Origin of the sequence: Campylobacter curvus, from assembly GCF_013372125.1 — a bacterium.
Lineage (GTDB): Bacteria > Campylobacterota > Campylobacteria > Campylobacterales > Campylobacteraceae > Campylobacter_A > Campylobacter_A curvus.
Genome location: NZ_CP053826.1, coordinates 1436085 through 1551427, shown reverse-complemented (window position 1 = coordinate 1551427; position 115343 = coordinate 1436085). Strand labels below are relative to the sequence as shown.

The following is a 115343-nucleotide window of genomic DNA, read 5'->3' as shown; positions in this document are numbered from 1 at the left end:
AAGATCCTGAATTTAAAAATTACGTCTATGGCGACTCTGCAACGCTACTTGGCAAGAAGCTCCCGGGCTCGCAGTGGGCGGCGATGTGGATATTTTTAGGTGCAATTTTGGTAGTCGCTTTGCTTGGCTACTTTAAAGATTTGCGCCCGCATTGGGATAAAAACGCGCCCGCTCAGATCGTAGAAGTCGTCGTAGACGGTAAAGCGGTCAAAAGCTTTAATATAAAAGACGGCAAGATCGTAGCCATTGTAAAAGACGGCACAGTTGCGCTAAACGTCAAAGAAAGCAAGGCGAAAAATGCGACCGCGTATGAGAGCGCTCAAATTTACAACGCCGAGGGCAAGCTCACTCAAAGTATCAAGGCTGAAAATGGCGGCGTGATGATAACCGCAGGCGAAAAGAACGAAACCATCGCAAACGCGAGCATCGCGGTAAAAGACATGATGAAAAAGAAAACATATCTTGGCATGGTCGATGTCATTCAGATGTTTATGCTGCTTGCTGGCTCGCTCATCATCATTTTCACCAAAACAGACGCGAGCAAGATCAGCAAAAATGAAATTTTCCGCTCGGGCATGATCGCGCTCGTCGCCGTCTTTGGTATCTCGTGGATGGCGGAGACGATGTTTGCCGTGCATACGCCGATGATGAAAGCAGCCCTTGGTAGCGTCGTTACGGAGTATCCTTGGACTTACGCCGTTATGCTTTTGCTCATCTCAAAATTTGTAAATTCGCAAGCCGCTGCGCTCGTGGCGTTCGTCCCGTTAGCCCTAAATATCGGTGTTAATCCGGCGATCATCCTAGCCTTTGCACCTGCTTGCTATGGCTACTACATCCTGCCGACATATCCAAGCGATCTTGCTGCCATTCAGTTTGACCGCTCAGGCACGACACACATCGGTAAATTTGTCATCAACCACAGCTTCATTCTGCCAGGACTCATCGGCGTGTTCGTCTCTTGTGTGTTTGGTTATATATTTGCCGGACTTTTTGGCTATTTAGGATAGAATTTTGGGGATTTTACTACAAATCCCCTTTATTTTTGACTTATTAAAGCAAAGCCTTTTATACGTAAAATTTTAAAGCCGGATTTACTTCAGCTTGTCGCCAAATTTCTTGATATTGCTCGTATAGACAAAGCTTAGCACCTCTGCTACGGCTCGAAATAGCTCTGCTGGTATAGTGTCTTCGACCTCGCAGACTCGGTAAAGCTCGCGTGCCAGCGGCGGATTTTCGTAAATTTGCACTCCGTGTTCGAGAGCTATTTTTCTTATCTGTAAAGCCATCATATCCACGCCTTTCGCCAGAATGACCGGTGCACTGTCTTTTGATTTGTCGTATATTACGGCGACGGCGTAGTGAGTCGGATTTGTTATCACGACATCAGCTTGCGGGACGTTTTGCATCATGCGTCTTTTAGCCGCTTGCATCTGCATACGACGTATCCGCCCCTTGACTTGCGGGTCGCCCTCCATCTGTTTGTATTCGTCCTTGACCTCTTGCTTGCTCATACGAAGGTCTTTAAAATACTGAAACCGCACGATTAGTAGGTCCAAAAGGCCGATTACAAGTAGGATCAAGAGCATGACTCCGACTAGGATTATCAGCTTTTCTTTTAGCCACGCCAGCTGATCGAACATCGATAAAAACAGAGTATGAGGCAGCTCTTTTATAAACTGTAAAAAAAAGTAGAACGCGACTCCAAATACGGCGCTAACTTTCGCCACTATCTTTACGCTATCTATCGTTTTTTTCATTGAAAATAGATTTTTTAGCCCCTTTAGCGGATTTATCTTATTTATATCGGGAGTGATGGGCTTTGTCGTAAAAATGAAACCAAATTGCATGACATTTGCGACTATTCCGGCTATCGCCACGCAGATACATATCGGCAGTATCATCAAAAGCGACCTTGCGAGGGTATTAATGACGATCAAATTTAGCGTGCTAGGAGTGATCTCTACGCCTATAAATTTACTGTAATAAATATAAAGCGCCACGACTTGTTCTCGCATGAAATTTAGCATAGCAAGCAGCACCAAGATAGCTATGACAAGTGTCGCAAAGCCCGCGATATCTTGACTTTTGGGGACGTTGCCGTCTTTTTTGGCGTCTTCTATCTTTTTGGAGGTCGCTTCTTCGGTTTTTTCCTGATCGTCGTCTGCCATTTTTACTTTGCGCTAAATTTTAAATTTTGAGCGCGTTTTCCTTTGCTGAATTTAGGCGATTATACCTAAAACAAATTTAAAATTTCGGATAGATTTCAAATTTACTTTCAACCAAAATTTATAAATTTTTGGGTATCATCCACTCCTTATAACCAACAAAGCTCCATAAATCTTTTTCACAAAAGTGCTTTTTGGTAACTTACCAAAAGAAAGGTAGAGTATGTCAAAATACGCTATTATCAAACATGGCGGCAAACAATATCGTGTCAGCGAGGGCGAGTATATCAAGCTTGACAGGTTTGAAGCCGAGGCAAAATCAACCGTCGAAATCACAGAAGTTTTGGCTGTAAATGACGGTGGTATCAAGGTAGGTGCGCCGTTCGTAAAGGGTGCAAAAGTTGTCTTAGAAGTCGTAAATTTAGGTAAAGACAAAAAAGTCGTGATCTATAAAAAACGCAGACGCAAAGACTCGAAACTTAAACGCGGTTTTAGAAGACAATTTACACGCGTTAAAGTCGTTAGTATCGCAGCTTAAAGGAGAATGAATGGCACACAAAAAAGGTCAGGGCTCGACCCAAAATAACCGAGATAGTATCGGACGCCGTTTAGGTGTCAAGAAATTTGGCGGCGAATTCGTCCGTGCAGGAAACATCATCATTCGCCAGCGCGGCACAGCCACTCACGCAGGTAGCAACGTAGGTCTTGGCAAAGATCACACTATTTTTGCATTGATCGACGGCTTTGTAAAATTCGAAAGAAAAGACAAAAACAGAAAAAAAGTTTCTGTTTATCCTGCCGCTTAAATTTTAGGAAGCTTTGGCTTCCTAAATTCCTCAAAATTCATAAAAATCAAATCTTAAACCGTAAATCGCTATAATCAGCAAAAATTTTAAGGCAAAAAATGTTTATAGATAGTGTAAATTTAACCCTAAGTTCGGGGCATGGCGGAGCCGGGGCGGTGAGTTTCAGACGCGAAAAGCACGTCATCTTAGGAGGACCTGACGGCGGCGATGGCGGTGATGGCGGCGATGTATACTTAATCGCTGACAACAACTCCCACACGCTAGCCGCATACAAGGGCAAAAGGGCGCTCAAAGCTCAAAACGGAGAGGCTGGTTCGGGGAGGCGGATGACCGGCAAAAAGGGCGAAAATCTCGAGCTCATCGTGCCGCCCGGCACTGCCGTGTATGACGCGCAGACGAATGAACTTTTGGCAGATCTTACCAAAGAGGGCGAGCGCGTGCTGTTTTTAAAAGGCGGCAAGGGCGGGCTTGGCAACGTGCATTTTAAAAGCTCGATCAACCAAGCCCCCGAATATGCGCAAAAGGGTCTGCCTGAAGAGACGTGCGACGTGCGCTTAGAGCTAAAACTCATCGCCGATGTCGGTTTAGTTGGCTTTCCAAATGTCGGCAAATCCACGCTCATTTCGACCGTTTCAAACGCGAAGCCGCAGATCGCAAACTACGAATTTACGACGCTCACGCCAAAGCTAGGCCTTGTCGAGGTCGATGAATACAGCGGCTTTGTGATGGCGGACATCCCTGGCATCATCGAGGGCGCGAGCGATGGGCGCGGGCTTGGGCTTAAATTTTTAAAGCACATCGAGCGCACTAAAATTTTACTTTATATGCTCGATCTTGCCAACTACCGAAGCCTAAAAGAGCAGTTTTTCACGCTTCACGGCGAGGTTGAGAAATTTTCGCCCGAACTTGCCAAAAGAGACTTTGCCATCGCTTTGACGCGCATGGACGCGGCGGAAAATTTGCAGCGAAAAGTCGGCGAATTTTTGCAGATTTTGGGACTTCGCGGCGAGCAGTCAAAAATAAAGGGCGAGGCTACGGGTAAATTTAACGAAGGCGAATATCCAAAAAACGGCGGCGCGGGCAAGACGGGTAAAAATTTGATTTACAAGCAAGATATTTACGAATTTGACGGCTCAAAGCCATATTTTGTCATGCCGATCAGCTCCGCGACAAATCAAAATATCGCCGAGCTTAAATTTAGCCTGCTCGAACTGCTGAAAAAGGAAAATTTCAAATGATTTTTGCTAGAAATTTGACCGAAATGAGAGGATAAAATGGCTTGGATTTACTTGATATGCGCCGGGCTTATGGAGATGGGCTGGCCCGTGGGGCTAAAAATGGCGCAGCAAGAAGGCTCGCGAGTGCTTGGGGTCTGCGTGGCGATAGCATTTATGGCGGCGAGTGGGTTTTTGCTCTGGCTGGCGCAACGCGAGATACCTATCGGCACGTCTTACGCGGTCTGGACGAGCATCGGTGCGGCGGGAACGTTTATGATTGGCGTGTGGTTTTACGGCGACGCGGCGAGCCTGTGGAAATATTTTGGCGTGCTCTTGATACTTATCGGCGTGGTCGTGCTGAAAGTCGCACCGTAAGCCTTTTGCCACATGGTTTTAACTGTAACGATGTGCTGCAAAAGTTTAAATTCGGTTTGCTCGGATTAAATTTGATTATATTTTTTAAGCAACTTTTGTGCTTTTTGTTTGACATATTCTTCAATGCGAGTTGAATTGACTATATTCTTTAACGCCTCGAATTCCTGCTTGTTTGTAAAGATCGACTTGGCGGTACTAGCACGGTTACGCATACTTTTTTCAGTATAATTCTCTTTTTCCATAAAGGTTTCGTAATCGTTATACATAAAATCTTCAAAATATTTTACAAAGAAACTTCTGCCTATACTTTTTAATTTTATTTGAAGGTTTTCTTGTTTAAACATCGCCCAAAGTCCTTTCTTTAATAAACATGAAATCAATTATACTCATACACGGTTTAAATATTAATCAAGTATTTTGTGGGGTTGAAAATTGCGTATAAATTTAAATCGATAAGGTTTTTTAATCCTCTTTTGGCTAAAATCATCTAAATTTAAAGGAAAAAGATGAATATAATTTTTATGGGCACGCCTGCGTACGCGAGGGTGATCCTGGACGCGCTTGTGCGCGCTGGTATCGGTGTCACGGCCGTTTTTACGCAGCCTGATAAACCGGTCGGCAGGAAGCAAATTTTAACGCCAAGCGAAGTTAAAATTTACACGCAGCAAAATTTGCCGCATGCTAAAATTTTTCAGCCAAAGACACTAAAAGAGGGGTCGGTCGCGGCTGAAATTTTAGCCTTAAAGCCCGATTTTATCGTGGTCGCGGCGTATGGGAAAATTTTACCAAAGAGCATACTAGACATCGCCCCGTGTATAAATTTACACGCCTCCATACTGCCTAAATACCGCGGCGCAAGCCCGATACAAGCGGCTTTGCTAAACGGCGAAAAGAATACTGGCGTGACGGCGATGCTCATGGATGAGGGACTTGATACGGGCGATATGCTGGGCTTTGCTCACGTTTCGTGCGAGGGTAAAAGATCGGCTGAGATGTTTGGGATTTTGGGCGAGCTAGCGGGCGAGCTGGCGGTAAAAACGCTTTTTAATTTTAAAAATTTGACACCGCAAAAGCAAGATGACGCGCTTGCAACGCATTGCAAAAAGATACAAAAATCAGACGGACTTGTGAATTTGAGCGAGGACGCGGAGCAAATTTACAATAAATTTCGCGCTTTTCACGAGTGGCCGGGCGTCTTTCTTGAAAGCGGGCTTAAATTTTTGGAGTTAAATTTAGCTGACGGTAGCGGCGCGGCGGGGGAGATTTTACGCATCGAAAAGGACGGATTTGTCGTGGCTTGCGGCAACGGTGCGCTTAAAATCCTCGCCCTGCAAGAAGCGGGCAAAAAGGTACTGGACGCAAAAGCCTATATAAATGGAAAGCGGCTAGTGGCTGGCAGTAAAATTTCTTAACGTAAATTTAAACGGCGATACGACTAATTTTGATAATGCTCTTTGTGGGGTAAATTTAGGAGAAAATTTGATAGTAGAATTTGTTGATAGCGTGGGTTCAACGCAGGAGATTTTGTGCGAGGGCGTGCGAAACATGACTATAGATCCGCCCTTCATGCTCGTAGCCAAAGAGCAAACTAACGGCATCGGAAGCCGTGGAAATTCGTGGCAGGGGCTTAAGGGCAACCTATTTTTGTCATTTTGCATGGACGAAGACTCTTTGCCGAAGGATCTGCCGAGCGCGTCGGCATCGATATATTTTTCGATGATAATGAAGGAAATTTTAAGCTTAAAAGGCTCTAAAATTTGGGTCAAATGGCCAAATGATTTTTATATGGATGATAAAAAAATAGGCGGCACCATCACGACAAAGATAAATTCCGTTTATGTTTGTGGCATGGGTATGAACCTGCAAAATGCTCCTGAAAATGCGGGGGTTTTGGACATAAATATAGCCGTAAACGACGTAGTTTGGGACTTTGTGCAAATGCTAGAAAAAAAGATTTTATGGAAGCAGACTTTTAGCAAATTTAGGATAGACTTTCAGAAATCAAAAAAATTCATCACACATATAGGTGAGCAGGCGGTATCGCTCGAGGGTGCGCAGCTTTGTGATGACGGCGCGATTTTATTAAACGAAAAAAAGGTGTATTCTTTAAGATGAGTGAAGTTATAACGATAGCAAATCAAAAAGGTGGGGTCGGAAAGACGACTACGGCTGTAAATTTAGCTGCATCTTTGGCGGTTGCCGAGAAAAAGGTTTTGCTCGTGGATATCGATCCTCAGGCGAATGCGACGACCGGGCTAGGATTTAACAGAAGCGATTATGAGTTTAATATCTATCACGTTTTGACCGATCGCAAAAAACTCTCTCAGATCGTTCTTAAAACCGAGATACCTACGCTATTTTTAGCCCCCTCAAACATCGGACTAGTCGGCATAGAGCAAGAATTTAACGATCAAAACAAAGACTATAAGCTGATTTTAAAAAATAAAATCGCAGAGGTCATAGATGACTATGACTTCATCATTATCGATAGCCCTCCCGCGCTTGGTAGCATAACGATAAATGCGCTTAGTGCGAGCGATAGTGTGATAATCCCGATACAATGCGAATTTTACGCGCTTGAAGGTCTGGCACTCATCCTAAACACCGTTAAAATCATCAAAAAGACGATAAACCCAAAGCTTAGCATCAAGGGATTTTTGCCGACGATGTTCAGCTCGCAAAACAACCTCTCAAAAGAGACGATCGCAAATTTAAAACAGCATTTTAAACATAAACTTTTTACGAGCAAGGACGACAAGGACGATCTGGTCGTTATCCCTCGTAATGTCAAATTAGCCGAGAGCCCTAGCTTTGGCAAGCCGGTCATCCTTTACGATATAAAATCGCCGGGCTCGATAGCGTATCAAAATTTGGCATATTCGATTTTAAATTGAAATTTTAAGGATCTAGATAGTGAAGAAAAAGAGTTTGGGGCGCGGACTTAGTGCGATATTTGAGGATGTGGAGCAGGCATATAAAAAAGAATTTGCAGATCTTAGCTCGGACTCGGATATCGTCGAAGAGATAGAGATAGCTAAAATTTTGCCAAACCCTTACCAGCCGCGTCAACATTTTGACGAGGAGGCGCTAAAAGAGCTTAGTGAGAGCATAAAAAGACACGGGCTCATCCAGCCTATAATCGTCATAAAAAAAGACGACGGCTATATGCTGATCGCCGGCGAGCGCAGATACCGCGCTACAAAGATGCTGGGCGAACGCAAGATCAAAGCCATCATAGCCGATCTGAAATCTCAAAATTTACGCGAGCTTGCACTTATAGAAAATATCCAACGTGAAAATTTAAACCCGATAGAGCTTGCAAATTCCTACAAAGAGCTCATCAACGAATACAAAATCACCCAAGACGGGCTCGCAAACATCATACACAAAAGCAGGACTCAGATAACAAACACTATGAGGCTTCTTTTGCTCAGTAAATCCACGCAAAAACTACTGCAAGAAGACAAGCTAACTCAAGGTCACGCAAAGGTCATCGTAGGTCTTAGTGTGGGCGATGAAAAGATGATCGTAGATACCGTGATCGGTCAGAAGCTAAGCGTGAGAGAGACTGAAAATTTAGTCAAAAAGCTCAAAAACAAAGACTTGCAAAAAAAAGAAAAACCGAGCATTTCAAAAGAGTATGCCGATAAACTCTTGAAACTTCAGGGCGTATTCGAGGTTTTTGATATAAAATCCAAAATCAAATCTAAAAATTTAATACTAGAATTTAGCGATACGACGCAGATCGAAAAATTTATAGATAAGCTGAAATAAAATTTTAAATTTAATTTTATTTTTTACAATTTTATTGTAAAATCAGCTCCGATTTTAGTTTTTAAATGAAACTTAATAATTAAGTAAGGAGAGTGAATGTTAGAGATAGATGTGCCTCTAGTCATCTTGACGGCTGTCGTTTTCTTGGCTCTAATCGCTATTTTAAATCCTCTGCTTTATAAACCTATGCTCAAATTTATGGACGATAGAAATGCGTCTATAAAGGAGGACGAGGAGAATACGAGCAAAAATGCAAGCGATCTTAGCGTGCATGAAAAGGAGATCGAAAATATCATATTAAACGCCAGAGCCGAAGCCAACAAAATAAGACAAGATGCGCTTAGTGCGGCAAAAGAGGCTGCGCTTAAAGAGATCGAGGCTAAAAAGTCTGCACTTGAGGCGGATTATGAAGCGTTTTTGAATGCTTTAAGTACTCAAAAAGACGAGCTTAAAGCCGATCTGTCTTCGAGATTGCCCGAGCTTAAAGCGGCGTTAAACGCCAAGCTGGCTAAAATTTAAAGGAGTCTTATGAGGATCAAAATTTTACTTCTTGTTTTGCCATTTTTTGCTTTTGCTAGCGAGCATGGCGGAGCGAACTACGATATCATCGAAAGAGCTCTGAATTTTCTATTATTTTTTGGAATTTTGCTGTATTTCATCGCTAAGCCTCTAAAAGATCTCTATCAAAGCAGGATAGACAAGATAGCGGCCAAATTGGAAAGTATCCAAGAAAAGCTTCGCGCTTCAAAGCTCAAAAAAGACGATGCCTTAAAACGTGTCGAAGAGGCGAAACTAAATGCGAGCAGTCTAGTCGAAACGGCCAGGAAAGAGGCGGTAAATTTAGCCCAAAAGGTGAAAAAAGACGCTGAGCTTGAGATGGCAAATATCCAAAAAAGCTTTAAAGATCAAAAAGACTTCGAGGAGCGCAAGACTACAAAAAATGTCGTGAGCGAAATTTTAAATGATATTTTTGCCAGCGACAGCCTAAAAGTCGATCAAAAAGAGCTCATAAATATCATACTTAAAAAGGTCGGCTGATGAATGAAGTAGTAGCAAAAAAATATGTCAAAGCCATTTTGAGCGATGTAAATTCCGCCCAACTGGCTAAATTTATATCAAACCTCAGTGAAATTTCAGCTGCTTTTGAAATAGAAAAATTTAGAAATATAATAAGCCTTCCTACCTTGAAAAATTCCGCAAAAGCGGAATTTATACTATCTTTAGTGCAAGATCCAAGTGAAAATTTCAAAAATTTCATCAAGCTGCTTGGAGCGAACAAAAGGCTTAGCCTCATACCAGCCATACTAAACGAGATAAAGAGCGAACAAGCGTTGCTGGATAATATCTATCACGGTAGCGTTTATGGAAATTTTGAGCTAAATGGCGAGCAATTAAGCGCCCTTGAAGATAAATTTTCGAAGCGCTTTGATGCTAAGGTCAAGCTTGAGGGCTCAAAGAGCGACTACAACGGTATCAAGGTAGAGCTGGACGATTTGGGAGTCGAGGCGAGCTTTTCTATGGATAGGCTCAAAACCCAAATGAGTGAATATATATTAAAAGCAATTTAAAAAGGAGTAAAAGCGTGAGTGCAAAAATTAAAGCTGACGAAATTAGCGCTATAATCAAAGAGCGAATCGAAAATTTTGATCTAAGCGTCGACGTCGAAGAAACAGGCAAAGTCATCTCTGTCGCTGACGGTGTCGCAAATGTTTATGGTCTTAAAAATATCATGGCCGGCGAGATGGTAGAATTTGAGGGCGGCGAAAAAGGCATGGCTCTCAACCTTGAAGAAAGTAGCGTAGGTATCGTTATTTTAGGCAAAACTAGCGGTATAACCGAAGGAAGCTCTGTTAAAAGGCTTAAAAAGCTTTTACGCGTCCCTGTCGGCGATGCTTTGATCGGACGCGTCGTAAATTCACTTGGTGAACCGATCGATGCAAAAGGACCGATCGAAGCTACCGAAACTCGCTTCGTCGAGGAAAAAGCCAAAGGTATCATGGCTAGAAAATCAGTCCATGAGCCGCTACAAACCGGTATCAAGGCCATCGACGCACTTGTGCCGATCGGCCGCGGGCAACGTGAGCTGATTATCGGTGACCGTCAAACCGGCAAAACGACCGTCGCGATAGATACTATCATCAATCAAAAAGGACAAGACGTCATTTGTATTTACGTTGCCATCGGACAAAAACAATCAACCGTCGCACAAGTCGTTAAAAAACTCGAAGAATATGGCGCTATGGACTACACGATAGTCGTAAATGCCGGTGCGTCTGATGCCGCTGCGCTTCAATATCTCGCACCGTATGCTGGCGTAACGATGGGCGAATACTTCCGTGACAACTCACGCCACGCGCTAATCATCTATGATGATCTATCAAAGCATGCCGTCGCATATCGCGAGATGTCTTTGATCTTGCGCCGCCCACCTGGCCGCGAAGCTTATCCTGGTGACGTATTTTATCTACACTCACGCCTTTTGGAACGCGCCAGTAAGCTAAATGACGCTTTGGGCGCCGGTTCGCTTACGGCTTTGCCTATCATCGAGACGCAAGCGGGCGACGTTTCGGCATATATCCCGACAAACGTCATTTCTATCACCGACGGGCAAATTTTCCTTGAGAGCGATCTTTTTAACTCCGGTATCCGTCCTGCGATCAACGTCGGACTTTCAGTCTCACGTGTCGGTGGTGCGGCTCAGATAAAAGCGACGAAGCAAGTTTCTGGTAATTTAAGGCTTGACTTGGCGCAATATCGCGAACTTCAAGCGTTCGCTCAATTTGCAAGCGACCTTGACGAGAGCTCAAGAAAGCAGCTAGAGCGCGGACAAAAGATGGTCGAAGTGCTTAAACAGCCTCCGTATTCTCCTTTGTCGGTCGAAAATCAAGTCGTCATCATATTTGCCGGATCTAAAGGCTATCTTGATGATATCGCGACAGCCAGTGTTACAAAATTTGAAGCGGAGCTTTATCCATATATAGAGGCAAAATATCCTGAAATTTTCGAACAAATCAGGACGAAAAAAGTTCTTGATAAAGAGATAGAAGAGCTTTTACATAAGGCACTGAAAGACTTTAAAGCGACTTTCTCGGTCGCATAAGGCTAAAACATGTCAAATTTAAAAGATATAAAACGAAAGATCAAGAGCGTCCAAAACACTCAAAAGACGACGCGTGCGATGAAGCTCGTCTCTACCGCCAAGCTTAGAAAAGCGGAAGAGGCGGCACGCTACTCCAGGGTCTATGCGCTTAAGATCAATGAAGTTTTATCAGAGATAGCTTATAAGATAAATCAATACGCTTCGGTCGTTTCCGAGAGTAAATTTTTCGATATCAAAGAAAATATCGAAAAGGTTGATATCATATTCGTTACCGCTGATAAGGGGCTTTGCGGTGGATTTAACGTCCAGACCATTAAAACCGTAAGGCATATGATAGATGAATTTAAAGCCAAGAAGATTAAAGTTCGCTTACGTGCCGTCGGCAAAAAAGGCATAGAATTTTTTAATTTTCAAGGTGTAGATCTGCTTGAGACGTATATAGGCGCTAGTTCTTCTCCGACTTACGAGAAAGCACAAAATATCATCAAAGATGCCATAGATGATTTCGTGAACGGGGTCACAGACAAGGTTATTTTAGTCCACAACGGCTATAAAAATATGATCTCTCAAGAAATCAGAGTAAATGACATCGTGCCTATTGAGCCGTCCAAGATCATCGGCGTAGAGACGAATTCTTTGATGGAATTCGAGCCTGAGGATAATTATTCTAAAATTTTGGATGAATTATTAACAAAATATTTTGAATACAGTATGTATTATTCTTTGATTGATTCACTTGCTGCCGAGCATAGTGCGAGGATGCAAGCGATGGACAATGCGACGAATAATGCTAAAGAGCGTGTAAAACAACTAAATCTTGCCTATAACAAAGCAAGGCAAGAGTCCATCACTACTGAGCTTATAGAGATCATCAGTGGTGTTGAATCAATGAAATAAAAGGAGTATGAATGAAGGGTGTTATTAGTCAAGTTATGGGCCCTGTGGTCGATGTTGACTTTAATGACTACTTGCCAAAGATCAACGAAGCTATCGAGGTTTATTTTGAGGTTGAGGGCAAGAAAAATAGATTGATCCTGGAGGTCGCGGCTCACTTGGGTGATAACCGCGTCAGAACGATCGCTATGGATATGAGTGAGGGGCTTACTCGCGGGCTTGAAGCTACCGCTCTTGGTGCGCCTATTAGTGTGCCGGTTGGCGAGAAGGTTTTGGGAAGAATTTTTAACGTCGTCGGCGATCTCATCGACGAGGGCGAGGGCGTAAATTTTGATAAACATTGGTCTATCCACCGCGATCCGCCACCATTTGAAGAACAAAGCACGAAAAGTGAAATTTTTGAAACCGGTATAAAGGTTGTGGATCTTCTTGCGCCTTACGCAAAGGGCGGTAAGGTCGGACTATTTGGCGGTGCAGGTGTCGGTAAAACGGTCATCATCATGGAGCTCATCCACAATGTCGCCTTCAAACACAGCGGATACTCTGTATTTGCAGGTGTTGGCGAGAGGACGCGCGAAGGAAACGACCTTTATCACGAGATGAAAGAAAGTAACGTTTTGGATAAAGTCGCCTTGTGCTACGGACAGATGAACGAGCCGCCAGGGGCGAGAAATCGTATCGCACTGACTGGTCTAACGATGGCTGAGTATTTCCGCGATGAGATGGGACTTGATGTGCTTATGTTTATCGACAACATCTTCCGCTTCTCTCAATCTGGTGCAGAGATGTCGGCACTCCTCGGACGTATCCCATCAGCCGTTGGTTACCAGCCGACGCTGGCAAGCGAGATGGGTAAATTTCAAGAAAGGATCACATCGACTAAAAAAGGCTCGATCACATCCGTTCAAGCCGTTTATGTTCCGGCTGACGACCTTACAGACCCGGCTCCTGCGACTGTTTTTGCGCACCTTGATGCGACGACGGTTCTTAACCGTGCGATAGCTGAAAAGGGAATTTATCCTGCGGTCGATCCGCTTGATTCTACTTCAAGAATGCTTGATCCGCAAATTTTAGGCGAGGATCATTATAAAGTGGCTCGCGGCGTTCAGGCTGTGCTTCAAAAATATAAAGACCTTCAAGACATCATCGCTATCCTTGGTATGGACGAGCTTAGCGAAGAAGACAAACTGACTGTCGATAGGGCTAGAAAGATCGAGAGATTTTTATCTCAGCCGTTCTTTGTCGCCGAGGTTTTCACAGGAAGCCCCGGTAAATATGTAAGCCTAGAGGAAAATATAGCCGGATTTAAAGGAATTTTGGACGGCAAATATGATAGTCTGCCTGAAGCGGCGTTTTATATGGTAGGCAATATCGATGAGGCGCTGGCTAAAGCTGAAAAGCTTAAGGCTTAAAATTTTAAATTTAAGGAAGCGTAATGGATAAATTACACTTAGAAATAGTAACTCCTCAAGGTCAGGTTTTTTCTGATGACGTGAGTAGTGTAGTGCTTCCGGGCAGTGAAGGCGAGTTTGGCGTTTTGCCAAACCATGCCTCTTTGATATCGCTTTTAAAGGCCGGTATCATCGATATAGAAGATAAAAACAAAAACCATGACATCGTAGCGATAAACTGGGGCTACGCAAAGATCGATGAAGGTAAAGTCGTCATCCTTGCAGACGGAGCGGTTTATGTAGCTGGAAATAGTGAGAGCGAACTTGCAAATTCTCTCGATCAGGCAAAACGTCTTATAGAGAGCATGAGCAGCGATACTAACGCCTTTGCGGCTACGATCGCAAAGATGGAAAACGTAGTGAGAGCAAGATAAGTGGGCGGGATAGATATTTTTTTAAACTACATTCAAAGAAGTAGTTTCATCACTATTATCGTATTATGTTGGCTGTCTGCCTATTTTATCGTTAGCTTTACCATACTCTTTTCTCGCATGGCCGGCATAGGATTGTGGCAAAAAAGAGAACAAAACGCCCTAGAATCGTTGTTAATGGGAGCTAAGAATATCCCAAACGATTCATCTTTAAGAAAGTGCGCAAGTGGTAAAATTTCAAGAGAAAAACTAAACGTTTGTATAAGCATAGCCGAGAAAAACGCCACTAGTGGCCTGACTTGGCTCAGCGTCATAGCCTCTACTTCACCTTTTATCGGCCTTTTTGGAACAGTCGTTTCTATACTTGAAACGTTTTCACAGCTTGGCAATAGTGCAAATTCATCTCTTGGCGTGATAGCTCCAGCTATATCAGAGGCTCTAGTCGCCACTGGTGCTGGAATTTTCGTAGCTATCCCTGCATATACTTTCAACCTACTTATAAAACGCAAAGCTTATGAGCTTATGAGCGTGATCGAGCGTCAAGCTGACGTATTGGTGGCTCTTAAAAAAGACGACGAGATATAGATGGCTCTTAAATTTGATGATGAAAAGCCGGAACTAAACATAACTCCTCTTGTTGACATCATGCTGGTTTTGCTGGCTATCTTGATGGTCACGACTCCTACGCTTGTTTATCAAGAGGATATCGCTTTGCCGGATGGTTCAAAGACTAAGACTTCTACCGCGAAACAAAAAGATCTGATCGTATCCATAAATGCCCAAAGGCAAGTCAGGATAGATCAGAGTCTGATGAGTCTTGCTGAATTTCCTGATAATATCGCTTTGATGGGTGGTAAATACGACAAAAGCTTACCTATATATATCAAGGCGGATAAAAATTTAAGATACGATGATGTTATGTTTGTGCTAAAGACCCTCAAAAATGCGGGATTTAACAAAGTCGCCTTAGAAACAAACGGATAAGATGCCAAGTAAAGTAAAATTTCCTACCGTTAGTTCGTTTTTTGTAGCCCTGTCACTTTATCTAACGATAGTACTTATGCTTTTTATCAAGCTTACATTTTTTTCTGAGCCTGCTAAAAAATATACTGACGATAAAGATGCATTTATGGATGTCGTCATGGTGGATAGAGAGGTAGCCGAAACTATAAAGGCTCCTAAACAAGCTAATGAAATAGTCAAACAAACGCAGCCAGAACCCAAAAAAGAGTCGCAAGAGGCCAAGGTGGAAACTACGAACAAACCGGTAGTTCCAGAAGAGCCGCTACCTACTCCGAGCATACCGACTCCCCCGAAAGAGCAGCCAAAGCCAGAGCTAAAACCGAAGCCAAAGCCCGAGATACCTGAGCCTAGCGAAAAACCGGACACAAAACCTGAGCCGCCAAAGCCGGTGGAGACTCCAAATATCAAGGATCTTTTTAGCAGTATCGATACGACGAAGCTAAAAAAAGATAATGGTATCGCAAAGCCGGAGCAAAAAGTGCAAAGCCGTAAAAAAAGCGAGGTGGCCAATTCTCAAGCCGCCAAGCAAGCAAGTGATATCATAAAAAGCCTGCAGATAGATACGGTCTCAAAAGCGCCAAAGTCGCAAGCTACTGGTGTTTATGACCCTTTAAGGGGTGCGATAGCAAAGCAGATACAAAGAAGATGGCAGAGCTATAAGGCTGATTCAAACGATGTCGCAACGGTTAAATTTATGATAGATGGAAGCGGGAATTTCAGCTATGAAATTTTGGAGCTATCTTATAATGAAGAATTTAACAATAAAGTAAGAGAATGCTTGGAAAAACTGACTACGGAGAAATTCCCGTTTTCTCCGGATGGTAAAAGTATTACTTTTAATTTAAAATTAGAAGATAAACTAGAATAAAATTTAAGAAATGGAGCAATAATGAGAAAAATTTTTCTTTTTTTATGCGTCGCTTTGGGACTTTATGCTGCTGATGCGACGATATCGGTCATAAATCAAGGCATCGCACTTCCAAAGATCGCTTTGCAAGATGCGACTACGGCGGTAGGGGATGCAAATTTTAAAGATAAATTCTTTAAGATCATGCTTGGCGATCTGAAGGTAAGCTCTGACTTTGAGGTCATCGAAGATCATGTACCTTCTACTTATGAGGGCACCGCGCAGACAAATACCATGAGTGATAAGGGTGTCGAGCTTATATTTAGATACGCACTCGAAGGCTCGGCAAATTCGCCTCTTACACTCAAAGTAAAGCTCATAAACGCAAAAACCGCGACAACGAAATATGAAAAAGTCTATACTATGCCAGACGGTGCAAAATATCCGTTTTTGGCGCACAAAAGCATAGTTGAGCTGACAAACGAGCTAAATTTACCTCCGGTTGGCTGGATGGAGAAATTTATCATTTTCTCAAAATATACTTCAGCTCGCCAAAGCTCTATCGTAGTTGCCGACTATACTCTGACATATCAGAAGACGATAGTCAGTGGAGGACTGAATATATTTCCTAAATGGGGCGGCGCCGATCAAACGAAATTTTACTACACTTCTTATGTCAATAATAAGCCGACCCTATTTAGATACGACCTTACTAGCGGAACGAAGACAAAGATCATAGATAGTGTAGGCATGCTGATAGCTTCGGACGTCAGCAAAGACGGAAGTAAAATTTTGCTTACTATGGCGCCAAAAGATCAGCCTGATATTTATATTTATAATATAGCGACCAAAGGTTTGACGCAGATCACAAACTATCCGGGCATAGATGTCAATGGAAATTTCGTCGATGGCGATAGCAGGATAGTTTTCGTATCCGATAGACTCGGCTATCCAAATGTCTTTGCTACCAGCGCAAATGCCGGCGGGACCGTCGAGCAGATGGTATTTCACGGTAAAAACAACAACTCTGTAAGCACGTTTGAAAACTATATTGTGTATTCAAGTCGTGAGAGTAGTGGAGATGCCGGAACGTTTAATATATATTTGATATCTACGCAAACGGATTTTATACGCCAGCTCACCGCCAGTGGAAAGAATAATTATCCGAGATTTTCAAGCGATGGCCAAAGCGTCGTGTTTATAAAAGAACTCGGAGGTCAAAGTTCGCTTGGCGTGGTAAGACTAAATGAAAACAGAAGCTTTCAGTTTCCGTTAAAAGTCGGTAGAATTCAGTCTATAGATTGGTAAATATTTAAAATTTTTATGGTATAATGCGACCAAATTTTTTAAAAAGGATGTGGAATGAAAAAAGTAGTTCTAGCAAGTGTTGCTGTTGCAGCTTTATTGTTGAGCGGTTGTAGCTCTAAAAACCCTGAAGTCGATATGAATGCAAATTCAAATCAAACATCAGACTCAAATATGGGTATGAGTGATGCAGATAGATTGGCGGCGCTTATAGCTAATATCGAAAGCCAAGTTAAAAACGTATACTTTGACTTCGATAAATTTAACATCAAAGCAGATCAACAAGGTACTGTAAGTGCAAATGCTGCTATATTCAATCAAGCAGACGCTCAAGCTCTTTCTATCAAAGTCGAAGGTAACTGCGATGAGTGGGGTACAGACGAATACAACTATGCACTTGGTCTAAAACGTGCTAAGAGCACAAAAGACGCTCTAGTAAGAAATGGCGTAAGTGCTGATAGAATAGCCGTAGTTAGCTTTGGCGAAAGCAATCCTGTTTGCACAGATAAAACTAAAGCTTGCGATGCTCAAAACAGACGTGCAGAATTTAAAGTCCTTCCATAATTTATAATGGATAAAAAAATAGTTTTTGCGGCTCTCTCTTTGGGAGCCGCCCTCTCTACTTGGTCTCAAGAAGTTTCTGCATTTGATGCAGGAGATATCAATAACGCAAATCCATATGGTCTTACCGATAGTGAAAAAGCCGCTTTGAATAATAAGCGAAGCGTTCAAAGCATAGAAGAAAATATGAATAGTGTTTCCGAGCAGATACAAGGGCTTCAAAGTCTGATAGAGAGCATGAGCCTTAGGATGAATAAGCTTGAGCAAAAGATCAATGACCTCGAGTTAAGAGTCAACGGTGATGTCAATAGCTCCGGTGAAAATTTCGCATCTTTAAAAGCTTATGTAGATGAAACTAGGCAGATTCAAGAGAAAAACTATAAAAATATCACTACCACGCTTAATCGTTTAGGTGCTTTGCTGGATAAAAACTCAAATACCACCTCTACTAAGCAAAATAATGCTAACACCAAATCAAGCTCGGACAACTCGGCCACTAAGTCAAATTTTAGTGATAAAAGCGATAAAGACGTTATGTCAGAAGGCATAAAGCTACTAAATTCTGGTAAAACATCAGAAGCCGCCGAATATTTTGAGTATCTTAATAAAAAAGGCTACAAACCGGCCGCTTCGAATTTTTACTTAGGCGAGATAGCCTATAAGCAAAAATCATACAGTACAGCTATACAATACTATCAAAAAAGCATACAAGGCAGCGATAAAGCCGACTATACTTCCAAACTCCTTTATCACACAGCTATCAGCTTTGATAAAATAGGCGACACCCAAAGTGCGAACCGTTTTTATAAAGCTCTCAAGGTAGGTTATCCTGACAGCAAAGAGGCGCAGGCCGCCCCTAGCAGAAACTAAATTTAAACTTTTTTAGATATAATCTCACATTATCTTAAATCGAAATTTAAAGGAGATATTGTGAGTAAAGATCAAGTCATAACAATGTTTTATGAGCTAAAAGACGCTGCAACAGGCGAAATTTTAGAGTCAAATATGCAAAATGGCGGTCAAATTTCATTTATAACCGGTCGCGGGCATATAATCGAAAAGCTCGAAGAAGAGGTCAGCAAGCTAAAAGCCGGAGAAAAGGCTGCGATAAACATAAAAGCTGCCGAGGGATGTGGAGAATACAATAGCGAGGCCGTGCAGTCGCTCCCAAAAGAGCAGTTTGCGGGCATAGATCTGCATGAAGGCATGGAGCTTTTCGGACAAAACGAGGATGGCTCGAGCGTTCGCGTGATAGTAAAGTCTATCGGCGAGGACGATGTCGTAGTGGATTTTAATCACCCTTACGCAGGCAAAGATCTGCTATTTAATGTTGAAATTTTAGAGGTCAGAGATGCGAGCGAAGATGAAAAAGCCACAGGAATGGTAGCCGGCGCTCACACCTGCGGTTGCGGCGGACACGGACATGATCACGGCGAGGGACATCAATGCTGCGGAGGCCACGGACATCATCATGACGATGACGACGAGCATGGTCACGGTGGCTGCGGTTGCGGCGGACATCATCATTAAGAGATGGCTATGAGATATGCGTTGATTTTTGCGGGTCAAGGCTCTCAAAGCGTAGGCATGGGTCGAGAATTTTATGAAAATTTCGCCTGCACTCGCGAGCTTTTGGAGAGTGCGAGCGACCGCTTGAAGATAGATTTTAAAAATTTACTTTTTACGCAAAACGAAGAGCTTGCTATCAGTGAATTTACGCAGCCCGCCATCATTTTAAACTCTTTGATGAGCTATGAGGCTTTGGCGCAAAGGCTAAGCATAGAGCCTAAATTTAGTCTAGGTCACTCCTTGGGCGAATTCGGTGCGCTTGCCGCGAGTAAAGCTTTTAGCTTTTTAGACACTATAAAGCTTGTAAATTTACGCGGTAAATTCATGCAAGAAGCCTGCGAAGGCAAGGACGCGGGCATGATGGTCGTGCTTGGCCTTGCTGACGATGTGGTAGAGAGCATCTGTGCCGAGGCGATGGAGCAAGGGCTTCAAATTTACGCTGCAAACTACAACTGCGACGGGCAGATCGTAGTGGCCGGAGTGCGTGCGGATCTGGCTAAATTCGAGACAAAATTTAAAGAAGCAGGCGCGAAGCGAACCATGCTCTTAAATATGTCAGTCGCTAGCCACTGCCCTATATTGCAGCCAGCTAGTGTCCGCTTGGCCGATGAGCTTGAAAAAATTTTAGCTCAAAATTTTGCTCCGGTCGTGTCAAACGTTAGCGCAAAAACATATACTACAAAGCATGAAGCGCTGAATTTACTAAAAGAGCAGCTCGTTAAGCCTGTCTTATACAAGCAAAGCATAAAAAACTACGAAAGCGAAGTCGATTGTTTCATCGAGCTTGGCGCAGCTACGCTTAAGGGCATAAACAAAAAGATCACCGATAAACCGACTCTTAGCATAACCGATATGGCTAGTCTTGACGAGGCGGTTAGAATTTTGGAGGAGAGATGATAGCTATATTAGGGGCGATGGATGAGGAAGTAACGCCGATCTTATCGGCTGTAGGCGAATACGATACGATCTCATACGCTAACAATAAATTTTATCTTGCTTCGTATAAGGGCAAACAGCTTGTGATAGCTTATTCAAAGATCGGTAAGGTAAATGCGGCGCTAACTACCAGCATAATGATAGAGAAATTTAAAGCTAGCAAGCTACTTTTCACCGGTGTAGCAGGTGCACTCAGTGAGGGGCTTAAGATCGGCGACTTGATGTATGCTACGAGCCTAGCGCAACACGATCTTGATATCACCGCTTTTGGACATCCTTATGGCTATGTGCCGGGGATCGAAGTTTTTAGTAAAACCGATGATGGACTAAACAAGCTTGCCATCGAAGTCGCAGCCCAAAAAGGACTCGATCTAAAAAGCGGCGTCATCGCGACAGGCGATCAGTTCGTATGCAGTAAGGATAAAAAGGACTGGATAAAGGTCGTTTTCAAGGCCGACGTAGTCGAGATGGAAGGCGCTAGCGTGGCTCAAGTTTGTACGCAGCTTGGCGTGCCGTTTTTCATACTTCGCGCTATAAGCGATGAGGCCGGCGGCGGTGCGGAGTTCGACTTTGACGAATTTTTACATAGCTCTGCAAAGGTGAGTGCTGACTTTATGCTTACGATGGTCGAGGCTTTATGATAGACATAAGCAAAAAGATACTAAGCACGGTCGGCAAGACCAACGCTCAGTATAAGATGGTGCAAGGCGGAGATAAAATTTTACTCGGCTTGAGTGGCGGCAAAGATAGTTTGGCGCTTGCTCACGTGCTAAAGCATATGCAGCGCGTCACGCCTGAAAAATTTGAGTTTAAAGCCGTCACTCTAAGCTACGGCATGGGAGAGGACTACGCCTATCTCACGCGCCACTGCAACGAGCATGGTATCGAGCACGAGGTCATCGACAGCTCTATCTTTGAAATTTCAAAGGACAAGATCCGTAAAAATTCCAGCTTTTGCAGCTTTTTCTCGCGTATGAGGCGCGGATATCTTTATACTCATGCGCTAAATGGCGGCTTTAACAAGCTTGCCATCGCGCACCATTTAGACGATGCGGCGGAGAGCTTTTTTATGAATTTCACTTATAACGGCGCTCTTAGGACACTTGCACCAAAATATAAAGCCAAAAACGGCATCGAGGTCATCCGCCCGTTTATATTCGTGCGTGAGAGGCAGCTTAGAGAAAATGCCCTCAGAAACGAGCTTCGCGTGATCGGAGACGAGGCGTGCCCGGCGATGAGATTTGACGTGAAGATGCCACACGCCAGATATGAGACCAAGCAGCTTTTAGCCCAGCTGGAGAAAAACAATCCAAAGCTATTCACCTCGTTAAAGGCTGCGTTTCATAATATCCATACGGATACGTTTTTTGGCTCTGGCGAGGCTAAATTTAGTGAAGATGACGAGTAAATTTCAAATTTAAAGGAGAGTGTATGAAAAAGATCATAATTACGCTGGCATTGTGCTTGCTTTGGGCTTTTGCAAAAGAGATAGCGCCCGATACCTCGGCTCCTAATCGCCTTGAAATGGTGCTGATCCTCGATAAATCTGGCTCTATGAGTGGGCTTGAGGACGATACGATAGGTGGCTTTAACTCGATGATAGACAAACAAAAGGATCTAAATATCACGACTAAAGTCACCACGGTCTTGTTCGATACGAAATTTAACGTTATCCACGACAGAGAAGACATAAAAAACGTGCAAAAGCTAACGCCTAACGAATACCGCGCAGGTGGCAACACCGCGCTTCTTGACGCGATAGGAAGCACTATAAACAAGATAGAAAACGTTAGCGGCATCTACGATAAAAACAGCAGAGTTCTTTTCGTGATCATAACCGACGGCCAGGAAAATTCTAGCAAGGAATACACAAAGGCGCAGATAAAAAAGATGATAAGCGCCAAACAAAGCAAGCATGACTGGGAATTTGTATTTTTAGGTGCTAACATGGACGCCGTTACCGAGGCGGAAAGCCTTGGTATAAAGGGCTCAAACGCCGTCAAGTATAAAAATTCCAGTGAAGGTGTCAGGAAAAATTTTGAAGCCGCCGCAGAGCTGTCAAAGGATATCGCAAATGATAAAAAAGATAGCTCGAAGTGGAAAGACAAGGTGCTTAAGGATAAATAAATTGGCCCTGTTAAAATATTTCATTGATTTTCAGCTTTCAAAGCATGAGAATGCGAACAGCATTCGAGCAAAAACCTTGTGAAGCGACGCTATCGCCGCCGATTTACAGGGAAGCGGTAGCTGACCGCGCAAATCGTGCTATATGTTCGGCTACTCGCTCTCGCACAAACGCTGTTCGCGTCTGTGCTAGGTCGCTCCTGGAGCGAACAGGGTTTGCGAAGCAAGCATCAATGATTTATTATAACAGAGCCAATAAATTTGATTTTAGGCCGAGTTGGCGGCTCGGCCTAAATTTAACTCACAGCCCCTCCAAAACGATCTTGTAAAGAGAATTCACCTCTTCGTCGTTTAGCTCTATCGTGCTTTTGGTGTCAAACAGCTTCTCTATCTTTTCCATATCAAATTCGCTTCTTGCAAAACAGTGCGGATGTGATGGTAAAAATCCCCTCGTGAGGCACATCTTGCCGACTATCGGCTCGTCGCATACGAAGCACTCGAATTCTTGATGTAAGCGCCCCTCATACTCCAAGATCCTCACGTAGCTTTCTATCAAAAGACGTTTGGCATTTGACAGCTCGAAGCGTTTGGCGCATAGATCAAGCTCGTTAAAGTAAATTTCATCCAGGCTGTCTACATCTTTTAAATGATCGTAAATGAGGCGCATAAACTGCTGCCAGATGATGAGTTTGTCGCGGTCTTGTAGCCAGCGATAGCCAAGATGCAGCACGCTTCGAAGCTGTGGTAAGAAATTTATATTTTCTATGAGTTCAAAATCGATCTTATAGCCGTTCATCACGCTTGGATGTCGCGCACCATAAAAGCGGTATGATTTTACGACGTTTGAGGGTGTTAATATATAGACTAAAAGGTCTTCGTCTTTGACCTTTTGCGTGCGCAATATATAGCCTTGCATCTAGGCGAAAAATTCCTCTATTCGCTTACGCATCAAGCTCGTGTCTTTGATGTGATTTATCTCGTTGCGAAATGCGGTAGCGCCGTCAAGGCCTTTGCTGTATTGGTGTAGGTGCTTGCGAAAGATATTTGCTCCATGCTCGCCGTAATGCCCTAACATCGCATCAAAATGAGCCAAGATGATCTCTTTTTTTAGCTCTTTACTCACGCTTTGCTTGTTTTTTATCTCGCTAAAGACCCAAGGATTGCCGATACTAGCACGCCCTATCATCAGAGCATCGCAGTTTGTGAGGGCTAAAATTTCAGCTGCATTTTGCGAATTTATATCCCCGTTTGCGACGACTGGTATCTTCACGCTAGCTTTTGCCTGCGCTATCGCCTCATAATCGACCTTCGCGCTATATCCCCCAGCCCTTGTGCGTCCATGGATAGCGATATAATCAGCCCCGGCTTCTTCGCATGCCTTGGCGATATCGACTTGATTTTTTTCATTAAAGCCAAGTCTGAATTTCACGCTCGTCATTGTTTTATTGGACGTTTTTTTGATGGCTTCTATCATACGTTTTAAATTTTCCAGATCGTTTAGCAGTGCCGAGCCTGCGCATTGTTTGACGACCTTTGGTACAGGGCAGCCGCAGTTTAGATCGATCCCATCTATACCGTCAAATTTATTTATGATGGCGACCGCTTTTTTGATATTTTCTATATCGCTGCCTGCGATCTGAACGATATAGGGGGTTTCGTTCGGTGATTTTTTTAGCATTTCAAGGGTTTTTGCACCGCTTTCATAGACAAGGGCGTTTGCGCTTATCATTTCGCTGATCGTGACATCGCAGCCAAATCTCTTTACGACGCTTCTTAAGGGCAGGTCGGAAAAACCTGCCAATGGTGCTAAAAAAAGGGGTTTTTTACTAAAGTCTATCATTTAAAAAATAGCGACGAAGGCACGATCTTGCCGTTGTCGTGTAAAAACATAAGCACTTTTATCTCTTTGAATTCATCAGGGTCGCTGCCCTCGATAGCCTCTCTCACTTTATCTAGCATTTGAAGCTCGTAAAGTGCGTATATATAGGCCTCGTCAGCATCGGCATGGGTGGCTTTGAGCTTTTCAAATATACTCATGAAAGCATCTGGTTTTAGCTTATTTTTGAGCATCACGGCGGCTTTGTCGTATTGTGCTTTAGTGATTTTTGCGTTGTCTAAAAGCTCGAAAATTTCATCCGAGCTGATGTCGATCTCGTCGTTTACGAAGCGGTTTATTACGAGCATGATCTCGTCACTACTCATCTCTAGCGGAACTCTTTTTATCTCGGTGTAAGAGGCTGTCCTTATAAGTTTGTCAAAGGCCGCCCTCGTAAGTTCGTCGTTTCGATCGGTTTGATTTTTTAAAATTTCAAAATAATAATTTGGAACGTTTTGTATTTTATTAAGCTCGTTTTGTATCATCAGCGCATTGTCTTTTGGCAGTCTAAATTTCCTCAAATCTACGACCTCTTTGTTTTTTACGTTTCTTATGCTTTGCATGATGAGTGCGAGCTCGCTGTCATCTATGCTGACCTCTTTGAGATTGGTCCAAGGCGAAAGGGCACGAGTGACTTGAGACGGGATCTTGTAAAGACCGGTTTTAAAGTCTTTGTTGCTTTCAAGGCCTAAAAGTATCTCCTTTGCCATGTCGTTGTAGAGCGCACCGTCTCTTTTTATGGCTCTTTTATACCTATAAAAACTAAAGCTGTGATAAAAGATATGAAGTACCGCAAGTGCTGCCAGGATGGCTACAGGCAGCATAAACCAAACGGCTATCGGTAAATTTACGGACCAGCCTAAAAGCTCGAATGTGTAGGTTGAATTATTAAAAGAGTAGACAAATACCCCCACTGCGAAGATATATATGATGCTGTAGATGAGAAATTTTCTGGTTTTCATCTCTTTCTCCTTAATTTTTGGCTGTTTTTTCCACTATCTCGCGACATGCTATGCAATACCTCGCATGAGGTTTGACCTTGAGTCTTGCCATACCGATCTCCTCTTCGCACATATCGCAAATACCGTATGTTTTGTTGAAAATTTTGCTTAGAGCCAAGTCTATCTCGTTTAGCTCCGCTCTTTGCTGCGCGGATATGGACTGTTCGATGAGCTGGTCGGTGTTTATCGAAGCGATGTCAAATTCATCGCTCGCACCGCTATCGCGTAGCCCACTGACCTCGCTCGAAGCGTCGGCTATATTTTTTTTGATCTGAATTTTTCGCTCTTCAAGCAATTTTTTGAAAAATTCTAACTCGTTGTCGGTCATTTAAATTCCTTACTTGTGATATGGGTGGTTTGCGTTTATGCAAAGCCCTCTGAAAATTTGCTCAAAAAGCACGAGCTTGGCGATCTTATGCGCCATAGTCATTTTGCTGAGGCTTATCACCTTTTGAGCCTTATCTTTTAAATTTTTACTAAGTCCGTAAGCGCCGCCTATAAAGAAGCTAAGCTGCATATTTTGCTCGAAAATTTTAGCGAATTCGTTGCTGTTTAGCTCGCTACCGCGCTCATCTAGCATCACGCAAAAGCCCTTTAAATTCGGCTCATACGCCTCATCGTATGCCTTTAGCGCCTCGTCTTTTCCTGTGCTTTGAGCCTTTGCGATCTTGTCGTTGAAGATGATCTTATCGCTGATGTTGGCAAATTTAGCAGACATCTTTATATACTCTTTTATCTCGTTTTCAAAGCTGTCCGCACGCGATTTTTGTATGCTAAACACACTGATATCCAAAATTTCAGCCTTTGCTCTTCAGCTTTAGCTCAAACGGCTTTTCGTCCGAAATTTCAGCCTCTTTCGCCTCTTTTTGAAGCGGTATCTTTTTATGCTCGTTTGCGTCGTTCGATAAAATTTTTATCATATCGCTTATGTATTTTTTGTGCTCGTTCCTAGGCACGATCGCATCGATGAGTCCGTGCTCTAGTAAAAATTCAGCCCTTTGAAAGCCCTCTGGCAGGTCCGCACCGATGGTTTGTTTGATGACACGCTGGCCGGCAAACCCTATAAGTGCGCCCGGCTCTGCGATTATGATATCGCCAAGCCATGCAAACGATGCACTGACTCCGCCCATCGTAGGATCTGTCAAAATGGATATGTATGGAATTCTCGCCTCATCAAGTAGCTTTAAAGCGGCTGAAGTCTTTGACATTTGCATCAGTGAAAAGGTGCTTTCTTGCATCCTGGCACCTCCTGAGGCGCTGATTATCACGAGAGCCTGGTGCTTATCGATAGCGCGTTTGATAGCTCTTGTGATCTTTTCGCCCTCGACTGAGGCCAAAGAGCCACCCATAAAGCTGAAATCAAATACGACCAGCTGTATGTCCTCGCCATTGCATTTGCCTTCGCCGCTTATCACGGAGCTGGTGCGGCCGGTCTTTTCTTTACTCTCGGCTATTCGTTTTTTGTATGATTTTTTATCTACGAAATTTAGCGGATCGACGGGCTTTAAATTTGCGTCAAACTCCACGAAGCTCCCCTCGTCACATATCAGCTTTATACGCTCGCTAGCTTTTAATCTCATGTGATACCCGCATTTTGGGCATACGTTAAAACATGCTTCGACCTCTTTGTAATACATCAGCGAGTGGCAGCTATCGCATTTGATCCAATGAGTAGGGGCTTCTTCGGGCAATGGCTGCGCTTTTCTTATTTTGGAAAATATATCGGAAAAATTCATATCTGAACCTACTTATTTACAAAAATTGCTCGGATTATATCCAAACTTCACCTTGTTTTTTCTTATAAAAGCACAATAATAATTCAACGGATAATTAAGGAGGTGGGTGCCGCGTCGCACCCTAAATTTATGTATTAAAAGCGTCTGCCGATAGTAAATTCAAACGTGTTCGTATCGTCATTTTCTTTTGCGTCAAGCGCCTTGGCAAATATGAGTTGAAGCGGTCCGATCGGAGTCACCCACTCGATGCCTACGCCGGCAGATGATCTAGTTTTTGATGTATCATCTATGCTTAAGTTGGTACTTGTGGTGCTTTTACTTGTTCTAATTATGCCGTAATCATAAAACAGTACGCCGCGCATTTTGACGCGATCGATCATGGGAAAGCTTAGCTCAAAGGAGTTATTAAATGCGAGATCTCCACCAGTTTCGTACCAGTTACCATTACTGCTTACACGGACTTTTGGGGATACTGTCCTACTCTCGTAGCCGCGTAAATTTCTTATACCGCCAAGATATAGCCTCTCGTTGATAGGTATGTATCCTCTGTCCCAAATTTTGCCAAAGCTTGATTTGTAGCGCAAGATAAGGTCGTAGTCTATGTAGTCTCTTAGTCCTAGGTAGTAGTTAAAATTCGTGCGGCTTTTTAGGAATTTCTCATCGCCGCCTACGCCTGCAAATTCTAGCGAAGTGCTGGCTAAAATACCGCGTCTTGGTAGGTAATAATCATCGGTGCTGTTATATGATAAGGCCGGGATAAGCGAGCTTTTTAGGTTCGTGCCCTCTTTATAGTCAATCTTTTTTAAAGCGTCACTAAGTCCTTCGATCTTGCTGTGTTCGATGACATAGCTAAGAGAGGCGCTTAAATTTCTAGTCAGCTTCCTGCCAAGTGTGGTGCTAAAGCCGTATGACTTCTCGTCGTAGCTGTCCCAGTCGTAGTCGTTTGCATAAAGCGTACCGCCAAGGCTATACTCGGAGTCGAAAATTCTAGGGTTTGTGAGACTTATCTGTCCTGCAAGCTCGTCATCGCTCTTATCGACGCTGACTGTGCCTTGAAGTCCGGAGCCAAAGATGTTCGTATCTGAAAGTGAGGCGTTAAGTAGCAAGCCATCAGAGCTTCCGTAGCCGATACCACCGCTTATAGAGCCCGTGGAGGCCTCTTTTACTTGCACTTCTAGATCGACCGTGTTTTTATCTACGCGCTCCTCTTTTATCTCGACTTCGTCAAAATAACTAGTCCTTTTTAGCGCGTCTTTAGAGTCCTCGAGGTCGGTTCTATTGTATAAATTCCCCTCCGTGAGATAAAGCTCGCGGCGCACTACACGATCGACAGTGCGGTCGTTGCCTGAAATTTGAACGTTTCTTATATATACTTGCTCGCCCGGCTCGACCTCGTATTCTATATCTACCGTTTTGTTCTCATCGTATTTTTGTGTTTTCGGATAGACTTTGACAAAGGCATAGCCCTTGTTTGCGACCAGATCGTCAAGCTTTTTCATATCTTGGCGAAGTCTTGCCGAGTTCATCCTATCTCCGGCTTCCAGTCTAAAATCCTTTAAAAGCTCGTTCGTATCGAGCCCTAGCTCCTCAGGAGCGTTTATGCTGACTTTTGACACGTCGTAAGGCTCGCCCTCGTGTATGTAGTAGGTGAGATCTGCTGTATAGTTATCAAACGAAGCGTTTAGGTAAGGCGCTGAGACGGTCGCGTCAAGATAGCCTTTTTGAAAGTATTTGTCTTGAATCCTAGCAGGGTCGTTTGGAAGCTCGAATAGCTTGACCTTGCCGTCATTCCTTCCCCACATCCAGCCCATAAATTCTCGGCTTTTGTTCGCTACGATAGGCTCTATGTCGCCGTAGTCGAATTTTTTAGCGCCGATCAGTTTTACGTCGTTGATTATCATATTTTCGCCGCGGTTTATATTCATCGTGATGAAAAGGGAGCTGTCGTTACCCGCTACCGGCTGCTTTTGCACGTCTACGACCGTGTCAAAATAGCCTTTTGACTCGTAATATTGGCGAATCCTCTCTTTAGTCTTTTCTATCGTGAGGTCGTCATACATATTGCCCGGCTTTATGCTGATCAAAGACTCTATCGCGGTTTTGTCGTTTGTAGCGACGCCTTTTAGATCGACTCTAGCGACGCTTGGTTTTTCTTTGACATTTACCAAGATATTGCCGCTACCGTCAGTCTCGATAAAGATATCGTCGAAATAATTTTGTTTGAACAAATTCGTGATGGCTTTGTCACTTGCTTGCGGAGTCAGCTCCTGACCGACCTTTAGCCCCATGATCTGGGTGGCTACTTCAGGAGAGAGATGGATAAGACCTTTGTAGTTTATCGACTGGATTGTCTGTGCGTTTAGCCCGCCGACGGCTAAAAAAATCGCGAATAAGCTTTTTTTCATGTAAATTTAACCTAGATTTTGAGTATAAAGTCGTATAATATCATATTTTATTTTTAAAATATGTAAATTTGAAAATTTTAAAGGCGATTTTATGAAAATAGGCATAGTAGGACTTGGATTGATGGGCGGTTCTTTGGGACTTGCATTAAAAGATGAGAAGCTGGTCTCTTGTGTCAGCGGATACGATCTAAACGAAGATCATCAGGCAAAAGCTCTACAGCTTGGGCTGGTGCATGAAATTTTGACACTTGATGAGATGAAAAAAAAGTGCGATATCATATTTTTAGCGATCCCGGTCGAAGCGATAATTAAAATCGTGCAAAATTTGACCGATATCGATGAAAACACGACCGTTATCGATCTAGGCTCTACCAAACAAAAGATCATCGAGGCCGTCCCGCTTAGCATACGTAAAAATTTCATCCCCGCTCACCCGATGGCAGGTACCGAATACTCCGGCCCTGAGGCTGCGTTTAAGACGCTTTATAATGGCGCAGTCGTCGTTATCTGCGATTTTGAAGAAAGCGGAGAGAAGCACGTGAAACGCAGCGTCGAGCTATTTTCTCATCTTGGTATGAAGATAGTTTTCATGAACGCCGATGAGCACGATCATCACGTGGGACTCATCTCTCATTTGCCTCACGCTATCGCATTTTCACTTGCAAGCGGAATTTTAAAAGAGGAAGACAAGCGTCATATAATGGCTCTTGGAGGCCCTACTTTTCGCGGTATGATACGTGTTGCCAAGAGCTCTCCTGTGATGTGGGGAGATATCTTTAAGCAAAACAAGCAAAACATCATCGGTGCGATCGATATGTTTAAAGGCGAGTTAGAAGCTTGTGAGAGGCTGATAAAAGAGGAGCGCTGGAGCGAGCTGCACGACTGGATGGCTGGTGCGCGCACTATCCGAGAAATTTTATAATTAACTAAAAATTTATCGATTTTATGTAGAATTTCGCAAAATCAACGAGGTAATTTGAATGAAAAAAAGAGGCATCAGTAGCTTAGGGGCTATTTTTATTTTGATTTTATTGGTGGCTGCGGGCGGTTTTGGCTATGCTTTCATGTCTAGCGACTTTGAGAGAAACGCTCCTATGATAGGGGTGCAGGATAAAGTTTATTGGAATTTACGCTCACCGATGAATATAAAATTTAAAGACGATCGAGGTATAAAATTCGTGCGTATCAGCATGAACGACGGTAAAAACGATCTAAACATACTAAATCAAGTCATCGAAAAGCCAAGTCCCGAGCTGGATATAAATTTGACATTTCCAAAGACCGGATTTTTCACAGCAAAAGATACCTATGAGATGAATATAGAAGCCGTCGATACGAGCAAATGGAATTTCTTTTCAGGCAACAAAGCCACTAAAAAAGTACAAGTCGTTCTTGATACGACAAAGCCCGATCTTTACATACTTTCGCAGTCTTATTCGATATCAAAGGGCGGCAGTGCGACGGTCGTTTTTAGAGCCACTGACAATCAACTAAAAGAGGTCTACGTCCAGACTAGCTACGGCAAGAAATTTAAGGCCGTACCTTTTTACAAAGATGGATTTTACGCCGCTTTGGTAGCGTGGCCGGTGCAGGTGGATAACTTCAGTGCCGATGTGATCGCTAGAGATTTTGCCGGCAACGAGAGCAAGGCGCATGTGAGATATTTTTATGAAAACGTAAAATATAGAACTTCAACGATCGCGCTAAAAGATAGCTTCCTAGACGGCAAGATCGTCGATCTCTCCGATCAATACGCAAAAGATCCCGGCTCGCTATCTCGTCTTGACAGGATGAAATTCGTAAATGAGACGCTTCGCGACGCCAACGATCAAAAAATAGCCGAAGTCACCGCCGCAGTAGATGAAAATTTGATAAACGGCTTTGACATAACCTCCTTTTATCCGCTTAAAAACGGCAAAAAGGTAGCCGATTTCGCCGATCATCGTTACTACACCTACAACAACGCCAACGTGAGCGAGTCATGGCATATGGGGCTTGATCTGGCTAGCGTCGCAGCCGCACCGATAATAGCAAGCAACGCCGGCAAAGTCGTATTTGCCTCCGAAAATGGAATTTACGGACTAAACATAATAATAGATCATGGATTTGGGCTTTATTCGCTTTACGGACACTGTTCTAGCGCTCGAGTAAAAGAGGGCGACAGCGTATCTGCGGGCGAGCAAATAGGCACGACCGGCACTAGCGGACTGGCGCTGGGAGATCATTTGCACTTTGGAATTTTGATCCAAGGCGAGGAGGTCAGGCCTCAGCAGTGGATGGATAAAAAGTGGATCAAAGACAATGTGACCAGCGTCCTTGACGCCGCTAAAAAGATGATAGATAATAAATGATTTGCAAAAATCGTTTTAAAGTGCTATCATTGCGCAATAAAATTTAACAAGGAAATCCGTTGAAACAAACTACTATCGCAAGACGAGTCGAAACCGTCGGCATCGGACTTCATAAGGGTGAGCCGATACGTTTGGTGCTTGAGCCACTTGATGCAAACATGGGTATAGTTTTTCATCGTACCGATATAGGAGCTAGTTTTAAAGCTGAGCCGGCAAACGTTGTAAATACGCAAATGGCGACTGTCATAGGCAATGAAAAGGGCTTTATAAGCACTGTCGAGCATCTTTTGAGCGCGATAAACGGATACGGCATAGATAATATCAGAATTTTAGTCGATGCAAACGAAATTCCAGTAATGGACGGCAGTGCCATAAGCTTTTGTATGTTGCTTGACGAAGCTGGCATAAAGCAGCTTGACGAGGGCAAAAAAGTGATCTTGGTTCGTAAAGAGGTTGAGGTCGTGGAAGGCTCGAAATTCGTTCGAACCGTTCCATCAAGAAATCCGAAATTCGACTATACGATAAAATTTAACCACCCTGTGATCGGCGAGCAAAGATACGTTTTTGAATTCAGCAAAAGCCGCTACGTAAAAGAGATAGCGCGCGCTAGGACATTTGGATTTTTAAAAGACTTACAACGCCTCCAAGCTCAAAATTTAGCACTTGGTGCATCGCTTGACAATGCCGTTGCGATCGATGATACGCATATCTTAAATCCTGAAGGTCTTAGGTTTGAAAACGAATTCGTAAGGCATAAAATTTTAGACGCAGTGGGCGATCTAAGTTTGCTTGGTGCGCCGCTTTTGGGCGATTATATCGCATTTGCAGGAAGCCACGATCTAAACCATAAGCTGACATTGGCAGTCTTGGCCGATGAGAAAAACTACGAGATCGCAACACTTAGCGGCGAATTGCTTAAAGATTATCAAAAGGTCTTTGCATAAAAAATATCGAAATTCTCGTCGTTTCGCTATCTTCTCCTTTACTTGTCGGGCTGTATGAAAACGGAGTGAAATTCGGTGAAATTTGCGAGCAAGAGCACGTTAGCGAAGCGCTCATAAGCATACTTGAAAATTTAAATCAAAAATATAACATCAAAAAAATCATATACGCAAACACGCCCGGAAGCTTCATGGGACTAAAGGTCGCTTATGTTATTTTAAAGACCTTTTGTATGGTGAAAGAGTGCGAATTTTACGCTATAAGCGGCTTTGAGCTAAACGATGGCGGACCGATCAGAGCCAATAAAATTTTAAGCTTCGTCAAACGAAATAACGAGATCACGCTGGAAAAAATCGAGCCCAAAGGCTTTTGTCTGCCCCAAAATTTAGATAATTTAAAACTAAAAAAAGATACACTTCCAGATTATATCATCCAAGCGGTTTAGGAGAATTTTTGAACATTATAGTTCCCGCAACTAGCGCAAATCTTGGGCCGGGTTTTGACGCTCTTGGTTTAAGTTTGAAGCTTTATAACGAAGTAAGCATACAGCCGTCGAAATTTAGCTCTGTTTCGATCAACGGCGAAGGAAGCCAAAATCCAAATTTAAAGCGAAACAACCTTTTTATAAGTATTTTTAACGAAATTTTTTCAGAGCTGACGGGCAAAAATGAAAATTTTCGTATCGTTTTTGACAACAAAATCCCATTTTCACGCGGACTAGGAAGCAGCTCCGCCGTGATAATAAGCGCGATAGCCAGCGCTTATGCGATGGCCGGATTTAAGGTGCAAAAGAGCGTGATCTTAAACAAGGCTTTGATCTATGAAAATCACCCTGACAACATCTCGCCCGCCGTTCTTGGCGGCTTTATAAGCGCAGTGGTGCAAAACGGCGCGATCTACGCAAATAAAATTTTACTGGATGAGAGCATAAAAGCCGTGGTCGTCATCCCGGATAAGCCGATGAGCACGTCATCTTCTCGCCAAATTTTGCCTAAAAACTACACTATGAAAGAGTGCGTGAATAACCTCTCTCACGCTGCATTTTTGACATCGTGTTTTTGCGAGAAAAGATACGATCTGCTAAAGATCGCATGCCAGGATATGATACACGAGGAGCGCAGGATGAAGGCGCTTGACGCGCTTTTTGACGTGAGGAGGACAGCTTATGACAATGGGGCTTTGATGAGCTCTCTTTCTGGGTCTGGCTCAAGCTTTTTAAATATCGCCCATGCGGATGACGCACAAAATTTAAAGCGCGCGCTGGAGGCTAAATTTAGCGATTTTGCCGTTCATATTTTTTCATTTGACAACGACGGTTTTGTGATGACGCAAAGCTAAAAACAAGTAAGAAAAAGATATAATGCATAAAAACAATCCCATAAGAACGTGTGTTTCGTGTAAGCTCAAAGCACCTCAGCCAATTTTAAAGAGATATCGCGTAGTCGGATCCGTATTAGAATGCGGCAAAGGCGAAGGGCGCAGTTTTTACCTGTGTGAGGAGTGTTTGCAAAAAGATGAAAAAGTGTTAAAAAAAATAATTGACAAATACATAAAGGGCGTTAGCTTAGAGGTGTCAAATTTAAAGGAGAAACTCTTAAATGAGCAATGTTAGGATTTCAGAGATAGCAAACGAGCTTGGCTATCCGAGCAAAGAGATAGTCGAAAAGGCTCAAGAGCTGGGGCTTAAGGTAAAAACGCATTCAAACGCCGTGAGTTTGGAGGAAGCCGAGGCAATATACGAATACGTCCAAAGCGGCGTGATCCCGGAGAAATTTAAAAAAGAAAAACCAAAAGCCAAGCCTAAAAAAGAAGCAAAAGAGCCGAGTGAAAAAGAGGTCGGTAAAAAGCAGACGAAGGCAAAAGAGGAAAAACCTGCAAAAGCCTCTACCGCGCAAAAGAAAGATACCAAGTCGCACAAAATAGGCGAAACTAAAGCCCAAAAAGATCAAGAGAGCGTAAAAAAACAAAAGATCGAAGCGCAGCCTAAGCAAGAGCAAACAAAGCAAGAGCCGCAGCCAAAAGAGGCGGAATCCAAACCCGAAATAAAAGATGAAATTTCAGAGTCTCAAAGGCCAAAAGAGAGTCTGGCTGATGTCAGCCAAAGGCGCCGCGGCCTAGTGATCGTAAAGAAGAAAAAAGAATTCGAGCCCGCGCCTATCAAACGAGATGAAAATAGGGCTAAAAATACAGAAGCAATAGAGATAAACAGCCTTAAAAATATGTTTGCAAGCTCGGATGAAAATTTAGCCCGTAAGAAAAAGAAAGACAAAAAGCCGGTCGTAGCGACCAAAAAAGACAGCGCGCAAAAGATGGATCTGCTTGGTTCGAGCGACTTTGGCGATATCGTGATAGAAGACGAAGACGTCGTAGTTTTACCTGATTTTAGCTTCAAGACCCCGAATCCTCAGCCGACACAAAAGACAAAACAGCCAAACGTGTTAAAGCCGACGATAAACAATACGATAAATCCTTTCGGCGAGGGTGGCATACAGCGCCGCGCCAGGAAAAAACACAAAAAGCCTGAAAATAAGCAAAATAGCGAAGCCGTGACGTCTATCAATATCCCAAAAGAGATACGCGTTTATGAATTCGCCGAGAAGCTGAACAAGCAGCCAAGCGAGATCATCGGCAAGCTATTCATGCTTGGCATGATGACTACTAAAAACGACTTTTTGGACGAGGATGCGATCGAAATTTTAGCTGACGAGTTTAATGTCGAGGTAAATATCATCGACGATCAAAAAGAATTTGACTATGTAGCAGCCTACGAAGAAGAGGTGCGCGATGATGAAAATTTGCTCCCTCGCGCGCCGGTGATCACGATCATGGGTCACGTCGATCACGGCAAGACCTCACTTCTTGATTATATACGTAAATCACGCGTAGCAGCCGGTGAGGCCGGCGGTATCACCCAGCACGTGGGCGCATATATGGTAAATAAAAACGGCAAAAATATCACCTTTATCGATACTCCGGGCCACGAAGCCTTTACCGCGATGAGAGCGCGAGGTGCCGGAGTGACTGACATCGTCATCATCGTAGTCGCGGCTGATGATGGTGTCAAGCCTCAGACCAAAGAGGCTGTAAATCACGCGAAAGCAGCCGGTGTGCCTATCATCATCGCCATAAATAAAATGGATAAAGAGGCGGCAAATCCCGATCTTGTAAAAACCGGACTTGCCGAGCTTGATATAATGCCAACGGAATGGGGCGGCAAGTATGAATTCGTGCCGATATCCGCAAAAACCGGCATGGGCATAGATGATCTGCTTGAGATCGTGCTTTTACAAGCTGAAATTTTGGAGCTCAAGGCAAATCCAAAGGCCAGTGCAAAAGCCAGCGTCATCGAAAGCTCGCTTCAAAAAGGACGCGGTCCGGTAGCCACCATAATCGTAGAAAATGGAACGCTAAGAGTCGGCGACACCGTCGTAGCTGGCGTAGCATACGGAAAGATAAGAAGCCTGCTTGATGATCAAGGAAGGCCGCTACAAGAGATAAAGCCCGGTGAGTGTGGCGTCATCGTGGGGCTTAGCGAGATAGCTGAAGCCGGAGAGACGCTAATAGGCGTAAAAACTGACAAAGAAGCTCGCGAATACGCCCAAAAAAAGGCCGAATACTTACGACAAAAAGAGCTTAGCAAATCGACTAAAGTTAGCCTCGATGAGCTTAGCGCGAAGATCGCCGAGGGCGAGCTAAAGACGCTTCCAGTCATCGTAAAAGCCGATGTGGGCGGCTCTCTTGAAGCGCTGAAAGCCAGTCTGGAAAAGCTAGCGAACGACGAGATAAAGGTCGATATCATCCACTCCGGCGTTGGCGGCATCACGCAAAGCGATGTGGCTTTAGCAAGTGCCAGCAAAGACTGTGTGATATTAGGCTTTAATATCCGTCCGACAGGCGAGATCAAAGAAAAGGCCAAAGAAAGCGGCGTCGAGATAAAAACTTATAACGTTATTTATAATCTCATCGATGATGTAAAAGCTCTGCTTGGAGGCTTGATGTCGCCGATAATCAGAGAGGAACAACTAGGTCAAGCGCAGGTACGTCAAGTCATAAATGTACCAAAAATAGGAGCTATCGCAGGATGTTTGGTGACCGAAGGCACTATAAATCGCGGAGCGAAGATCCGCTTGATCCGCGACGGTGTAGTCGTTTACGAGGGTATGGTGAGCTCGCTCAAACGCTTTAAAGACGATGTCAAAGAGGTCGCAAAAGGCTATGAGTGTGGCGTAGGCATCGAGGGCTGCAACGATATCCGCGAAAATGACTATATCGAGAGCTTCAAAGAGATAGAGGAACAAGCCAAACTATGAACGCGGCCGAGATAAAACGCATGCGCACCGAAAGTGTGCTAAAAGAGCTGATCCCGGAGGCTTTGGCTACGCTTGAGGATGGCTTTTTAAAAGGTCTTTGCGTGACTGACGTAGAGTGCAAAAAGGGTAGATACGATGCCTTTGTTTATCTTGATAAGACGCCATTTGACGAGAGAGAGCAGGAGTATATCCTAGCTCATCTAAAGCGCGTCACTAGGCATTTGCAAAACCACTGCATGGCGGCTGAGGGCTGGTATCGCTGTCCGAATTTTCACTTTAAATTCGACGATAGGCTGGAGTATCAAAATCATATGGACAAGCTTTTTGATAAAATTTCAAAGGACTTAGATAAAAATGGATAACCTAAACGAGCTCGTAAAAGAGTGCGGAGTCGAGCTTTACGACACCGAGATAGCAAATGAAAACGGCCGAGCGACATATAGAATTTACATTACGAAAAATGGTGGCGTGAGTCTTGATGATTGCGAAAAGGTCAGTCGTTTGCTTTCGCCTATTTTTGACGTAGAGCCGCCTATTTCAGGGGATTATAACCTTGAGGTCAGCTCTCCGGGACTTGAGCGAAAGCTAAGTGAGGCGAGGCATTTCAAGGCTAGCCTGGGCGAGCTAGTAAAAGCTCAAACTGCCGAGGCGAAATTTGCAGGTAGGCTCGTGAAAGCCGATGATGAGAGTATCGCACTTGAAAACGATGAGGGCGTGTTTGAGATAAAGATCGGCGATATAAAAAAAGCAAAAACATATCTGGAGTGGTAATGCTAAGCGACATCGAAATAACCCATCTTGCCAAACTTGATCATATCTCGAAAATAGGCGCCAAGCTAGGACTTAGCGAAGATGATATGGAGCTTTACGGTAAATTTAAGGCTAAGATCGAGCCAAGACTTGAGGGGTCAAATTCCAAGCTCATCTTGGTGACGGCGACTAGCCCGACTCCTTTTGGCGAGGGCAAGACTACGATGTCGATAGGCCTAGCCGATGCACTAAATCGCCTTGATAAAAAGGTCTGCTTGGCACTTCGCGAGCCATCTTTGGGACCGGTTTTTGGCATAAAAGGAGGTGCAGCCGGCGGCGGGTATTCGCAGCTTGCACCCATGGAGGATCTAAATTTACATTTTACGGGCGATTTTCACGCGATAACCTCTGCAAACAACCTGATCTCGGCCATGATAGATAATAGCCTCTATCAAGAAAACCCCCTGAATATCGATAAAATTTTATGGAAGCGCTGTATGGATATGAACGACCGCGCGCTTAGATTCATCACCGTGGGGCAAGGTGGAAAGGCTGACGGCGTAGAGCGTGAGGATGGCTTTAACATTACTGCCGCAAGCGAGATAATGGCGATACTTTGCCTAGCGACCAGCCTCGCTGATCTAAAAGAGCGCATCGCAAACATAATGGTAGCTTACGATGATCGTGGCGAGCCTATTTATGTGCGCGATCTAGGCTGTGAGGACGCGGTCTGCATACTTTTAAAAGATGCGATGAAGCCAAATTTGTTTCAAACCATCGAACATACGCCGACTCTCGTCCATGGCGGCCCGTTTGCAAACATCGCACACGGCTGCAACTCTATCATAGCCACGAAGACGGCTCTAAATTTAGCTGATTTCGTCATCACGGAGGCTGGTTTTGGCTCGGAGCTAGGAGCCGAGAAATTTATCGATATAAAGTGCAGAGTCGCGGGCATAGCGCCGGATGCGGTTGTCTTGGTGAGCACCATTAGATCGCTCAAATATAACGGTGGTACCGATAAAGAGAGTATAACAAAGCCAAATATGAGCGCACTTGAAGCAGGCATCACAAATTTAGGCGGCCATATCGAAAATTTAAAGCGAAAATTCGGACTAAACGTGGTCGTAGCGCTAAATAAATTCGGCTTTGACGAGGATAGCGAGATAGATTTCGTAAGGGATTATTGCGCGAAATTCGGCGTCAAAATGGCGGTTTGTGAAAATTTCGTAAAAGGCGGCGAGGGTGCGCTTGAGCTTGCAAATTTCGTGCTTGAAGAGCTAAAAAAGCCAAACGATATGAAATTTGCCTATGAGATGAGCGACGATACGAAAAGCAAGATCACCAAGATCGCTACTGAAATTTACGGAGCTGGAGAGGTCGTTTTCGAGGAAGCGGCACAAAAAGCCCTTGAAAACATTAAAAAGCTTGGGCTTGAAAAATTGCCGGTTTGCATCGCAAAGACGCAGTATTCCTTTAGCGACGATGCGAAGCTTTTGGGACGCGCAAAGGGCTTTAAATTTAGTGTCAAAGACTTGCAGATACGCACGGGAGCGGGATTTATCGTAGTGGTTTGCGGTAAGATAATGCTGATGCCAGGCCTTCCAAAAATACCAAGCGCACTAAATATGCACATAGACGTCAAAACAGGCGAGATAAGCGGGCTGGCTTAAGATCAAAGCGCCAAAAGAGGCCTTTATGGACGATGAATTTTATATGCAGCTAGCCTTGAATAAGGCATGGGAATTTCAAATCTTAACCTATCCAAATCCTGCCGTGGGCTGCGTGATAACGGATCGTAACGGCAAAATTTTATCCTGCGATGCGCACAAAAGAGTAGGCTGCCTTCATGCCGAGCCGATGGCCGTATTTTTCGCATTGTGCACTTTAAGCGGCGAATTTTTGGCAAAATTTTTAGACGCATATAGCGCAAAATTCTCTCAAAATTTTAGCGGACTAGACGAGCTAAAAAGCGCCGAGCTAGAGCCAAATTTCACATACGAATTCATCCTTACGCATCACGCAAACCTCCTAAAAGGCGCAAAAGCCTATGTCACCTTAGAGCCTTGCTCCCATCATGGCAGGACTCCGCCTTGCGCCGAGCTTTTAAAACGGCTAAATTTCAGCGAGGTCGTCATCGGTACGCGCGATGAGAACGAAATAGCAAGCGGCGGGGCTAAAATTTTAAAAGATAGCGGCGTGAGCGTGAGATTTGACGTTTTAAAGGACAAGGCACTCGATCTTATCGCGCCGTTTCGAGCCTGGCAGGATGGGAATTTCAGCTTTTTAAAGATCGCTCTGAGCGCAAACGGCGTGGCAAGCGGCGGAGTGATCTCGGGCGAGCAAAGCAGGACTCACGTCCATAAGCTACGAAGCGTGATAGACTTGCTCGTTATCGGCGGAAACACGGTGCGAACGGACCGCCCAAGGCTCGATACGAGACTGATAAAGGGTGGTAAAAACCCGGACGTTCTCATCTTTTCAAGGCGGCAAAAATTTGATGATAGTATACCGCTTTTTAAGGTGCCCAGTCGCGAGGTGAAAATTTCAGACTCGCTGGGTATTGACGCGAAGCTCGTGATGTATGAGGGCGCGCAGTGCTTTTTAAATATGGCGGCCAAGCGCGAGATACCGAATTTAAAATGGCTCTTGATATATCAAAGTCCAAATTTCAAAGATGGCGAAAATATAAAAATAGGGCTGAATTTAAGGCCGATCTTTCGCGGGAGTCTCGGCGATGACAGCTACGCGTGGTGCGAGATACTCGCATGATCGGCGACATAGGCATCAAACTCGTAAACTATATGTGTAGAGCCTCGCCTAGCTCTTTTACGATGTGCTCCCAGCCCATTATGCTGGCAAATTCCAAAGCTGTTTTGCCATCGTCGGTCTGTGCGTTTTTGTCGGCAAAATTTTGGAGTAAAATTTTGATCGTCGTGAGATTGCCCGCTATCGCCTCTTTGTGAAGTAGCGTGTAGCCGTTCTCATCAGCTAGGCTGGCTTCGCGCGAGTTTTCTTTTATAAATTTTTCAAATTTATCTTTGCCGTTTATACTCATCGGATGTTCGATCAGATTTTGGGGGTGCTCCTTTTGCCCGACGACCACCAAAATATCGTCAAAGTCGCCAAAATCAACACCCCAAGCTTTATCGTGCCGCACTCTTTGTTGTTCGCTCATTTTTGAGCGCATGGCCTGCACGCCAAAAGCTCCAAAGCTCTTGCCCTCGCTTACGAATACCCAGTCGCTCACCTCATCTAGCGGCGCCTCGATCTCGTCGCCCTTTTTGATGTTCGTAAGCGTATCCGGCTCATTTACGAGCCTGCCGTAAATTTTCTCTCCGTCAAATTCCACGTCATCTACCCACATGTATTCGACCTCGCGCCCGTCATCTTGCGAAAACGGCAGCTTCACCATCGCCATATCAAGTGCAGGCACTATGCGGCGCCTATCCCAGTAGAGCTCGCGCCAAAAGTATTTAAACGTCTGTCTGGCCTTTTTGGCGGCCTCTTTCATAGCTACGTCTTGACTGTCCGCGTAAAAAGTCTCTTGCTCGCTATCTCGTGCAGGCTTGATCTCGCTAGCTTCATCGCCTTTCATCTTGGCTAAAATTTTAGCAAATATCCCCATTTTCAGTCCTTTTTGAAATTCTTTAGCTTGATACGTTCGCTAGAAATGCTTCACGAATTTTGCTCTTGGTGACGCGGGCACGCTCAGCGCCTGTGCGGTAGCGAGGTAGCTACGTATTCATCTCGTCTGCACGCTAAAAAAGGCGCTAAAAAGCGAATTTATACCTTGATGCGTAAATTTTTCCATCAGCTTTTCGATCTGCGGCTTTTCTTGCCAGATGGGCTCGTCTACGCCGCTCATCGCCTCAAGCTCGCTCTTTGCGTCAAAATATCCGCACACGCCGTCTATGAGCCCTATTTTTAGCGCATCGTCAGCTAAAAATACCCTCGCATTTGCCCACTCGTCCTTTTTATCAAGGCTTAAATTTCGCGCCTGCGCCACGTCTTTTGTAAAGAGCTCATACGCGCCGTCTACTAAATTTTGCAGGCTTGCGCGCTCCTCTTTGCTCCATTGCCTAGTAAATGTGCCGGCCTCCTTGAGCTCTCCGGCCTTTACGACCTGCTCGCTGACGCCGATTTTATGCGCTAGTTCGGCTATGTTTGGCGCTTGCATGATGACTCCGATCGAGCCTATAAAAGAGCCCGGGTTTGCCAAAATTTTATCCGCATTCACGCCTGCGTAGTAGCTGCCGCTAGCCATGCTACCACCCGCATACGCCAGCACTTTTTTACTCTCTTTTAGCCTTTTTACCTGCGTGGCTATCTCTACGCTAGGGCTTAGCGCACCGCCCGGACTGTCGATGTAAAGCAGCACGCCTTTTATATTTTGATCGTTTCTGAGCTCTTCTAGTTTGTTTAAAATTTCATCCGTGTCAAATAGTGCGCCTTTTATGTCTATCTGCGCTAAATTCGGCTGCTTTATGTCGCTGCCTGGCGCAAAGAGCAGGATCAAGATCAGTAAAAACACGAGCGCTTTGAAGTTGGTATTGATAAATTTTAAGATCGCCGCCACTGGCGCGAAAATGAGCTTTAAAATTCGCAAATTTTTCCTCCTATATAAAGTCTTTTGGCCTGTTTGGTGTGCAAGATGAGCTGCAAAACAAGCTCGCTATCGTCGCATTTTGGAGCGCTATAAACTGCGATATCGGCCAGTTTAGCGGGCTTTAGCTCGCCGTTATTTATACCAAGTGCGTCTGCACCGCCTTTTGTAGCCGCCTTGAAAACGACTTTGGCAAGATGGTTGAGCTCTAAATTTTGATGCGTCAAGAGAACGGCTCTTAGCTCATCCCAAAAATTTAGGCTGATGTTTGAGCTAAGTCCGTCGGTGCCGATATTTAGATTTACTTTAGCGCGCAAGATAGCGCCTAGATCGAGCGCTTTTTTACCAAGCAAGCGGTTTGAGACCGCGCAGTGCGTGATAGAGTGATAGGGCTTAAATTTCGTAAAATCGCTCTCATAAACGCAATGCGTAAAAAGTGTCCTAAGCTGCGAAAACTGTGCAAAATAGCTATCTGCGCTAAACATTGGCTTTGGCTCTTTGACAAAGCGCTTTAGATGCTCTTTAAACGCGCCTGTGCCGCTATCTAGCCAGTTTTTTTCCGCTTTGCTCTCTAAAAAATGCGTGCAGACTACTAAATTTTCCTCGCGCGCGAAATTTAGCGCCTTTATAGCAAGATCAGGATGGATAGAGTAGGGCGAGTGAAGCGATACGGCAGGCGTGAAGCGAGCGCTGGCAAATGCCTGACTGGTCTTGAATTTAGCCATGAAATTTAGCCAGTTTTGCTCTACTAATTCGCCGTTTGAGCCTAAAATTTCATTGAAAAACACGACTCTAGCGGGCGAAGCGGCTAAGATATGCAGATCTTTGCCGAAGCTAGAGACCGCGCCCACCGTGCCGATACCGCTTTTTAGCATAGAATTTAGGGCTTTTTGCATGATCTTTGGCATGCATTTTTTAGCAAGCTCACCGCCATGAGTCACGATAGAGCCAAGCCACGCTATAAAATCACCGTATGTAAGCTCGGACGCGTTTGCGCTAAATTCTAAATGAACATGCGTATTTACGAATGCGGGCGCGATGACGGAGTTTCTAAGCTCACTGAATTTGGCGTTTTTGAATTTCGCTCTCAGTTCGCTTTCACTACCGATAGCGCGAATTTTCTCGTCAAAAGCGATGCAACGATCTTTTAAAATTTTGAAATTTTCATCGCAAACGATCAGCCATTTGGCCTTTAAAATTTCCATAAAAAACCTTGAAATTTTTCCTTATTGTAGCGAAAATTTAGGAACAAAAATGTATAATCAAACAACATTTTACAAAAAAGGAAAAGTATGGATAAGAAGCTAAAAATCATGGTCGTGCAAGGCCCTAACATCAACATGCTGGGCGTTCGCGAGCCTTCTGTATACGGTGCGATGAAGATGGAAGATATCCACGCTCAAATGAAGATCGTAGCCGATCAAAACAATATCGACATCGAGTTTTTTCAAAGCAACCTAGAAGGCGAGATCGTGGATAAGATCCAAGAGTGCCTGGGCGAAGCCGACGGTATCATCATAAATCCGGCCGCATATACGCATACTTCTATCGCTATCAGAGACGCTCTGAGCGCGGTTGCACTGCCTGTCATCGAAGTGCATATCAGCAACATACATCGCCGTGAGGAATTTCGCCATAAAAGCCTCATAGCGCCGATCGCAGCGGGTCAGATAGTAGGTTTTGGACCTGTTGGATATCATCTGGCGATGATAGGTATGCTTCAAATTTTCGAGCAGATCAAAGCCATAAGAGCAAATCAAGAAAATAAATGAATTTCATCTTAAAAGACGAGAACGCCGTATTTTTCGAGTGCGGCTACAGCTGCGACAATGAAATTTTACTCTGCGTGGACGCAGTGAAATATTTCATCACCGACGCGAGGTATTATTTCGAGGCTAAAGCCTCTGTAAATAGCGATACCGTCGTCGTTTTAGCGCAGCGATACTTGATGAGCGAGGCAAGAGCGCTTTTAAGAAAGCTAAGGCCAAAAAGCCTGGTTTTTAACCCGAACGAGCTTAGCGTGAGCGATTTTAAGGCTCTTAGCAGGGGGTTTAGTATAAATTTCAAGCCAAAGCCGAATTTCTCGCAGCTAAAGCGGATCTGCAAAAATGAGAAAGAGATCGAAATTTTAAAAGAGGCCGCGAGGCTAGGCGCGAAATGCTTCGACGAATTTGCCGCGTTCGTACGCAAAAACGGCGAAGGCATGAGCGAAAGGGAGCTGCATTTTAACGCAGGCCTCATTTTTAGGCAAAAAAACAGCCTTAATCTAAGCTTCGATCCTATCGTCGCGATAAACGAAAATGCCGCAAAGGCGCATGCGCTGCCGACCGATAAAATTTTAAAAAAGGGCGATCTGCTGCTTTTAGACGCCGGAGTGAAATTCGAGCGCTACTGCTCCGATCGCACCAGGACTGCGTGCTTTGATGAAAATTTCAATTTTTCAAAAGAGCAAAATTTCAAAAATGCGAAGCGACAAGAGATATACGAGATCGTAAAACGCGCGCAGGCTGCCGGTATAGCGGCCGTGAAAGTGGGCGCAAAGGCCAGCGACATAGATGCTGCCGCTCGCAAAGTCATCGCAGATGCGGGCTATGCGAAGGATTTTTTCCACTCGACGGGCCATGGAGTGGGCGTAGATATCCACGAGCTGCCTTTTATCGCGGCTAAAAGCAATGAAATTTTAAAAGAAGGCATGGTCTTTAGCGTCGAGCCAGGTATTTATCTGGAAAATGAATTTGGCGTGCGTATCGAAGACGTGGTCGTCGTGCGCGAGAACGGGGCTGAGATTTTATGAGGCTGGCGGGAGCGAGGAGGCTTGAGAGAAGTCGCTTTTGTCCCTGCTATTTTGGTTTCGATGAAAATTTTAAATTTAGCGCTTTTGTCGGGCTTGGCGGCAATATCGACAACAGCGCGAAGCGTTTTGACAGATTTATAAGAGCGTTATCAAGTGACAGGCGGTTTCATATCGTTGAGTGCTCGCCGATACTGATAAATGCGGCATTTGGATACGAAGCGCAGGCAGATTTCAGTAACGCTGTCATAAATTTGCAAACGAGCCTTGGCTCGAACGTTTTGCTTAAAATTTTGCAGCATTACGAGCGTAAATTTAAGCGCGTGCGAAGCTTTAAAAATGCGCCCAGGACGCTTGATCTGGATATTTTGTATTTTAGCGGGCTTTCAAGAAAGAGTGAGAGGCTGAGGCTTCCTCACAAGGGGGCTGGCGAGAGGCTCAGCGTGATAGTGCCGATGGGGCTTATGAGAGGTTAAAGGATATAAATGGCAACGAAATTTCATACATTTACTGGCGAGAGCACTATCGAAGCGCTGAAAAAGGCGCAAGATGCTTGCGGCGAGAAGGCGATATTAGTAACCACCAAGCAGATACAAGCAAAGACTATAAACAAAAAGCCGCTTTATGAAATTTTAGTCAGCGTCGAAGAGGACGACGTGCCTGCCAAACCAAAGCCAAATCCTAAAGCCGTGAACTACGAAAATGCCTACTCGAAATTTAACCAAAACTACGAGCCTGCCAAGCCAAAATTTGAGATAACCGAGCAACCAAGCCAAAATTTAGCCAAAAAGCCAAAGACCGTTTCGCCCGAGCCTTATGACGAGAGCGTGCTTTTAAACATCTCGGCCGCGGCAAAAGAGATCAGCGCCATCGCAAATGTCGATATCACCGAGATAAGATCAAGCGACGAGCCGAATTTAGGCATGAATAAAAAAATAGACGACGTCGCGAAGCAGGTCAACGCCCTAAACGAAAAGCTAGGGCTAATAACCGACTGATATGGGACGAGCGCGCGCCAAATCGCAACAATCTCGCGATACCGCCGGAATTTGCCAGCATTTATAAGGCCGCAAAGAAAAGCGGCATGAAAAACGAGCATCTTGAGGCGATCATGCAGGCTACGATACAAAATTTGCCCGCGTCGATGAAGTCAAATCCGACCGCCGTGAAGCGATATTTTTACTCGCTTTTGCGAAATATGCTGCCTTGCCGCAAGGAGCGAAGCGACAAAAAGCAGCGCATAATGATGCTGGTGGGGCCTACTGGTGTCGGTAAGACGACTACGCTTGCAAAGCTTGCGGCTAGATTTGCTTATGGCAACGAAAAGCGCTATAAAACAGGCATCATCACGCTTGATACGTATCGTATCGGAGCGGTCGAGCAGCTCTTTCAATACGCAAAGATGATGAAGCTGCCGATCCTCGACGTGATAGAGGTGGAGGAGTTTAAAGACGCGATAAAGACGCTCAGCCACTGCGATGTGATACTAATAGACACCACGGGGAATTCTCAATACGATAAAGAAAAGCTTGATAAGCTCGATAAATTTTTAAAGCATAGCGGCGCGCAGATAGACGTGAATCTAGTGCTTTCTGCGGGCTCTAAGGTCGAGGATCTGATGGAAATTTACAACGGATTTTCATTTTTGGATATCGACACGCTCATCATCACGAAATTTGACGAGACACGTATCTTTGGCAACGTTTTTTCGCTCATTTACGAGACGAATACGCCGGTGAGCTACTTTTGCGTAGGTCAAGAAGTGCCTGATGATCTGCTTGAAGCAAAGAGTGAATTCCTAGTCGAGTGTGTGCTTGATGGATACGATAAGGGCGCATCCGGTAAGGACGATGATGAGTAGCAACCAAGCCCAAAAACTACAAAATTTAGTATCTGCCAGCAGTAGCCAAAAAAGCACTCATTTCATCGCGATAACGAGCGGCAAAGGCGGTGTGGGCAAAAGCACGATAAGCGCGAATTTAGCCAATATCCTCTCTCAAAACGGCTATAAAGTCGGGCTGCTTGACGCTGACATCGGTCTGGCGAATTTAGACGTGATACTAAACGTCAAAATGGGTAAAAACCTGCTTCACGTGCTAAAAGGCGAGTGCTCGCTAAAGGAAATTTTGATACCGGTGAATAAAAACCTGATCTTGATCCCGGGCGAGAGTGGCGATGAAATTTTGAAATTTAACAATCAATTTTTATACGAGAGGTTTTTAAGCGAGGCCGGCGAGCTTGATGAGCTCGATTTTCTCATAATAGACACGGGAGCGGGCATAGGTGGCAACACTCAGCTCTTTTTAGAGGCAGCCGACGAGATAATCGTAGTGACCGTGCCAGATCCCGCCGCTATAACCGACGCTTACGCCGTGATAAAGATAGTCTCAAGGTTTAAAAACAACGAACTCATGCTTTTAAATATGGTAAAAAACGAAGCCGAGGCGGCCAGAATTTTTGAAAATATAAAACGCGTGGCCGATACCAATATCGGCTCGAATTTAAGCCTCGAGCTGATAGGCTGTGTCGAGGCTGACAAGGGCGTAGCAAAGAGCATAAAGCAGCGCACGCTCTTTACGAACGATGCGCCGTATTCGCAGCCAAGCACGCAGATAAAGCAAATAGCGTCGAATTTGCTTTATAGGTTGGAACGAAAAGTGCTTACTGACGGGCAAAGCAGGAGCTTTGGCGGATTTTTCAAGCGCTTGATAGAACAATTTTAAAGGGAGCCACTTGTGCGAGCAGAGAATTTTATAGCATTTTTTACGGTTTGCGGCTTTTTTGTGGGTATGCTTTTTACGCTTTTAAAGGTAAACGAGCCTGTCGAAATGCTCGTTTATACGCTACTTATAACGTTTTTCTTTTATCTCATCGTTCACATCGTGATAATGAACTACGTAGACGTTCGCCGCACGATGAAGAGATTTTTCGATAAGGATAGACACGAAGAGATCGCTGATTATCTGATCTCGGAGCTCGCCATAAGGGAAAAACGCATGGAAAACATCATGCTAAAAGTAGCCGCCGCAGCCGAACAGGCCGATAAAATTTCAGGCAAAGAAAATGCACGAGCTAAAGCAAAAGCAGCTTAACGCTTATCAAAATACGATAAAAAAAGAGCAAGACGAGATAGTCTTGCAGTATATGCCCGCACTTCGTGCGATGGCCTTTAGACTAAAGGAGCGCTTGCCCTCCAGTATCGATGTGAACGATCTCATCGGTGTAGGCGTGGAGGAGATGATAAAGCTTAGCCGCAAATACGACAAGGAGCAAAACGACTCCTTTTGGGGATACGGCAAAAAGCGTATTTACGGCGCTATGCTTGATTATTTGCGCGGACTTGATATAATGAGCCGAACGAACAGGAAGCTGGTAAAGGCTATAAATTCCGCTATCGACGCTTATTTTAACGAATTTGAAGAAGAGCCCGACGATGAATATTTAGCCAAAAAGCTCGGCGAAGATATAGAAAAGATCCGCGAAGCAAGAGGCGTCAGCAGCATCATTACGGTGCTTCCGATAGACGATCAGATGGAGCTTTTTAGCCAGCACAACGTAGAGCAAAGCGTGGAAAAAGAGGATCTCATACAAAAGATAGAGGCAATACTTGAAAATTTTGACGAGCGCGATCAAATGGTCATTCAGCTATATTATTACGAAGAGCTGAATTTAAAAGAGATAAGCGAGATAATGCAGATAAGCGAGAGCAGAATTTCACAGATACATAAACGGCTTTTGGATAGGCTAAGAAAGAGTTTGGGGGCTTAATGGCTGATATTTTAAGTCAAGAAGAGATAGACGCGCTGCTTGAAGTTGTCGATGAAGACGGCGATACTAGCTCGATCGAGATAGAAGAGAGCGCACCGGGCGAGCAAAAGCAGATCATCATTTATGATTTTAAGCGCCCAAATCGCGTGAGCAAAGAGCAGCTTCGCGCGATCAAAGGTATCCACGACAAGCTTGCCAGGAATTTAGCCTCACAAATTTCAAGCGTGATGAGAAGCATCGTCGAAATTCGCCTTCACAGTGTAGATCAGATGACTTACGGTGAGTTTTTGATGAGCCTTCCAAGCCCGACCAGCTTTAACGTCTTTAGTATAAAGCCGCTTGATGGCAACTGTATTTTGGAGATAAACCCCAGCATCGCCTTTCCGATGATAGATCGTCTGCTTGGTGGAACGGGCGAAAATTTCGAGACTAATCGCGAGCTGACAGACATCGAGGTGAATTTACTCGATGCAGTGCTTAGGATGATAATGCAGCGCCTAAAAGAGAGCTGGGCGATGATAACTGACATGTATCCAAACGTCGAAGCCAAAGAGAGCTCACCAAACGTCGTTCAGATCGTATCTCAAAACGAGATCGTGATAATGGTCGTGATGGAGATCATCGTGGGAAATTCAAGCGGGATGATAAATTTATGCTACCCTGTCATCTATCTGGAGCCCATATTAAGCCGCCTGGCAAATCGCGATATAATGCTAGGCGAGACGTCGGCTAAAAAGAGCCGAAACAAGGAGCTAAAGACGCTTATCGGACGCGCCGAGGTGCTTTATGAGGCGATTTTAGGCAAGGCCATAGTCAGTGTGAGCGAATTTTTAGATCTAAAAGAGGGCGACATCGTGCGTCTTGATAGGAGCGCAGACGACAAAGCCATCGTTTGCATCGATAAAAAAGAGGTATTTTTAGCCGAGGTCGGGCTGCATAGGTTTAGAAAATCCATAAAAATCGAGCAGCTCATCCGCTCCGATAAGGATGAAATCAAAAATATCCTTGAAAAATACGAAGAGGAGCGTAAAGCCAAACTTATGGCGTATGAGCCTGACGAAAACACGAACGAAGAAGAGAGCCAAGACGATGACGAATGATTTTTTCAATTTATTTACGAACGAGCTTAAGGCCACGGTCGAAGGACTGACCGGACGCACACCGGAAGTAGGCGAGAGAAACGACTTTGACGCCCCTACTCAAAACGGCATAAAGCCGCCTGTGGTCATGGCTAGCGTCATGCTAAGCGGCGATGTGAACGCAAAAGCCGAGATCGTCTGCACACCGATTTTGGTAAGCGCGATCAGCGAATGGATGATGGGCGAGGAGGAAATTTCGCGAAACGAAACGCTGGGAGCTGATGAACTGGACGCCGCAAAGGAGATATTTTCAAACCTTTTAAGCGCTTTTAGCACCTCGCTTGGCGCACAAAAAGGCATGCCAAAGATCAGCTTTGAGATAGTAAACGTAAATTTCCTCGATGAAAATTCCGCACTTGATTTTTCGGTTTATGAAAAGCTGTTTTTATTTAGCGTCAAGATAGAGGATATAAACGAGCATATCGGCTTTGTATGCGATCACACATTGATGAAATTTTTTGAGCCTACGAAGGTCGGCGAGAGCGAATCACAAAGCGGCGATCAGGCAAAAGCGACTCACGGATCCAGGAGCGAATTTAGCGCCGAAGAGATGCGAAATATCAACCTCATAATGGACGTGCGCTTACCTATTCGCGTGCGCATCGGCTCTAAAAGGATGCTGCTAAAAGACGTGCTCAGCATGGACATAGGCTCGGTCATCGAGCTAAATCAACTGGCTAACGATCCGCTTGAAATTTTGATCGGTGACAAGGTCATCGCACTTGGCGAGGTCGTGATAATAGACGGGAATTTCGGTATCCAGATCACTCAGATAGGCTCTAAGCGCGAGCGTCTGCAGCAGCTAAAATAGGGGCAAAATGAGTAGCGATCTGATAGACGACCTGCTGAAATTTCAAAGCATTTTAAATTACAAAAACAAAAATGTTACCTTTTTTGGTTCGGCTAGATTTGACGATGATAACGCCTATTGCAAAATGGCGTACGATCTCGCGTTTAGGCTGGGCGAGCTTGGATTTGCGGTATTGACCGGCGGCGGAGACGGCATAATGAGGGCCGCAAACAAGGGCGCATTTGAGAGCGGCAAGAGTCCCAGTATCGGGCTGAACGTGCGTTTGCCGTTTGAGCAAGCGACAAATCCTTATGTGACCGCGAAATATCTCTTTTCAAATTTAAGCCCGCGTAAATTTGCACTGACTGACAGCTCGGTCGCGTTCGTCGTATTTCCGGGCGGCTTTGGTACGCTTGATGAGCTGTTTGAAATTTTGGTTTTGGCGCAGATCGGTAGCAAAAAGGTCAAAATTTACCTTGTCGGCACAAAATTTTGGCAAAGGCTAGATGAGTTTATAAAAACAACTCTAGTCACCCAAAAAACGATAAGCCAAAAAGATGTGGATCTATACAAGATCACCGATGACATCGAGCTTATAGTGAGCGAAATTTTACATATTTAAAATTCAGATATATAATCTCCTCTTTACATTAATTTTACAAAAAGGTTTTTATGAAGATAATGGTTGCTATGAGCGGCGGCGTGGATAGCACGATGACCGCTAAAATCTTAAAAGAAGCCGGCCACGAGATAGAGGGCTGTTATATGAAGCTGCACCAAAAGCCCGGCTACCACGAAGAAAATATCCGCAAGGTCAAAAAAGTGGGCGATTATCTTGGCATAAAGGTGCATATTTTAGACCTGCAAGATAAATTCAACGAATTCGTCTACGATCCTTTTGTCAGGCTTTATAAAGAGGGCAAGACGCCAAATCCGTGCGCGCTTTGCAACCGCTTCATAAAGCTGGGCGCACTTTTGAATTTCGCCAAGCAAAACGGCTGCGAGAAGCTTGCGACGGGGCATTACGTGCAGATAATAGACGGCTTTGTCACGATGGCGAAAGATCCGAGCAAAGATCAGAGCTATTTTTTGGCTCAGGTGCCAAAAGAGGTGCTAAAAGACGTTATTTTCCCGCTTGGAGATAAATTTAAAGCCGACATCAAAGAGCTAGCACGCGAAGTGCCCGTGCTAAACGAGTTTGCCACGCAGCCTGAGAGCAGCGAGATTTGCTTCGTAGAAGATACTTATATCGAAATTTTAAATAAGCATTACAACACGAATCTACCGGGCAATGTCGTCGATAAACACGGCAAGGTCATCGGCCGTCATCAAGGTTATATGCATTACACGATCGGCAAAAGACGCGGCTTTGAGGTATTTGGTGCGCATGAGCCGCACTTCGTGCTAAAGATAAACGCCGATAAAAACGAGATAGTCGTTGGTAGCAAGGACGACCTGGCACAAAAGATCGTCGAGCTTGAGAATGTGAATTTGTTCATTGATGAGGACGAGTTCGAGTGTGAGACGAAGATAAGATATCGCAGTCCAAAGTTAGAAGCCAGCGTAAAGATTGATAGGCAAAATAAAACCGCCGTAGTTGCGCTATCTCAAAACGCTCTTGGCGTCGCTCAGGGGCAGCTTTGCGTGATGTATGACGGTGAGCGCGTCATTGCGAGCGGATTTATAAAGTGAGCTTACGTTTATAAAAGCGAATTTTTCGTCAAATTTGGATTTATGGGCTATTAAAAATTTAGCGATATAGTTATGGATACTTTAAAACAAGGAGTTAAAATGAAAATTTCAAACGCGTTGTTGAAAGTCGCCGTTCTTGGCTCGCTAGCTTGCTCGTGCGCCCTCGCGCAAGGTGCGTTCGTAGGCGGCAGTGTAGGCTATAACTTCAAATCCGGCAACGAGCTTAAGGATGACGGCATAAAATTTAAAGACTCATCTATCCCGCTTGGAGTCCAAGGCGGTTATGACTTTGGCGATTACAGAGTTTACGGCGAATACGTCTACGGCACTAAAGCTAAGGCTCACAAAACGGTAGGCGACGTGAAGGCCGATCTTAAATGGAAAACTCATAAATTTTTAGTCGGTGCTGACTATACGCCTCAGATCGCACAAAATTTGAGATTTTTAGTCGGAGCATATACCGGCCTTACGTATCTTGACTATAAACTAGGCACAGTCGGCCCTGGCGAAAGGGTGCATATATCTGACAACTCCACTGACTGGACTATCGGTGGCAGAGTGGGCGGTCTTTATAGCTTTGACGAGCACAACGAGGTCGAGCTTGGCTTGAGATACGACAGGACGAAATTCGATGAGGGTAAATTCAACAGCTACGGCCTATACGCCGCATATAACTACAAATTCTAAATCAAAGTCGGGGCTCTCCCGACTTTAATCAAAGACTCTTTTTGTAAAAATTTTTACTGACGCGAAGTCAAATCTTATGAAGCGACACTATTGCCGCCGATTTTGAGGAAAGTCGCAAGACTGACCGTCAAAATCGTGCTATATGTTCGGCACTTTGTGGAGCGAGTAAGATTTGCGAAGCATTCGTTTAAGAGTATTTAAAATAAAGCTGATTCTTAAAATCCTAAATTCTCCAGCGAAGTAAAATTTTATAAAGCAATTGGTTTTTGGCCAAATGATTTGACCCATGCCAAAAGAGCCGTTTATTTGCCTTTTAGCGCCTGCAAGATCACTTTGACATGGCTTAGCTCTGGCTCTTTTACGGCCGTGAGTAAGGCGACATTTTTGTGCTTTGCTTCCAGATCTTTTAAAATTTTAAGCCCCTTTTGCGCCTCCTCGCCTTGAAGCTCACGTCTAAATTTAGCACAAAATTCCTTAAACCTGCCCTCTTTGTCGAAGTGAAACCACGTTCTAAGCTCGTTTGACGGAGTGACGCTTTTTAGCCACAAAAACTGCTCGAAGATTTCCTTCCTCACGCCTCTTGGATAGAGTCTATCCACAAAGACACCTTCAAAATCGCTCTCACCCGACTTTATGAAGTCGTAAATTCTTATTACTTTAAACATGCAGGAATTTTATCCAAATTTTATTAAAATGACGAAAATTTTAAAGGAAAACGATGAGACAAAACGTTGGCTGCGCTAAATTTGTAAAAGATTTTAAAAACGGAACGATAACCTCGACTTGGGCGTTTTACGCGGGAGTAGTCGTAGTCGGAGGTGTCGCTAAGGGCGAAGGAACGGCAAGCGATAGCTTTTTTGGCGAATACGATTGGGACATGGTGGATGATTTTGGCAATGAGACGAAATGGGGGATGTTTATCGAGGAGGAAAACGGCAGGGCTTTGGTGACATGCTATGACAAGGACGGGGCGCTAAAGACAAAAGGTGTCGGTGTCATCGAGGGTGACGTGATGTTTGTGGGCTGGAGCGAGTGGGAAGAGGAGCTTTAAATTTAAAATTTAGCTCATTTTGCTAAAATTACTCATCAAATCAAGCTAAAGGTTTTCAAGATGAGAGGCTATAAAATTTTCTCGGGAACGGCCAATATCGAGCTTTCGAGGAAAATTTCTCAATATCTCTCGCTGCCGCTGAGCGAAGCAAATATAAAGCGCTTCAGCGACGGCGAGATAAATATCCAAGTGGGCGAGAGCGTGCGCGGCAAGGACGTTTTCGTGATCCAGCCGACCTGTGCACCGGCAAATATAAATTTAATGGAGCTTTTGATCCTGACCGACGCGCTCAAGCGAAGCTCGGCAAGCTCTATAACTGCGATAGTGCCGTATTTTGGCTATGCTAGACAGGATAGAAAGGCCGCTCCTCGCGTGCCGATCACCGCAAAGCTCGTGGCTAACATGATGCAAACTGCTGGCATCGACCGTGTCGTCACGATGGACCTACACGCCGGACAGATACAGGGATTTTTCGATATCCCGGTCGATAACCTCTACGGAAGCATCGTTTTTAACGAGTATGTCAGGACTAAAAGCCTTCCAAACCCGATAGTAGCGAGCCCGGATGTAGGCGGCGTCGCACGCGCCAGAGCGCTTGCTAAAAATCTAAATTTAGACATGGTCATCGTCGATAAACGCCGTGAAAAAGCCAACGAAAGCGAAGTGATGAACATCATAGGCGACGTAAACGGTAAAGACGTGATACTAGTAGACGATATGATAGACACGGCAGGCACGATAGTAAAGGCCGCTGAGGTTTTCAAAGAGTGCGGAGCTACCAGCGTGATGGCCTTTTGCACACATCCGGTACTAAGCGGGCCTGCGTATGAGCGCCTAAAAATGGGCTTTTTAGACGAGCTCGTTGTGACCGATACGATACCGCTTAAAGAAAATTTAGACTGCATAAAAGTGATAAGCGTCGCGCCGCTCTTTGGCGAAGTCATCAGGCGCGTTTATCACAACGAGAGCGTAAATAGCTTATTTAATTGATCATTACTCCAGCAAACATCGGTAGTTTATTTGGCTACCGATGATAAATTTTGAAATTTTCTTAAATTTGCTTGGCTTTGCAAAACGCGAAAGAGGGCGAGCGCAGGCAGGAGCGAGAAGTTTTTGTAGCGCGATCTTTTCGCTATCTTGCCATTTATAAAAAGGGCTAAATTTAGGCCTTCAACTCGTCTAAAAGATCTTGTAGATTTACCTTGCCAAGCTCTTTTTGCATCGCATTTTGAGCGCTTATAAAATGAGAATTTAGTAAATTTTCTATCTTGCCGCCAAGCGGACAGGCCGCAGGCGATTTGGCGTGGATTTTAAATAGATTTTTCTCATCGTCGCTAACCGCCTGATAGACATCAAAAAGTGTGATTTGCCCCGGCTTTTTGGCTAAATTTACTCCACCCACGCCGGCCCTTACCTCAAGTAGCCCCGCCTTTTTCAAAAGCTGCGTGAGCTTTCTTATTATGACGGGGTTTGTCCCCACGCTGTCCGCGATGAACTCGCTAGTCACTTTCTCATCTTTAAAAAATTCCGCCGATAATAATATATGGATCGATACCGAAAATTTTATCCCTACCTGCACTTTGCCCTCTAAATTTTATGAAATCCCATTATTTTAGCCAAAATTTACTTTTGATTGCGTCCGCCTCATCTTAGATAAGGCGGTACGATGAATTTACGCCCTCTCACCCACAGCGGTGAAGCGCTTTTGCACGAATTTTGCGTTTTCTAGCTCGTCTATCATCGCTACGGCGTAATCTGCGTAGCCGATCACGCTCTCGCCTTTACGATTTAGGATAAATTCCTCGCCACCAAGCGTGTATTTGCCGCTCTTTGGCAGGCTCGGGTCAAATTCCGCCGCAGGGGAGAAATACGTCCATTTCACGTCGCTTCGCTTTCTTAGGGCGTCAAACGCCTTTGCCATCGCAGTCGCAGTCGGTTTGTATTTGCTTGGAAAATCAGGCGTCTCAAACAGTCTCATAGTGTGCGAAGCGTCCGTGTATAGGCTGCCCGCACCGCCTACTACGAGCAAGCGGGTGTCACTACCGCTTAACATATCGGCGAGGTGTGTCAAAACCCTTGTATGTTCCTCGCCGTTAAACGAGCCAAACGCGCTGATAACCGCATCAAAGCCCGCCAGATCGGCTTTTTTTAGACTCATTATGTCTTTGTATAAAATTTTAACCTTGTCGTTTTTGTAGGCTTTGTTTCGTACGATAGCCGTGACGTCGTATCCTCTACTAAGCGCCTCGTTTAGGATAAATCCGCCAGCCTTGCCGTTTGCACCGATGATCGCTACTTTCATTTTATGTCCTTTTGGGTAAATTTCAAAATTTTACAACTAAAGCCGTTTAAAACGGACTTTCAAAAGTTGTAATTAATTTTGTTACGACGCATTATATCAGACATTTGTTGTAATATCAACAGTTACAGCAAAAAATTTAAATCTGCTACAAAGTAGCAACAACTTTGAACGTGCTGGGGTCGGGTTAGTGAGGGGTAGGAGTAGTTTTGCTTCGCTTGCATCTGCGAGCAAACCGTAATTCTAGCCCCGCCCCTGTAGGAAAAGCAGAAAGGAACTACTCGAACGCTGATCGCATTCTCCCGCAAGTAAAACCCTGTCCGTCCTTTTATAGGTTTAGAATTTTACTTTATAAAATTTACAAAGCCCTAAATTTCCCAAATTTGACAAAAACATAATTTTCGCTACAATCGCCCCAAAAAACCGAAATTCAGGAGAAATTTTGTAGCAAAACGCCTTTAAAACGCTAAAACGCATCGCCAAAGAAAACGCCAAAAAGCTCATTTTCACGTTTAGCCTCGTGCTGGCTGAAAACGCGCTGTTTCTGATGTATCCGATATTTGCGGGCTTTGCGATAAATTCGCTAATCGCCGGCGAGCGCGTAAAAGCCCTCGTCTATGCTCTTGTGGTACTTTTCATGTGGTTTGTCGGCGCGGTGAGGCAGCGCATCGATACGCAGGTCTTTACGAGCATCTACGCCAAGATCGCCGTAAATGTCATCCTAAACGAGAAGCAAAATCAAAAAGATGACTCCGCCATCATCGCTCGCGTCGCACTTTCGCGTGAATTTGTAAATTTTTTCGAGTCGCATTTTCCGATGTTTTTCACGACGGTCGTCTCGATCATCGGCTCGGCGTTTATGTTGCTTTTCATCGAGCTAAAAGTCGCGTTCGCGTGCGTCCTCGTGATGGTCGTTTTCGCACTCGTGCTGCCTAGATACGTTCGCCGCAACGACTACCTTTACCTTCGCTTAAACGACCGCCTCGAAAAGGAAGCCGCCGCCATAAATTTAGGTAAATTTAGCACGCTAAAACGCCACTACGACATCGTTTCACGCCTGCGCGTAGCGATCTCAAACCGCGAGGCGATGAGCTACTTTATCATCGGCGTCTCGGCGGCGTTTTTGACGATAGATATAGGCGGCAAGGACAGCGCGGGGCACATCTACTCGGTAGTCACGTATCTGTGTAGCTTCGCGATAAGTCTGGACGACTCGCCGCGCCTCATTGAAGAGTTTTCAAATTTAAAAGATATCGGCAAACGCATAAATGCGGCGAACAAGGAGTAAATTTAAGCTAAATTTGTCTCAAATTTCGGTATAAGACGGGCTAGCGACTTTGGGTTTTCAATTTTTTAAAAAAAGTAAAAACCTGTCACGCAGTGACAGCAACTTTGAACGTGCAGTGGGGTTAGAGGGGTTAAAGGGGAGGAAGGGGAGACGCTTCGTAGGTAGAACCCCTTCCTCCCCTTAAAAGACATAAAGTATGATAAAACGAGCGAGTGCGTTTGCAGACACGGACAGTGTCTGCTGTGCGAGCGAAAAATGGCAAGAAAGGGCTCGATACAGGCATGCTGGTCGCGTTCTCCCGCAAGCAGCCCCATACCATTTGATAAATTTATTAAATTTATAAATCCAAACATCAACACTTTCAAAACAGAACCTTCAAATTTATCAAATTTTACCTTTCGTTGCCAGCCATAAATTTACCGATGTCAAATTTATCGGAAATTTAATCGACAACCAAATGCCCATTTGGCTATAATGTCTATCAAATTTGGCTCGAAATTTTAAATTTAACAATGTCTGCAACATCGCAAACGTGCTAAATTTAAGCAAAGCTGCCGTCCCGTACAGCTAGCCGCGCTACAAAAACAGCCTCGTAAAATGCAAAAAATCGGCAAGATCGTGCGACACAGGCTTTATGGTGGACACGTAGGGCAAATTTTCAAGCATCGAGCACAAATAAAGGATAAAAATGTCAGAACAAGACCACGACGAGCGCACGCTGAATGAGTGCGGCGACCATATCCAAAGCGAACACGCACAGGGCGAATACAACTGCAACGAATGCGTCCCGAACGAGCACGCACACGAAAAACTCTGCTGCAATAAACACGACACCGAAAAACACGTGCATAAGGAGAAAGGCGGAAACAAACATGATCACGAAGCGCACAACCACGACACACACGCTCACTCGCATGCGGCGAACAAAACCACGTTGCGAAATTCGTTTTTAATCATCTTTGGCTTCATGCTCGTTGAGATCGCGGGCGGGCTGGCTACAAACTCCCTCGCGCTGCTATCAGACGCAGGGCATATGTTTTCAGACGCCGCCGCCCTCGCGCTTTCGCTGTTTGCATTTAAATTTGGCGAGAAAAAGGGCACGTTGCAAAACACATTTGGCTACAAGCGCGTGGAAATTTTAGCCGCGGCGATAAACGGCATCGCGCTCATTGCCATCGCCATTCTCGTCGTCATCGAAGCGATCCGTCGCCTGCAAAACCCGCCCGAAGTGGCAAGCTTAGGCATGCTGGTTATCAGCGCGGTGGGGCTTGCAGTAAATATCGTCGTCGCGCTTTATATGGCGCGCGGGGCGGACACGAAAGAAAACGTGAATATGCGGGGCGCGTATCTGCACGTGCTGGGCGACGCTCTGGGCTCTGTGGGTGCGATCGTGGCGGCGATACTCATCATGAGCTTTGGCTGGGGCTGGGCGGACGCTGTGGCTAGCGTGCTCGTGTCGCTACTCATCGCAAAGAGCGGATACGGCGTGCTAAAAGCCACCTTTCACATCCTAATGGAGGGCGCGCCCGCAAACGTCGATACGAGCGAAATTTTAGCGGCTATTGGCGGGACGACGGGCGTTAGATCCACGCACGATCTGCACGTTTGGAGCATCACAAGCGGCGTAAATGCGCTCTCGGCGCACGTCGTGATAGAGGGTGACATGAGCGTGAGCGCGGCGCAAGAGGTGACGCACGAGATAGAGCGCAAGCTAGCGCACCTTGGCATCGCTCACGTCACGATACAGATCGAAACCGGAGCGCACGGACACGCCGACGAGCTCATCTGCGAGATAAAAGGCGGCGAAGCGGGACATTTGGGGCATAGTCATTAAAGTAGTAAATTTAGGGTATGTTTTAAAAATATGTTAATATTTTAAATTTAATAAGGTATCAAAAGCAATATCGCTTAGAATAAAACAGGACAGAAAACGTTGCAGTGCCGTCAGGCACGAATGCAACCCCTTAGGCGTGCAGTGTGGGAAGGTGGGCGACGCTTCGCAAGTAGAACACCCGTCCGCCTCTTAAAAGGCAAGAGCGTAATAGAATGAGCGAGCGCGTTTGCAGACACGGACAGTGTCTGCTGTGCGAGCAAAAAATAGCAAAGGCAGAATGGGGCTACTCGAATGCTGTCCGCATTCTCCCGTAAGTAGAACCCCCTTCCTTCCCTTAAAAAATAAATGCAGCGTGGGTGAGTGCGATAACAAATGGGAGCACTCGGACAGTGTGCGATTAGCTTCTGCACGGGAGCGAGTAGCCGAACGTGCAACACGATTTTTCTACTTCACGCTACTACTGGGGCGCTGGTCGTGCTTTTCCTCTCCGAGACGCTTTGGCAACGTCACGCAACTACTTCTTGAAAAGCTGCAAACGAAGTGAAGCAGAGCAGAACGTTGCGAACGCGCGGCGTGAAGTAAAAATTGATGGCAATAAACTCGCTAACAAGGTTTTACAGGAATGACATTCCCCTGCTTTGGAAACTTAAAATCAATGAAATATTTTAACAGAGCTTAAATTTAGTAAAATTTTACTTTGCAAATTTTAAAATTCAAGAAATCAATGCCTTTTCAAGTAGAGCTAAATTTAAACAAAACGGAGAAATGATGAGTGAAATTTTAGAGCAAACGCTAGGGCAAATTTATGAAATTTTAGGCAGCGAGATAGAAAATTTAAGCGTGGAACGCGTGGTATTTGGGCTATTTTTTACTGGCGTGAAGCTAAATAACGGCGTCGCAGGCGTGAGCTACACTCCGCTAAAATCTCTTGGCTCGGCCGTGTGCTGCCCCTCTCAGGCTGATAAGATGCCGCTTTCTGGCAGGCTCGTGGGCAAAAATGTGAAATATTTTTTACAAGACATCCACAGCGACAAATCCCTAAAAAAGACGCTCGCCATAGCCGTCATAAACGCACTCTCGCAAACCTGCCTGCAAAAAAATCCAAATCTACACGAGCTCGAATTTGACGCTGATCCTTTCGATAAGCTCGACATCAAGGCGGACTCTTTTAGCGTGATCGTGGGCGCGCTCGTGCCATACATAAAATTTATGATGAAAAACGGTAGGGATTTTAGGATATTGGAGCTTGATAAGAGCGTTTTAAAGCCTGACGAGCTTAAATTTTACCTACCGGCGCAGGCTGCCGTCGAGGTCGTGCCAAAGGCTGATAATCTCATAATCACGGGCACGACGCTTATAAATGACACGCTTGAAAATTTGCTCGCGATGAAAAAGGCGGACGCAAACGTCGTGGTCGTAGGGCCGACCGTGTCGATGCTGCCAAAGGCGATGTTTGATAGGGGTGTGAGCTACGCGGGCGGCGTTTATGTGAGGGACGCGGGCGCGCTGCTTGACATCATCGCTGAGGCTGGCTCGGGGTATCATTTTTTCGGCAAATTTGCAAATAAAATCACGATAAGCGCGAAACGGAGCTAAATTTATCCACTAATCGCCGCCCAGCCTTATAAAGCGATGACGCCCGCACCCGCTAACATATTGGCTTCTAAATTTAGCCATATTTTGGGCTGATTTAGCAAAAAGCTTGCGTTTATACTGTTTTAAATGATTTTTTCGCTAAAATCGCCCTAAATTTAGCTTAGGAACTCTATGAAAAACATCAGAAATTTTAGTATCATCGCTCACATCGACCATGGCAAATCCACTCTGGCTGATCGTCTCATCCAAGAGTGCGGCGCAGTCAGCAGCCGCGAGATGAGCTCGCAGATCATGGATACGATGGATATAGAAAAGGAGCGCGGTATCACGATAAAAGCCCAAAGCGTGCGGCTAAACTACACCCTTGACGGGCAAAATTTCGTCCTAAATTTGATCGACACTCCGGGGCATGTGGATTTTAGCTATGAGGTCAGCCGAAGCCTAGCTAGCTGCGAGGGCGCGCTGCTCGTAGTCGATGCGAGCCAAGGCGTCGAGGCGCAAACGATCGCAAACGTCTATATCGCGCTTGAAAACAACCTAGAAATCATCCCCGTCATCAATAAAATCGACCTTCCAGCCGCAGACCCACAGCGCGTAAAAGACGAGATAGAGCACGTCATCGGGCTTGATTGTAGCGGCGCGATCGAGGTCAGCGCGAAAACGGGCGCAGGCATAAACGAGCTGCTTGAAGCCATCGTTAGGCGCGTGCCAGCCCCTGACGCGAACGACACCCTGCCGACGAAGGCGCTCATTTACGACAGCTGGTTTGACAACTACCTTGGCGCACTCGCTCTCGTGAGAATTTACGACGGCGAGATAAAGAAAAACGACGAAGTGCTCGTCATGGGCACAAACAAAAAACACATCGTGCTAGACCTCATGTATCCTCATCCTATCGCGCCGATAAAGACCGCGCGTATCGCTGCTGGCGAAGTGGGCATAATCGTGCTGGGGCTAAAAAACGTGAGCGACGTGCAGGTTGGCGACACGATCACGCTGGCTAAAAATCCGACAAAAGAGCCTGTGGGCGGGTTTGAGCGGGCAAAGCCGTTTGTATTTGCAGGCATTTATCCGATCGAAACGGATAAATTTGAAGACCTACGCGACGCACTGGATAAACTAAAACTAAACGACAGCTCCATTAGCTATGAGCCAGAGACCTCGATCGCACTGGGATTTGGCTTTCGCGTGGGCTTTTTGGGCTTGCTTCACATGGAGGTCATCAAGGAGCGTTTGGAGCGCGAATTTGACCTTGATCTCATCGCCACAGCCCCGACCGTGACCTACGAGGTCGTGCAAACGGACGGGCAAATTTTACGTATCCAAAACCCAAGCCAGCTGCCTGCGGTCAATAAAATCGAAATGATAAAAGAGCCCTACGTGCGCTCGACCATCATCACGCCGACCGAGTTTTTAGGCAACATCATCACGCTTTTAAACAACCGCCGCGGCGTACAGACAAAGATGGACTACATCACGCCCGAGCGCGTCCTGCTCGAATACGACATCCCGATGAACGAGATCGTCATGGACTTTTACGACAAACTAAAAAGCTCGACGAAGGGCTACGCGAGTTTTGACTATGAGCCAAGCGACTACCGCGAAGGGGATCTTGTCAAGCTCGACATCAAGGTCGCCGGCGAGACCGTCGATGCGCTCTCGATCATCGTGCCAGAAAGCAAGGCACAAAGTAAGGGGCGAGACTTTGTCAAGGCGATGAAAGAGATCGTGCCGCGCCAGCTCTTTGAAGTGGCGATACAAGCGAGCATAGGCAATAAAATCATCGCCCGCGAGACCGTCAAGTCGATGGGTAAAAACGTCACGGCAAAATGCTACGGCGGCGACATCACGCGCAAACGCAAGCTACTTGAAAAGCAAAAAGAGGGCAAGAAGCGTATGAAAGCCATCGGCAAGGTAAATTTACCGCAAGAGGCTTTTTTGAGCGTATTAAAGATCGATTAAGCTTTTGGTGCTAAATTTTAAAGGACGGATATGCCATTTGTAAATATAAGGATCACTAAAGAAAACGGCGAGCCTACGCGTGAGCAAAAGGAGCGCTTGATAGATGGCGTGACGCAGTTGCTTGTCGATGTGCTTGGTAAAAACAAGGCCAGCACGGTCGTCATCATCGATGAGATAGATACCGATAACTACGGGCTTGGCGGCAAGACGATAACAAATGTGAGAAAGCTAGCCAAAGAGCAAAAGGAGCTTAAATGCTAAATTTTAAAGCTATTTTTATCGCGCTGATCGCGGCGTTCATGCTTGCCGGATGCGCGTCTAGGTATTGCGGCTCGTGCGGTGCGGCGGGTGCTGATATAGACGGTCAAAGCAAGATGTATTTTGAAGAGGTCATGCGCGTACCGGCTGATTGCAGTGCGTGCGAGGGCTCGGGAGATGGCGTTTTCATAAACGGTGTGAAATATAAAAGCGATGTGGCTATAAACTGCTGCTTGGAAAAAAATATGATAGACATAAACATCGGGCTAAAAAAGGTCTATCTACACCGCATAGTCGATGCCAGAGAGAACGCGAGATCGATTTATTACACGAAAAAGGACGGCTCGGGGATGGTATTTAGCTCAAATCCGCGCCTTGAAGTGCTGCTTTATCTATTTTTGGAAAAAGAGCTCAGCTCCAGGGGCATGGTCGTCGTAGATACGCAAACCTCGCCTTATACATATAGACTTGATTTTAGCTTTGATTATCTTCGCGGAAACTACAACCAAAACGGCGAAACACTAAATGGCAGACTAAATGGCAGACTACGCCTCTCAAATATAAATTTCAACAAGCAAATCAACATCGCCACAAGGCATCATGTCGAGAAGTTAGAGGCCGACAGGTCGGATCAGTTTGACTTTTTTATCGCACTTTTGGTAAAGCAAGCGGCGATAAAGATAGCCGATGAAATTTCAAAACTATAAGGAAACGATATGAAAAATTTAAAATTTTTAGCGATTTTTGGGCTTTTTGCATTTATCTTGGTAGGCTGCGCGCCTTCTCAAAGCGTGGTAGCGCTGGATCCTTATAAGGCGACTTCGGCTGGGGCAAACAAAAACGGCCTTGAGGTCTATATCTCAAACGTTCATGACAACCGCAAAAATAAAAGCACCGTAGCTACGATAACCGACGGCAAGGGCAGCGTAAAAGAGTATGTCATGTTACAAAACGACCTTGCCGGCTGGTTTAAAGAGGCGCTCACGACGCAACTAGTCTCAAACGGCGTAAATGTCGGCTCTATGGGCGGGCTAGTGGTCGAAGTTTTCATAAACGAATTTGACGCGAATATGAGTGGATACAAAAGCGACAACACCCGCGGCAACATCAAGATCACGCTAAAGATCACCAAGGGCGATCAAAATATCGTGAAAAACATATCAAACAATCAAACGAAATTTGAGCTCATCCGCACGGGCAGCGCCTTTAAACCGTTTCTTAAAGACATGATAGACGACGCCGTCAAACGCACGGCCGCAGCGATAATAAACAGCTGATGCGATGCGCATTTTGCGGCGCATTTAGTATCGCTACGTTTTGTAAAATTTGCTCTAAAATTTTATCCGACCCCGTTATCCGCTGTCGTGAGGTCGGCGAGTTTAAAATTTACAGCTTCTATGACTACTCGGAGATCAAAAATTTGATCCACTCCAAGCATCAAATGCACGGGCTTTTCGTCTATAAAAACCTCGCGAATTTCAGCATTGCTAAATTTAGCCGAAATTTTAAATTTGACTCGCCTATAAACATCGTGCCTATCGACGATAAGATAACACATGGCTACTCTCACACCGCGATCTTGGCACGTGCGGCAAAGAGCAAAACTCTACGCCCGATATACCGAGCCTTGCAAGCTGGCTCAAACGTCAGTTACAGCGGAAAAGATCTGAAATTTCGTCAAAGTCATCCTAGGGATTTTAAAATTTTAAAGCGTCCTAAATTTCCCGTTATTTTGGTCGATGATATCGTAACTACGGGCACGACGATACTTGAAGCCAAAGCCACGCTGGAAAATTCAGGTATAGATGTGCTTTGCGCGATAGTTTTGGCGGATGCCAGATATTAAAGCCATTTAGCAAGTTTTTATCAAATTTTGGCTAAAATCGCCTTTAGTTATTTTTAAGGATACAAATGGAAGAGAATATTTTAAATTTAAATCAAGATATCAAGGTCGTGGATATCGAGGACTCGATAAAAAGCAGCTATCTTGACTACTCGATGAGCGTCATAATCGGACGTGCGTTGCCGGATGCCAGAGATGGCTTAAAGCCAGTCCATAGGCGAATTTTATACGCGATGAACGATCTCGGCGTGGGTTCACGCAGTCCTTATAAAAAGTCCGCTCGTATCGTAGGTGATGTCATCGGTAAGTATCACCCGCACGGCGATACGGCAGTCTATGACGCTCTTGTGCGTATGGCGCAAAGCTTTTCCATGCGTTATCCGACGGTAGACGGTCAAGGAAACTTCGGCTCGATCGACGGTGACAGTGCTGCGGCGATGCGTTATACAGAGGCTAGGATGACGATACTTGCCGAGGAGCTTTTAAGAGATATCGATAAAGACACGGTAGATTTTGTGCCAAACTACGATGACAGCACGCTTGAGCCAGACGTCTTGCCAAGCCGTGTGCCAAATTTGCTCTTAAACGGCTCTAGCGGTATCGCTGTGGGTATGGCGACAAACGTCCCGCCTCATAGCCTGGACGAGCTGATAGACGGGCTTTTATTGCTTCTTGATAACAAAAACGCCAGCTTAGAAGAGATCATGCAGTATATAAAAGGGCCTGACTTTCCGACCGGCGGCATCATCTTTGGCAAAAAGGGCATCATCGAGGCCTACCGCACCGGTCGCGGTCGCGTCAAGGTACGAGCCAAAACTCACATAGAAAAAAAGCCGAACAAAGACATAATCGTGATCGACGAGCTACCGTATCAGACGAACAAAGCCCGCCTCATAGAGCAGATCGCCGAGCTCGTAAAAGAAAAACAGATCGAGGGCATCAGTGAAGTACGCGACGAGTCGGATCGTGAGGGTATCCGCGTAGTCATCGAGCTAAAACGCGACGCGATGAGCGATATCGTGTTGAATAATCTCTTTAAATCAACGACGATGGAGAGCACATTTGGCGTCATAATGCTGGCTATCGACAATAAAGAGCCTAAAATTTTCACTCTCATCGAGCTGCTTAAGCTATTTTTAAATCACAGAAAAACCGTCATCATCAGAAAAACGATATTTGACCTTGAAAAGGCGCGTGCCAGGGCGCATATCTTGGAAGGTCTAAAGATCGCGCTCGACAACATCGACGAGGTCATCGAGCTTATTAGAAAAAGTGCCGATACGCCTAGCGCTCGTGATGGATTGATGGAGAAATTCGGGCTTTCCGAGCTACAGTCAAACGCTATTTTGGATATGAGACTAAGCAAGCTGACGGGGCTTGAGCGCGAGAAACTTGACAACGAGCTAAAAGAGCTCTTGGCTGAAATTTCAAGGCTTGATGAAATTTTAAAGAGCGAAACACTACTTGAAAATCTAATAAAAGATGAACTGCTCGAGATAAAGAGCAAATTTAAAGTGCCGCGTCTTACTGAGATCATCGATGACTACGATGATATCGACATCGAAGATCTGATACCAAACGAAAACATGGTCGTTACGATCACGCACCGCGGCTACATCAAACGCGTGCCTAGCAAACAATACGAAAAGCAAAAGCGCGGCGGTAAGGGCAAGGTCGCTGTGACGACATACGATGATGATTTTATCGAGAGCTTTTTCACGTCAAATACGCACGATACGCTGATGTTCGTGACCGACCGCGGACAGCTATACTGGCTCAAAGTCTATAAGATCCCGGAAGGCAGCCGCACGGCAAAGGGCAAAGCGGTGGTAAATTTAGTCCAGCTGCAGCCTGAGGAGAAGATAAAGGCGATCATCCCGACGACTGATTTTGCGCAGAACAAATCGCTGGCATTTTTCACCAAAAACGGCATCGTAAAACGAACGAATCTAAGCGAATTCAAAAATATCCGCTCGATCGGCGTGCGCGCTATCAGCCTGGATGAAAACGACGAGCTGGTTACCGCTCTCATAGTAGAACACGGCGATGAGGGTGTCCAGCCTGAAAATTTAATAGACGAGCTTGGCGTGGAGACGGAGATCAACGAGATCGAGACCATCGAGAGCGAGATAGACGAGCAAAGCGATGAAAATATCGATAGCATTGATGATACGGACGAGAAGATGCTCTTTATCGTCACTAAAAAGGGGATGTGTCTTAAATTCAAGCTCAGTAAAGTCCGCCAAATGGGACGCACGGCTCGCGGCGTGACAGGTATCAAATTTAAAGAAAAAGGCGATGAGGTCGTGGGAGCCGCTGTCATCGAGAGTAACACTCAAGAAATTTTGAGTATCTCTCAAAAAGGTATCGGCAAGCGAACGACGGCTGAAGAGTATCGCCTCACAAATCGCGGCGGCAAGGGTGTCATCTGCATGAAGCTAACTACCCGCACGGGAGAGCTCATCGGTGTCGTCATGGTCGATGACGAGATGGATCTGATGGCTCTGACTTCAAGCGGCAAGATGATACGCGTGGATATGCAAAGTATCCGTAAGGCCGGACGCAACACTAGCGGCGTCATCGTCGTAAATGTAGACGGCGACGATGTCGTGAGTATCGCAAGATGTCCTAAGGCTGAAAACGATGGGGACGAGGTAGAAGAGAGCGAAGATAACGGGCTTTTGGAATAAATTTTGCTTTAAAATTTTCTAAATTTAAAGGTTGGATCATGAGAGTTAAAATTTTACTTGTCAGTATTTTGTTAGGCGCTTTTAGCGGATGCTCGTGGAATGGCTTTATGGGTGACGCGACCACTACTGCCAACCGCGATGTAGTCATACAAAAGGTCGACAAAGACGACCTTAGAGAGGTCATGAAAAAAGAAAAGATGATATATAACAGCGCACCCGAAGAGACTACGTTTAGAGCTGTTGGCGAGGGTATAGCGCCGATGAATTCGGTCTCTTACGCGCAGTCAGTCACTCTAGCCAAGCGCGCGGCGATGGCTGATGCGTATTCGCAGCTTGCCGGCAAGCTTTATGGCGTCAAGATCAACGCCGAGGACACCGTACGCGACGCGATGCTAAACGACTCGTCCATCACATCTAAAGTGCAAGGGCTCGTCAAAAATGCGACTATCGTGAGCGAGAGCTTTAAAGACGGGCTTTACAGAGTCAATATGGAGCTTAGGATCGACCAAGAAAAGTGGCGCGAAGTCTTTTCATACTAACGATTTTTATAAATTTGGCATTTGGCTCGCAGGAATTTATATTTTGGGCCGATGTCAATACAAAAAACAATATCATTTCCTCCGAGCAGATCGCATTTTCAAAGGCGATGGTCATCACTAAAAGCCCAAAGGTAAATTTCTTGTGCGAGATAGACGCGATCAAGGACGAAAACACGAGCGAGATAGCCTTTTTAAACCTCAACAAAGATAAAATTTTCGACTGCTTCGCGCTGCAAAAAGTAAGCGCAAAAGGCGAATTTAAAAGGCGTAACGATCATATTACACAAACCTCAAATTTTAAAATTTTCCCGATACGTTTTACAATAAAATTTAAGCCAAAATCGGCTATTATTGGCGTATTTAAGAGCGAGGATGGCAGATGAACGTAGTTATCGTCGAAGACGATATAAATATGCGAAAGTCCCTTGAGATCGCGCTTGGAGAGTATGACGAGCTAAAAATCAAAAGCTATAAGAGCGCGGTAGAGGCTCTAAAAAAAATGAGCGAGGATACCGACGTCATAATCACCGATATAAATATGCCTCAAATGGACGGACTAGAGTTCATCAAGCGACTTGATGGGAAATTCGACGTCATCATAATGACCGGCAACGCCACGCTAAACAAAGCTATCGAGAGCGTGCGCCTTGGCGTGAAGGACTTCCTGACAAAGCCTTTTGACAACGAAACTCTTTACGAGGCGATAAAAAGAGTTGAAATTTTAAAGAAAAAAACAGCTGTAAATTTAGCCAAGCCGGCCAAAAAGCAGTGTGAAAGCGGTGATTTCATAGCGACGTCTGCGGCTCTACAAAGAGCGCTTGATATAGCCAGTAAGGCTGCAAAGACCGATGCTAGTGTGATGTTGATGGGAGAAAGCGGCGTGGGCAAGGAGCTGTTTGCAAATTTCATACACAAAAACTCAAAACGCGCAAATATGCCTTTTGTCGCGCTAAATATGGCTGCGATACCTGAAAATCTCATCGAAAGCGAGCTCTTTGGCTTTGAAAAAGGAGCTTTTACAGACGCGCAAGCAGCCAAGAAGGGGCAGTTTGAGCTAGCAGACGGCGGGACGCTATTTTTAGACGAGATCGGTGAGATGCCGCTAAATTTACAGCCAAAGCTGCTGCGAGCCCTACAAGAGCGCGAGATCACACGGCTAGGGGCAACCAAAAGCACAAAAATAGACGTTCGCATAATCTGCGCAACAAATGCAAATTTAGCAGTCCTGATAAAAGAGGGTAAATTTAGAGAGGATCTGTTTTACCGCTTAAACACGATCCCTGTGCTGATCCCACCACTTCGTGAACGCAAGGACGAGATCGTGCCGATAGCAGAGGAAATTTTAGCCAAAAGCTGCGAAGAATATGGCTTTGAAGCGAAATTTTTCTCAAAAGAGGCGATTAGCGAGCTTATCAGCTATGATTTTCCTGGCAATATAAGAGAGCTCATATCGGTCGTTCAAAGAGCTGCGATACTGAGTGAAGGTGGTGAAATTTTGCCAAGCGATCTGTTTTTAGAAGGCAGGAAGGCAAAGCGGACCGACGAGATCAAAAAAGAGCTGATCCGTGATGTTTTAAAAAGTGTGAACGGCGAGCTCAAAGAGGCGTGCGAGATACTGAATTTAGACGAGAAAAGCTTGAAAGAAAAGATCAAACAATACGAATTAAAGGATTACGAGTGAGAAAATTTAACATTGCGGTCGTCGGTGCGACAGGAGCTGTGGGCGAGGAGATATTTAATGTCCTGGCTGAGGTGGATTTCCCTGTGGGTGAGGTTTTGCCCCTTGCCAGTGCGAAAAGTGCCGGAAGCAAGATAGAATTTAAAGGCAAAAACTACAAGGTCGTGGAGCTGACTGAGAGCGTATTTGACGAGCACGAGGTCGATATAGCGTTTTTTAGCGCGGGCGGATCGGTGTCGGCTAAATTTGCCCCTTTAGCAGTCGCTAGCGGTGCAGTCGTGATCGATAACACCAGTCACTTTCGCATGGACGCAGACATTCCGCTAGTCGTACCCGAGTGCAATCCAGAGGACATCAAGCTCTGGAAAAACCGCGGCATCATCGCAAATCCAAACTGCTCGACCATCCAAATGGTGCAAATACTTAAGCCGCTTGACGACGCATACAGCATCAACCGCGTCGATGTGAGCACCTATCAAGCTGCAAGCGGAGCTGGCAAAGAGGGCATGGAGGAGCTCGTCGTGCAGCTGCAAAAGTTTTTCGAATTTAGACTTGATGAGTGCGAGCCAAAGGTATTTGCGCACCGCCTAGCTCTAAATGTGATCCCTCATATCGATGTATTTTTGGATAACGACTATACCAAAGAAGAGATGAAAATGGTCAATGAGACGCAAAAGATCCTTCATAAAAATATGGAAGTGAGCGCGACCTGCGTGCGCGTACCCGTGCTTCGTAGCCACTCCGAGGCCATCACGATACACTTTGACCGCGATGTCGATGCCGCTGTGGCGCGTGAAATTTTACGCAAAGCCCCGAGCATAGTCGTAGTCGATGAGCCTGCAAATAAAAAATACCCGATGCCTATCATCTCAAGCGATACGAACGAGACCTACGTCGGACGCATTCGCCGCGACAACTACCGCTCCAACGTGCTTCATCTATGGTGCAGCGCAGACCAGATCCGCGTGGGTGCAGCGACAAACGCCGTTAGGATCGCACAAAAGTGGATAGAGCTTCAGGACCAAGAGGGCTAAATTAAAATTCGAGCTTACGTACAAGTTTTGCGCCTAAGCTCGTAAATTTACTTTGCTATTGGGCAGCCCCAGCCATCATACATGCCGTTAAAATCTTTTGCTAAATTTATCAGCTCCCATGTATCTTCGTCGATATTTTCCAAATTTTGATTACGCATTATGTTTATGCTAAATTTTTTGAGATCCTCACGAGGTGACTGCTTTGATAAAATTTTATAGCCGATCTGTTCGATCTTTTGACCGAAATTCTCCATATCTTTCTCGCTATCAAAGTCGATGAAGTGATCGATATCGCGTGGCAAGGAGGCATTATCGCCGTTATCCGCTAGATTTCGCAAGACTTTAAAGTTTTGCATACAAGAGTAACTATAATCATCGGGATACAAATACTAAAAATACGTCTCCCACTGCGCATCGTTTTTGATATCTATGCTGTATTTATAGCCTTTGAATAGGCTAAATTTCTCGTTTATGATCGCCTCATAGTCTTTGACGCCCTTTGCGTAAAGCCAAGAATCAAGCCAGCCGTCGCTTTTGACGGTACCTACAAATACTGCTCCTTTGGCTTCCAGCTCGTTCATTAGGGCGTCTTCTATATCATATAGCGTTTGGACCTCCTCGTTTGTAGGAAAGCTTCGCTCGCTCGGGTTTAAGAGCCAAGTGCGTATGCATACTCTGGTATCGTAGCCCTTTATCGGCGCGATACTTGCGAGGGCTAAATTTATCCTGAAGCTTGCCTCCTTATCATCGACGCGGCACATATATATTCCCCAATCTTGCGGGATCTACAGCTTTTGTTCGGGCTGCTTTTTGCCAAAGAATTTTGAAAACATATCTGCTCCTTTGATTGGTTTGATGAATTTTAGCAAGAATATCAAATTTAAAATGGTACCGTTTTCAATTTGTAAAATTCTAAAAGCAAGTCTTACGCCAAGCTACGAACCATTCATGTGAAAATCACAGGGCATCTTGCCGGCAATTTGCGAGCGCCAGCTTATAAAAAGGTAAATTCAATCGTTTTAAAACAAGATTATTATAAAATGCCGCCTTTAAATCCAACAAAAAGGAATCATTTGCGAAATTTTTTCGAGAGGATCTTGCTTTCCAGCAACGCATTTACCATCTTGCCCGTGATCTTTGGACTACTTGGTGCGATCGTTCTTTTTATCATTGCCAGCTACGATATCTTCGCGGTTTTGATCACTGTTTACGACTACTTTTTTGCAGGCGTTCATCCTGAAAATTTCCACTCCGAGGTCGTTGGCGAGGTGGTCGGTGCGATAGATCTATATCTCATGGCACTCGTGCTTTACATCTTTAGCTTTGGAATTTACGAGCTTTTCATCTCCGAGATCAGTATCTTAAAAGACTCTAAACGTAGCAAAGTCATCGAGGTGCATTCGCTTGACGAGCTAAAAGATAAGCTTGGCAAGGTCATCATCATGGTACTCATTGTAAATTTCTTCCAGCGCGTGCTGCATGCGGACTTTAGCACTCCGCTTGAAATGATGTATCTTGCGCTCTCGGTGCTGGCACTTTGCCTCGGACTTTACTTTCTTCATAAAGGCGAACACTAAAATTTCAGGTATTTTCATCAAATTTTAAATTTAAGCTTTAGGATATTTAAAAATCGACGATTTATTAAAGAATTTATAATAATTTCGCTAAAATTCCCGAAAATTCAAAGGAAATTTATGATATTCGTCGATGCATGCCTGAAAAAGCCAACTCCGTATACACCAGTTTGGATGATGCGTCAAGCGGGGCGCTACCTGCCCGAATACATGGCTGTGCGCGCGCAGGCGGGCGGTTTTCTAAGCCTTTGTAAGGACTACAAAAAAGCAAGCGCGGTTACCATCCAGCCAGTTGAAATTTTAGGCGTCGATGCGGCGATACTTTTTAGCGACATCCTTGTCGTGCCGCTTGAAATGGGCATGGAGCTGCGATTTGAAAAGGGCGAAGGACCGGTTTTTGATCATCCCGTAAAAACGGCGGACGATCTTGCCGCACTGGACGTGGAGAAAGCGGTCAAAAATTTAAGTTACGTTTATGATACGATCGCTCTCACGCGCGAAAATTTAGCCCGTGACAAGGCACTCATCGGCTTTTGCGGTGCGCCATGGACGATCGCGACATATATGATAGAAGGCGGCGGCACAAAGACCTACGCCGTTTGCAAAAAGCTACTTTACACAAATCCCGAGTTTTTACATCAAATTTTAGCCAAAGTCACCGCCGCGCTCACGGACTATATCAAGGCGCAGATCCGCGCGGGCGTCGATGCGGTGCAGATCTTTGACAGCTGGGCGGGTGCGCTGGAAGAGAGTGCGTATTTTGAGTTTGGCTGGCGATATATCTTGCAGATCGTTGATAGCGTAAAGGCTGAATTTCCAGATATTCCGCTCATCGTTTTTCCAAAGGGTGTGAGCGGCTTTTTGGACAAAATTTCAGGAAATTTCGAGGTTTTTGGAGTCGATTGGAGCACGCCCATAGGGCTTGCAAAAGAAAAACTAAGTCCCAAATTCGTCCTTCAAGGCAATATGGAGCCGACCAGACTTTACTCGAAAAAGGCGATAGACGCGGGCGTGGATAAAATTTTAAACACAATGAAAGGTGCGCCGCATATTTTTAACCTAGGGCACGGGATTTTACCAGACATACCGGTCGAAAATGCGAAGTACTTCATCAAACAGGTTCAAGAAAAAAGTCACAATCACAAATAAGGAGGCATAAATGAGGAATTTAGGCATAAAAACAAAGATAATGCTCTTAATGCTTGTTAGCCTTATTAGTATTATCATAGTTAGCGTGCTTTACTTAAAAGGGGTCGTGGAAACTCGCGAGAGAGCCGCAAAAAGCGGGCAGATAGTGGACGTCATAATCAATCAAAACAACTTCATCCATGAGCTACAAAAAGAGCGTGGCTTTAGCTCAGGCGTACTGGCAGGAGGTAGCAATACCAACCTTTTAGCCCAGCGCGGCGAGGTCGATAAAGCGGTCGAAAATCTTCCTAATAAAGACGCTATAAAAAGCAAGCTAAGCACGATAAGAGCGGGCGTAGATAAAAAAGAGGGCGGTATCGCTTTATTAAATCAAATGACAGATATGATAAGAGGCGAGATCATCACGATAAACGGTTATGCCGGCGAGATCGAGCCAAGCTTGACCGACGCACTGAAAAGAGAGCTCATCATCGGCGAGATAAAAGAGTCGTGCGGTATCCTTAGAGCGCGGCTAAACGGCGTATTTTCAAAGCATACCATGTCAAAAGATGAATACAATAGGATCGTCTCCATAAACGCAGTCATCCTTAAGTCTATCAACGATTTTAACGAATACAACCCTGCAAAATACACCTCGGAATTTGAAAATATCGTGCTTTCAAAGCCTGAATTTAAAGAGGTCGCAGGCATAGTAAAAACCGTCGTCGACTCAAGCAACACAAGCTACGACGCGCCGACTTGGTTTAGTAAAATGACAAATTTGATAGACGATATGAGAGAATTTGAGCTAAGCTTGCTAAATGATATGAAAGAGGCGAGCGCCAAAATCAAATCAGACGCCGATAGCCAGCTCATTTTAAGCGCGGTCTTGATAGTCGCGATCGTCTTGATTATACTTAGTATCTCCATACTCATCGGTAAAAACCTCATCTCCGGCATCAACTCTATAAAAGACGGACTGATAGCTTTCTTCGACTTCCTAAACAACAAAACAAGTAAAGCTACATTGCTTGAAGTAAAAGGTAGTGACGAGATAGGACAAATGGCTACTTTGGTAAATGAAAACATAAAACAAATCGAACACAATCTATCCGAACAAAACGACTTCATCAATGCTGCAAACAACTTCGTAGGACAAATAAGAAGCGGCAACTACACTGCAAATTTAGACGCAAGCACTACAAACCCAGCTCTGATAAAACTAAAAGAAGCCTTCGCTCAGCTATCAAATAGCCTAAAAGAGGAGATAGCAAGCAGTAGTAAGGCGATATTTGACGTGCTTGACGGCTTTAAAGCCCAAGACTTCACTAAGCGCGTGAACGAAAGCGGTAGGGTCGCAAACGGCATAGACCTGCTCGGGGCTGAAATTTCAAATATGTTAAAGGCAAATTTAGAGCAGGCTCATTTGCTGAAAGAAAAGGCTGAAATTTTATCAAATTCTATGCAGGAACTCACAAACGGCGCGAACTCTCAGGCAAATTCGCTTCAAGAAAGCGCGGCGGCTGTCGAGCAGATGAGTAGCTCCATGAACGCCATCAGTCAAAAAGCCCAAGATGTGACACGCCAAAGCGAAGAAATAAAAAATATCATCGTGATAATCCGTGACATCGCTGATCAGACGAATTTACTCGCCCTAAATGCTGCTATCGAGGCGGCGCGTGCAGGCGAACATGGTAGAGGCTTTGCCGTCGTAGCAGACGAGGTGAGAAAGCTTGCCGAACGCACACAAAAGAGCTTAGGCGAGATCGAGGCCAACGCAAACGTGCTGGCTCAAAGCATAAACGAGATGAGCGAATCTATAAGAGAGCAGGCTGATGGCATAAATATGATAAATCAATCCGTCGCTCAAATAGATAATCTGACACATCAAAACGTCGCGGTCGCAAACAAAACCAACGAGGTCACGAACGAAGTTGATGCGATGGCTAGCAGTATCGTCGAAGAGGTCAGGAGAAAGAAATTTTAAATTCAGTGGTCTTTGGACCCATAAATTCGCGCCGTTTTGGTATGTCGCTTGGCATAGACTTGTCCTTAGGGCAAAAATGCTGTAACTTTGACTGCATTTACTGCGAGCTAAGCGGCGCGAAAACGACTGACAAGATAGCAAACGAGCCGCCGATCTCGCAGATCATAAGCGAGGTGAAGGCGGCACTTCGTGAGCATGAAAACATCGACGTCATCACGCTCACGGCAAACGGCGAGCCGACACTTTATACAAATTTAAAAGAGCTCATCGCACAGCTAAATTTAATAAAAGGCGGCGCAAAGCTACTGATACTCTCAAACGCAACGGGCGTTTTGAAGCCCGAGGTTTGCGATGCATTGATGGGGCTTGATATCGTGAAATTTAGCCTTGACAGCGCGCTACAAAAGACATTTAAAAAGATAGATCGCGGACAAAGAGGGCTGATGATAGATGATATCATCGAAGCCATAGCTAAATTTAGGCGAGAATTTAAAGGTCAGCTGGTGCTTGAAGTGCTTGTGGTAAAGGGCTTTAACGATACTTTTGCGGAATTTGAGGCGCTAAATTTAGCTATCAATAAAATTCACCCCGCCCGCGTGGATATAAGCACCATAGATCGCCCGCCCGCCTATCCTGTAAAGGGCGTAGATAGCGAGCTTTTGCATGAACTGGCGGAGCATATAAAAAACGTGCCCTGCGTGATCGCTAGTGCAAAGAGTAGCGATAAGGTGATGGAATTTAGCAAAGATGAGATTTTAGAGCTTTTGGCGCGTCGCCCACAAAGCCAAAAGAATGTGCAGGAAAATTTTTCCGAGCTTTCGAGGCAAAATTTGAGTGAGCTTTTGGACGACGGTAAAGTTTATAAAACGCAAGTCGCAGGCGTTTGGTTTTATAAGGTCAGAATTTAGCCCGAGCTGTTTGCGGAAATTTTAAGCTAAATTTTATTGACAAAACGGTCGTTTTTTTCTATAATACGACTTCTTTTATATTCCGGATTAGCTCAGCGGTAGAGTAGGTGACTGTTAATCACTTGGTCGCTGGTTCGAACCCAGCATCCGGAGCCACTTTTTATTCCTCTCAATTTAAAATCAAAATCATAAAATCAAACATTAAATTTAGTGTCGATACCCGATATTTATCTCAAATTCTTTCAAACGTTTATGGATAGAGCGAAGCTCCGTGATCGTCGTCCAATTGTTTATAAAAAGTGAAAATGACATCCTGACTTGCGAAAATGCGTTATTTACCTGCATCAGCGAGCCAAGCGTGATGATGCCCGTAAAGATGCCCGGAGCCATTATCAAAAGCGGCACGATGACCATTAGCTGAGAGAAGAAATTTATCCATATATCAAAGTATCCGTAGTGCAAAAATAGCCTATTATAGTTAAATTTCAGCCCTGTGAAGAGCTCGGTCAGGGTCTCTACGCCGGCGTGATTTTTCTTATCGTCTTCGCCGTAAACTAGCTCTTTTCTAAAGGCCGCTTCGACCTTTTGGTTGTTGTATTCAAGTCCTGGCAGCAAGATACCCACGAACCACGATATGGCAAGCCCACCCACGCTTACCAGTAGCGCTATCCAGACCAATGAGCCCTCGTAGTCTTTGATGAATGGCAGTGCGACGCTGCTACTTAGCCCCCAAAGTATCGGTAAAAAGGCGATAAGCTTCATTATCGCTCTTACTACTTGAAGCCCCAGGCTTTCTACGATCCTGGCGAAGCGGTAGATATCCTCTTGGATACGTTGAGAGCTGCCTTCGATCTCGCGCTCTACGTTTTTCCAGTATTTTATATAATCAAACGTCATCGCCTCGCGCCACTTAAACGCCCAAACGCGCGTGAAATAGCCCGTCAGCGTAGCTAGCAGCACATACGGGAAGGCTATCCAGGCAAAATTTATCATACTTTGCCAAAAATCAAGCAGGGTGTATTTTTGTTTGTTCTTTTGAGCTGCCGTCATCTTGGCGGTGGTATTTTGAGAGGAATTTTTATCTAAATTCACATTTTTGTTCGTTTGAGAGGGTCTCTCCTGCGAGGCATTTGGTTTTTTCTCCTCTTTGTCTACGTCTTTAAAAAGTAGGCTAAAGCTTCTGTCTTTGTCTAAAATTTCAGCCTTTGTAGCGTTTAGCTCGGGGTTGCCTACGATATCGTAAAAGCTTTTATACCAGTTGTTGATAGCGACGCTTAGCTGGACTTGTACGTAGAGCGAACCTATCAAAAACGCAAGCCCCGCATAGGCCCATAAAGCCCATTTTTTGTTTGCAAAAAAAGATGAAAGCAATAGTGTGTCCTTGTTAGAAAAATAGACGAATAATATCTTAATATCGTATAATGTAATATTAAGCGATAATCGGAACGCAAAATTCACTAGGACAGAATATGGTGAAATTGTTATATTCTAAAATAAAAACAAAAGAAAATAACTCATATTACATAATAAATAAAGTAAATTTTAAAATGAGGTTACACATAGTTATGAGGTTTAAAGTAGATACTATATGGTTATGCTCATTAAATATGCAGGTGAACTATATAATTAGTGATGTAGAATGTAAGGTGCTGTAGTTAGGCTATATTCTGCTTGTATATTTAAATTTCATTGGAACAATTAATTTATATTTTACAATTTTTTTCATTTTATTTAGCAGTTTTAGAGTTTTAAATAGGCAATATGCTGTTTAAATTTTTAGCTCTGTATTTTTCAAAAATTTTGATCATGACTCCAGAAAGCTGCTCGAAATCAATGTTTGTTTGCTCTTTTGATAAGATATTTTCACGTAAATTCGATATGAATTCCCTGTCGTCCTGGCAGGATCGGCACGTGGCGTTGCCCCTTACTATCGCCATAAATATCTCGTCTGACGTAGCGTTTAGCATCTGAAGTATGTTTTGTTCGTTCATATTTTTCCTAAATTTTGTTTTTGTAAATTTCATGCAAATTTTGTTCCGTTTGTATGCTAAATTTACATCCGGCTAAACGTAGTTGCTAAGCTCGAGTAGATTGCCATCCGGGTCGCGTAGATAAAGCGACCTTATCTTGCCATTTGCACCGCTTCTAGCGACTATGCCATCAATCGGCGCGACGCCTTTGGCTTTTAGCTCCTCTAAAATTTCCTCTAGCGGCTGGGCGCAGATAAAGCAGATATCCGCCGAGCCGGCCGTCATATTTTTGGCGTTTGGCTTCACGGGCGCTCTTAAATCGTGAAAATTTATCTTAGTCGCGCCAAATTTAACCGCCTTTCGCTCCTGCCCGTCGGCTCCCGTAAAGCAAAACGCCTGCATGCCAAGCACCTCTTCGTAAAATTTCACCGAAGCGTCCACGTCCGCGACGCTAAGCACGATATGATCGATATTTTTGATATCCATTTTGTCCTCTTGGTGGTTAAATTTTGCCCCAGTCGACTAAATTTATAAAATTTATCTGCGGTTCGCCGTCGTAGCATCGGGCTAAAGTGGCTGCATTTTCGCGCATGTGAGGGCTATTCATATGATCTTTTTGATCTTGCAGGCTTTGCCATATCTCAAGAAAGACATAAGCTCCATTTTGCCCCACGATCGCTCCGCATTCGTAGTTTATGCAGCCCTTATCTTTTTGCGAGGCCGGCACGATGATCTTTAAAATTTCCTCAAATTTCGCCACGCTTGCGGCTTTGACATTTACTACGACATAAACTCCTATCATTTTGACTCCTTTTGATTTATAAACCAGAACCAAACTCCTTGCCGATTCGTAAAAGCTCGTTTTTCAGCACCTCGTGGCGAGCGGCTAATCGAGAAATTTTTTCCATCTTTGCGCCCTTTAGCTCGTGAAATTCCTCAGCCAAGGCGTTTAAAATTTTATTCAAAAAGGACGCATTGCCTAGCATTTCGTTCTCAAACTCGTATAAATTTAGCGATGTCAGCACCCGCTCGTAAATTTCGTTCGCGCCAGGGATGAAAAGCGAGAAATGTAACGGGTCTTTTTCGTATGATAGCGCGGCGTTGTCGATCTTTTCTTTGATAAAATGCACCGCTATTTTAATCGCGTTTTCGTAGTTTGCCGCGACCTTGAGGTTTAGCTTGTCAAAAAAGAGCGAGATCTTTTGTAGCTGCTTGAATTTTGCCGTCTCGTAATCTCTTAAAAACATCTCATAAACCTGCCCGGCGTATGTCCTTATCGCGGCAAATTCGATATCAGAGTGCACCGCCTCCTCTTTACGGATACTTTCAAACCTAGCTTTATATATCATGAACTCACGCTCAAGATGTGCGTAAATTTCATCTATTTTGGCGCACAGCTCGCTTTGTAAAGTGCCCAGATCTCTTCGGTATATCCTAAAAAATTTCGCTAGTTTCGTGTCGTTGTAGATGAGCTTGGAGAAAATTTCATCATTGTCAAAGCTCATCATCTCGTATTCGCTTTTTTCGTAGTATTGGCCTTTTAAAAGCCTCTTTTTAAGCTCGAACCTTGACTTTTTAAAAGGCTTTAGACTAGCTTGTATCTCGTCTGCGATCTGCTTGGCTATTTGCTTTAGCTCGTTAAAAGCAAGCTCTATCTTTGGTCTAAATTCCAGTGCGAGCGCCTTCAAGCTTTCATCAAGGGCGTCGTCGAAATTTTGTAAAATTTCGCCCGCATCTTTATAGATACTCTCGATATGCTCGTGCTGGTCTATGTTTGCGCGCACTATAGCGGCGCATTTTTTAAGGACGAAATTATGCTTTAAATTTTCGTTTGAGAAATGCCGCTCTATGGCGCTCGTAACGGCGGCGAAATTTGAAATTTCAGCTAGCTTGCAGTCGTTTTGTTTTTGCGTCTCGATGGCTTGTTTGGCGGAGATCGCGATGATTTGAGCGAAGAAATTTTTATATGTCGTGCGCGCGTGATCCAGCACGTTTTCAAGCTCGCTTTGACTTAGCTTGTCTTTTTGATTTAGCACGCAAATAGCCAGTTTGTCGCTGTTTGCCAAAAATTCGTTCAGGTCGTTTAGCTCGCTCGCTCTTGCGGCGTTTTCTATGAGGCTTAGCCAGATGACGCCAGCGACGTCTTTTAGCACCTCTTTGGTTATGTTCGTATCGGAGTTTGAAAGCGAGTTGAGCCCCGGCGTATCGATGAAATTCACGCTCTTTAAAAGCGGCACCGGCGCATATATGCAAAGCTGCTTCACATCGTCGCCAAACACGCGCTGATCGACAAATTTAGCTATTTCGCTCACGTCTAAATTCAGCTCTTTGCCGTTTTTATAATCTACTCTTAGCGCGTAGCTTTGCCCGTATCTGATGTGGGTGAGCTTTGCTGTCACGGGCGTCACTCCTGTGGGCAAAATTTCGCGACCCAAAAGTGCGTTTAAAAATGTCGATTTACCGCTTGAAAACTGCCCGACGATCGCGATAGTGACGGGCTCGTTGATGAAAAGATCAAGCTTTCTTAGCTCATCTTTTAGCTGCGTACTTGCGTGAAATTTAGGCTCAATTAGCTCGTTTTCAAAGCGTTTGAAACGCCCGTAAAAATCATCGCCAAATATCTTGAAATATGCCATTTTGTAGGCGTTTATAAATTTTTCAAACATCTTTTAGCTCCGAGATGATGGCGTTTAGATCGTTTTTTAGGCCTTGAAGGCCCAAGAGCTTCGCCGAGACGTCCTCGCTCGTGCTATTTAGTAGTGCGACTTCTTTTTTTAGGCGCTCGCAGCTTGCTTTAAAAAGCTCCTCTTTGCTTTGCACGGCATCTTTTATCTCTTTTATGAATTCGTCCTTTTCAAAACGGCTCAGCTCAAATACGAAATTTTTGATCTTCTCATCGCCTAAAAACTCCTCTAGCGCGGCATTTAGTGCTACCGCTATCTCTTTAGTGCCTAAATTTACCGATTTGACGGCGCACTCGCACACCTTTGCCGTGTCAAAAACGATCCCTTTTAGCTTCAAATAGTCGTTTATGCTAAAAATTTCCTCTTTTTTATCTTGCAAAAAGCCCTGAAATTTCAGTGATATGTCGCTCCTGCAAGCTTTTATGCGGCTTAAAATTTCGTTTCTGTTTTGGCGCATCAGGCTTATGATGCCATCACTTAGCGTGCTTTGCACGATGTAGTTCATGCGTTTTGCTTCTAGTTTTTCTTTCTTTCGTCCGGCAAAGTCCGCTTCTCTTAAGATGCGCTCTTGCAGGCTTTGAGCCAGCATTTTTAGCCCGGTGCTAAAATTTGCCTCAAGCCCCGAGACATCGAGCCTATTTAGTTGCTCCTGCGCCGTTTGAGACAGCGCTTCAAACTCACTTTTCAGTGCCGCTTCTTGCTCGTTTAGCTCGTTGAATTCCTCGTTCAGGCTTAAATTCGAACCGCTTAAATTTAAGATACTTTGCGTGGTTTGAGCCAAGAGCTCCTCGCAAACGCCGTTAAGCTCCTTTTTGTAAGCCTCAAGGCTAAGGCGTGACTTCTCGCTATTAGCCCCAAAAAACGTCTCGTAAAGATACTCTTTAAACTCCTCTACGCCGCTATTTGGCTTACCGTCTAGGTAGTTTTTGGCGCTGATAGCAAAAAATTTCACTTCAAGATCGTTGTTTTTGTCACCAAAGCGTTCGTTCATGCGCTTTTTGGTATAGCTGGTGACCTCGTTTAGTTCGTCATTGTTTAAAAGATCGACATGTGTCAAAACGACTACCAGCTTCACGATATGTGAGCCGTGCACGCTTTGCTCGATGAATTCCACGTCTTTTTGCGTGGTGCTTTGAGAGACGTTCATCAGATGTACCATCAAATCGCACTCGCTCATGAAATCCCGCACCAGTCGCTCTCTTAAAAACACCGCGTCATCGATGCCCGGTGTGTCTATGATGCGGATGTTGTCCTTTAAAAGCTCTAAATTTTCGTAAAGTTCGACGCTTTTAACGAGCTTTGCATGCGCCGAGCCGGCCGAAGTGTAGTTTTTAAGCTCGTTTGTTTGTATGGCTATGCTGCTTCCTGTAAGGTCGGTCGGCTCGCTAGAAATGGCTACACCAAGCTCTTTTAGCTCGCTTTTGCTCCAAAAATTTACCTTCGCGTAAGGCTCGCTAGCGAATTTCAAGATACTTAAATTTATGGTCTCGGGCACATTTGAAGTGCCCAAAATTTTAGCGTTTAGCAAGGCGTTTAATAGCGTTGATTTGCCTGCGTTGACGACGCCGGTCACTACGATATTAAATTTAAGCTCCTCTATCTTTTGCCTTGCCGCCTTTGCCTTGCTGATTGAAATTTCACTGCCGCCAAGCGAGCAGATCTTCTCGCAAATAGCGTTTAGCTTGTCGATCTTTTCGTGAAAGACATCGACTTGTTTGATCTTTGTCTCTGTGTCTGCTTTGATGCTGTCTTGGCTTATAGAATTTAAAAAAAATTCTAAATTTATAAATTCAGCTTCGCTTATGATATTTTCATTTTCTAGTCTTTTTAATGCCCTGATCACTTTGTTTTTTGAGATCTTAGATGATCTTAGTGCGTTGATAGCGCCTATTTGCGCTGTTTGCACGCTGTAAACATCAGCTCTTAGACCAAGCGAGTGAAGTATCTGCCTAAATTCGCTTATAGCTATAAACCTATCGTAGTTTAGGGCATTGCACGCTAGCAAGATCGCCAGATCTCTTTCATCGGCTATCATTTGGACTCTTTGGTCTAAGAAAAGCTTCACACCGCCCCAAATTTCGGTCAAAAATTTATCCATTTTCGCTCTTTGAACGTTTAAAATTTAGATAGATTTTAGTATATATTTGCTTACAAAGCTATCAAGCGTTTTGTGAGAATAGTGTGACTTTGTTGCCATTTGTTTATCAAAAATAGTGAAATTTTTAGGGAAATTTTACTTCGTGTGTTATAATACTGAAACAAAATATTTAATTTTTATATTAAATATTTAAAATTTTTATAAGGAGTTCATGATGAAACTAGGCAAACTTAGTTTAGTCGCGGCTGTTGCGCTTGGTTGCTTGAGTTACGCTAACGCTGCCGACACGCTCGCAGAGGCTTTCACAAAAGGCAAGCTCAGCGGAACTATAAAGGCTACTTATGCCGATCAGACCGATGAAAGACTTTCGATGCATAACGAAAACATCTTTGGCATCGGACTTGAGCTGGGCTACGTCACCGATCCGCTTTATGGATTTAGGATAGGCGCTACCGGTCAAGCCTACGGCTCGCCGTTTAGCCCGGAGAAAAATGCCAAAACGATGTATGACAAAGAGTGGTACGCTAACGGCGCGGTGCTTTCGGAGTTATACCTAGGATACTCCATAGGCAAGACCGACATCAAAGCCGGACGCCAGTACTACGTCTCTCCGCTGGTCGCAGGAAACTACACTCGCGCCTTTAAAGAGGCATTCGAGGGTGTGAGCATAGAGAACAAAGACATCCCGGACACTTCGCTAAGAGCGGCTTGGTTTTATAAATTCCAAGGCAGGAGTAAGGTCGCGATGGATCGTGCCGGCAGTAAATTTGACCGTGACGACGTAGGTAGAGCGCCGACGTTTAAAGATAGAGTGATCTTTGGCGGGCTTGGACCTTATGCGCTTAAATTTGACAACATCTTTACAGGCGCTATCTCAAATCAATCTATCCCGGGCCTCAAGCTAACGGCAGCCTATGCCAGAGCCACAGAGGTCGAGTACTTCGCTGGTAATAAAGACGATGTGAATTTATACAATCTAGAGGCCAACTATAAGCTACCGTTTGACGCATTTAAGCTTGGTTTTGACGTGATGTATAAGGGCTCACGCGTAAATGGGGCGATGGATAACGCGCATTTAGACGGCGATATGTGGAATTTTAGAGTAGGTATCTCGGAGCTGTTTGGATTTAGCGCATCTTATGCGTATTCGACCGTGAGCGATGACGATGCGATGATCCTTGGCATAGGCAATGGACCTGGCTCATATACCGCGCTTCCTATCCGCGGACCTTTCGTATTTACAAACTACGCTGGCATGGATATACATAAGATCACGCTTGGATATGACTTTGGTGCGATCGGTGTAAAGGGGCTCAAGACATCTTTACAATGGCTAAAGGGTGAGCAAGATACGTTGTCGCATAACACCCATAAAGGCGACTCTATCGGACAACAAAAAGGAACTCATATGGATGTAAAGGGCTGGGCTGCGATAGCTAGCTACGATATCCCTTATGTAAAAGGTCTAAGCGCATCTGCGACTTACGTAGCGCTTGAGAGAGAAAATCACGCGGCAAACGGTGCAGTAACAAAGCCTGATAACAACGAGCTTTGGTTGCAGCTAACTTATAAATTTAATCTCTTGAACTAAAAATTTAGGGGCGGCTTTGCCCCTAAATTCAGTTTATCGTGAGCTATCACTACTGGCTCTTTTACTCTTAAATTCTACGCTCGTTTTTCATCTCATTCATAGAGTCTACAGACTTAAAAGTGCAGATTTGTTCGTCGGACGAAGTATGATATTTTTGTAAATTTAAAAAGTGTCGCGCAAATTTCTTCACGCGACACGAAGGAGATAAGTTATTTAATAACCGCCATTTTACGGCGCATATATGCGATCCTGCTTTGAAGCGGTAGGTGTTTTGGGCAGTTGTCTTCGCAGCCTAGCAGCGTCATACAGCCAAATACCCCGTCATCGTCTCCGATGAGCTCGTAAAAGTCCTCGTCGGTCCTCTTATCAAGCGCGTCTATCTTGAAACGAGCCACGCGGTTAAGTCCCACAGCACCGATGAAATCAGGTCTCATGATGGCTGTGCCGCACGCTGCGACGCAGATACCGCACTCTATGCAGCGATCTAGCTCGAAAACCTCCTGAGCGACCTCCGGCTCGACCTTTTCTTCAAGCTTTGATATGTCAGTGACGTGATCGGAGTGTATCCAGCTCTCTACGCGCCTACTCATAGCGTTCATCCAGTTACCGGTATCTACGCTTAGATCTTTTAATAGCTTAAACACCGGAAGCGGCATAAGCTCGATGACGCCACTTGGGAAGTCCTTAGTAAGCGTCCTGCACGCAAGACTAGGCTTGCCGTTTACTAGCATGCCGCAGCTACCGCAGATGCCCGCGCGACAAACAAAGTCAAAGCTAAGATCAGGGTCAAATTTCTCCCTGATGACATTTAACGCAATAAACAAAGTCATACCGTCGGTTTCCTCTAGCTCGTAAGAGGCAAAATGCGGCTTTGAAATTTTGCTTTGCGGATTGTATTTGAACGCTTTTATCGTGATTTTCCTACTCATAACCTATACCTGCTCTTTCATTTGGTGCTTTATATTTTGGCTGAAGCTCGTAGTGCATCAAAGCCTCTTGAATTTCATATCTTCCTTTGCCCTCGGCTTGCATTTTCTCGCGGATCTCATCGACTTGCGCTTGGCGTTTCGCGCTGTCAGGATGCTCGATGATGTTACCTTTGGCACCGTATCCTCTAAATGCAGGTGGAATTTCCATCTTCATTATATCAAGCGCTTCATATTCGACTGTCGGCATCGTAGCGCCTTCTTTCCAGCTCGTTAGAGTCCTGCTTAGCCAGTTTAGATCGTCGCGCTTGGTGTAGTCCTCTCTATAATGCGCCCCGCGGCTTTCGGTGCGTAAGAGTGCGCCGTAAGCGATACAAAGGGCTAGTTTTAGCATTTTTGGAACGCGGTAAGCCTCTTCTAACTCAGGGTTGCCAAATAGCGTTTTGTTCGTTACCTTGACATCAAGCGATTTTTTGTAAAGCTCTTCAAGCTCTTTGACGGCTTTTTCGAGGCCCTCGCCCGTTCTAAAGATGGCTACGTGCTCCCACATCACATCTTTCATGCGGTTTTTGATCTCAAAGACATTGTATTTGCCCTCTTTATCAAGTAGTCCTTGTAGATAATCAGTCTCTTTTTTGACGAATTTTTCTAAATTTTCGGTCTTTATATCTATCTCATGGCTCGCGCAGAAATCTGCGAAATAATCACCCACGATCATACCCGCTACGACAGTCTCTGATACGGAATTTCCACCAAGGCGGTTAAAGCCGTGCATATCCCAGCATGCAGCTTCGCCAGCGCTAAATAGTCCGGCTAGCGTCGGGCTCTCGCCTGTTGGCTTTGTTTTTATGCCGCCCATAGAGTAGTGCTGCATAGGCAGGATTGGTGCCCAGCCCTTTGGACCTTCGTCTGCCGGATCGATGCCGTTAAATATCATACAAATTTCTTGCACGTCGCGTAAATTTTTCTCGATGTGTTCGCGGCCAAGTATACTGATATCTAGCCAGACATGCTCGCCGTAAGGGCTTTTGACGCCTTTGCCTTTTCTGATGTGCTCCATGATACGGCGGCTCACGACGTCGCGGCTGGCGAGCTCTTTTTTCTCCGGTTCATAGTCTGGCATAAAGCGGTAGCCATCGACATCACGTAAAATTCCGCCGTCACCGCGGCAACCCTCCGTTAGCAAAATTCCGCTTGGTACGATCGGAGTCGGGTGAAACTGCACCGCTTCCATATTGCCAAGCTGTGCTACGCCAGTTTCTAGTGCGATCGCAGCACCTATACCCTCGCACACGACGGCGTTTGTAGTGTGTTTATAAACGCGTCCGTAGCCACCGGTTGCGATGAGCGTGCCTTTTGATACGTAGGCGATGATCTCGCCGGTCACTAGATCGCGGACTATCGCGCCGTAACAGCGGTTGTTTTCGTGGATGAGAGCGATCGCTTCTTTACGGTCGTGGATTTCTACGTTGTGTTTTAGCGCTTCGTTCGCCACGGCAAAGAGCATGGTGTGTCCGGTCGCGTCAGCAGTGTAGCAGGTGCGCCATTTTTTAGTGCCGCCAAAGTCGCGAGAGTGGATGAGTCCATGCACCTCTTCTTTTTCGACAATAGTGGTTTTTTGAGCGTTGATGATGGCACTTCGCTCGCCCTTTGTTATCCTGGTCCATGGCACGCCCCAAGCTGCAAGCTCTCTAATCGCTTTTGGAGCGGTTTGGCAAAACATACGCGCGACCGTTTGGTCACAGCCCCAGTCGCTTCCCTTTACCGTATCGGCAAAATGCACGTCCTCGTTGTCGCCTTCGCTCATTTTTGAATTTCCCAAAGACGCTTGCATACCGCCTTGTGCGGCTGCCGAGTGAGAGCGTTTGACCGGGATAAGGCTCAAAACTATCGTGCTAAGTCCCTTTTCGCCAGCCGCGACCGCAGCTCGTAGTCCCGCAAGACCTCCGCCTATAACCAATGCATCACAATATTTTACATTCATTTTTAGCTCCTATTTACCAAACTAAAGGCTGACCCAAACAAAATCAGCGATTAATGCGATTAATGCGAGCACTCCAAAGATTGCAAAAATTATAGTTTTGACTCTGTTTCTTTTTGCAAACATCTCTTGTTTATTAGCACCCTCAATACTTATCCATTTGACATATAAACGATACATTCCTACGCCGGCATGCACTACCATAAAAACAAGCAATGCAAAATAGAAAAATTCTAAAGTATGGAAATTTGCCGCCGAATGCTCGGCTGTTATCTTATGCGGATTGAAAACGATATCGACCAAATGAGCGCTCGCAGTGAAAAATAGTGCAAATCCTGTCAAAAACTGAAACCACCAAAGCGTCGTATCCCAGTGCTTCATGCGATCTTTGTGTCCTTTAAACATTATAAGCTGTCTAAAGTTGGCGGGAAATTTCCTCATCGCTAAGAAAGCATGAGCGATGAAAACGACGAAGATCACAGCGGCTATCAAATTTGTTACGATAGGTAACCCGCCTTTGATCAAAAAGCTGGCTTCCGCAAATTCTACGACTGCATTGAACGCATCTTTGCCAAGTAGAATAGTCGAAGTGAATACCATGTGACATAGTATGAAACAGGCAAGAATAAAACCCGTTATACTCTGCCACCTATCAAAAACCGCAGGCACACGACTCTTTTTGCAGTCTGCCTGCTTACCGAGGAAACCCTCTATAAGCCCAACCATGAGCACTCCTTCTAAGAATTTATTAATATTTGGTTTTCTTTTGCGGCGATTATACACCTATATAACTTTAAACTAAGTTAAACTATTTAATATAATTTTTTTTCAAAAAGAAATACGCCAGAATTCCGCCAAAAAACATCAAAATTGATAATATCTGCCCCATAGAAAGGCCAAATATGATAAAGCCTATCCCTGCATCAGGCTCTCTAAAAAACTCGCAGATAAAGCGAGCTAGCGTGTATAGTATCGCATAAAGTGCGATGAGCTCGCCGTCAAATTTTTTAAATTTACGGTAGAAAAAGAGGATTAAGAAAACGACTAGACCCTCGAGTGCGGCTTCGTAAAGCTGCGAAGGGTGTCTTAAAATCCCAAATACATTTATGCCCCAGCTCACATCTGTCGCTCTGCCAAAGAGCTCTTGGTTTAAAAAATTTCCGATACGTCCGAATATATACCCGAACGGGATACAAAGTGCGCACAGATCGAGCAGCTGCCATAAATTTTGCTTGTATTTTTTACAAAATAGTATCGTCGCTAGTAAAAATCCAACTACCGCCCCGTGATAGCTCATGCCTCGGATACCGACAAATTCGCCGTTGTGAAAGGGGTTGAAAATCTGCCAAGGATGAGTGAAAAAATAAACCGCCTCACCGGAGTAGATCGCGATGTATCCGAGCCTGGCTCCAAGTATCACGCCGATCTCCACCCAAAAAAAGTAATTATCCAAAAGTGCGTCCGTTATCGGGATATTGTCCTTTTTGACAAAGTATTTTGCCGCCCCTAGCGCGCTAAGTAGGGCTAAGATATACATTATGCCGTACCAATGCACGCTAAAGTCAAAAAGCGTGAAGGCGACGGGGTCAAAGTGGTTGTAGATATCGTTCCAAGTGCTCATGATCTTACCTTAAAATTTTGTGATTTTACACCTCATAGGCTTAAAAAATACGCCTTGCAAAGAGCGGTATGGCTAAAAAGGCGAAATTTTGCGCCTCAAAGTGGTGAGCGAAATCATAAAACGCGTTAAATTCATCCTCGTTAAATTCCACCCGCCATATCGCTCCATCCTCGTTAAATTCGCGTTTAGCCTCTAAATTTTGCTTTTGTAAGAAATGCTCAAACCTAGCTGTCAATGAAAACGGCACGAAAAAGCCGCATATATCTTTTTGCTCGAAAATTTCTAAATTCGCCTCGTTTATCGCTAGATTTGCAGCTCCGCCGTAAGCTCTCACAAGCCCGCCCGTACCAAGCTTTACGCCTCCAAAATATCGCACCACCAGCACTGCCGTGTCTATTAGCCGAGCTCCTCGCAAAGCGTTCAAACAAGGCTGCCCTGATGTGCCTTTTGGCTCGCCGTCATCGCTTTGAGCCTCGATGATCTGGGCGTATTTGTTCAGTTTTCTGTAAGCCCAGACGATATGTGCGGCTTTTGGATGATCTGACCTTAAAATTTCGTGAAATTCTTCAAATTTAGCGATCGGCAGGAGGTAGCTTAGGAAAGTAGATTTTTTGATCTCGGTCTTTGCGCTGTAAATTTCGGATACGGTTTGCAAAATTCGCCTATTTTTGATTTTTGTGCGCTAATGATAGCAAAAATTTACCCGTTCTGGCATTTTTAAGCTAAAAGTAGTAGAATTTTGCAACTTTGATAAAAGGATAAAAATGATACAAACCTGCCTATTTCCGGCTGCCGGATACGGAACGAGATTCTTACCGGCGACAAAATCACTACCAAAAGAGATGTTGCCGATCTTGACAAAGCCCTTGGTGCATTACGGAGTCGATGAGGCCTTGGAGGCGGGGATGAACAATATGGCCTTTGTCACGGGGCGCGGCAAGCGCGCTTTGGAGGATTATTTTGATATCAGCTACGAGCTGGAGCATCAAATAGCCGGCACCAGCAAAGAGCCGCTGCTTGATGACATCAGAAAGCTCATGGACTCATGCACTTTCAGCTTTACCCGCCAAAACGAGATGAGAGGGCTTGGGCATGCTATCTACACGGGCAAGACGCTCGTTCGCGACGAGGCTTTTGGCGTGGTGCTCGCGGATGATCTTTGCGTGAACGACGCAGGCGAGGGCGTGCTGGCTCAGATGGTAAAAATTTATGAAAAATACCGCTGCTCGGTAGTTGCGGTGATGGAAGTGCCAAAAGAGCAGATAAAATCCTACGGCGTGGTGAGCGGCCGCTTCATAGAAGATGATCTCATAATGGTCGATGATATGGTAGAAAAGCCCGATCCTGCCGATGCTCCGACAAATTTAGCCATTATCGGACGATATATATTGACGCCTGATATCTTTAATATATTAGAGCGCACAAAACCCGGTAAAAACGGCGAAATTCAGATAACGGACGCTCTAAGATCACAGGCTAAAGAGGGCATCGTGATAGCTTATAAATTCAAAGGCAGGCGCTTTGACTGCGGCAGTATAGACGGCTTTGTAGAGGCTACGAATTTCTTTTACGAGCTAAAAAATGGTAGAAAATAGCTTTAAATTCAACTTCACCAAAGAGGAGCTCATCGCCGCTTACGCAAAGCGTATGAACGACGAATACGAAAGCGGCGAGATAGGATATTATCATCTGCCCGATCTTGGCGAGGAGCTGGTGAGTGAAATTTACACCTACGAAAAAAGCCTACAAGGTATAAAAAACGTCGTGTTAGTAGGCATCGGCGGCAGTTCGCTGGGTGTAAAAGCGCTAAAGTCGATGCTCGGGGCAAAAAAGAGCAAAAGAGAGCTTTATTTCCTAGATAACGTCGATCCAAACAGCTTTGAAAGCGTTGTAAGCACGATAAATTTTGACGAGACGCTTTTTATCATCAGCTCCAAATCGGGCAACACGATCGAGACGATCACGATATTTAAGTGCTTGCTAGATCGCTTTGGCCCAAGCTCTCTTAGCCGAAATTTTTTGATAATCACCGATCCTGGCACGAATTTGCAAAATTTCGCTACTCAAAACGGTATAAAATTTTTCAATATCCCGTCAAATGTGGGCGGCAGATTCAGCGTTTTAAGCGCGATAGGGCTGGCTCCGCTTGCTATCTGCGGATACGACGTGAAGCAGCTTCTAGCCGGGGCGTTAGCTTGTAAGAGGCGATATATCGACGAAAAGGACGCCTCGCTTATCGCGAAAGCCTACCACTACGCCACTCATAGAAGTGCGAGTATAAATGTCGTCTTTAGCTACTGCGACCGATTTTTTGAGTTTAACGACTGGTATGTGCAGCTTTGGGCGGAGAGTCTTGGTAAAAAAAGAGGCTACAAACGTGTAGGCCTCACGCCGGTCGGGCTGGTCGGCAGTCGCGATCAGCACAGCTTTTTACAGCTCATAATGGACGGCGTGAAAGACAAAAGCGTGACATTTATAAAGATAAATGACGCCGGAGTCGATACGAACATACCTGACATCAGCTTACAAGGGCTTGAGGGATGCGACTTTGTGAGCGGGCTTAGCCTAAACAAGCTTTTAAATTTACAATGCGACGCTACTGCGATGGCGCTAGTGCAAGAGGGCGTAAGCGTGGATATCATCACGCTTGATGCGCTTGATGAGTGGCATGCGGGCTGGCTGGTCTTTTACTACGAGCTTTTGACGTCTGCTACCGGCATAATGCTGGGCATAAACACATACGATCAGCCTGGCGTGGAGATCGGCAAACGCATACTAAAAACGATGCTTTTGAAGTAAAATTTAGGATCAAATTTGAAAATTTTTAAAATTTTGATGCTTTTTGCTACGGTGCTGTTCGCCTTTTCTCCACAAAAGCTAGTCACTGACGCCAGGAGCCAGATCGGCGTTACGATCTATTACGATCCCTCATACTCCAGCCTTGCCTATCCGATGGGCGATGTGGAGATCTCAAAAGGCGTGTGCTCCGATGTGCTGGTGCGAGCCTTGAGACTTCAAAATATAGACTTACAAAAGCTGATACATGACGATATGGCTAAAAATTTTAGCTCCTATCCTAAAAAATGGGGTCTAAAAGGAACTGATAAAAACATCGATCATCGCCGTGTGCTAAACATCGCTACATATCTAAAAAGGCGAGGACTTGAGGTGAATGACGATACTTTCATGCCAGGAGACATACTCACGTGGCAGCTACCGGGTAATCTCCCTCACATCGGCATCGTCTCCGATAAATTTAACGGTTCTACACCGCTTATAATCCACAATATCGGCTCTGGGACGCAAGAGGAAGACATCTTGGATCGCTTTAAGCTGACTGGGCATTTTCGGATAAAATGAGGGAGAAATTTTATTTTTTTATACGACTATGGCTTTATGCTATACAATGGAATTTGGCTCTGTTTTAAAAAGTGCTGATAGCCTTAAATGAAAGCTTCGTAAATCTTACTTGCTCCACAAAGTGCCGAACATATAGCACGAAATTAGCGGTCAGCTTACGCTTCCCTTAATTTCGGCGGCAATAGTGTCGCTGCATAAGATTTGACTACGCTAGAACATTTAAATTTTTTAAAAATCAACACTTTATCAGAAAGAAGCCGAATTTAAATGACGGCGGGCTTTGCGTATTATTTTGCTAAAAGATTAGAAATTAATAAAATTTTTGGCAAAATTACCGTTTAAAATTTAAAGGAAAATAATGTTAGAAGTTAGAGGTTTGACACAGAGATTTGCCAGTAGCTTGCTGTTTGAAGATGTAAATTTAAAGCTAAATCGCCACAACAGATACGGACTGATCGGTGCGAACGGCGCCGGGAAATCGACATTTTTAAAAATTTTAAGTGGCGAGATAGAGCCTACTAGCGGCGAGATCGTGATAGAAAACGGTCTTCGTGTGGGTGTGCTTGGTCAAGATCAGTTCGCGTTTGAAAATTTCAGCCTAAAAGATGCCGTTCTATATGGCAACAAGCGCCTTTACGACGCAGTTAAAGAAAAAGAAAAGCTTTATGAGAGCCCTGAATTTACAGACGCCATAAACGACCGACTAAGCGAGCTTGAGATGATCACCGCAGAGGAGGATCCCACATACGAATACGAAACCAGGATCGAGAAAATTTTAAGCTCACTGGGACTAAATGAGTTTGATAAATCTATGAGCGAGCTTGAAAATTCCGAAAAGGTCAAGGTCCTTTTGGCGCAAGTGCTGTTTCCAAAGCCTGATATTTTGTTTTTGGACGAGCCGACGAACAACCTCGACATCGACGCCATCGCATGGCTGGAAAACGAGCTCAATCACCACGAGGGAACGCTTGTAGTTATCAGCCACGATAGGCACTTTTTAAATCGCGTCTGCACGCATATTTTGGATGTGGATTTTAAGAAAATCCGTGAATTTTCGGGTAATTACGACGACTGGTATATGGCGGCGAACCTCATCACCAAACAGCACGAGATGGAGCGCGACAAGAAACTGAAGGAAAAAGAGGAGCTAGAGCGGTTTATCGCGCGCTTTTCGGCAAATGCGAGCAAAGCCAAGCAAGCGACCAGTCGCGCCAAACAGCTTGAAAAGCTGGATATCGCCGAGATCGCAGTATCGAGCAGACGCGATCCTAGCATACTTTTTCGCACGAACCGCGAGATAGGAAACGAGCTCATCGAGATCAAAAATTTAAGCAAGAAATTTGACGATAAAGTCGTCTTTGATGGGCTAAATTTCAAGCTTGAAAAGGGTGATAAGCTCGCCATCATCGGCCATAACGGTGTTGGCAAAAGCACGCTTTGCAAGCTAATAACCGGTGAGCTGGCCCCAGATGGCGGCTCGGTGCATATCGGAGCGACTATCGAGCTGGGGTATTTCGCGCAAGATACCGTAAATAAAATCACCAGCGATCTAAAGCTTTATGAATACTTGCAAGATGCTAAAAACAAGGATATCGACGAGATCAGAAAGTGCCTAGGGCGCATGCTCTTTAGCGGTGCCGAACAGGAAAAGGCCGTGGGCGCTTTAAGTGGTGGCGAGAAGCATCGCGTCAGGCTCGCTCAGCTCATGCTGCATCGTCCAAATTTACTCGTGATGGATGAGCCAAACAACCACCTAGACCTTGAAGCGATCATCGCACTTGGCGAGGCGTTTTATAATTTTAACGGAAGCGTCGTATGCGTGAGCCACGATAGAGAGCTGATCGACGCTTTTGCAAATAGAATTTTGCACTTAAAAGGCGATGGCGAAGTGGTTGATTTTAGAGGCACATACGAAGAATACCGTCAGAATTTAGGACTTGAGGATTAAACTTTCATTTACAATGCCGTTTTGAAAACGGCATTTTCTGCTATAAAATCTCATAAAAGTATCACCTTTGTATCAGAATTTTATCATTTGCTATTTATGAGTGCTAAAATTTAGTTTATTTTGTATTAATACTCTTTAAAATTTAGATGTGAAACTTAAAAAAAATATGAAAATCACAAGATTAGTGTGACTTTTTAGTAATAAAAACGTTACTATTTTATATCTATAATAATTTTTTCGACCAATAATATAAAATATAGCTTAAATTATATTATTAATTGTCTCTAAAAACATTGCTAAACAAGCCTTACCTGAAAAACTTAAACCACAAATTAAAAATTAATCTTTGAAATTAAAAAATAGTTTATAATTCCGATAACAATTTCTTATAAAGGAGAACCATTATGGGTACTAGAAAAGAACACGACTTCATCGGCGAGCTTGAAATCTCTAATGATGTCTATTACGGTGTGCAAACATTCAGAGCACTTGAGAATTTCCATATGAGCGGACGAAAACTAAGCGACTATCCTTATTTTATAAAAGCTTTCGCTCAGATCAAAAAAGCTGCGGCTCTTGCAAACAAAGAAGTCGGCGTTTTAGAGGCTGCTAAAGCAGATGCGATAGCTAAAGCTTGCGATAGACTCATTGCGGGCGAATTTAGAGATCAATTTGTCGTAGATATGATCCAAGGTGGCGCGGGAACCAGCACGAATATGAACGCAAACGAGGTCATCACAAACGTCGCGCTTGAGAGCATGGGGCATAAAAAAGGCGAATATCAATACCTTCATCCAAACGACCACACAAATTTAGGTCAAAGCACGAATGACACTTATCCAAGCTCTATCAAAGTAGCAGCTTACGCTAAACTTACCGATTTGCTTAAAGCTATGGAGCTTTTAAAAAGCGAGCTTGAGGTAAAAGCAAAAGAGTGGAAAGATGTCATCAAAATGGGTAGGACAGAGCTGGAAGACGCCGTTCCTACGACACTTGGCAACACATTTAACGCTTTTGCCACTTACATCAAAAGCGACATCGAAAAGATCACTGCTGCACGCGAGTCAATGAGATATCTAAATATGGGCGCGACTGCGATAGGAACAGGTATCAACTGCCATCCTGACTATAAATTCGTAGTCGAGAAAAAGCTATCTGAGATAACCGGAGTGAAATTTGAAGCTGCGGATGATTTCATCGCAGCTACACAAGATACTGCGGACTTCGTCCATGTAAGCGGTGCACTAAAAACAGCCGCCGTTCGCCTTTCAAAGATAGCAAACGACCTTCGTTTGATGAACTCAGGCCCAAGATGCGGACTTGGCGAGATAAATTTACCTCAAATGCAACCTGGTAGCTCTATCATGCCTGGTAAAGTAAACCCTGTCATCGCAGAGGTCGTAGGCGAGGCTTGCTATGAGGTCATCGGCAACGACGTGACTATCATGCTTTGCAGCGAGCGCGGCGAATTTGAGCTAAACGCATTCGAACCTGGTATCGCTTATGGACTATTCAACTCTATTTGCATACTTGAAAACGCAATGAAAACGCTAGCTGAAAAAGCCATCAAGAAACTGACTGCAAATCCTGAGGCTTGCCTAAAATCAGTCCTTGGCTCAGTCGGTATCGTCACAGCATTCAACCCGCATATCGGATACGAGAAATCAGCAAGCATCGCTAAAGAGGCACTTCAAACAGGCAAAGCCGTAGGTGACATCTGCCTTGAGAGAGGCTATTTGTCAAAGGCTCAGATAGATAAAATTTTAGAGCCAAAAAATATGCTAAATCCTAGCATGAGTAAAGACGACATAGGTAAATAAAATTAGTTATAAAATTTAAGGATTTAATTTAAGTTTTATACTGATTGTAATAAAATCCTAATCATAAAAGCATTGAGAGCCACCCAGCTTTCAATGCTTGAGAGTTTAAAATTTTTAAAATAATTTTTTAAAAGGAGATTCCAATGGATATAATGCTGATTTTACAGATTATAGTCTTGTTTGGAGGTATTTACCTAGGCGTCAGGCTAGGAGGTATGGGTATAGGTTACGCCGGTGGTCTTGGCGTTATTATTTTGTCCTTGTGCTTTGGTATGAAGCCGGCAAATTTGCCTTGGGACGTCATCTTGATCATCGCATCAGTCATCTCGGCTATCACGGCTTTGCAAGTTGCAGGCGGACTTGATTATTTGGTTCAGGTGGCAGAGAGAATTTTGCGTAAAAATCCAAAACAGATCAACTATCTAGCACCGACTGTTACTTATTTATTGACAGTATTTGCAGGTACCGGACACACTGCGTTTTCTATGATACCTGTCATCGTCGAGGTCGCAAAAAGCGAAAATATAAAACCTTCCGCTCCACTTGCGCTTTCAGTCGTTTCATCTCAGGTAGCGATCACTGCTAGCCCGATATCGGCGGCATTTGTCGCGATGAGCGGTCTATGTGAGCCACTTGGTGTGAATTATCCTATGTTGCTTTTCATCTGCATATCTACTACATTCGTTGGCATGCTCATAACTGCATTCATAGTAAATATGTTTTATGATTTGGACCTTTCAAAAGATCCTATTTATCAAGAAAGACTTGCAAAAGGTCTTGTCAAAGAGATCAAGGGGCATGAGGAAAAGGAGCTTTTACCTTATGCAAAACGCTCTGTCGCGATCTTTGGTATCGGCGTTTTAGCCGTCGTCATCTACGCTTTGGCTATCTCAAAGAATGTCGGACTTATCAACCCGGTCATCCTTGGTAGAGATGGTGCGATCATTAGCTTCATGCTTACTATTGGTGCATTCATCGTTATGCTTTGCAAAGTCGAGACAGGCAAGCTACTTTCAACTAGCACTTTCCAAAGCGGTATGAACGCGTGCATCTGCGTGCTTGGTATCGCATGGCTAGGCAGCACGTTTGTCGGCGGACACGTTGATGCGATCAAAGCCGTGGCATCTGAATTCGTAAAACAATATCCATTCGTTTTGGCTGTCGTTTTATACTTTGTCAGTGCGCTTCTTTATTCACAAGCCGTTACTACAAAAGTCATGATGCCTGTCGTCGCGCTAGCACTTGGTATGACAAGCCCTGAAAATTCAGGTCAAGTTTGGATACTAGTCGCTTCATTTGCAGCTGTTTCAGGACTATTCGTCCTTCCTACATATCCTACCACTCTTGGTGCGATAGCGATGGATGACACAGGAACGACAAGAGTCGGAAAATTCGTATTCAACCACTCTTTCTTTATACCGGGCACTATAATGGTCGCAGTTTCAGTTGCGTTAGGCTTTATAGTAGCACCTATACTTCTATAAAAATTTTGACCGAGATGCTTTCTCGGTCTCTTTCTTTAAATTTTACTTGGCTCTATTTTAAAAAGTGTTGATAAATTTCTCACTTACAGCTACGAACAAGCGAAGCGAAATGTCGCCGAATTCTATTTAGCTTGCTAGGGCGTAGTAAAATTTTAATAAATTATTGACACTTGCTTCACTTCTGCTTTGCAGTTGCGAACGAAGTGAAGCAAAAACCATACTCTCTCCGCAAGACGCCGAACATATAGCACGATTTTTTCTGCTTCGCGTTGCTTGCAGCTTTTCAAGACGCTTCGTTGCACTCGCAACTGCAAGCAGACCGCGGTCAGCTACCGCTTCCCTGTCCTCGTAGCGAAGTCTCGTTACGAGTGCGTAGCACGAAGTAAAAATCGGCGGCGGCGATAGCGTCGCTTCACAAGGCTTTTACTCGAATGCTGTTCGCATTCTCCTGCTTTGAAATCTGAAAATCAATGAAATATTGTAACAGAGCCAAAATTTTAAAACCCAAAATTTCATTAAAAATCCTACTTTTTGATAGCCTTTATCTCAAAATATAAAATATAAAAATTAAACTTTATATTTAAGCAAATTTTTACCTTATTTTTACGCAAAGATAATAAAATGCCATAAAATATCAAGGAGGGAGAGATGGATAAATCTAGACGAGATTTCCTGAAAATCGGTGCGGGTGCTAGCGCTCTAGCGACCTGTCTTACGCCCGGAAGCCTCGGTGCAGTCGGTGCCGGTGCGCTAAAGGGCAGTGAAAATTTCACACCAAGCTTTTGCGAGATGTGCTCTTCGCGCTGTCCTATCGAGGGTCGCGTGGTCGATGGCAAAAACATCTTCATACAAGGCAACCACAAAGTAAGCGGGACAGCCACGTCTGTTTGCGCTCGAGGCGGCTCAGGGCACAACCAGCTTTATGACAAAGAGCGTATCGTAAAGCCTCTCATACGCGCAGGCGAGCGAGGCGAGGGCAAGTGGCGCGAGGCCAGCTGGGACGAGGCGCTTGATCTAGTCGCAAAAAAGATGCTCGAGATCAAGGAAAAATACGGAGCCCAGAGTTTTGTCTTCACTGCAAAATCGAGCCAAACTCATAAGCTAATGGTAAATTTCGCCAGTAGCTACGGCTCGCCAAACTGCTTTTCACACTTTTCTTGCTGTCCGATCACATATCAAATGGTGTGCGAGCATATGTATGGCAAGCCTAAGCTTAAGCGCGACTTTGCAAACGCAAAATATGTTGTGAATTTCGGGCACAATCTCTTTGAAGGCATCGTTATCGCTGATGCTAAAAAGCTGGCGAAATTTGCCGACAAAAAGGACACCAAGCTACTCGTGCTGGATCCTAGATTTAGCGTAGTGGCCTCAAAGGCGGACGAGTGGCTGCCTGTAAAGCCCGGCACCGATATCGCCTTTGTCATGGCGCTTATCAACACTTGGATAAAAAACGGCACATACGACAAGGAGTTTGTCGATAAATTTACGATCGGCTTTGATAAGGTCGTGGAAAACACCAAAGACACCACGCCGCAGTGGCAAGAGGCGATCACCGGCATACCAGCCGATACGGTGGAGCGCATAGCGGCTGAAATTTGGGCTGCAGCTCCGCGCGTCATCATTGACTTTGGACACAAGACGACCACGACAAAGGCCGAATATATGCGAACGCGCGCCATAATGACGGCAAATGCGATGATGGGCAACTGGGAGGTCAAAGGCGGCTTGTTTGGCGGTAAAAACGCAAAGACTTTCAACAAACTGACCGGAACGAGCGACTTTCCGGAGCTTAAAAATATGGACGAGCCGTTTAAAGTACCTAAAGTGACACGTCTCGATCACGCAGGAGATAGCGGGAAGCATAAATTCGTCAGCCGCAAACACGGCGTTTTGATGGATATAAACGAGGCGATACTGAGCGAAAAACCTTATCCTATAAAGGGCTGGTTCAACATCCGCTTCAATCACCTAATAAACGTCGCAGGCACCGATAAAAGCGTAGAGGCGCTCAAGAAGCTCGATTTCATCGTGGTTAGCGACATCTATCTAAACGATATGGCTACCTATGCCGACGTCGTTTTACCGGAGAGCACATATCTCGAGCGCGACGAAGGCATCGAGGACAAGTCGGGCCTCAAGCCAGCATACATGATACGAAATAAAATAGTCGATCCAATAGGCGACACCAAGGATGGCGCAGGCATATTTAGAGAGCTTGCGCGCAGGATGAAGATAGATGAGCTTTATACATGGAATGACATGCGCGAGTGGCGTATGCAGCAGGTAAAAGGCAATGTCGAACTCTTAAGTGCGCTAGAAAAAGACGGTTATGTCACGTGGAAGGTACCTGGAATTTTATTTAGAGAAAAGGCTCTTGTTGATAAATTCGTGGAGAAATTTCCAAACGCAGCGCAGTTTGTAGGTGAAAATGGCCTCATGGACGGGCTAGCAAAGCTCGCTACAAAAAGCGGCAAGATCGAGCTTTTTAGCGAGCAAGTCGAGGTGGAGTTCCCTGGATATGGCTGTCTAAATACAAAAGATATCGACGTCTTTGACGGGCATGAGCTTTGCCTGATGAGCGGTAAAACGCCGGTACATACAAACGGCCATACTCAAAACGTGCCGTTTTTACACGATCTAATGAGTGAGTCTCCTATCTGGATACATCCAAATACCGCTGCTCGTAAAAATTTAAAAGATGGCGATGAGGTCGTTTTGCAAAACAAATACGGCAAACAAAAAGGCAAGATCATGCTCACTCAGGGCATCAGAGAGGACACGCTGTTTGTTTATCACGGCTTTGGCCACGTGACACCGGGCATGAGCCGCGCAAACGGGATCGGCGTGAATTCCAGCGTTCTTTTGAGCCCCGAGGAGGGGCCGGTGGCCGCTACGATGGTGACAAATGTCGGCGTGGATATACTTAAGGCGTAAAGGGGAGAAAAATGAAAAAATACATGATGATACATGATGAAAATTTATGCATAGGCTGTCAGGCGTGCTCTGTGGCTTGCAGGAGCGAAAACGGCGTTCCTAACGGCGTTTATCGCTTGCAGGTGCATTCAAAGATGAGCGGGGAATTTCCAAATTTAAAGCTTGACTTTATCCGCCAAAGCTGCGTGATGTGCGAGGATAGCCCTTGCGTGGACGTTTGTCCGACGGGAGCTAGTTTTAAGACGAAAGAGGGCGTCACCTTACTAGATCACCGTATCTGTGTGAGCTGCAAATACTGCATATTAGCCTGTCCTTACGACGCTCGCTTCGTCGAACCAAAGACAGGCGAGATAGGAAAATGCACGTTTTGCTACGAAAACAGACTCTCTAAAGACGAGCAGCCTGCCTGCGTCAGCGTTTGTCCGACGGATGCGCTGGTCTTTGGCGACATAAACGATGAAAATTCTGAAATTTCAAAGCTCATGAAAAACAAAAAGGTCTATCTGCCAAAAGCCGAGTTTAAGACTCATCCGCAGCTTGCGATGATAGCTAACCGCAAAGGAGGAAGCCATGAATAACATGTGGGGAAGCATGACTCAATACACTGAAATTTACTGGCCGTGGCCGATAGCCTTGTATCTATTTTTGGCGGGGCTTTCTGCGGGTGCGATGATGGTGGCGATAAAATATAGATGGAAATTTATAAATTTAGCTCAAATTTCAGCCGGCTCTCGCTTTGACGCTTGCTTTAAGGCTGCAGCCATCCTCGCGCCGCTAGCGATCATAACGGGACTATCGCTTTTGGTGCTTGATCTTGGTAAGCCGCTTAGCTTTTACTGGATACTTTTAAAGTATAATTTCACCTCCGTGATGTCTATCGGCGTCGCGTTGCTTTTAGTCTATACGCCGCTTGCTTGCGTGTATTTGCTGGTAGCTTTCGCACCGCAGGTAAAGAGGCTAAATTTCGTCTTGCCGGGTAAAATTTCAGATCTGCTGATCGGCTCTGGCCTGGTAAAATTCATAGAAATTTTGCTTTTTGTCCTGGCTATCGGAGTTGGCGTATATACGGGCTTTTTGCTAAGTGCCGTGCATAAAGTGCCGCTTTGGGATACTTGGGTGCTACCTGTGCTGTTTTTGGTATCCGGTTTTAGCTCTGGTATCGCAGCCAGTGTGCTTTGCGGTATGGCCTTTTTTAAAGAGGACGTAGATAGGCACGTGGTTTCAAGCTTGCTTAAATTCGATCTTTTTGCGATAGTTTGCGAGATCGCGCTTCTTGGCGTGCTATTTGCTATGATGTTTAACGGCGGCGAAGTCAGCATGAAGGCGGCAAAAGAGGCGCTTAGTGCAAACTACCTGGCATTTATCTTTTGGATAGGCGTGCTTGGCGTGGGACTGATTTTACCGATATTAATCGACTTCACTGCGTTAAAAGGACACGCTTTTAAGCCTGCCGTGATAGTTTTTAACACGTTTATTGTAATTTGCGGCGTAATTTTGCTAAGATACTACATAGTTTATGCAGGGCAAATTTTTACGGGGGCTTAAAACTTGAAAATTTTACTTTTAGAGGATGATTTACAATTTTGCGAAAGTGTCTGCGAGTATTTGCAGACACTAGGCTACGATGTCGAATGCGCCAGCGACGGACAGATGGCCTGTGATCTGATAGCTAAGAATTTTTACCATCTCTTCATACTAGATATCAAGGTGCCGCATCTTAGCGGACACGAGGTCATAAAATACATAAAAAGCCTAAATTTAGACACTCCTATAATGATAATGACCTCGCTTGTAGATATAGACGATATGGCGATAGGCTACGAGCTAGGATGCAACGAATACCTCAAGAAGCCTTTCGAGCTTGCCGAGCTGAAATTTCGCGTGGGCGAGCTTATGAGGAAGTATTATAGCGTGGATGATAAAAACATCGTCAAACTAAACGGCGACTTCGACTTCAACGCGAATAAAAAGACCTTGCATCATAATGGCGTATTGATCGAGCTAAGCGCCAAAGAGATCGAGCTCGTGCAGTGCTTGGTCGCTCATTTGAATACCTACGTGAGCATGGAGGATATCAGAGAGCAAGTCTGGGGCGATAAAGAGATAGACGGCGCCGATATCCGCATGCACGTGCTAAAGATCCGCCAAAAGACTTCAAACGACTTTATCACCTCAAAAAGACGAGTCGGTTACCGCATAGATGCAAAAAAGCTTTAAAGTCCCGATATTAGCGACATTTATCATAATGGCGCTATTTGTCTTTCAAAGCTTCGTCATCTTAAATTTAAGCCAAAAAGATGAGACCTCTAAAAATCTTTTTGGCCTCATAAAACACGAAAAGCGCATAAGGACGCTGTTTCTAGGCAACGAGAGCATGCCAAGCTCGCTTATCTACAAATACGCGATTTATGATCAAAATTTCACCCCTATCGTTTCAAACCTGACGATGAAACCTAAAGATTTTAAATTTATAGTGCTGGAGCAAGACGGATTTTTGTTTTACAAGAGCTTTTTTGTCAAAGACAAACAGCCTTACTACATCGTGATCGCCCAGGAGCAAAGCCATAAAAAGATGCTGTTTTTGACCGCACTCATGCTGACTTTGATACTAACGGCGGTGTCATTTATACTTTATGTCTCCTACCTTGGTAGCGTCAAGCCCTACAAGGACGTGCAAAAATATATGAACAACTTCTTTAACGACGCCATGCACGAACTAAAAACGCCTCTTGGCGTGGCCGGGATAAATTTGGAGATGCTGGGGCTTGAGAACAAATATACAAACCGCATCAAAAATGCGCTTAAGCAGATGCAAATAACCTACGAAGACGTGGAATACTTCATAAAGCGCGGATATATAAAATTCCCAAAAGAGAGGCTGGATCTTGGTATGTATGCGCTTGAGCGAGTCAGGTTTTTAAGAAGTGTCGCCGGGGCTAAACATATAAAACTCATCACCGACATAAAAGACGGCGTATTCGTGCTCATAAGCAAGCTCGCCGCCCAGCGCATCATCGACAACACCATAACCAACGCCATAAAATATAGCCCGCAAGATACGCAAATTTTCATAAATTTAGCTCAAAATGGCGATACGGCCGTGCTTAGCGTGCAGGACTTCGGCGAGGGCATAAAAGACACCAAACGTATCTGGAAACGATACGAGCGCGAAGATGAGGTGCAAGGCGGCTTTGGACTGGGGCTCAACATCGTCTCTGAAATCTGCAAAAAAAATGACATCGCCTATGATGTAAAGAGCGTGCCCGGCGAGGGCAGCACATTTTTTTATACGTTTAAAATTTTAAAAGATGTTTCTTGAAATTTAAGCGTAGTCAAATTCGCTTACTCGCTACTTGCGAGCGAGACATCTTAAAACAGCTCCTCGGCGTGCAGATAGTTTTGCGATATGTTGCGCTCTTTGGTGTCCGTGTTTATGTGAAGCACGTAGTATCCTATCCTCTTTGAGCTAGCGTCGATGAGAGGCACCATGCTAAAATAGTGCGTCTTATACGCGTAAAAATCAGTCTTTTCAAAGTCTATGCCGCGCAAAATTTCGAGGATATTTAAATTCGCGCTGTTTAAATTTTCTATGTAATAGTCTTTTAAAAGATCGTCATTTGGCCCCGGCTTGTGCGAGATGGCTTGGTTTTTGTCAAGCAACACGAAAAGGTCGATGCCTTGCTCTTTGAAAAAATTCCCCAAATGCTCGTAGTTTAGTAAAACCTCGACACTGCCGATGTTTTCGCCCTCGTATGCTACGCTTGAGACTGCACGCATATAAACGCCCGCCACTCCAGCCTCTATGCCGGCGACTGGTTTTTGCTTTTTTATGGCTTGGTTTATCAGATAGCGAAACGACGTCAGCGTGTCGCCAAACTGATTTGTATCCCAGCTTCTTACGTAGCTTTTAAGATCTTTTGTATGCAGATGAATTTTTATATTGTTATACATCGAGACCGCGCTTAGCGTATTTACGATGTTATTCACGTTTTTTATACATTCGCCCCTGTCTAAATTCAGCAGGCATTTTTGTATGCTGTCGTTTTGTCCTAGCAGCACTGCTATCGCCATAGACGAGAGCTTTGCGTCCTCGATATTTTTGTTTAGCTGCTTTATGTGATAGTCAAAAAAGCTCTTCATATTGCTTTGCTGCTGCTCTTGCTCATAAGAGCAGTAGAGATCATAAAGCAGTCCAAATACCAAAAATACGATGAAAACGACTATATAAGCGACCTTGTTTTTCCTAAAATTCAGCAAAATTCATCCTTTAGCTCGGTGGCTAAAATTTTTGCAAACCGCTCAAACTGCGGTAAATTTAGCGAGCTTTCGCGTTGCACCTCACCCCAGACGCTTTGTGGGAAAAATTTATCGTCTTTAAAACGCGCGATGACATGGATATGCACGTGCGGGACGTAGTTGCCAAAGCTTGCGATATTGATCTTTGTGGGTTTATAAAATTTCAGCATCGCCCTTTCGGTCATCATTATCGCTTCAAACAGATGCGCGCGTGTTTGCTCGTCGCAGTCGCTAAGCTCCTTAAACGGCTTTTGGGTGAAAATTTTGACCCAAGGCAGTTCACTCGCCTCTTGCTCTACTTTTATAAATTCGTCTTCATAGATCATTTTGCATCCTAAATTTGAAATTTCAAACGACCGAGCGCTCTTTTAAAAGCACGTAAAGCTTGATGGTCGAGAGGAAAAACGTAACGATCGCAGGTCCAAGTATGAGCCCCCAAAAGCCAAATGTGGTGATGCCTGCTATCATCGCGAAAAATATCAAAAGCTCGTTGATCTTAGTCGGGATCTTTACTAGTTTGTCGTTTATAAATTTGATCACCAGCGGCTTTAAAAACGTATCGGCGATGACCGAGATCACGATGATCGTATAAAGCGCGATGACGATAGCACCTGTAGCATTGCCGTTTGCGAGCTCGTAAAGGCTGATAGGCGCCCAGGCTAAGACCCCGCCCACTACCGGGATGAGCGACATGAAGGCAAACAAGATACCCGTCAAAAAGCCATTATAGTCGTAGATGATCGTGATGAAGGCAAACAAAAGCCCTTGCAAGATCGCGTTTATGATGATAGAGTAAAGCACCACGCTCATCACGTTAGCCATCTCGCTTAGTATAAAGCCGCTCTCGCTCTCTTTCATCGGAAGCGCCTTTTTCATATAAATGACAAGCTCGTTGCCATAAAGGATCGCAAAAAAGAAAAATACGAGGATGAAAGCGACATCGGCGATAAATTTCGCACTTAGTTTGCCTAAATTTGCAAGGTTTGTCAAAATGTTGGCTGTGATTGCTTTGATGTCGACCTGAGCGATGAATTCTTTAAATTTCGGCTCTAAAAACTCGATCGATGAAGGCAGCGCGAAGTTGTAGTTTTTGATGTAATCTATCGTGCCCGTTATGTTGTTCATATTAAAGGTCGAAGCGTATCTGGTAAGCTCGATCACTGCGTATAAAAAAGGCGCGATGAAAAGTGTGAACAAAACTGCCGTCGTGAGTGCGGCCGAAAGCGTTTTGCGCTCTTTTGTGAGCTTTAAAAACAGCACATTTATGTTTGAAGTGGCTACGGCTAAAAGTGCAGCGATGAAGAGATCTAGTAAAAACGGCTTAAACAGATAAATCACGAGCGAGAGCGCCACAAATATAAAGATACCAAAGAAAATTCTGCTGTTACTCACCATCAAAAAGCCCTTTTGTTCGGTTTAGTTTTATTTTAAAAGTCTCGAAGCATTTCTCGCTTGCGATGCGCCCCTTTGCCGTGCGCTCGATAAAGCCGTTTGCCAGCAAATAAGGCTCGATGACGTCCTCAACCGTGCCCTCGTCCTCGCTAAGTGCCGCAGCGATAGTGCTAAGGCCTAGCGGACGGCGTTTGGCGTCAAGTAAAATTTCAAGATATTTTATATCCATCTCGTCAAACCCGAGCGAATTTACGCCAAGTGCGTTTAGCCCCTCTTTTGCGCGTTCGTGAGAGATCATGGCCTCGTCATTGACCTCGGCAAAGTCGCGGATACGTTTTAGCAGCCTTAGCGCTATGCGAGGCGTGGCCCTAGCGCGTTTTGCTATCTCTAGGGCGGCTGCCTTGTCGCACTCTTTGCCAAGCTTTACAGAGGCTATCTGGATGATCCTACTAAGCTCGGCGGTGCTGTAAAACTGAAGCCTAAAATCCATCCCAAAGCGATCTCGTAGCGGCGCGGAGATCATACCGGCACGCGTCGTAGCGCCGATGAGCGTAAATTTCGGCAGATCGATCTTTATCGTTTGCGCTGCGGGGCCTGAGCCGATGATAATGTCGAGGCGAAAGTCCTCCATTGCAGGGTAAAGCACCTCTTCGATCGCGGGGCTTAGGCGGTGGATCTCATCGATAAAGAGCACGTCGCCCTCTTGTAGGTTTGTTAAGATCGCCGCCAGATCGCCGCTTTTTTCTATCATCGGGGCTGCGGTCATTTTTATACTGACAGCCATCTCGTTTGCTATGATGTGTGCGAGCGTGGTCTTGCCAAGTCCGGGAGGACCGTAAAAGAGCACGTGATCCAGGCATTCGCCGCGCTTTTTGGCGGCCTTTATGAAAACGTCTAAATTTTGCTTTATCTTCTCCTGCCCGATGTAGTCATCAAAGCTTGAAGGGCGCAAAGATACTTCAAATTCGCTCTCGAAACTTACTTTTTCGATCTCGACTATCCTGTCCATTTTTATCCTAAATTTTAGTTTTGGCCTGAATTTACGCTCTATTTTGGCAAAGTATTTTAAAGCCTCAGCAAGCCCTAATTTTTCACTTCATTAGCGCTTGCGACGTTCACAAGCGTCCCCTTGGACTCTAAAGCAGACGCGAAGCGCTCGTTTGACACATCAACACTTTTAAAAATAGAGCCTTATTTTAAACTAAAAGGGCTAAATTTAAAGCCATATCTTAAATTTCGCCAGTTTCCAAGCTCTACACGCGCCTTTGCCTTGCAAAATTTATCTAAATTCACGCAAGGTCAGCCTTTATATGAAAATTCCTCGCTTGGGAAAATTCTATTTTTGACCTCGTTTGCGTATGTTTGCACACTTTGTCTGACGAGCTCGGCGCCGTTTAGGTATCTTTTGGCAAATTTTGGCTTAAAATCCTCAAAAAACCCGAGCATATCGGACCACACCAAGACCTGCCCGTCCACATCCGCGCCAGAGCCAATGCCGATGACCGGCACGCTCACGCTATCTGAAATCTGCTTTGCGACGCTGTTTATCGTGCCTTCAAGCAAGATAGCAAACGCGCCCGCTTGCTCGATCGCTTTGGCCTCATCCATCAGCCTCTTTACCTCGGTTTCATCGCGGCCTTTTATCTTAAACCCACCCTCAAATTTCGAAAACTGCGGCATGAGCCCGATGTGCCCCATCACGCTTATACCTTCCTCGCAAAGCCTTTTTATGATAGCTGTGTTTTTCATCCCACCTTCGATCTTTACGGCATCTGCTTCGGTTTGTTTAAAAAATTTCATCGCGTTTTTTAGAGCCGACCTTTCGTCGCTGTAACTGCCAAAAGGCATATCGGCCAGGATAAACGAGCTTTTAGCCCCGGCGCAAACGGCCTTTGTGTGATAAAGCATCATTTCCATCGTGGCGCTTATCGTCTCTTTTTTTAGATGAAAGCTCATATTTAGGCTATCGCCGACTAAAATGATATCGGCGTAATCATCGAAAATTTTGGCAAAAAGCGCATCGTAGGCGGTCATCATGACTATCGGCTCGCCTTTTATCTTTTTGTTTTTTATATCGTTTACCGTGAGTTTTTTCTTGTCGTTTGCCATAAAATGCCTCGAAATTTATATAAAAAGTTTTTAATTTTATCAAAATTTTGCTACAATTGCTAGAATTTCTTAGGGGACGTAATGATGGGTATATTAAAAAGGCTGGAGATAGATTATTCGTATGATATAGTTGAAGAATTTCTATCGCACTACTCTTTGATGTGCGATTTGATGGAGCCTTTGATAGTAAATTTAGCTAGAAACGACAAATATAAAAACAATATCCAAGAACTTTTTAGGATCTTTCATAACATCAAATCCGCTGCCGGTTTCATGCATCTTGATCCTATCCTCAAGCTGACGACGCTTGCGGAGGAGGTCTGCGAGGAGGCTAGAGTCCTAAACGGGCCTGCGAATGATGATTTCATCGACTGGCTCTTGATGGTGAGCGATCAGTTTGAAAAATATAGACAAGATGTCGAGCATGACGCGGAGTATTTTAGCGTCCTTGACCCGCTCATCATAAATATCCCCGAAAAGCTTGACTAAAATTTTAAAAAGTATTACAATAGCCCTCCTTTGATATGGGAGCGACTTGGCTTCGACAGGAGCAGAGTGGCTACGGTGGCATGTCGCTTTGAGCAAAGCGTAAAAAGCTCAAACTAAATTTAAACGCAAATAACGTTAAATTCGCTCCTGCTTACGCTAAAGCTGCGTAAGTTCAGTTGAGCCTCGCCCTTTTGATACTATCTAAGAAAGTATGCGAGTAACCCCAGATAGAGTAGGCGTGCGTCCTGACGAGGCGTGAGCTGAAATTTCGTCTTAGTTTAGCCGTTCGTTTTGGAAAGTGAGCGTGGCTAGATGAAATTTTCACTTTTGCTAAACATGTAGAGGCTGTGGTTGTTTTGTTTTTGGACAGGGGTTCGATCCCCCTCGCTTCCACCATTTCTTAAAAATCTCACTTGGTCTTACTTTGAAATCTAAATTTTATTATCCTGCTTTCAAGAGTTACTTTTCTACACATTAATATAAATAAAATTTTAATACAGCAAAACAAAATCGTGACATTTTTTGAAAATGACAATCAAATATAATCGATATAAAAAGATATACTTAGACCTCATCTTGCCGTTAGAATTTTAAATTTTAAAATACCCAAAGAGATTTAAATTGATTTGCCTTGTCATAAATCAAAAAAATTAATTAATTTAAATAAGTCGTAAATAAGTTTCTCGTCGTTAAGATACGCGCAAAAATGCAACTTTAAGATTGTAAGGAGAGAAGATGAATCGACGAGATTTCATAAAGTCAGCCGCTGCTAGTGCCGCCTGTGCTAGTGCGGGTATCGCTATACCTGCAAATTTATCTGCGGCGAGCGAAGCTGAAAAGGGCTGGCGCTGGGATAAGGCTGCTTGCCGTTTCTGCGGGACGGGCTGTGGTATCATGGTCGCTACAAAAGAGGGCAAGATAGTAGCCGTCAAGGGTGACCCGGAAGCACCGGTAAATCGCGGACTAAACTGTATAAAGGGCTATTTTAATGCCAAGATCATGTATGGCGAGGACAGGATCACGCACCCGCTTTTACGCGTAAATGAAAAGGGCGAGTTCGATAAAAAGGGTAAATTTAAGCAAGTAAGCTGGAAGCAAGCCTTTGACGTGATGGAGGCTCAGTTTAGAAAGGCCTATGACGAGCTTGGACCTCACGGAGTGGGCGTTTTGGGCTCGGGACAATACACCATCCCTGAAGGCTATGTAGCCTCTAAGATGATGAAAGCTGGCTTTAGAAGCAACAGTATCGATCCAAATGCTAGACACTGTATGGCAAGCGCAGTTGCAGGATTTATGCAAGTTTTTGGTATAGACGAGCCATCGGGTTGTTTTGACGACATAGAGCTAACGGACACTATCGTAGCTTGGGGTGCAAATATGGCCGAGATGCACCCGATCTTGTGGGCCAGGGTAAGTGACAGAAAGCTTAGCGATCCCGATAAAGTAAAGGTTGTAAATTTAAGTACCTATTCGACCAGGACTTCAAATTTGGCCGATATCGAGATTATTTTCTCTCCGTCTGCGGACCTTGCGATCTGGAACTACATCGCTCATGAGATCGTTTATAACCACCCTGAAATGATAGACGAGGAATTTGTTAAAAACCATTGTGTGTTTACGACCGGACCTGTGGATATCGGATACGGACTGCGCCCTGACATAAAACATAAAAAATATGATCAAAGCGAACTAGATACCGCTGCGACAGAAAAATCAAAAGTACTTAGTGAGGCAGAGGGCGTGACCCTATCTTACCTTGGCCTAAAAGCCGGCGATACGATGGAAAATAAAAATACAGCCACAGCTGGCAATCACTGGCACATAAGCTTTGAAGAATTTAAAAAAGCCCTTGCGCCTTATACGCTGGAATTTACCGCTAAGGTCGCAAAGGGCGATCCAAACGAAGATATAGAGGAATTTAAAGGCAAGCTAAAGGCTCTAGCCGATCTTTACATCGAGAAAAACCGCAAGGTCGTGAGCTTTTGGACCATGGGCTTCAACCAACATCAGCGTGGCACCTGGGTAAATGAGCAAGCTTATATGGTGCATTTTTTACTTGGCAAGCAAGCCCTCCCTGGCTCTGGAGCCTTTTCTCTCACCGGTCAGCCAAGCGCGTGCGGTACGGCTCGCGAGGTAGGAACATTCATTAACCGCTTGCCTGCTGATATGGTGGTGAATAATCCAAAACATAGAGAAATCTCAGAAAAAATTTGGAAGCTTCCAGCAGGAACGCTAAACGGCGTACTGGGCTCTCACTACGTAAAAATGATGCGCGATCTAGAAGACGGCAAAGTGAAATTCATCTGGGTTCAGGTAAATAACCCTTGGCAAAACACCGCAAATGCAAACCACTGGATCAAGGCTGCTCGCGAGATGGACAACTTCATCGTCGTAAGCGACCCTTATCCAGGAATTTCTGCAAAAGTAGCTGACCTTATCCTCCCAACTGCGATGATATATGAAAAATGGGGAGCATACGGCAATGCCGAGCGCAGGACGCAGCACTGGAGACAGCAAGTGCTACCTGTGGGCGAAGCGATGCCTGATATCTGGCAGATGCTGGAATTTAGCAAACGCTTCAAGCTAAAAGACGTTTGGGGCGAGAAAAAGCTAAACGACAAGGTGACTCTGCCAAGCGTCTTGGACGCTGCAAAAGCCATGGGATACAGCGAGGAGGATACGCTGTTTGACGTACTTTTCGCAAACGAGGAGGCAAAGAGCTATCCTGCAAACGATCCTATAATGGAAAATTTTGACAACACCGAAGTCTTTGGCGACAAGCGAGGAGTCATCGGCTCGGATGGTAAAGAATTTAAAGGATATGGCTTTTTCGTTCATAAATACCTTTGGGAAGAATACCGAAAATTTGGCCTCGGACACGGACACGATCTGGCTGATTTTGACACCTATCACAGGGTGCGCGGGCTTAGATGGCCGGTCGTCGATGGCAAAGAGACGCAGTGGAGGTTTAACACCAAATTCGATCCTTACGCTAAGAAGGCCGCTCCAAACGATAAATTCGCATTTTATGGCAACAAGGCCGCAGCCCTTCCAAGCGGCGATCTAAAAGGCGTGACTGACAAAGAAAAAACTCCGCTTACGAACAAAGCTAAAATTTTCTTCCGCCCTTACATGGATCCTTGCGAGATGCCAAGCAGCGAATATCCGTTTTGGCTATGCACCGGCCGTGTGCTCGAGCACTGGCACTCAGGCACGATGACTATGCGCGTTCCTGAGCTTTATAGGGCCGTCCCCGAGGCGCTTTGCTATATGCACGAGCAGGACGCTGCAAAGCTAGGCGTGCTTCAAAACGAGATCGTCTGGATCGAGTCTCGCCGTGGCAAGGTCAAAGCCCGCGTAGATCTAAAAGGCAGGAACAAGCCGCCTGTCGGGCTCATCTACGTGCCGTGGTTCGATGAGAACGTGTTTATAAACAAAGTCACGCTTGATTCGACCTGCCCGATCTCTAAAGAGACAGATTATAAAAAGTGTGCGGTTAAAATTTACAAGGCTTGATCTTGCAAAATTTAGATTTAAAAAATAGACGTGAAGTACTGAAATTTGGGCTTAAGGCCTTGGCCCTGGCGGCTGGAGGCGGCTTTGTTTGGAGACAAGCCACACAAGCTGCCCCTTTGGTACTTCTTCGCCCACCGGCAGCCAAACCTGAAAAAGAATTTATCGCAAGCTGCATACGTTGCGGTCTTTGCGTGCAGGCCTGTCCGTTCGATACTCTAAGCCTAGCCAAGCTTGGCGATGGCATAAGTGCGGGCACGCCGTTTTTCAGGCCGCGTGAAATTCCATGCTATATGTGCGAGGATATCCCGTGCGTGCCGGTTTGCCCGACCGGGGCGCTAGATGTAAATTTAGTCAGCACTGACGGCAAGCTCGATATAGAAAAGGCCAAAATGGGCGTCGCAGTCGTGGATATGAAAAACTGCGTGGCTTATTGGGGCATACAATGTGACGCTTGCTACCGAGCCTGTCCGCTACTGGATAAAGCCCTTTACCTCGAGTATAAGCGCAACGAACGCACGCAAAAGCACGCATTTTTGCTGCCGATCGTAGATAGCGACGTCTGCACGGGGTGCGGGGTATGCGAGCGCGCCTGTATCACGCAAAAACCCGCCATCGTGGTCTTAAACCGCGAGGTGGCTCTGGGCGCAGTAGGCGATAACTACGTAAAAGGCTGGGTCAAAGAGGACGAGCGCCGCGTCGATGAGGCCGATAGCACGATAAAACTTGACAGTAAAAAAGCGACTGATTATCTAAACGGCGGGGAGTTGTGATGAAATTTCTTATTTTACGTAGGATCACGCAGATATCGATCTTGGCGCTCTTTGTCATCGCGAATTTCTACGGCGTCAAAATTTTAAGCGGCGATCTAAGCTCGTCGATCGTTTTTGGCAAAGTGCCTTTAAGCGACCCGTTCGCGGTTTTGCAGATTTTCATCGCAGGCCTTAGCGTAAGCGTAAATGCCGTGATCGGCGCGCTCATCGTCTTTGCCTTTTACGCTGTTATCGCGCCTCGCGTCTTTTGCTCGTGGGTTTGCCCGGTAAATTTACTGACCGATATCGCCTTCAAGCTGAAAAACAAATTTGGCTTTAAGGGCGAGCGGATGCTCATAATGAGTAAAAATTTACGCTATTTCATGCTCGTGCTAAGCCTTGTGCTATCCTTTATGCTGGCTCAGCCGGCGTTTGAAGCGATAAGCTACATCGGCATCATCCAGCGCGGCGTGATTTTTGGCGCTAGTAGCGCTATCGGCGTGGCTATCGGCATCATCGCTTTTGACGTGTTCGTAGCGGGACGCGGCATCTGCGGACATCTTTGCCCGCTCGGAGCGTTTTGGGCGCTAGCGTCTAAATTTTCGCTCATTCGCGTGAGGCACGACGAAGAGGCCTGCACTAAATGTATGAAATGCAAGCTGGTTTGTCCCGAGGTGCAGGTATTAGGCCTCATAGGCAAACAAAGCGGCTTTGTAAGCTCTAGCGAGTGCATAAGCTGCGGACGCTGCATAGATGTATGCGGTGACGAGGCTTTGAAATTTAGTATTAGAAATTTAAGGAGAGAAAAATGAAAATGAAAACAACGGTGCTGTTGGCGCTTGTAGCGGCATTTCTAGCTGCCTGTGCGATTTCAGGCAGCAAACTCAGCGATAGCCAAATGGGCTTTAGGCATATCGACTTGCTTGACGAGAGCAACGTCACGCTAAAAGACATCAACTATACAAAAGAGCCTGCGGGCATGGCAAAGAGATTTGACCGATCGTTCGAGAACGCTCCGCCGTTCATCCCGCACGATACCGAGGGGCTAGTGCCTATAACCAAGGATCTAAATATGTGCGTGACCTGCCACATGCCTGAATTTGCCAAAGATAGCGGTGCTACGCCGATCCCTGCATCACATCTTTATGATATAAGAAACAAAAAAGATTTAGCCGGACAGCTTGATGACGAGCGCTACGTCTGCACGACTTGTCACGTCGAGCAACAAAGCGGCATAACGCAGCTCGTTGGAAATAAATTCAAGCCCGAATTTCGCGACTCAAACGGTTCTCACAAGTCAAATTTGCTAGACGTGCTAAATGACGGCGTCAAATGATGCAAACC

The 115343-nt window shown here is 44.9% G+C and carries 118 protein-coding genes, 1 tRNA gene, 1 other RNA gene and 1 pseudogene (2 of these 121 cut by a window edge); 88 read left to right on the top strand and 33 right to left on the bottom strand.

Annotation, left to right across the window (positions count from 1 at the left end; translation table 11 throughout):
• Nucleotides 1–1007, top strand: the 3' portion of a protein-coding gene (locus CCVT_RS07645) for an anaerobic C4-dicarboxylate transporter (protein WP_018136080.1). The gene continues 664 nt to the left of window position 1, outside the view; the window shows 1007 of its 1671 coding nt (coding positions 665–1671); its start codon lies beyond the left edge, outside the window; the stop codon is at nucleotides 1005–1007.
• Nucleotides 1008–1091: 84 nt separating this feature from the next.
• Here CCVT_RS07645 and flhB read toward each other — a convergent pair whose 3' ends face one another.
• Nucleotides 1092–2168, bottom strand: coding sequence for a flagellar biosynthesis protein FlhB (flhB, locus tag CCVT_RS07640; protein WP_018136081.1), 1077 nt, complete (start codon nucleotides 2166–2168; stop codon nucleotides 1092–1094).
• A 220-nt stretch (nucleotides 2169–2388) separates the two neighbouring features.
• On the opposite strand from flhB, the gene rplU reads away from it, so the two are divergent.
• The 4 genes from rplU (at nucleotide 2389) to CCVT_RS07620 (ending at nucleotide 4563) form a co-directional block, all read left to right on the top strand.
• The gene (gene rplU / locus CCVT_RS07635) at nucleotides 2389–2703 is read left to right on the top strand and encodes a 50S ribosomal protein L21 (protein ID WP_009649284.1); all 315 of its coding nucleotides are present in this window, start codon (nucleotides 2389–2391) and stop codon (nucleotides 2701–2703) included.
• A gap of 10 nt (nucleotides 2704–2713) precedes the next feature.
• On the top strand, nucleotides 2714–2971 hold the full coding sequence (rpmA, locus tag CCVT_RS07630) for a 50S ribosomal protein L27 (protein WP_009649335.1): 258 nt from the start codon (nucleotides 2714–2716) through the stop codon (nucleotides 2969–2971).
• Nucleotides 2972–3069: 98 nt separating this feature from the next.
• Nucleotides 3070–4209 carry a GTPase ObgE gene (gene obgE / locus CCVT_RS07625; protein ID WP_026175413.1) on the top strand — a complete coding sequence of 380 codons (1140 nt, stop codon included), beginning with the start codon at nucleotides 3070–3072 and terminating at the stop codon, nucleotides 4207–4209.
• Between the two features lie 36 nt (nucleotides 4210–4245).
• Nucleotides 4246–4563 (top strand): DMT family transporter, encoded by a 318-nt coding sequence (locus tag CCVT_RS07620; protein ID WP_018136082.1) that lies wholly within the window; start codon nucleotides 4246–4248, stop codon nucleotides 4561–4563.
• Nucleotides 4564–4628: 65 nt separating this feature from the next.
• Here CCVT_RS07620 and CCVT_RS07615 read toward each other — a convergent pair whose 3' ends face one another.
• On the bottom strand, nucleotides 4629–4907 hold the full coding sequence (locus CCVT_RS07615; RefSeq protein ID WP_018136083.1) for a hypothetical protein: 279 nt from the start codon (nucleotides 4905–4907) through the stop codon (nucleotides 4629–4631).
• A 162-nt stretch (nucleotides 4908–5069) separates the two neighbouring features.
• On the opposite strand from CCVT_RS07615, the gene fmt reads away from it, so the two are divergent.
• From fmt to CCVT_RS07505, 22 genes are all read left to right on the top strand, one after another.
• Entirely contained in the window at nucleotides 5070–5975 is a 906-nt protein-coding gene (gene fmt / locus CCVT_RS07610) for a methionyl-tRNA formyltransferase (RefSeq protein ID WP_018136084.1), read from the top strand.
• Between the two features lie 67 nt (nucleotides 5976–6042).
• The gene (locus CCVT_RS07605; RefSeq protein WP_018136085.1) at nucleotides 6043–6678 is read left to right on the top strand and encodes a biotin--[acetyl-CoA-carboxylase] ligase; all 636 of its coding nucleotides are present in this window, start codon (nucleotides 6043–6045) and stop codon (nucleotides 6676–6678) included.
• Complete coding sequence (locus CCVT_RS07600; RefSeq protein WP_009649343.1) at nucleotides 6675–7457, top strand: ParA family protein; 783 nt, start codon at nucleotides 6675–6677, stop codon at nucleotides 7455–7457. The genes CCVT_RS07605 and CCVT_RS07600 overlap by 4 nt, the downstream gene beginning before the upstream one ends.
• Nucleotides 7458–7473: 16 nt before the next feature.
• Entirely contained in the window at nucleotides 7474–8337 is an 864-nt protein-coding gene (locus tag CCVT_RS07595) for a ParB/RepB/Spo0J family partition protein (RefSeq protein ID WP_026175414.1), read from the top strand.
• Nucleotides 8338–8433: 96 nt separating this feature from the next.
• Nucleotides 8434–8856 carry a FoF1 ATP synthase subunit B' gene (locus CCVT_RS07590; RefSeq protein ID WP_018136087.1) on the top strand — a complete coding sequence of 141 codons (423 nt, stop codon included), beginning with the start codon at nucleotides 8434–8436 and terminating at the stop codon, nucleotides 8854–8856.
• A 9-nt stretch (nucleotides 8857–8865) separates the two neighbouring features.
• Nucleotides 8866–9375 (top strand): F0F1 ATP synthase subunit B, encoded by a 510-nt coding sequence (locus tag CCVT_RS07585; protein WP_018136088.1) that lies wholly within the window; start codon nucleotides 8866–8868, stop codon nucleotides 9373–9375.
• Nucleotides 9375–9905: a F0F1 ATP synthase subunit delta gene (locus tag CCVT_RS07580; RefSeq protein ID WP_018136089.1), complete on the top strand. Its 531-nt coding sequence runs from the start codon at nucleotides 9375–9377 to the stop codon at nucleotides 9903–9905. Before CCVT_RS07585 ends, CCVT_RS07580 begins: the two co-directional genes overlap by 1 nt.
• Nucleotides 9906–9919: 14 nt before the next feature.
• Entirely contained in the window at nucleotides 9920–11437 is a 1518-nt protein-coding gene (gene atpA, locus CCVT_RS07575; protein ID WP_018136090.1) for a F0F1 ATP synthase subunit alpha, read from the top strand.
• 9 nt (nucleotides 11438–11446) lie between these two features.
• Complete coding sequence (gene atpG / locus CCVT_RS07570) at nucleotides 11447–12334, top strand: ATP synthase F1 subunit gamma (protein WP_009649341.1); 888 nt, start codon at nucleotides 11447–11449, stop codon at nucleotides 12332–12334.
• An 11-nt stretch (nucleotides 12335–12345) separates the two neighbouring features.
• Nucleotides 12346–13743 carry a F0F1 ATP synthase subunit beta gene (gene atpD, locus CCVT_RS07565; protein ID WP_018136091.1) on the top strand — a complete coding sequence of 466 codons (1398 nt, stop codon included), beginning with the start codon at nucleotides 12346–12348 and terminating at the stop codon, nucleotides 13741–13743.
• Nucleotides 13744–13766: 23 nt separating this feature from the next.
• A complete protein-coding gene (atpC, locus tag CCVT_RS07560; RefSeq protein ID WP_009649328.1) occupies nucleotides 13767–14156 on the top strand; it encodes an ATP synthase F1 subunit epsilon in 390 nt (129 codons plus the stop codon).
• Nucleotides 14157–14738: a MotA/TolQ/ExbB proton channel family protein gene (locus CCVT_RS07555; RefSeq protein WP_018136092.1), complete on the top strand. Its 582-nt coding sequence runs from the start codon at nucleotides 14157–14159 to the stop codon at nucleotides 14736–14738. It begins immediately after the preceding gene.
• Nucleotides 14739–15137 (top strand): biopolymer transporter ExbD, encoded by a 399-nt coding sequence (locus CCVT_RS07550; RefSeq protein ID WP_018136093.1) that lies wholly within the window; start codon nucleotides 14739–14741, stop codon nucleotides 15135–15137. It begins immediately after the preceding gene.
• 1 nt (nucleotide 15138) lies between these two features.
• Nucleotides 15139–16044 carry a TonB C-terminal domain-containing protein gene (locus CCVT_RS07545; protein WP_018136094.1) on the top strand — a complete coding sequence of 302 codons (906 nt, stop codon included), beginning with the start codon at nucleotides 15139–15141 and terminating at the stop codon, nucleotides 16042–16044.
• 21 nt (nucleotides 16045–16065) lie between these two features.
• Nucleotides 16066–17331: a Tol-Pal system protein TolB gene (gene tolB, locus CCVT_RS07540; protein WP_018136095.1), complete on the top strand. Its 1266-nt coding sequence runs from the start codon at nucleotides 16066–16068 to the stop codon at nucleotides 17329–17331.
• Nucleotides 17332–17385: 54 nt separating this feature from the next.
• Entirely contained in the window at nucleotides 17386–17892 is a 507-nt protein-coding gene (locus CCVT_RS07535) for an OmpA family protein (RefSeq protein ID WP_009649320.1), read from the top strand.
• A gap of 6 nt (nucleotides 17893–17898) precedes the next feature.
• Nucleotides 17899–18759: a tetratricopeptide repeat protein gene (locus tag CCVT_RS07530; protein ID WP_018136096.1), complete on the top strand. Its 861-nt coding sequence runs from the start codon at nucleotides 17899–17901 to the stop codon at nucleotides 18757–18759.
• Nucleotides 18760–18819: 60 nt separating this feature from the next.
• Nucleotides 18820–19419 (top strand): FKBP-type peptidyl-prolyl cis-trans isomerase, encoded by a 600-nt coding sequence (locus tag CCVT_RS07525; RefSeq protein WP_018136097.1) that lies wholly within the window; start codon nucleotides 18820–18822, stop codon nucleotides 19417–19419.
• 9 nt (nucleotides 19420–19428) lie between these two features.
• Nucleotides 19429–20355 carry an ACP S-malonyltransferase gene (gene fabD, locus CCVT_RS07520; RefSeq protein WP_018136098.1) on the top strand — a complete coding sequence of 309 codons (927 nt, stop codon included), beginning with the start codon at nucleotides 19429–19431 and terminating at the stop codon, nucleotides 20353–20355.
• Nucleotides 20352–21035, top strand: a complete 684-nt coding sequence (locus CCVT_RS07515; protein WP_018136099.1) for a 5'-methylthioadenosine/adenosylhomocysteine nucleosidase — start codon at nucleotides 20352–20354, stop codon at nucleotides 21033–21035. Before fabD ends, CCVT_RS07515 begins: the two co-directional genes overlap by 4 nt.
• On the top strand, nucleotides 21032–21802 hold the full coding sequence (locus CCVT_RS07510) for a tRNA 2-thiocytidine biosynthesis TtcA family protein (RefSeq protein WP_018136100.1): 771 nt from the start codon (nucleotides 21032–21034) through the stop codon (nucleotides 21800–21802). Before CCVT_RS07515 ends, CCVT_RS07510 begins: the two co-directional genes overlap by 4 nt.
• A gap of 23 nt (nucleotides 21803–21825) precedes the next feature.
• Nucleotides 21826–22521: a vWA domain-containing protein gene (locus CCVT_RS07505; protein WP_018136101.1), complete on the top strand. Its 696-nt coding sequence runs from the start codon at nucleotides 21826–21828 to the stop codon at nucleotides 22519–22521.
• A gap of 298 nt (nucleotides 22522–22819) precedes the next feature.
• Here CCVT_RS07505 and recO read toward each other — a convergent pair whose 3' ends face one another.
• The 7 genes from recO to bamA all read right to left on the bottom strand — a co-directional run bounded on the left by recO (nucleotide 22820) and on the right by bamA (nucleotide 29536).
• Entirely contained in the window at nucleotides 22820–23434 is a 615-nt protein-coding gene (gene recO / locus CCVT_RS07500) for a recombination protein RecO (RefSeq protein WP_026175418.1), read from the bottom strand.
• Nucleotides 23435–24358 (bottom strand): tRNA dihydrouridine synthase, encoded by a 924-nt coding sequence (locus CCVT_RS07495; RefSeq protein WP_018136103.1) that lies wholly within the window; start codon nucleotides 24356–24358, stop codon nucleotides 23435–23437.
• The gene (locus tag CCVT_RS07490) at nucleotides 24355–25356 is read right to left on the bottom strand and encodes a hypothetical protein (RefSeq protein WP_018136104.1); all 1002 of its coding nucleotides are present in this window, start codon (nucleotides 25354–25356) and stop codon (nucleotides 24355–24357) included. Before CCVT_RS07490 ends, CCVT_RS07495 begins: the two co-directional genes overlap by 4 nt.
• A 10-nt stretch (nucleotides 25357–25366) precedes the next feature.
• Nucleotides 25367–25723: an RNA polymerase-binding protein DksA gene (gene dksA / locus CCVT_RS07485; RefSeq protein WP_009649333.1), complete on the bottom strand. Its 357-nt coding sequence runs from the start codon at nucleotides 25721–25723 to the stop codon at nucleotides 25367–25369.
• Nucleotides 25724–25732: 9 nt separating this feature from the next.
• Nucleotides 25733–26188, bottom strand: a complete 456-nt coding sequence (locus tag CCVT_RS07480) for a 23S rRNA (pseudouridine(1915)-N(3))-methyltransferase RlmH (RefSeq protein ID WP_018136105.1) — start codon at nucleotides 26186–26188, stop codon at nucleotides 25733–25735.
• Between the two features lie 4 nt (nucleotides 26189–26192).
• A complete protein-coding gene (gene accD, locus CCVT_RS07475) occupies nucleotides 26193–27131 on the bottom strand; it encodes an acetyl-CoA carboxylase, carboxyltransferase subunit beta (RefSeq protein ID WP_018136106.1) in 939 nt (312 codons plus the stop codon).
• 134 nt (nucleotides 27132–27265) lie between these two features.
• On the bottom strand, nucleotides 27266–29536 hold the full coding sequence (gene bamA / locus CCVT_RS07470) for an outer membrane protein assembly factor BamA (protein ID WP_018136107.1): 2271 nt from the start codon (nucleotides 29534–29536) through the stop codon (nucleotides 27266–27268).
• A gap of 91 nt (nucleotides 29537–29627) precedes the next feature.
• Here bamA and CCVT_RS07465 point away from each other — a divergent pair, with 91 nt between their 5' ends.
• From CCVT_RS07465 to ribD, 10 genes are all read left to right on the top strand, one after another.
• Nucleotides 29628–30458: a prephenate dehydrogenase gene (locus CCVT_RS07465; RefSeq protein ID WP_018136108.1), complete on the top strand. Its 831-nt coding sequence runs from the start codon at nucleotides 29628–29630 to the stop codon at nucleotides 30456–30458.
• 58 nt (nucleotides 30459–30516) lie between these two features.
• Entirely contained in the window at nucleotides 30517–31887 is a 1371-nt protein-coding gene (gene pgp6, locus CCVT_RS07460; protein ID WP_018136109.1) for a peptidoglycan metallopeptidase Pgp6, read from the top strand.
• Between the two features lie 59 nt (nucleotides 31888–31946).
• Entirely contained in the window at nucleotides 31947–32831 is an 885-nt protein-coding gene (gene lpxC, locus CCVT_RS07455; RefSeq protein ID WP_018136110.1) for a UDP-3-O-acyl-N-acetylglucosamine deacetylase, read from the top strand.
• A 65-nt stretch (nucleotides 32832–32896) separates the two neighbouring features.
• Nucleotides 32897–33274 carry a glycoprotease gene (locus CCVT_RS07450; protein ID WP_011992628.1) on the top strand — a complete coding sequence of 126 codons (378 nt, stop codon included), beginning with the start codon at nucleotides 32897–32899 and terminating at the stop codon, nucleotides 33272–33274.
• Nucleotides 33275–33282: 8 nt separating this feature from the next.
• Nucleotides 33283–34167, top strand: a complete 885-nt coding sequence (gene thrB / locus CCVT_RS07445; RefSeq protein ID WP_018136111.1) for a homoserine kinase — start codon at nucleotides 33283–33285, stop codon at nucleotides 34165–34167.
• A gap of 260 nt (nucleotides 34168–34427) precedes the next feature.
• On the top strand, nucleotides 34428–37139 hold the full coding sequence (infB, locus tag CCVT_RS07440; protein WP_018136113.1) for a translation initiation factor IF-2: 2712 nt from the start codon (nucleotides 34428–34430) through the stop codon (nucleotides 37137–37139).
• Nucleotides 37136–37501, top strand: coding sequence for a 30S ribosome-binding factor RbfA (gene rbfA, locus CCVT_RS07435; protein WP_009649349.1), 366 nt, complete (start codon nucleotides 37136–37138; stop codon nucleotides 37499–37501). The genes infB and rbfA overlap by 4 nt, the downstream gene beginning before the upstream one ends.
• Complete coding sequence (rimP, locus tag CCVT_RS07430; protein ID WP_018136114.1) at nucleotides 37494–37910, top strand: ribosome maturation factor RimP; 417 nt, start codon at nucleotides 37494–37496, stop codon at nucleotides 37908–37910. The genes rbfA and rimP overlap by 8 nt, the downstream gene beginning before the upstream one ends.
• The gene (locus CCVT_RS07425; protein ID WP_018136115.1) at nucleotides 37910–39562 is read left to right on the top strand and encodes a formate--tetrahydrofolate ligase; all 1653 of its coding nucleotides are present in this window, start codon (nucleotides 37910–37912) and stop codon (nucleotides 39560–39562) included. The genes rimP and CCVT_RS07425 overlap by 1 nt, the downstream gene beginning before the upstream one ends.
• A 25-nt stretch (nucleotides 39563–39587) precedes the next feature.
• Nucleotides 39588–40661: a bifunctional diaminohydroxyphosphoribosylaminopyrimidine deaminase/5-amino-6-(5-phosphoribosylamino)uracil reductase RibD gene (gene ribD / locus CCVT_RS07420; protein ID WP_026175419.1), complete on the top strand. Its 1074-nt coding sequence runs from the start codon at nucleotides 39588–39590 to the stop codon at nucleotides 40659–40661.
• Nucleotides 40662–40689: 28 nt separating this feature from the next.
• Here the strand turns inward: ribD and CCVT_RS07415 are convergent, their stop codons facing one another.
• The 3 genes from CCVT_RS07415 to mqnF form a co-directional block, all read right to left on the bottom strand.
• Nucleotides 40690–41517: a DUF2314 domain-containing protein gene (locus CCVT_RS07415; RefSeq protein ID WP_018136116.1), complete on the bottom strand. Its 828-nt coding sequence runs from the start codon at nucleotides 41515–41517 to the stop codon at nucleotides 40690–40692.
• Between the two features lie 117 nt (nucleotides 41518–41634).
• Entirely contained in the window at nucleotides 41635–42498 is an 864-nt protein-coding gene (sppA, locus tag CCVT_RS07410; RefSeq protein ID WP_018136117.1) for a signal peptide peptidase SppA, read from the bottom strand.
• The gene (gene mqnF / locus CCVT_RS07405) at nucleotides 42486–43700 is read right to left on the bottom strand and encodes an aminofutalosine deaminase family hydrolase (protein WP_018136118.1); all 1215 of its coding nucleotides are present in this window, start codon (nucleotides 43698–43700) and stop codon (nucleotides 42486–42488) included. The genes sppA and mqnF overlap by 13 nt, the downstream gene beginning before the upstream one ends.
• 87 nt (nucleotides 43701–43787) lie before the next feature.
• On the opposite strand from mqnF, the gene aroQ reads away from it, so the two are divergent.
• The 12 genes and pseudogenes from aroQ (at nucleotide 43788) to CCVT_RS07345 (ending at nucleotide 53362) form a co-directional block, all read left to right on the top strand.
• The gene (gene aroQ / locus CCVT_RS07400) at nucleotides 43788–44267 is read left to right on the top strand and encodes a type II 3-dehydroquinate dehydratase (protein ID WP_018136119.1); all 480 of its coding nucleotides are present in this window, start codon (nucleotides 43788–43790) and stop codon (nucleotides 44265–44267) included.
• Nucleotides 44264–45289: a M24 family metallopeptidase gene (locus CCVT_RS07395; RefSeq protein WP_018136120.1), complete on the top strand. Its 1026-nt coding sequence runs from the start codon at nucleotides 44264–44266 to the stop codon at nucleotides 45287–45289. Before aroQ ends, CCVT_RS07395 begins: the two co-directional genes overlap by 4 nt.
• Nucleotides 45286–45762, top strand: coding sequence for a 2-amino-4-hydroxy-6-hydroxymethyldihydropteridine diphosphokinase (gene folK, locus CCVT_RS07390; protein WP_018136121.1), 477 nt, complete (start codon nucleotides 45286–45288; stop codon nucleotides 45760–45762). Before CCVT_RS07395 ends, folK begins: the two co-directional genes overlap by 4 nt.
• Before the next feature lie 9 nt (nucleotides 45763–45771).
• Nucleotides 45772–47147: pseudogene (flhF, locus tag CCVT_RS07385) on the top strand (flagellar biosynthesis protein FlhF).
• Nucleotides 47140–48009 (top strand): P-loop NTPase, encoded by an 870-nt coding sequence (locus CCVT_RS07380; RefSeq protein WP_018136122.1) that lies wholly within the window; start codon nucleotides 47140–47142, stop codon nucleotides 48007–48009. Before flhF ends, CCVT_RS07380 begins: the two are co-directional and overlap by 8 nt.
• A 12-nt stretch (nucleotides 48010–48021) precedes the next feature.
• A complete protein-coding gene (locus CCVT_RS07375) occupies nucleotides 48022–48378 on the top strand; it encodes a hypothetical protein (RefSeq protein ID WP_009649280.1) in 357 nt (118 codons plus the stop codon).
• Nucleotides 48350–49054: an RNA polymerase sigma factor FliA gene (locus CCVT_RS07370; RefSeq protein WP_009649285.1), complete on the top strand. Its 705-nt coding sequence runs from the start codon at nucleotides 48350–48352 to the stop codon at nucleotides 49052–49054. Before CCVT_RS07375 ends, CCVT_RS07370 begins: the two co-directional genes overlap by 29 nt.
• A complete protein-coding gene (gene fliM, locus CCVT_RS07365; protein ID WP_011992618.1) occupies nucleotides 49054–50154 on the top strand; it encodes a flagellar motor switch protein FliM in 1101 nt (366 codons plus the stop codon). Before CCVT_RS07370 ends, fliM begins: the two co-directional genes overlap by 1 nt.
• Nucleotides 50144–51004: a flagellar motor switch protein FliY gene (gene fliY / locus CCVT_RS07360; protein ID WP_018136123.1), complete on the top strand. Its 861-nt coding sequence runs from the start codon at nucleotides 50144–50146 to the stop codon at nucleotides 51002–51004. Before fliM ends, fliY begins: the two co-directional genes overlap by 11 nt.
• Nucleotides 51005–51011: 7 nt before the next feature.
• A complete protein-coding gene (locus tag CCVT_RS07355) occupies nucleotides 51012–51605 on the top strand; it encodes an LOG family protein (protein WP_018136124.1) in 594 nt (197 codons plus the stop codon).
• Nucleotides 51606–51655: 50 nt separating this feature from the next.
• Complete coding sequence (gene mnmA / locus CCVT_RS07350) at nucleotides 51656–52675, top strand: tRNA 2-thiouridine(34) synthase MnmA (protein ID WP_018136125.1); 1020 nt, start codon at nucleotides 51656–51658, stop codon at nucleotides 52673–52675.
• Nucleotides 52676–52774: 99 nt separating this feature from the next.
• Complete coding sequence (locus CCVT_RS07345; protein WP_018136126.1) at nucleotides 52775–53362, top strand: outer membrane beta-barrel protein; 588 nt, start codon at nucleotides 52775–52777, stop codon at nucleotides 53360–53362.
• 302 nt (nucleotides 53363–53664) lie between these two features.
• Here CCVT_RS07345 and CCVT_RS07340 read toward each other — a convergent pair whose 3' ends face one another.
• Nucleotides 53665–54027: a DUF488 domain-containing protein gene (locus CCVT_RS07340; RefSeq protein WP_018136127.1), complete on the bottom strand. Its 363-nt coding sequence runs from the start codon at nucleotides 54025–54027 to the stop codon at nucleotides 53665–53667.
• A 53-nt stretch (nucleotides 54028–54080) separates the two neighbouring features.
• Between CCVT_RS07340 and CCVT_RS07335 the strand changes: the two genes are divergently transcribed.
• Together CCVT_RS07335 and CCVT_RS07330 are read left to right on the top strand one after the other, a co-directional pair.
• The gene (locus CCVT_RS07335) at nucleotides 54081–54413 is read left to right on the top strand and encodes a hypothetical protein (RefSeq protein WP_018136128.1); all 333 of its coding nucleotides are present in this window, start codon (nucleotides 54081–54083) and stop codon (nucleotides 54411–54413) included.
• Between the two features lie 60 nt (nucleotides 54414–54473).
• Complete coding sequence (locus tag CCVT_RS07330) at nucleotides 54474–55403, top strand: ribose-phosphate pyrophosphokinase (RefSeq protein WP_018136129.1); 930 nt, start codon at nucleotides 54474–54476, stop codon at nucleotides 55401–55403.
• Between the two features lie 172 nt (nucleotides 55404–55575).
• Here the strand turns inward: CCVT_RS07330 and CCVT_RS07325 are convergent, their stop codons facing one another.
• Together CCVT_RS07325 and CCVT_RS07320 are read right to left on the bottom strand one after the other, a co-directional pair.
• Nucleotides 55576–55992 carry an Rrf2 family transcriptional regulator gene (locus CCVT_RS07325; protein WP_018136130.1) on the bottom strand — a complete coding sequence of 139 codons (417 nt, stop codon included), beginning with the start codon at nucleotides 55990–55992 and terminating at the stop codon, nucleotides 55576–55578.
• A gap of 93 nt (nucleotides 55993–56085) precedes the next feature.
• Nucleotides 56086–56715: an NAD(P)-dependent oxidoreductase gene (locus tag CCVT_RS07320; RefSeq protein WP_018136131.1), complete on the bottom strand. Its 630-nt coding sequence runs from the start codon at nucleotides 56713–56715 to the stop codon at nucleotides 56086–56088.
• Nucleotides 56716–57187: 472 nt separating this feature from the next.
• On the opposite strand from CCVT_RS07320, the gene CCVT_RS07315 reads away from it, so the two are divergent.
• The 13 genes from CCVT_RS07315 (at nucleotide 57188) to CCVT_RS07255 (ending at nucleotide 71434) form a co-directional block, all read left to right on the top strand.
• Nucleotides 57188–58000 (top strand): ABC transporter six-transmembrane domain-containing protein, encoded by an 813-nt coding sequence (locus CCVT_RS07315; RefSeq protein WP_026175420.1) that lies wholly within the window; start codon nucleotides 57188–57190, stop codon nucleotides 57998–58000.
• 688 nt (nucleotides 58001–58688) lie between these two features.
• Nucleotides 58689–59834: a cation diffusion facilitator family transporter gene (locus CCVT_RS07310; RefSeq protein WP_018136134.1), complete on the top strand. Its 1146-nt coding sequence runs from the start codon at nucleotides 58689–58691 to the stop codon at nucleotides 59832–59834.
• Between the two features lie 768 nt (nucleotides 59835–60602).
• On the top strand, nucleotides 60603–61430 hold the full coding sequence (locus tag CCVT_RS07305; protein WP_018136135.1) for a DUF364 domain-containing protein: 828 nt from the start codon (nucleotides 60603–60605) through the stop codon (nucleotides 61428–61430).
• A gap of 171 nt (nucleotides 61431–61601) precedes the next feature.
• Nucleotides 61602–63392, top strand: a complete 1791-nt coding sequence (gene lepA / locus CCVT_RS07300; protein ID WP_018136136.1) for a translation elongation factor 4 — start codon at nucleotides 61602–61604, stop codon at nucleotides 63390–63392.
• A gap of 30 nt (nucleotides 63393–63422) precedes the next feature.
• Complete coding sequence (locus CCVT_RS07295) at nucleotides 63423–63653, top strand: 2-hydroxymuconate tautomerase family protein (protein ID WP_018136137.1); 231 nt, start codon at nucleotides 63423–63425, stop codon at nucleotides 63651–63653.
• Nucleotides 63647–64357, top strand: coding sequence for a hypothetical protein (locus tag CCVT_RS07290; RefSeq protein ID WP_009649311.1), 711 nt, complete (start codon nucleotides 63647–63649; stop codon nucleotides 64355–64357). The genes CCVT_RS07295 and CCVT_RS07290 overlap by 7 nt, the downstream gene beginning before the upstream one ends.
• Nucleotides 64358–64366: 9 nt before the next feature.
• The gene (locus CCVT_RS07285; RefSeq protein ID WP_018136138.1) at nucleotides 64367–64927 is read left to right on the top strand and encodes a YajG family lipoprotein; all 561 of its coding nucleotides are present in this window, start codon (nucleotides 64367–64369) and stop codon (nucleotides 64925–64927) included.
• Nucleotides 64927–65496, top strand: a complete 570-nt coding sequence (locus CCVT_RS07280; protein WP_018136139.1) for a ComF family protein — start codon at nucleotides 64927–64929, stop codon at nucleotides 65494–65496. Before CCVT_RS07285 ends, CCVT_RS07280 begins: the two co-directional genes overlap by 1 nt.
• Before the next feature lie 65 nt (nucleotides 65497–65561).
• A complete protein-coding gene (gyrA, locus tag CCVT_RS07275; RefSeq protein ID WP_018136140.1) occupies nucleotides 65562–68183 on the top strand; it encodes a DNA gyrase subunit A in 2622 nt (873 codons plus the stop codon).
• Nucleotides 68184–68221: 38 nt separating this feature from the next.
• Complete coding sequence (locus CCVT_RS07270) at nucleotides 68222–68722, top strand: LPP20 family lipoprotein (RefSeq protein WP_009649273.1); 501 nt, start codon at nucleotides 68222–68224, stop codon at nucleotides 68720–68722.
• Nucleotides 68698–69105, top strand: a complete 408-nt coding sequence (locus CCVT_RS07265) for a hypothetical protein (protein ID WP_018136141.1) — start codon at nucleotides 68698–68700, stop codon at nucleotides 69103–69105. The genes CCVT_RS07270 and CCVT_RS07265 overlap by 25 nt, the downstream gene beginning before the upstream one ends.
• Nucleotides 69102–70403, top strand: coding sequence for a sigma-54-dependent transcriptional regulator (locus CCVT_RS07260; protein ID WP_018136142.1), 1302 nt, complete (start codon nucleotides 69102–69104; stop codon nucleotides 70401–70403). Before CCVT_RS07265 ends, CCVT_RS07260 begins: the two co-directional genes overlap by 4 nt.
• Nucleotides 70400–71434, top strand: coding sequence for an aspartate-semialdehyde dehydrogenase (locus tag CCVT_RS07255; protein ID WP_018136143.1), 1035 nt, complete (start codon nucleotides 70400–70402; stop codon nucleotides 71432–71434). Before CCVT_RS07260 ends, CCVT_RS07255 begins: the two co-directional genes overlap by 4 nt.
• Before the next feature lie 47 nt (nucleotides 71435–71481).
• Here the strand turns inward: CCVT_RS07255 and CCVT_RS07250 are convergent, their stop codons facing one another.
• The gene (locus CCVT_RS07250) at nucleotides 71482–71790 is read right to left on the bottom strand and encodes a ribonuclease E inhibitor RraB (RefSeq protein ID WP_018136144.1); all 309 of its coding nucleotides are present in this window, start codon (nucleotides 71788–71790) and stop codon (nucleotides 71482–71484) included.
• A 33-nt stretch (nucleotides 71791–71823) separates the two neighbouring features.
• A complete protein-coding gene (locus CCVT_RS07245; RefSeq protein WP_227898176.1) occupies nucleotides 71824–72201 on the bottom strand; it encodes a DUF695 domain-containing protein in 378 nt (125 codons plus the stop codon).
• Between the two features lie 306 nt (nucleotides 72202–72507).
• Here CCVT_RS07245 and CCVT_RS07240 point away from each other — a divergent pair, with 306 nt between their 5' ends.
• The 5 genes from CCVT_RS07240 (at nucleotide 72508) to CCVT_RS07220 (ending at nucleotide 77187) form a co-directional block, all read left to right on the top strand.
• On the top strand, nucleotides 72508–73011 hold the full coding sequence (locus CCVT_RS07240; RefSeq protein WP_026175422.1) for a YqhA family protein: 504 nt from the start codon (nucleotides 72508–72510) through the stop codon (nucleotides 73009–73011).
• Nucleotides 73012–73128: 117 nt separating this feature from the next.
• On the top strand, nucleotides 73129–74157 hold the full coding sequence (hemE, locus tag CCVT_RS07235) for a uroporphyrinogen decarboxylase (protein ID WP_018136147.1): 1029 nt from the start codon (nucleotides 73129–73131) through the stop codon (nucleotides 74155–74157).
• 10 nt (nucleotides 74158–74167) lie between these two features.
• The gene (locus CCVT_RS07230) at nucleotides 74168–76123 is read left to right on the top strand and encodes a methyl-accepting chemotaxis protein (protein ID WP_018136148.1); all 1956 of its coding nucleotides are present in this window, start codon (nucleotides 74168–74170) and stop codon (nucleotides 76121–76123) included.
• A gap of 5 nt (nucleotides 76124–76128) precedes the next feature.
• Nucleotides 76129–77031: a radical SAM protein gene (locus tag CCVT_RS07225; RefSeq protein ID WP_018136149.1), complete on the top strand. Its 903-nt coding sequence runs from the start codon at nucleotides 76129–76131 to the stop codon at nucleotides 77029–77031.
• Nucleotides 77032–77112: 81 nt separating this feature from the next.
• Nucleotides 77113–77187: transfer RNA gene (locus tag CCVT_RS07220), tRNA-Asn, on the top strand.
• A gap of 51 nt (nucleotides 77188–77238) precedes the next feature.
• Here CCVT_RS07220 and CCVT_RS07215 read toward each other — a convergent pair.
• From CCVT_RS07215 to CCVT_RS07190, 6 genes are all read right to left on the bottom strand, one after another.
• Nucleotides 77239–78402, bottom strand: coding sequence for a putative transporter (locus tag CCVT_RS07215; RefSeq protein WP_018136150.1), 1164 nt, complete (start codon nucleotides 78400–78402; stop codon nucleotides 77239–77241).
• A gap of 377 nt (nucleotides 78403–78779) precedes the next feature.
• The gene (locus tag CCVT_RS07210) at nucleotides 78780–79022 is read right to left on the bottom strand and encodes a hypothetical protein (RefSeq protein ID WP_018136152.1); all 243 of its coding nucleotides are present in this window, start codon (nucleotides 79020–79022) and stop codon (nucleotides 78780–78782) included.
• Nucleotides 79023–79094: 72 nt separating this feature from the next.
• Nucleotides 79095–79487 carry a VOC family protein gene (locus CCVT_RS07205; protein ID WP_018136153.1) on the bottom strand — a complete coding sequence of 131 codons (393 nt, stop codon included), beginning with the start codon at nucleotides 79485–79487 and terminating at the stop codon, nucleotides 79095–79097.
• A gap of 16 nt (nucleotides 79488–79503) precedes the next feature.
• A complete protein-coding gene (locus CCVT_RS07200; protein ID WP_018136154.1) occupies nucleotides 79504–79803 on the bottom strand; it encodes a putative quinol monooxygenase in 300 nt (99 codons plus the stop codon).
• A 16-nt stretch (nucleotides 79804–79819) separates the two neighbouring features.
• Nucleotides 79820–81667, bottom strand: a complete 1848-nt coding sequence (locus tag CCVT_RS07195; protein ID WP_018136155.1) for a dynamin family protein — start codon at nucleotides 81665–81667, stop codon at nucleotides 79820–79822.
• Nucleotides 81660–83783 (bottom strand): dynamin family protein, encoded by a 2124-nt coding sequence (locus tag CCVT_RS07190; protein ID WP_018136156.1) that lies wholly within the window; start codon nucleotides 83781–83783, stop codon nucleotides 81660–81662. Before CCVT_RS07190 ends, CCVT_RS07195 begins: the two co-directional genes overlap by 8 nt.
• 214 nt (nucleotides 83784–83997) lie before the next feature.
• Here CCVT_RS07190 and CCVT_RS07185 point away from each other — a divergent pair, with 214 nt between their 5' ends.
• Nucleotides 83998–85374 carry an OprD family outer membrane porin gene (locus tag CCVT_RS07185; protein WP_018136157.1) on the top strand — a complete coding sequence of 459 codons (1377 nt, stop codon included), beginning with the start codon at nucleotides 83998–84000 and terminating at the stop codon, nucleotides 85372–85374.
• Between the two features lie 209 nt (nucleotides 85375–85583).
• Here CCVT_RS07185 and CCVT_RS07180 read toward each other — a convergent pair whose 3' ends face one another.
• The 5 genes from CCVT_RS07180 to CCVT_RS07160 form a co-directional block, all read right to left on the bottom strand.
• The gene (locus CCVT_RS07180; RefSeq protein ID WP_009650540.1) at nucleotides 85584–86303 is read right to left on the bottom strand and encodes a fumarate reductase iron-sulfur subunit; all 720 of its coding nucleotides are present in this window, start codon (nucleotides 86301–86303) and stop codon (nucleotides 85584–85586) included.
• Nucleotides 86296–88284, bottom strand: a complete 1989-nt coding sequence (locus tag CCVT_RS07175; RefSeq protein WP_018136158.1) for a fumarate reductase flavoprotein subunit — start codon at nucleotides 88282–88284, stop codon at nucleotides 86296–86298. Before CCVT_RS07175 ends, CCVT_RS07180 begins: the two co-directional genes overlap by 8 nt.
• A gap of 21 nt (nucleotides 88285–88305) precedes the next feature.
• The gene (locus tag CCVT_RS07170) at nucleotides 88306–89007 is read right to left on the bottom strand and encodes a fumarate reductase cytochrome b subunit (protein ID WP_009650531.1); all 702 of its coding nucleotides are present in this window, start codon (nucleotides 89005–89007) and stop codon (nucleotides 88306–88308) included.
• An 82-nt stretch (nucleotides 89008–89089) separates the two neighbouring features.
• Complete coding sequence (lgt, locus tag CCVT_RS07165) at nucleotides 89090–89902, bottom strand: prolipoprotein diacylglyceryl transferase (protein ID WP_018136159.1); 813 nt, start codon at nucleotides 89900–89902, stop codon at nucleotides 89090–89092.
• Between the two features lie 40 nt (nucleotides 89903–89942).
• Nucleotides 89943–90557, bottom strand: coding sequence for an IMPACT family protein (locus CCVT_RS07160; protein WP_018136160.1), 615 nt, complete (start codon nucleotides 90555–90557; stop codon nucleotides 89943–89945).
• Between the two features lie 109 nt (nucleotides 90558–90666).
• On the opposite strand from CCVT_RS07160, the gene galU reads away from it, so the two are divergent.
• The 11 genes from galU (at nucleotide 90667) to CCVT_RS07105 (ending at nucleotide 104767) form a co-directional block, all read left to right on the top strand.
• A complete protein-coding gene (gene galU, locus CCVT_RS07155) occupies nucleotides 90667–91497 on the top strand; it encodes a UTP--glucose-1-phosphate uridylyltransferase GalU (protein ID WP_011992568.1) in 831 nt (276 codons plus the stop codon).
• Nucleotides 91484–92701 carry a glucose-6-phosphate isomerase gene (locus CCVT_RS07150; RefSeq protein ID WP_018136161.1) on the top strand — a complete coding sequence of 406 codons (1218 nt, stop codon included), beginning with the start codon at nucleotides 91484–91486 and terminating at the stop codon, nucleotides 92699–92701. The genes galU and CCVT_RS07150 overlap by 14 nt, the downstream gene beginning before the upstream one ends.
• A gap of 15 nt (nucleotides 92702–92716) precedes the next feature.
• Nucleotides 92717–93262, top strand: a complete 546-nt coding sequence (locus CCVT_RS07145) for a DUF1287 domain-containing protein (RefSeq protein WP_018136162.1) — start codon at nucleotides 92717–92719, stop codon at nucleotides 93260–93262.
• Between the two features lie 358 nt (nucleotides 93263–93620).
• A complete protein-coding gene (locus tag CCVT_RS07140) occupies nucleotides 93621–95210 on the top strand; it encodes an ABC-F family ATP-binding cassette domain-containing protein (RefSeq protein WP_018136163.1) in 1590 nt (529 codons plus the stop codon).
• Nucleotides 95211–95614: 404 nt separating this feature from the next.
• Nucleotides 95615–97030 carry an aspartate ammonia-lyase gene (locus CCVT_RS07135; RefSeq protein ID WP_018136164.1) on the top strand — a complete coding sequence of 472 codons (1416 nt, stop codon included), beginning with the start codon at nucleotides 95615–95617 and terminating at the stop codon, nucleotides 97028–97030.
• Nucleotides 97031–97173: 143 nt separating this feature from the next.
• Nucleotides 97174–98514 (top strand): anaerobic C4-dicarboxylate transporter, encoded by a 1341-nt coding sequence (locus CCVT_RS07130; protein WP_018136165.1) that lies wholly within the window; start codon nucleotides 97174–97176, stop codon nucleotides 98512–98514.
• 648 nt (nucleotides 98515–99162) lie between these two features.
• Entirely contained in the window at nucleotides 99163–101448 is a 2286-nt protein-coding gene (phsA, locus tag CCVT_RS07125) for a thiosulfate reductase PhsA (protein ID WP_018136167.1), read from the top strand.
• Nucleotides 101449–101459: 11 nt separating this feature from the next.
• Nucleotides 101460–102026: a 4Fe-4S dicluster domain-containing protein gene (locus CCVT_RS07120; RefSeq protein WP_018136168.1), complete on the top strand. Its 567-nt coding sequence runs from the start codon at nucleotides 101460–101462 to the stop codon at nucleotides 102024–102026.
• Nucleotides 102019–102993 (top strand): NrfD/PsrC family molybdoenzyme membrane anchor subunit, encoded by a 975-nt coding sequence (gene nrfD / locus CCVT_RS07115; protein ID WP_018136169.1) that lies wholly within the window; start codon nucleotides 102019–102021, stop codon nucleotides 102991–102993. Before CCVT_RS07120 ends, nrfD begins: the two co-directional genes overlap by 8 nt.
• Before the next feature lie 3 nt (nucleotides 102994–102996).
• Entirely contained in the window at nucleotides 102997–103665 is a 669-nt protein-coding gene (locus CCVT_RS07110) for a response regulator transcription factor (protein ID WP_018136170.1), read from the top strand.
• Nucleotides 103649–104767, top strand: coding sequence for a sensor histidine kinase (locus tag CCVT_RS07105; RefSeq protein WP_018136171.1), 1119 nt, complete (start codon nucleotides 103649–103651; stop codon nucleotides 104765–104767). The genes CCVT_RS07110 and CCVT_RS07105 overlap by 17 nt, the downstream gene beginning before the upstream one ends.
• 50 nt (nucleotides 104768–104817) lie before the next feature.
• Here CCVT_RS07105 and CCVT_RS07100 read toward each other — a convergent pair whose 3' ends face one another.
• The 5 genes from CCVT_RS07100 to panB form a co-directional block, all read right to left on the bottom strand.
• Entirely contained in the window at nucleotides 104818–105705 is an 888-nt protein-coding gene (locus CCVT_RS07100; RefSeq protein WP_018136172.1) for a cache domain-containing protein, read from the bottom strand.
• Nucleotides 105699–106070, bottom strand: a complete 372-nt coding sequence (locus tag CCVT_RS07095; protein WP_018136173.1) for an HIT family protein — start codon at nucleotides 106068–106070, stop codon at nucleotides 105699–105701. The genes CCVT_RS07100 and CCVT_RS07095 overlap by 7 nt, the downstream gene beginning before the upstream one ends.
• Nucleotides 106071–106092: 22 nt before the next feature.
• On the bottom strand, nucleotides 106093–107136 hold the full coding sequence (locus CCVT_RS07090) for an AI-2E family transporter (protein ID WP_026175424.1): 1044 nt from the start codon (nucleotides 107134–107136) through the stop codon (nucleotides 106093–106095).
• On the bottom strand, nucleotides 107129–108145 hold the full coding sequence (gene ruvB / locus CCVT_RS07085) for a Holliday junction branch migration DNA helicase RuvB (RefSeq protein WP_009650569.1): 1017 nt from the start codon (nucleotides 108143–108145) through the stop codon (nucleotides 107129–107131). Before ruvB ends, CCVT_RS07090 begins: the two co-directional genes overlap by 8 nt.
• Before the next feature lie 290 nt (nucleotides 108146–108435).
• On the bottom strand, nucleotides 108436–109245 hold the full coding sequence (panB, locus tag CCVT_RS07080; RefSeq protein WP_018136176.1) for a 3-methyl-2-oxobutanoate hydroxymethyltransferase: 810 nt from the start codon (nucleotides 109243–109245) through the stop codon (nucleotides 108436–108438).
• Nucleotides 109246–109329: 84 nt separating this feature from the next.
• Here panB and CCVT_RS07075 point away from each other — a divergent pair, with 84 nt between their 5' ends.
• The 7 genes from CCVT_RS07075 to CCVT_RS07045 all read left to right on the top strand — a co-directional run.
• The gene (locus CCVT_RS07075) at nucleotides 109330–109734 is read left to right on the top strand and encodes an Hpt domain-containing protein (RefSeq protein WP_011992552.1); all 405 of its coding nucleotides are present in this window, start codon (nucleotides 109330–109332) and stop codon (nucleotides 109732–109734) included.
• 37 nt (nucleotides 109735–109771) lie between these two features.
• Nucleotides 109772–110130: a transfer-messenger RNA gene (gene ssrA / locus CCVT_RS07070) on the top strand.
• A gap of 339 nt (nucleotides 110131–110469) precedes the next feature.
• Nucleotides 110470–113250, top strand: a complete 2781-nt coding sequence (gene napA / locus CCVT_RS07065; protein ID WP_018136177.1) for a nitrate reductase catalytic subunit NapA — start codon at nucleotides 110470–110472, stop codon at nucleotides 113248–113250.
• A 2-nt stretch (nucleotides 113251–113252) separates the two neighbouring features.
• Nucleotides 113253–114020 carry a ferredoxin-type protein NapG gene (napG, locus tag CCVT_RS07060; protein ID WP_009650525.1) on the top strand — a complete coding sequence of 256 codons (768 nt, stop codon included), beginning with the start codon at nucleotides 113253–113255 and terminating at the stop codon, nucleotides 114018–114020.
• Nucleotides 114020–114811 (top strand): quinol dehydrogenase ferredoxin subunit NapH, encoded by a 792-nt coding sequence (gene napH, locus CCVT_RS07055; RefSeq protein ID WP_018136178.1) that lies wholly within the window; start codon nucleotides 114020–114022, stop codon nucleotides 114809–114811. The genes napG and napH overlap by 1 nt, the downstream gene beginning before the upstream one ends.
• Nucleotides 114808–115335 carry a nitrate reductase cytochrome c-type subunit gene (locus CCVT_RS07050; protein WP_018136179.1) on the top strand — a complete coding sequence of 176 codons (528 nt, stop codon included), beginning with the start codon at nucleotides 114808–114810 and terminating at the stop codon, nucleotides 115333–115335. The genes napH and CCVT_RS07050 overlap by 4 nt, the downstream gene beginning before the upstream one ends.
• Nucleotides 115332–115343 carry the 5' end (the start) of a 4Fe-4S binding protein gene (locus CCVT_RS07045; protein ID WP_018136180.1) on the top strand. The gene runs 462 nt beyond the window's last position, so the window shows 12 of its 474 coding nt (coding positions 1–12); it begins with the start codon at nucleotides 115332–115334; the stop codon falls past the right edge of the window. The genes CCVT_RS07050 and CCVT_RS07045 overlap by 4 nt, the downstream gene beginning before the upstream one ends.

Excerpts from the sequence above, each read along its gene's own strand:
- flhB (WP_018136081.1), bottom strand. The coding sequence starts at position 2,168 with ATGGCAGACGACGATCAGGAAAAAACCGAAGAAGCGACCTCCAAAAAG.
- rplU (WP_009649284.1), top strand. The coding sequence starts at position 2,389 with ATGTCAAAATACGCTATTATCAAACATGGCGGCAAACAATATCGTGTC.
- rpmA (WP_009649335.1), top strand. The coding sequence starts at position 2,714 with ATGGCACACAAAAAAGGTCAGGGCTCGACCCAAAATAACCGAGATAGT.
- obgE (WP_026175413.1), top strand. The coding sequence starts at position 3,070 with ATGTTTATAGATAGTGTAAATTTAACCCTAAGTTCGGGGCATGGCGGA.
- CCVT_RS07620 (WP_018136082.1), top strand. The coding sequence starts at position 4,246 with ATGGCTTGGATTTACTTGATATGCGCCGGGCTTATGGAGATGGGCTGG.
- CCVT_RS07615 (WP_018136083.1), bottom strand. The coding sequence starts at position 4,907 with ATGTTTAAACAAGAAAACCTTCAAATAAAATTAAAAAGTATAGGCAGA.
- fmt (WP_018136084.1), top strand. The coding sequence starts at position 5,070 with ATGAATATAATTTTTATGGGCACGCCTGCGTACGCGAGGGTGATCCTG.
- CCVT_RS07600 (WP_009649343.1), top strand. The coding sequence starts at position 6,675 with ATGAGTGAAGTTATAACGATAGCAAATCAAAAAGGTGGGGTCGGAAAG.
- CCVT_RS07590 (WP_018136087.1), top strand. The coding sequence starts at position 8,434 with ATGTTAGAGATAGATGTGCCTCTAGTCATCTTGACGGCTGTCGTTTTC.
- CCVT_RS07585 (WP_018136088.1), top strand. The coding sequence starts at position 8,866 with ATGAGGATCAAAATTTTACTTCTTGTTTTGCCATTTTTTGCTTTTGCT.
- CCVT_RS07580 (WP_018136089.1), top strand. The coding sequence starts at position 9,375 with ATGAATGAAGTAGTAGCAAAAAAATATGTCAAAGCCATTTTGAGCGAT.
- atpG (WP_009649341.1), top strand. The coding sequence starts at position 11,447 with ATGTCAAATTTAAAAGATATAAAACGAAAGATCAAGAGCGTCCAAAAC.
- atpD (WP_018136091.1), top strand. The coding sequence starts at position 12,346 with ATGAAGGGTGTTATTAGTCAAGTTATGGGCCCTGTGGTCGATGTTGAC.
- atpC (WP_009649328.1), top strand. The coding sequence starts at position 13,767 with ATGGATAAATTACACTTAGAAATAGTAACTCCTCAAGGTCAGGTTTTT.
- CCVT_RS07550 (WP_018136093.1), top strand. The coding sequence starts at position 14,739 with ATGGCTCTTAAATTTGATGATGAAAAGCCGGAACTAAACATAACTCCT.
- CCVT_RS07545 (WP_018136094.1), top strand. The coding sequence starts at position 15,139 with ATGCCAAGTAAAGTAAAATTTCCTACCGTTAGTTCGTTTTTTGTAGCC.
- tolB (WP_018136095.1), top strand. The coding sequence starts at position 16,066 with ATGAGAAAAATTTTTCTTTTTTTATGCGTCGCTTTGGGACTTTATGCT.
- CCVT_RS07535 (WP_009649320.1), top strand. The coding sequence starts at position 17,386 with ATGAAAAAAGTAGTTCTAGCAAGTGTTGCTGTTGCAGCTTTATTGTTG.
- CCVT_RS07530 (WP_018136096.1), top strand. The coding sequence starts at position 17,899 with ATGGATAAAAAAATAGTTTTTGCGGCTCTCTCTTTGGGAGCCGCCCTC.
- fabD (WP_018136098.1), top strand. The coding sequence starts at position 19,429 with ATGAGATATGCGTTGATTTTTGCGGGTCAAGGCTCTCAAAGCGTAGGC.
- CCVT_RS07515 (WP_018136099.1), top strand. The coding sequence starts at position 20,352 with ATGATAGCTATATTAGGGGCGATGGATGAGGAAGTAACGCCGATCTTA.
- CCVT_RS07510 (WP_018136100.1), top strand. The coding sequence starts at position 21,032 with ATGATAGACATAAGCAAAAAGATACTAAGCACGGTCGGCAAGACCAAC.
- CCVT_RS07505 (WP_018136101.1), top strand. The coding sequence starts at position 21,826 with ATGAAAAAGATCATAATTACGCTGGCATTGTGCTTGCTTTGGGCTTTT.
- recO (WP_026175418.1), bottom strand. The coding sequence starts at position 23,434 with ATGCAAGGCTATATATTGCGCACGCAAAAGGTCAAAGACGAAGACCTT.
- CCVT_RS07495 (WP_018136103.1), bottom strand. The coding sequence starts at position 24,358 with ATGATAGACTTTAGTAAAAAACCCCTTTTTTTAGCACCATTGGCAGGT.
- CCVT_RS07490 (WP_018136104.1), bottom strand. The coding sequence starts at position 25,356 with ATGAAAACCAGAAAATTTCTCATCTACAGCATCATATATATCTTCGCA.
- dksA (WP_009649333.1), bottom strand. The coding sequence starts at position 25,723 with ATGACCGACAACGAGTTAGAATTTTTCAAAAAATTGCTTGAAGAGCGA.
- accD (WP_018136106.1), bottom strand. The coding sequence starts at position 27,131 with ATGAATTTTTCCGATATATTTTCCAAAATAAGAAAAGCGCAGCCATTG.
- bamA (WP_018136107.1), bottom strand. The coding sequence starts at position 29,536 with ATGAAAAAAAGCTTATTCGCGATTTTTTTAGCCGTCGGCGGGCTAAAC.
- CCVT_RS07465 (WP_018136108.1), top strand. The coding sequence starts at position 29,628 with ATGAAAATAGGCATAGTAGGACTTGGATTGATGGGCGGTTCTTTGGGA.
- pgp6 (WP_018136109.1), top strand. The coding sequence starts at position 30,517 with ATGAAAAAAAGAGGCATCAGTAGCTTAGGGGCTATTTTTATTTTGATT.
- infB (WP_018136113.1), top strand. The coding sequence starts at position 34,428 with ATGAGCAATGTTAGGATTTCAGAGATAGCAAACGAGCTTGGCTATCCG.
- rbfA (WP_009649349.1), top strand. The coding sequence starts at position 37,136 with ATGAACGCGGCCGAGATAAAACGCATGCGCACCGAAAGTGTGCTAAAA.
- rimP (WP_018136114.1), top strand. The coding sequence starts at position 37,494 with ATGGATAACCTAAACGAGCTCGTAAAAGAGTGCGGAGTCGAGCTTTAC.
- CCVT_RS07425 (WP_018136115.1), top strand. The coding sequence starts at position 37,910 with ATGCTAAGCGACATCGAAATAACCCATCTTGCCAAACTTGATCATATC.
- ribD (WP_026175419.1), top strand. The coding sequence starts at position 39,588 with ATGGACGATGAATTTTATATGCAGCTAGCCTTGAATAAGGCATGGGAA.
- CCVT_RS07415 (WP_018136116.1), bottom strand. The coding sequence starts at position 41,517 with ATGGGGATATTTGCTAAAATTTTAGCCAAGATGAAAGGCGATGAAGCT.
- mqnF (WP_018136118.1), bottom strand. The coding sequence starts at position 43,700 with ATGGAAATTTTAAAGGCCAAATGGCTGATCGTTTGCGATGAAAATTTC.
- aroQ (WP_018136119.1), top strand. The coding sequence starts at position 43,788 with ATGGATAAGAAGCTAAAAATCATGGTCGTGCAAGGCCCTAACATCAAC.
- CCVT_RS07395 (WP_018136120.1), top strand. The coding sequence starts at position 44,264 with ATGAATTTCATCTTAAAAGACGAGAACGCCGTATTTTTCGAGTGCGGC.
- folK (WP_018136121.1), top strand. The coding sequence starts at position 45,286 with ATGAGGCTGGCGGGAGCGAGGAGGCTTGAGAGAAGTCGCTTTTGTCCC.
- CCVT_RS07380 (WP_018136122.1), top strand. The coding sequence starts at position 47,140 with ATGAGTAGCAACCAAGCCCAAAAACTACAAAATTTAGTATCTGCCAGC.
- CCVT_RS07370 (WP_009649285.1), top strand. The coding sequence starts at position 48,350 with ATGCACGAGCTAAAGCAAAAGCAGCTTAACGCTTATCAAAATACGATA.
- fliM (WP_011992618.1), top strand. The coding sequence starts at position 49,054 with ATGGCTGATATTTTAAGTCAAGAAGAGATAGACGCGCTGCTTGAAGTT.
- fliY (WP_018136123.1), top strand. The coding sequence starts at position 50,144 with ATGACGAATGATTTTTTCAATTTATTTACGAACGAGCTTAAGGCCACG.
- CCVT_RS07355 (WP_018136124.1), top strand. The coding sequence starts at position 51,012 with ATGAGTAGCGATCTGATAGACGACCTGCTGAAATTTCAAAGCATTTTA.
- mnmA (WP_018136125.1), top strand. The coding sequence starts at position 51,656 with ATGAAGATAATGGTTGCTATGAGCGGCGGCGTGGATAGCACGATGACC.
- CCVT_RS07345 (WP_018136126.1), top strand. The coding sequence starts at position 52,775 with ATGAAAATTTCAAACGCGTTGTTGAAAGTCGCCGTTCTTGGCTCGCTA.
- CCVT_RS07340 (WP_018136127.1), bottom strand. The coding sequence starts at position 54,027 with ATGTTTAAAGTAATAAGAATTTACGACTTCATAAAGTCGGGTGAGAGC.
- CCVT_RS07335 (WP_018136128.1), top strand. The coding sequence starts at position 54,081 with ATGAGACAAAACGTTGGCTGCGCTAAATTTGTAAAAGATTTTAAAAAC.
- CCVT_RS07330 (WP_018136129.1), top strand. The coding sequence starts at position 54,474 with ATGAGAGGCTATAAAATTTTCTCGGGAACGGCCAATATCGAGCTTTCG.
- CCVT_RS07320 (WP_018136131.1), bottom strand. The coding sequence starts at position 56,715 with ATGAAAGTAGCGATCATCGGTGCAAACGGCAAGGCTGGCGGATTTATC.
- CCVT_RS07310 (WP_018136134.1), top strand. The coding sequence starts at position 58,689 with ATGTCAGAACAAGACCACGACGAGCGCACGCTGAATGAGTGCGGCGAC.
- CCVT_RS07305 (WP_018136135.1), top strand. The coding sequence starts at position 60,603 with ATGAGTGAAATTTTAGAGCAAACGCTAGGGCAAATTTATGAAATTTTA.
- lepA (WP_018136136.1), top strand. The coding sequence starts at position 61,602 with ATGAAAAACATCAGAAATTTTAGTATCATCGCTCACATCGACCATGGC.
- CCVT_RS07295 (WP_018136137.1), top strand. The coding sequence starts at position 63,423 with ATGCCATTTGTAAATATAAGGATCACTAAAGAAAACGGCGAGCCTACG.
- CCVT_RS07290 (WP_009649311.1), top strand. The coding sequence starts at position 63,647 with ATGCTAAATTTTAAAGCTATTTTTATCGCGCTGATCGCGGCGTTCATG.
- CCVT_RS07285 (WP_018136138.1), top strand. The coding sequence starts at position 64,367 with ATGAAAAATTTAAAATTTTTAGCGATTTTTGGGCTTTTTGCATTTATC.
- CCVT_RS07280 (WP_018136139.1), top strand. The coding sequence starts at position 64,927 with ATGCGATGCGCATTTTGCGGCGCATTTAGTATCGCTACGTTTTGTAAA.
- gyrA (WP_018136140.1), top strand. The coding sequence starts at position 65,562 with ATGGAAGAGAATATTTTAAATTTAAATCAAGATATCAAGGTCGTGGAT.
- CCVT_RS07270 (WP_009649273.1), top strand. The coding sequence starts at position 68,222 with ATGAGAGTTAAAATTTTACTTGTCAGTATTTTGTTAGGCGCTTTTAGC.
- CCVT_RS07260 (WP_018136142.1), top strand. The coding sequence starts at position 69,102 with ATGAACGTAGTTATCGTCGAAGACGATATAAATATGCGAAAGTCCCTT.
- CCVT_RS07250 (WP_018136144.1), bottom strand. The coding sequence starts at position 71,790 with ATGCAAAACTTTAAAGTCTTGCGAAATCTAGCGGATAACGGCGATAAT.
- hemE (WP_018136147.1), top strand. The coding sequence starts at position 73,129 with ATGATATTCGTCGATGCATGCCTGAAAAAGCCAACTCCGTATACACCA.
- CCVT_RS07230 (WP_018136148.1), top strand. The coding sequence starts at position 74,168 with ATGAGGAATTTAGGCATAAAAACAAAGATAATGCTCTTAATGCTTGTT.
- CCVT_RS07210 (WP_018136152.1), bottom strand. The coding sequence starts at position 79,022 with ATGAACGAACAAAACATACTTCAGATGCTAAACGCTACGTCAGACGAG.
- CCVT_RS07205 (WP_018136153.1), bottom strand. The coding sequence starts at position 79,487 with ATGGATATCAAAAATATCGATCATATCGTGCTTAGCGTCGCGGACGTG.
- CCVT_RS07200 (WP_018136154.1), bottom strand. The coding sequence starts at position 79,803 with ATGATAGGAGTTTATGTCGTAGTAAATGTCAAAGCCGCAAGCGTGGCG.
- CCVT_RS07195 (WP_018136155.1), bottom strand. The coding sequence starts at position 81,667 with ATGTTTGAAAAATTTATAAACGCCTACAAAATGGCATATTTCAAGATA.
- CCVT_RS07190 (WP_018136156.1), bottom strand. The coding sequence starts at position 83,783 with ATGGATAAATTTTTGACCGAAATTTGGGGCGGTGTGAAGCTTTTCTTA.
- CCVT_RS07185 (WP_018136157.1), top strand. The coding sequence starts at position 83,998 with ATGAAACTAGGCAAACTTAGTTTAGTCGCGGCTGTTGCGCTTGGTTGC.
- CCVT_RS07180 (WP_009650540.1), bottom strand. The coding sequence starts at position 86,303 with ATGAGTAGGAAAATCACGATAAAAGCGTTCAAATACAATCCGCAAAGC.
- CCVT_RS07175 (WP_018136158.1), bottom strand. The coding sequence starts at position 88,284 with ATGAATGTAAAATATTGTGATGCATTGGTTATAGGCGGAGGTCTTGCG.
- CCVT_RS07170 (WP_009650531.1), bottom strand. The coding sequence starts at position 89,007 with ATGGTTGGGCTTATAGAGGGTTTCCTCGGTAAGCAGGCAGACTGCAAA.
- lgt (WP_018136159.1), bottom strand. The coding sequence starts at position 89,902 with ATGAGCACTTGGAACGATATCTACAACCACTTTGACCCCGTCGCCTTC.
- galU (WP_011992568.1), top strand. The coding sequence starts at position 90,667 with ATGATACAAACCTGCCTATTTCCGGCTGCCGGATACGGAACGAGATTC.
- CCVT_RS07150 (WP_018136161.1), top strand. The coding sequence starts at position 91,484 with ATGGTAGAAAATAGCTTTAAATTCAACTTCACCAAAGAGGAGCTCATC.
- CCVT_RS07140 (WP_018136163.1), top strand. The coding sequence starts at position 93,621 with ATGTTAGAAGTTAGAGGTTTGACACAGAGATTTGCCAGTAGCTTGCTG.
- CCVT_RS07135 (WP_018136164.1), top strand. The coding sequence starts at position 95,615 with ATGGGTACTAGAAAAGAACACGACTTCATCGGCGAGCTTGAAATCTCT.
- CCVT_RS07130 (WP_018136165.1), top strand. The coding sequence starts at position 97,174 with ATGGATATAATGCTGATTTTACAGATTATAGTCTTGTTTGGAGGTATT.
- phsA (WP_018136167.1), top strand. The coding sequence starts at position 99,163 with ATGGATAAATCTAGACGAGATTTCCTGAAAATCGGTGCGGGTGCTAGC.
- CCVT_RS07120 (WP_018136168.1), top strand. The coding sequence starts at position 101,460 with ATGAAAAAATACATGATGATACATGATGAAAATTTATGCATAGGCTGT.
- nrfD (WP_018136169.1), top strand. The coding sequence starts at position 102,019 with ATGAATAACATGTGGGGAAGCATGACTCAATACACTGAAATTTACTGG.
- CCVT_RS07105 (WP_018136171.1), top strand. The coding sequence starts at position 103,649 with ATGCAAAAAAGCTTTAAAGTCCCGATATTAGCGACATTTATCATAATG.
- CCVT_RS07095 (WP_018136173.1), bottom strand. The coding sequence starts at position 106,070 with ATGATCTATGAAGACGAATTTATAAAAGTAGAGCAAGAGGCGAGTGAA.
- ruvB (WP_009650569.1), bottom strand. The coding sequence starts at position 108,145 with ATGGACAGGATAGTCGAGATCGAAAAAGTAAGTTTCGAGAGCGAATTT.
- panB (WP_018136176.1), bottom strand. The coding sequence starts at position 109,245 with ATGGCAAACGACAAGAAAAAACTCACGGTAAACGATATAAAAAACAAA.
- CCVT_RS07075 (WP_011992552.1), top strand. The coding sequence starts at position 109,330 with ATGGGTATATTAAAAAGGCTGGAGATAGATTATTCGTATGATATAGTT.
- napA (WP_018136177.1), top strand. The coding sequence starts at position 110,470 with ATGAATCGACGAGATTTCATAAAGTCAGCCGCTGCTAGTGCCGCCTGT.
- napH (WP_018136178.1), top strand. The coding sequence starts at position 114,020 with ATGAAATTTCTTATTTTACGTAGGATCACGCAGATATCGATCTTGGCG.
- CCVT_RS07050 (WP_018136179.1), top strand. The coding sequence starts at position 114,808 with ATGAAAATGAAAACAACGGTGCTGTTGGCGCTTGTAGCGGCATTTCTA.